Genomic DNA, 115,343 nt, shown 5'->3' with positions numbered 1-115,343 from the left:
TAAAAAAGTATCTTTAGATAAATATAAAAGTTTAATTAATAATATATAAATATAAAATTTTTTATCAATACAACATTTAAATTTTTATTATAGATAAAGGGAGCGAAAATAAATGAAAATAGCATTAATAACAGGTATAACAGGACAAGATGGATCATATTTAACGGAGTTTTTATTGGAAAAGGGTTATGAAGTACATGGAATAATAAGAAGACATTCAACTATAAATACAAAAAGAATAGATCATTTATTTGAAAACCCTGAAATAGGAAATAAGAAATTATTTTTACATTATGGAGATTTAACAGATTCAAGTAATTTAAATAGATTAATAGAAAAAATAAGACCAAGTGAAATATATAATCTAGCAGCTCAAAGTCATGTTCAGGTATCTTTTGAGGTTCCAGAATATACAGCAGAAGCAGATGCTATAGGAACCTTAAGAATATTAGATGCAATAAGAGAATCAGGAGTAGATTGTAGATTCTATCAGGCTTCAACATCTGAACTGTTCGGAGGACTTCCAGATACAGCACCTCAAAGTGAGAAAACACCTTTCTATCCTAAGAGTCCATATGGAGTAGCAAAACTTTATGGATATTGGATAACAGTTAACTATAGAGAATCATATAACATGTATGCATGTAATGGAGTGTTGTTTAACCATGAGTCTCCAAGAAGAGGAGAAACTTTTGTTACTAGAAAGATAACAATGGCAGTAGCATCAATAATGGCAGGAAAACAAGAAAAATTATCTCTAGGAAATCTTGATGCTAAGAGAGACTGGGGATTTGCAGGAGACTATATAGAAGCTATGTGGTTAATGCTACAACAAGAGAAGGCTAAGGATTATGTTATAGCAACAAATGAAACACATACAGTTAGAGAATTCGTGGAACTATCCTTTAAAGAAGTAGGAATAGAGATAGAATGGAAAGGTACTGGAGTAGATGAAAAGGGATATGATAAGGCTACAGGAAGACTTCTAGTAGATGTTAATCCAAGATACTTTAGACCAGCAGAAGTTGAACTTTTATGGGGAGATTCTACAAAAGCGGAAACAGAGCTTGGATGGGAAAGAAAAACCAGCTTTATGAATTTAGTAAAGATGATGGTAGATTCAGATATGAGAGAAATAGCTGGAATAGGTTCAGCAGAATTTATAGCTAAAAAAGAAGCAGCTTATTCTGATAAATAAAAGGGGGATAACTATGAATAAAGATAGTAAAATATATGTAGCAGGACACAGAGGGTTAGTTGGTTCTGCTATAGTGAGGAATTTGGAAGCAAAGGGTTATAATAATATAATAAAGAAAACCCATAGTGAACTTGACTTAACTAATCAAGAAGCTGTAAGAAGATTTTTTGAAAAAGAGAAACCAGAGTATGTATTTTTAGCAGCAGCTAAGGTTGGAGGAATAAATGCAAACAATATTTATCCGGCAGACTTTATATATGAAAACTTACAAATACAAAATAATGTTATAAAAGCAGCACATGACTTTAAAGTTACTAAACTTTTATTTTTAGGAAGTACATGTATATATCCAAAACTTGCACCACAACCTATTAAAGAAGAGTACTTACTAACAGGTTCTTTAGAAGAAACAAATGAGGCTTATGCAGTAGCAAAAATAGCTGGTCTTGAGATGTGTAAGTTCTTTAAGAGACAATATGGAGATAATTTTATAAGTTGTATGCCTACTAATCTTTATGGACCCAATGATAACTTTGATTTGAAGAATTCTCATGTATTACCAGCCCTTATAAGGAAATTCCATGAAGCTAAAGAGAGTAATTCAGATAAGGTTGAAGTATGGGGAACAGGAACACCACTTAGAGAGTTCTTGTATGTAGATGATATGGCAGATGCATGCGTATTTTTAATGGAGAATTATGACGGAGAACAACATGTAAATATAGGAACAGGAGAAGAAGTTTCTATAAGAGAGCTAGCAGAAACTATTAAAGAAGTAGTAGGTTTTAATGGAGAGTTAGTATTTAATACAGCTATGCCAGATGGAACACCTAGAAAGCTAACTACTGTTGAGAAATTAAATGGACTTGGATGGAGACATAAGGTTAGTTTAAATCAAGGTGTTAAGATGGCATATGAGTGGTTTGTAGATAGGTATAGATAAGAATTAGTTAAGGAGACAAGTAATGAAGCATAAGATTTTATATATACACCATAGTGTAAGTAAATCTGGAGCAGCAAGAAGTTTATCATTTCTTATTGAAGACTTAGATAAAAATATATATGACCCTATTGTCCTATGTAGGAAAGATAATGATAATATAGATTTATTTCAAAGAGCTGGTGCAAAGGTCATAATGGATAAAAGATTTGGACCATTGCATGGAAGTACTGTATCTGGAATGAACTTTATAATATTTTGTAGTAATATACTAAAAGCAATACCCACATATTTTATTGTAAAAAAGTACATTAATAATATAAAACCAGACATAGTTCATTTAAATTCTACTTGTATGTGTGTAGCTGGAAAAGCGTCAAAAAAAGTTGATTCTAATATTCCAGTGCTAGTTCATGTTCGAGAACCTCTATTGGAAAATATATTTGGATCAATTTTAAAAAAAATTACTTATAGATATGTAGATGGATATATTGCCATCGATAAAAACGATATGGAATCTGTTATTATGTTACCAGAAAAACCACATGAGATTATCTATAATTTCGTAGACTTTAAAAAGTATAATAATTATATCAAATCAGAAATTATAAGAAATGAATTATCTATACCACAAGAGGATACTATCTTTATTTGTTTAGGACGTATAGTAAAACCTAATGGTGTAATTGAAATGATTGATGAATTTACTAAGGTTTATCCTAAATACTTAAATTATCATTTGGTAATTGTTGGGGATGAATTGGAAAATTCATCAAAATATATTAAATTAGTAAGAGAGCGATGTAATAAACATAAATCTAATATTCACTTGCTACCTTTTAGAAAAGATGTTCCAGAGTTATTAGCATCATCAGACATATTGATATGTCCATTTATTGAGCCTCATTTTTCAAGAGCAGTTATTGAAGCAGCTGCAATGGGAATACCAACTATAGCATCTAACGTAGGTGGAGTTAATGAGTTGGTATTAGATGGAAAGACTGGATTATTCTTTGATTATAATGATTTTACTCAATTGCCAGAGCTTATAAAAAAATTAGGCTCAAATAAAGATTTAATCAAGTTACTTGGTAAAAATGCTGCTAAATTTGCAAGGAAAAATTTTGATTCAAAAATAAATGCAAAACGTACTGTAAAATTTTATGAGAGATTCTTAAAAATAGACAAATAGAATTATTTTATTAGAGAAGTTTAAGGAGGGGTATTTTGTTATACTACTTAGCAAATATATTATGGGATGACGAAGATATACAAGATAGGATGCCTTTAGATTTTAAAGCAGCAAGATATAGGGTTAAGCACATCTGTAATGCATATAAAGGTAATATAATTATTGTGTCCGAAGGCGAAGGGAAAGTAAAAAAAAAATTTGATGCTTATAAAAAAAGTATTAATGAAAAAATTAAAATTTATTATTTGGATTATTTTAATAATAGTAAGTTAAAACGATTAGCCAGTATTTATACACTAACTAAATATTTATTTAAAAATGTTAAAGATGGAGATAGTATATTAAGCTATAATGCTGCACCAGTTCAAAGTATTTCTATGGCTATTTTTAGACTTAGCTTTAGAAATGTAAGAATTGATATTGAGTTTGAAGAGTTTCACAGAGTTGAAAACAATTATATTAGAAATTTTATGATGTCAATTGGTGAATTAATAGGAATCGTAATTGCTGATAGATTTATTGTTGCTAATGATAATATGATGAGAAAAATTAATAGACTTAAATTATTTAAGAAAGCCAATATCATTTCCTCTTATGGATATTTAAATAGTAATATACAAAGTAATATGGTTTTAAATAATAATACTTATAATTTAAAACCTTGCATACTTTATAGTGGTCGGATGGATGATGTTGGTGGAATTGATATTTTTATAGACGCGCTAAAAATTATTAATATTAATTGTGAAGTAATTATAACAGGAAAATGTCCTGAAATTATAGGTGAAAAACTAAATTGTTTAAGTAATAAGCATAGTATTCAATTAGTTGGATATCTAGATGATACAAGCTATTTAAGATTACTTACTAGAGAGTGTATTTGTATTAGTTCTTTAAAAGAATCAACTTCTTTTTCAAAATATTCATTTCCATCAAAAGTATTACAATATTTACAGACTGGAAATGTTGTTGTATCTTCAAATGTCTCATCAATAAATAAGCTACAATGTTTAGAAGAATATTTGTATATTTACAAAAATGATGATCCAAAAGAAATGGCAATGCAAATAGAAAAAGCTTATTATAAAGTTAATAAAACTAGAAAAGTGGAAATAATAGAAAAAACTGCTGATTTCTTTAAAAATGATGAAAGAAAATTATTTGAATTTTTAAATAATTTATAGTTTAAGATAGGATGAGAATATGAAAAATAAAAATAGAATTTTAGAATACATATTGGTATATATTACCATCTTTGAAATTGGAGATGTTAAATTTTATTTAAATGATGATCTTTTTTTAATATTAATGTTTATATTTTCAGTAGCAATTATTCTATTCTTACTTTCTAAAGGAAAGCAAGAAAATATTGTAATCAGGTATGCATTTTTTTTGATTATATCGATTATTATAAATGGAATATTTAATTATTTTTATTTTAATTCAATTTCAACATATGTTGGTCATATTATTAGAGTTATTATAGCTTTAAGTATAACTAATATAATGAGTTTTAAAAACTTTTCAGATAAATTTATTAAATTGATGTTATTTATTTGTTTTACATCTCTAATATTTTTTATAATAGGCTATTTAGATAATAATTTTAGATATCTATTTCCTGTGATTCAAAAAGAGTTAGGAAGTAGATTTGGAAATGCAGTTTTATATTCTTATAATTTAGATCCTAATATACTAAGTGTTAGTAGAAATAGTAGCATATTCAATGAACCTGGAAAATTTCAGATCTGTATTTCAATAGCACTTTTTTTTGAATTATCATATAATCAGTTGAAAAATAAAACAAGAGTAATTTTATTTATAATAACAATGCTTACAACAGGATCATCAGCAGGCTATATATGTTTAGTAATTATATTAATTATAAAGCTTTTTGAAGGAAAAATGATAAAAAGTGTTTATAAAGGTATGATAATATTAGCTTTAATATCTGTAACATTTAGTTCCAAATTTCAAACAAATATTTTAAATAAGTTAAGTGAAAATAATACATCATTTAATAGGCGTAGTATAGACTACAATATTGATATTGAAATAATAAAAAGAAATCCTGTAATAGGAGTAGGAATTAGTAAATATAGTTTATTATTTAATAATATGCTTGCAAATCAGACATCAAATTATTACGGAAGTATGATCCAATCATCATCCAATTCTTTAACCTCAAGTTTTGCTATATATGGATTATTACTACCAACTATGATTTTATGGGGAATTTTTAGATTTTTGAAAAAAAATTATTATGGCTCAGGAGCAGCATTTATATTAGCATATTGTATATTTTTAATTATATGTGCATCTCAAAATGTTATGATTTCTATTTTAATTTTTGTAATTTGTATGTATGGATTTAAAACTGATAATTTTAATGATTTAAGTAAGAAAGGAAGAATTAAATGAATTATATATTTTATGCTCATAAAGGGTATATGGATTACTTAGAATTAAGCATAAAGCAAACATTAAGCATCTGTACAGATACTAAAGTTGTTCTTCTTGGTGATGAAGCAAATAGTAAAATACAGGGTATAGTTCATGAAAACATAAATAATTATTCAATTTATGCAGAAAAATTTGCTAGTGTTTATATTAATTATAATGTAAGAAATTACGATTATTATTTATTTTGTTTTACAAGATGGTTTTCAATTTATGAATATATGAAAAAGAATAATATTAAGAAGGCTATACATATAGATTCTGATATTATAGTTAATTATGACATATGCCAATATATGAATGAAAATGAATATATGTATTCATTTGATGGTGGATATACATCTTGTTTCACCTTAGAACAATTAGGTGATTTATGTGAATTTATGTTAACTAAATACTCAAGCATTGAAGAACGTAAAAAGTTAGATACAATTTATAAAAAAAGAATGAAATTAAACCTCAAAGGAGGAGTTTCAGATATGACATTGATTAGTATGTTTGTAGCATTTAATAGATGTCATGATGTTACTAAAATAAAGTATGGTTATGTTTGTGATCATACAATATTTAAATGCGATGGATTTGAAATGATAGGTGATAAGAAAAAAATTTATTGTATAGATGGAGATATTTATATTTGTGATATGGTCACAAATTTATATATTAAGTTTATTACAGCTCATTTTCAAGGAGATGGAAAACTATATATGAAAGAATTTCTTGATTATAAAAAACTAGAAAAAGGAACATATTATTTTAATTATGTTGATAAAAAGTGGTATATTGATTTAGAAGTTATAAAAAATAGTTTTAAAGATAAAATAAGAATTAAAATTTCAGAAGTTAATTATAAGTTAAAAAAGAAGATTAGATCAACTAGAGCTTTTAATAACAAGAATTAATAATGAAAAGAGAGGTGATGTAATGAATAAGCAGATTATTAAAATAATAGAATCTTGGGCAAACGTAAAAGGAAATATTAACTCCACATCTGAACTACTATCATGGATTGAAGAATTAAATAAAACAACATTAGTAAAAGTTGAAGAATGCAATATTCAAGATAGTACTTTTTGGTTTTATGATGATTATAATGGTGAAGTGTTGAATAGAAAGCGAAGTTTTTTTTATATTAAAGGAATGCGAATGTTTAAAGATAATGAATTTGTATTTGAACAACCCATTATAATACAACCTGAAATTGGGTATTTAGGAATAATATGCAAACAAATTAATGGAGTAATGAATTTTCTTATGCAAGCAAAAATTGAACCAGGAAATATAAACTGCGTACAGATATCACCAACAATACAAGCTACAAAAAGTAACTTTACTAGAGCTCATGGTGGGAAACTTCCAGCATATTTCGAATACTTTGAGAATTCAAACAAACACAATATTATTTATGACCAAATACAATCTGAGCAAGCATCTAGATTTTATAAAAAACGTAATCGAAACATGATAATAGAGGTAAAAGAAGATATCGAAATTTATCCAAATTTTAAATGGATGACACTTGGACAAATAAAACAGTTAATGAATATTGATAATCTTGTTAATATGGATACACGTACAGTTCTTTCAGGAATTCCTTTTGCAACAATAAAATTTAATGAAGATGAATTAAAATATATAGAGTCATTGTTTAAAGATAAATTTTTATATAATTCCGTATTTGAAACTTGTCAAAATAAAGATATTATTAATATTTATCATCATATGAATAATTATAAAATGTTACATGATATTAATGTAGTGCAAGTACCTCTTAATCAACTGGTAGATTGGAACATTTCTGACGAAGGAATTACCTGTAGGAAGAATTCAAATTTTATGGTAAGATACTATAATATCTCAATAGATGGAAGAGAAGTTCATAAATGGACACAACCATTATTTAAAGCAATAGGAAAAGCAACATTTGGATTAATAACTTGTGTAGAAAATAATGTTAGAAAATTTCTTGTTACAACAAAACCAGAAATAGGTTCGTTTGATAAAATAGAGATAGGTCCAACAATTCAACTTGAAGCAAATCATAACTGTTATTACGATAATGACGTTGAAGTACTTTTTAGAAAAAAAGTTGAAGATAAGAATGGTATAATGATAGATGTAATATTGTCAGAAGAAGGTGGAAGATTTTATCATGAACAAAATAGGAATATAATATTAGAGATAGACAAAGATGAAATTAAATTACTACCACAAGGATATTTTTGGCTGGAATACAGTTCATTAAATTTATTGATACAATCTAATAATTGTTTAAATATACAGCTTAGAAATTTAATTTCATTAATAGAGATATAATTATATAGAATATAACATTATGATGTGGAGGTGTAGTAATGATTAAAGTTGGAATAGTATCTCCATCTGAGATAGCTCTTAGAAGATTTTTACCAGCTATTAATAAGGCAGATGGATTTGAATTTGTAGGTGTTGCAATCGCTAATGAAGAAGAATGGTTAGGTAATGATAGAAATAAAACTGTAAACCTATTAAAAAGTGAGTATGATAAGGCAAAAACATTTGTAGAAGCGCATGGTGGAAAAATATATAATGGATATAAAAATTTAATTAAATCAAAGGATATTGATGCAGTTTACTTGCCATTGCCGCCAGAACTTCACTACAAATGGGCAAAGATTGCATTAGAAAATGGTAAGCATTTATTGGTAGAAAAACCTGCTACAACTAATTTAAGTCAGACTGAAGAATTAATTCAATTAGCTGAAAAAAATAAATTAGCAGTACATGAAAACTACATGTTTACTTTCCACAAACAATTAGAAGTAATAGAAAAGTTTATAAAGAGTGGAGAAATCGGTGATGTAAGATTGTATCGAATAGCATTTGGGTTTCCAAGAAGATCGATATTAGATTTTAGATACAATAAGGAGTTGGGAGGGGGAGCATTACTAGATTGTGGCGGTTATACGATAAAGTATGCATCTATGCTTTTAGGAGATACATGCAAATTTTTATATGCATATCTTAATTATACAGATGATTGTATGGTTGATATGTTTGGATCTGCTGCAATGGTCAATGATTTAGGAACTACTGCACAAATATCTTTTGGTATGGACAATAACTACAAGTGTGAATTAGAAGTCTGGGGAAGTAAGGGGTATTTGAGAGCAGATAGGGTATTAACCGCTCCAGTAGGTTTTAATCCTAGTATGACCATTAAAATAGGTAATGAAGAGTCTAGGGTTTTGGAGTTACCAGAAGATGATAGTTTTAATAAATCTATTTTAAGATTTGAAAGTTGTATTATCAATGAAGAAACTAGAAAAGAAAATTATAAAGTAATTTTAAAACAAGCTAAACTAATTGATGAGTATATGAATAGTTATAATATTTCAAAGCCTGCTAAGAAATAACAATAAATTTTATATTATAATTTAAAATAGATACTATATAATACGGTAGACCCAAATTTAGAAATAGAATGAAAAGGATATTATATGGATTGGAAATTAATCAATTTTATGGGGAATACAGAATCTGACGGTAGCTTAGTATATATTGAAACTATAAGAGAGATTCCATTTGAAATTAAGAGAATTTTTTATATTTTTAATACACCTGAAGGAGTAACAAGGGCAAATCATGCGTGTAAGGATACTGAGTTTATGCTTATCTGTATATCTGGTTCAGTTAGGATAGAACTAAAAAATGAATATTCAAAAAGTAATTTCCTATTATCTTCGTCTAATATGGGATTATATGTTCCAAAATTAACATGGATTAGAACTTTTGATTTTTCAAGAGATTCAGTGTTATTAGCATTTGCTAGTAGTTCTTATGATAAGAATCAATATATTGAAGACTATGAAGAATATCTAAAATTTAGAATTAAAAAAGAAAATAATTTATTATAAGTTTATATAGGAATAATTGAGGAGATTTTATGAAAAAAATAGCAATTATAGGTGCAAATAGTTATATTGCAAGAAATATGATTAGTATATTAAATCAAACTACAGAAGAATATAGACTATACTTATATGACGTTAGTGAAAGTCATATTGATAATTTGCCTAATTACACTAAAATAGATGTTACTTCAAAAGAATCAATAAAAAACATAGAATTTAGTTGTGATGTTATTTTTATGTTTGTTGGTAAAACTGGAAGTGAAAATGGTTTTAGAGAGTTTGATACCTTTATAGATATTAATGAGAAGGCATTGTTAAATATATTGAATGAATATGTTCTCCAAGATTCTAAAGCGAAAATAATATTCCCATCAACAAGACTCGTATATAAGGGGCAGAAGGGAATTTTAAGAGAAGAATCTGAAAAAGAATTTAAAACTATTTATGCAATGAATAAATTTGCATGTGAACAATATTTAGAAATGTTTAATAGGGTTTATGGAGTACAATATTGTATTTTTAGAATTTGTTTACCATATGGGACATTGATACCTAATGCTACTTCTTACGGTACTGCAGAATTTTTTTTATCAAAAGCAAGTAAAGGAGAAAGTATAGTTTTGTATGGGGATGGGAGTGTTAGAAGAACATTTACGTATATAGGTGATTTATGTAATATTTTGATTAAAGGTGCTTTCTCTAACAAATGTACTAACAGTATATTCAATGTTGGAGGAGAGGAGTATAGCCTCTTTGAAGTTGCAAAGTTGATTGCAAATAAGTACGGTGTGGGAGTAGAATTCATTTCATGGCCCAAAATAGCTGAAAAAATTGAGTCTGGAGATACTGTCTTTGATTCCAGTAAATTAGATGAGATATTTACTATATACTCAATGAAATTTAATGAGTGGATATCTTTGGTATCAAATAATTCTTATAGAAGTAATTAGCGGGAGTGGTCTTATTGAAACTAAGAAATGTATTAAAGAATATTATTAAGTCCTTAATAAATCGCTATAATTATATAATAAATTCAATAACACTAAATACACATCATATAATTAGAGGTCAGAATTTACATATTAACGGAATGCTAATTATTAGAGGAACGGGGCTGTCTTTTGGAAATGATGTGAGAATTAATTCAGGAAAAAGATTTAATATAATTGGAGGAGATAGACAAAGTACATTTATAATGCGAAAAGGCGCATTCATAATTATTGGAAATAATGTGGGTATTTCAAATTCAACCTTTGTAGCTCATGAAAAGATTATTATAGAGGACAATGTTATGATTGGTGGTGGCTGTAAAATATATGATACAGATTTCCATTCATTGAATTTTGAAGAGCGTATGGAAGAACCAGATACAAATATAAGGAAATCACCAGTACATATTAAAACTGGTGCATTTATTGGAGCTCATTCAATAATCTTAAAGGGAGTTGTAATAGGTAAAAAAAGTGTTATTGGAGCTGGATCTGTAGTAACAAAAAATATACCAGATAATCAAATATGGGCTGGAAACCCAGCGAAATTTATAAAAAATCTATAACTATTAAAAGAAGAGTGGTAAAAATGAGTATGAAGAGCAAAATAAGGTATTTAAAATGGATTATAACAAATAAAAGTAAAAACAATAACATTAATATACACTATACTGTTAACTTAAACAAAGGTACTAAATTAGATCATTATGTAAAAATACATAGAAGCTCTAGTATACAAGATACAACGATAAATGAAGGAACTTATTTAGGGTGGAATTGTATTTATAATAATTGTAATATAGGAAAATATTGTTCTATTGCTCCGTACTCAGAAGTAGTTTATGGAAGGCATCCATCCAAAAAATATGTATCTATACATCCAGCATTTTACTCACTTAGAAAGCAAGCAGGATTTACATTGGTAGATAAACAAAAATATGAAGAATTTAAATTTTTTAATAAAGACAAAAAAATAAGTGTTAAAATTGGAAATGATGTATGGATAGGATACGGAGCTAAAATTATGGAAGGCGTTAAAATTGATAATGGTGCTATAGTTGCAGCTGGAGCTTTAGTAGTTAACGATGTTCCGGCTTATGCTATTGTAGGTGGAATACCAGCTACAATACTTAAATATAGATTTAGAGAAGAAGAAATTAAATTTCTATTAGATTTACAATGGTGGAATAAGTCTGAAGAATGGATAAAATCACATGCTAAATATTTTGATGATATAGAAAATTTAAGAAAGGCTTTGGATTATGAAAATAAGATTTAAAAGTATTAGCAATAATTCAAAAAGTGTAATTATTAATGCAATAAATAGCGTAGGCATTAAAGGATGTGGAATAGTAGTTGCTTTATTAACAACACCTGCTTATCTTAGATATTTTAATGACAATGCAGTTTTAGGGGTTTGGTTTACGATATTATCAATTTTAAGTTGGATATTAAATTTTGATCTTGGAATAGGTAACGGGTTAAGAAATAGATTGGTAACAACATTTGTAAAAAATGATGAAATGGCTTCTAAGAAATATATATCTTCAGCATATATATTTCTTACGGCTACATCTTTTGCTTTGGGTCTTTTAATATTTGTAGCAATTCGTTTAATTTCATGGAATAAGTTTTTTAATATTGGTGAGAGTAGACTAGAATCTCATATACTACAAAATACAATACTTATAATTCTAATAAGTATTATGCTACAATTTGTACTAAGAATTATATCTTCAATTTTATATGCTTTACAAAAAGCCTTCTTGCCTAATTTTATGAGTTTACTTACGAATATAATTCTTTTAGTATATGTTTTGATATGTAATAATATTGGGATAAATAACAATATTATAAGCTTAGCTATAGTATACTTAATAGCTGTTAATGCGCCATTGATAGTAGCGACTATATTGATATTTTCTAAAAAATTAAAAAAAATGAGGCCTAATATAAATTATTTTGATTTAAAATATGCTATTGATACGTTAAAAGTAGGTGGAGCATTTTTAGGTTTACAAATAGAGGCAATGATAATAAATAATACAAGTATTTTTTTAATAACCTGGTTATTAGGAAGTGAATTAGTTGTTGAGTATAATATTTATTTTAAGGTATTCTCACTTGTAAGCACTGTATTTTCTCTCATTACTATTCCCATTTGGTCAGCTGTCACAAAAGCTAAAGAAGAGGAGAATATTGTTTGGATAAAAAAGGCAACAAGGATTTTACAATTAATAGCTGTGATTTTCGTTATAGGTGAAATACTAATTATACCTTTAATGCAGATGGTATTTAACATATGGCTTAAAGAGAAATCATTTCAAGTTGATTATATAATTATGGCAATATTTGTAGTTGAACAAGGTATAGTAATTTGGTCAGCTATAAATGCAACGATTTGTAATGGGTTAAGCGAATTAAAAAGTCAATTTGCATTAATGACGATTGGAGCAATATTAATAATTCCAATTGCGATTATTTTAACTAAATTGATAAATGGATATTATGCTGTAACATTAGCACATATAATTGCCTTGATACCATATTGTGTAGGACAATCTATATGGATTGAAAGATATATAAAGAGAAATACATAGAAATTGTATTAGATAAAAAAATAATATACAATTAGAAACAGCAATAACCTACTTGTTAGAGCTGTTTTTTGTTTGTCTAGAAAACCTCCGGCTATGCCGGTGGACAAAAAGGCTTTAGCTCTGAGCAGAAAAAAACTCCTATGATAAAATGAAAGCGACTGACAATCGCAAAACAAATAAATCATAGGAGGTGTCGTATGGGTAACGACATAGAAAGCTTATCACACACAAAATGGAGGTGTCAATATCATATAGTATTTGCACCAAAATACAGAAGACAAATAATATATGGAAAGTATAAATCAGAGATAGGAAAAATATTAAGGGAAATATGTAAAAGAAATGGGGTAGAAATTATAGAAGCAAATGCATGCCCCGACCATATACATATGCTTATAACAATTCCACCAAAGATAAGTGTATCTAAATTTATGGGGATATTAAAAGGTAAGAGTAGCCTAATGATATTTGATAGATTTGCAAATCTAAAATATAAATATGGAAATAGACACTTTTGGTGTAGAGGATATTATATAGATACAGTTGGAAGAAATAAAAATGCGATAATAAAATATATACAAAATCAGTTACAAGAAGATCAGTTAGCAGAGCAAATAAGTATGAAAGAATATATCGACCCGTTTACGGGAGAGCAAGCAAAAGTAAGCAAATAAAATAGCCACCTTATAGGTGGCCGCTGAAAAAGTTTTGCGATTGGCGGTTTTTCAGAGCGCGAGTAGCGCCGCCAGTATCATGCCCTTATAGGGCTTAATCAAGCCTCCGGCTGAGCCGGTGGTACTTGACTAATAAAAACGAAATTTTTAATATTAAAATTAAAAGAAATAGATGAGATATAAAAAATGTACTTATAAGAGCTTCTTAATAATTATAAATATGGTAAAGTATTTAAAAATATAAATTTAAAATATATAATTAAATGAAGGAGAGGGGGATAAATGTGGATAAAATAGATTTAAGTATTTCATACCTAAAAAAAATAAAAGATATTTACAGTAATGATTGTACTACACATCTAGAAGATATTATGGAAGAAATAAAAGTTGAGATTAAACAATTATTAGAAGAGCATAAAGAAAATTATGGGTTAATATATAAAAATTCAGTTCATACAAGTGATTTGTTTAAATTAGATGGAAGGGTAAAGAAGCCAGATAGTTTATTTGAAAAATTTATAAGAAAAGATGAAGGATTAATGCTACTTGATAAGTTTCAAATAAGATCAGAAAATGATATAGACTCTAAAAAATCTGATATAATAGAGCAGTTTTATGGATATGAAGATATTATAGGAGTAAAAATAGTTGCTGAATTAAAAGAAGATGCTAATAATATGTACAAGTTATTACTGGATCACAGTAATGAAATTTCAGAAAAAATTGTATTTAAAGATATAAAAACACAACCTAAATCTATGAAGAATGGATTAGAAATATATAATATAAAAGGTTTATATTTAAATAAGTATGGATTTGAGCTACAAATTAAAAGTAAGATAAATTCAGCGTGGGGAGATTTAGACCATAGTATATTTTATAAAAATTATAGCTTTAATCCTGTTAAGAGTACAGCTCAACTAACAATGAATCATATAGGAAACATGTTAGATGAAATTGAAAAGCTTTTGTACAGTATTAGAAATGTTGAAAATGATTACGAAGGCACTGCTAAAAAAAGTAGGTTCATTGAGCAGATAGATGATTGTTTAAGTCAAGAAATTAAAACAAAATTTAATAGTAGTTACAGGATAGATAAATTAGCTGATATATTATTTTATTCTTATGAAAAATTAGTTTCAGATTATGATAAAGGTACTTTAGAAATAGCTGGTTTAGATTATTATGATTTAATGCAAGAAGAGTTTAAAGATGAGTTTTGTAAAAGTTATAGAGGATTTAGAGACAATAGTTTTGAGGCAATGATACTAGAAAATATATTTTTAAAAATAATTTATAGTAAAGAAACTATTAGTAATGAACAGTATGAAAATAAAGTTAAGTCATATTTAGATTTTATATTATCATATATAGTAGAAATATTAGATGAAGATAGTATTGAAAATTTAAATGAAAGAAATATATATTTAAGAGAAATATTAATGCAAATATTTGATTATGTTAATAGTATAGATTTACTTATAAAGAAATATAATTATGAAGTCTTAAATGAATGGATAAAGCAAATTTTAGACGATTATGAAATGGGTAAACTAGAAAAAAATGAAATGATTAAGTTATGGCTAATTACCTTAAATAAAGGTATGTTAGAAGAATATTTAACAAATCAAGATATTGGTTTTATTTATGATTTGATGGAACGTGTAAAGGATAATATAGACAATATAGAGGAAAAAAGTTCTATAGAAATAAAAGTGCTAGAAAGATGTAACGAAGAAATAGATAAAGCTGTAGCTAAAATGATAGGAGGGAAATAAATGTATAGTAATTTTAATGCGTTTTATTATAAACAAAACAATCAGGAATATATAAGCTTAGTTCTGCCATTTAAAATAGTTAATAGTATATCTGAAGTGTTAGTATATGGCAAAAGTAAGTATGGTTATCAAAGAGAGTTGTCATCTAATCATTATAATCAAATAAAGAGAAATATACTTAAAGAAAATATTATATTACCAACATCAATTATACTAAGTGCAAATAAAGATGATATAGAGCCTAATATAAAAAATATAAAAGATGGGTTAATAGAGTTAAACATCAGGACTGATAATAAAGTATTTAGAATAGTTGATGGTCAACATAGATTAAAGGGTTTAGAAGAAGCAGCAAAAGAAAATAGTGATATAAATGACTTTATGCTAAATGTAGTTATTTTACTTACTGATAGAAATAATAGAATAATAGAAGTAGATACATTTATAGACATAAATTCAAAGGCTAAAAAGATAAAAACTGACTTAACACTTTTAGCAAAGTATAATTATGAGATTCTTGGTGAAAAGGAAATTGATGATGTATATGAACATATTTGTGTTAAAGTTGCATATTTATTGCATGAAAAAATTGAAGATAGTGTTTGGAAAAATGCAATAAAATTTGAGTTTAATGTGTCTAGAAATAATGGAATAATAGAGGTTAATGCTTTTAAACAATCTATAGCATCATTAGTTAAAACAATAATTGATAAAAAAGGGTTAAAAGTAGTTAATGATATAGATATTATAGATGATATTGCTAAAAAAGTTGCAGAAATAATCAATTTGGAGTGGAAACTAATAAAGGATAGATGGGAAGCTTGTTTTGAGGAAAAAATAGAGAAAGATATTGAAAATGAATTTGTTAAGACATACTATAATAGCAAATATTATATTCAAAAAACAACAGGTGCAAATGCCTTAAATATGATATTGAATGAAATACTTCAAAGTACAGATACAATAGATGAAGCATTTGAAAGCTTTAAAATTATATTAAAAAAGAGTTTAATTAAATCCGATGATTGGCTAGTAGGTAAGAAATTCAGTGGATTGACATCAGGATCAGGTTTTAAAAAGGCTAAAGATTTTATTAAGAATGAACAATAAAGATGAAGGTCGAGGGTACTAATAGTCACCCCTCGCCTCCACCATAAAAACCACGAAAATCTAAATTTTAGATTTTCGTGGGTTTTTTATTTATAGAAATAAATTCATTATAAAAATCAAGAGAATCATTTTAGAGATAGAGATGAAGGAAGATCTTTATGCAGAGGGGAAAGTGTTGTTAGGCATTAGTTATTTTGGCTGTATATCAAATAAAAAAATAAATTATTTAATAAATATAATAGTAATTGTGAATAATAAGTTAGTAAATATAAATTAAAAAAGGAGATGTATTATGAAAAAGAAAATTAGTAAACTTATAGCTTTATCAATAATGGTATTATTATTTAATATTATTGGGGAAAATAGTTACGCTTATGCGCAAGGTACATATTTAGCTCAGGAACAACAAAATAATTCAAAGGATATTGTTGACATTGCTACTGGAGACAATAGGTTTAAAACTTTAGTGACTGCTTTAAAGGCGGCAGGATTGGTTGATACACTTAAAGGGCAAGGGCCATTTACAGTATTTGCACCTACAGATGATGCGTTTGCAAAACTTCCAAAGAACACAGTCAACGATCTTTTAAAACCAGAAAATAAGGAGACTCTTGTAAAGATTTTAACTTATCATGTTGCACCTCAAAAGCTTACTGCAACAGAAGTATTAAAGTTAAATGGTAAGGAGTTAAAAATGTCAAATGGGGAAAATGCTAAAATAGAAGTGAAAAATAATGAAGTATATATTGATGGAGCTAAGGTTGTAATTACTGATATTATGGCTAAGAATGGAGTAATACATGTAATAGATACAGTTATGATGCCATAGATAAAGAATAATCGTTAGCATATATTTATTGAAAATTTGCTGTATTAAAAGAAGCTGTTAGAGCTTGATAAGTCTAGATATATTATTGTATATTTTATGGGAAAATTTTATTTTAATGATATAATAACTTATGGTGCATTTAGCACATATAAGGAGAGAATGATGGTAAAGAAAAAAATATCAGAAATATACAACAATGAATTAACCACAAAAAAGAACTTATTAGAAGCTATAGATGCTGTGAAGGCTTCAAAGAATACATTAAATGATGAAGATATGCAAAGCTTGTATAATGAAATTTATAACAGTATTGATGGAATGAAGGACAAAGTAAAAGCTAATACAATACTTTATTTGAAAAATCATCTAAAAAGCACCTTGGGTAAATATGTGAAGGACAAAGAAGAAAATAAAACAAGTCATTTTATTGAATTTTTTAAAAAAGCATATCCTCCAAAATCAAGAAGAAAAGATTTTACTTGGGTTCTAATAGATATTAATAAAATATCTTATGAACAAATTTGGCATACCTTAACTTATATAAATAATTTAAATTTAAAGGGAAAGAAATTCACAAGCGAAGAAAAAGACGATATTATACCTATGATAGATAAGTTATTAAGCTCTGGTGATAGTAAATATATCAATCAAATAAAGAGTTTTTCAAGCCTTCAAAGTGAGCTTAATATCAAAATAGTGCTTGTGGAAAATGAAGATAACCTATTAAAGACAAAGAGAATTAAATAATTCTTTGATTTGGTAAAGTTGAAAATTTATTAACTGTAAGGCAAACATTAATTAAAAAAATATGGGTGAAGTAACAAGAGGATATATTATAGTAGATTGTAGTAGTGTATTTTAAAGGTTATGCTTTGCCTCAACCATTAAAATCTGCTATAGTACAGAAGTGTGTGATCAAGAGGAACTATTTTCTCAAGTATCCATGGAACGTACAATGTTTAACGTAGAGATATTAAGACCAAATTTGTATTTGAATAAAATATAAATTTAAAGATAAAAATAAGGTTTATATTATATCAAAATTTGATATAATATAAGTAAGATTCTAAATCTTTGATTTAGTAAATCGCACTTACACAAAGTGCAAATAAGAAAAGTTTAGTGCTGCAAACACTAAACTTCCTTAGAACAAAAGTATATAGCACAAATTTTACATTTGTTGCTAGTCACTTTCACAAAGTGCTTATTTTGTTTTAGGGCTATTGAATTAATTAAATAGAGATTTAATTAAGAGTAAAGAGCACTATTCTTTGTCGGATGGGTGCTTTTTCTCTTTGCCATTAACTTCTATATGAATACCAAGGAACTTAACCTTGATAACTAACTTAGCAATAAAAAGATTATACACATTATTACTGTAGAAATACCTCAGGTATTTCATTAGAATCATTTAAGTTTATTGATGTAAAAAATTTAGAGACAGTTATTTTTAAAATTAAGGAATTGATGAATAAAACCATAAAGGTTTTATTTTACAGTATAGAAGTGCACCACCATAATATTTTGAGATTAAGGGGGCTTTTTTTATTTAGGGGGTATACTTTTAGTGATTAATACTTTTCATTTATCATTTGTAAGAGAATAATCTATTGACAATCATAATCAATTAGAATAAAATTAAATTGTACAAAATTTAATTTAAAGATTACAATTTACGAAGTAAATTGAGCTATATAAAACATTTAAAATTTAGGAGGTTATTTATTATGAGTAATACAATAGATAAAATAAAAAATCATAGATCAATAAGACAATATCTAGATAAAGAGGTTTCAAATGAATTAATAGATGAAATTCTGAAGAGTGCTCAGGCTATGCCTAACTCAATAAATGGACAACAAACATCTGTTATAGTTGTAAGGGATAAAAAGAAGAGAGAGAAATTATCAGAACTTGTTGGTAATCAACCATATGTTGCAAAGGCTCCAGTATTTTTAGTATTTGTGATGGATTTTTATAGAACTCATCTTGCAGGTGAAAAAACTGGAATGAAGCAGGTAATTCATGAAGATATAGAAGGTATGCTTGCAGGATCTGTAGATGTTGGAATAGCTTTAGGAGCTTCTGTTGTTGCTGCGGAATCCCTTGGACTTGGCACAGTACCTATTGGTGGCATCAGAAAAAATCCAGAAGAAGTTATAGAAATATTAGGATTACCTAAATATACTTTTCCAATGGTAGGATTAGTAGTTGGATATCCAGCTGATGAATCACATAAAAAACCTAGAGTTCCTTTTGAAAGTTTTAGACATGATGAAGCTTATGATATAAAAGCTGTTGAAGACTCAATTAATGTTTATGATGAACAGATGGATAAATATTTAAGAGAAATTGGAAGAGTTGAGCAAGAAACAAACTGGAGTACTGTAACTTCAAGAGTTTATCAATCAGTTTATTATCCTAAGGTTAAAGATGCTATTAATAAGCAAGGATTAAAAAGTAAATAATTAATTTTATTCTAAAGAAATAGTATAAAATGATAATTTGATTTCAAAGGTCACATTTCGCATCCACCATAAAAACCATGACAATACGTATAAGTGTTGTCGTGGTTTTTTTATTGCCATGGATGTTAGCTAATGACTTTATTTAAAAGATTTTTTAAATATTATTTACTAAAACAGTATTGAATTTAAAGAACTCATATCTATGGTGAGTTATTGAATATTCAAAAATCTTACCATTTTCTAAATAACATACTTTTTCAATTTCCATAATAAAGTCAGATTCAGTTAAGTTCAAATAACGTTGGTCGTTGGCATTAGCTTTATCACCCTCTATAGAGATGTGAGCACTTTGGATTTTAAGGTTAAGTTCATTATTTATGTAATCATAAATTGATCCTTCTAAGTGTTTTTCCTTTAGTCCAGGTATAACATAAATAGGCATATAAGTTTCTTCTAATATTTGTGGTTCGTTATCTACAGAACGTAATCTTAAGATTCTATATATATACTCGTCAGTTATATTAAGTTTTTCAGCAATATCTTTAGTTGGTGTAGTAATAGAAAAATCTATTACTGTTGATTTTAGATGTTCTTTTCCAAATTTTTTAGAGTAACTTGAAATTTGATTTAATTCTACGGTGGTCTTATTAGACAAATTTTCCTTAACATAGGTTCCAGAGCCTTGTCGTCTTATTAGCATCCCCTGTTGAACTAATAAGTCTAATGCTTTAGTAATTGTAAGTTTACTACAATTGTAATGTTCAGCTAAAGAGCTTCCATCTGGAATTTTTTCATTAGTTTTATAAGTATTATTATTTATCTTATCTTTTATATCTTCATATACTAATTTATATTTAGGTAGCATAGAATCTTCCTTTCTAAAATTGTTGCTATACATATTATATACTATATGCAAATAAAAGTATATATTTATATATGCCTTTTGTTAATTGATATATATCTTTTTAAAAAGATATATATCAATTAATAAAACATACTGATTATTTTTAAAAAGATATTGATTATTTTAAAAAAGAAATATATAATTGAACTTGAAAATGTTTTCTGATCGCGACGAGAAACATAATATATTAAGATGGGAGTTACTTATGAAGAAAATTTATAAATTTCCAGAAGGATTTTGGTGGGGAAGTGCCTCATCAGCGGAACAATCAGAAGGTAAGGGTAATACCGATAAGGGAAAAACAATTTGGGAGTATTGGTTCCAGATAGAAAAAAACAGATTTTATGATGAAGTTGGTCCAGATGTAACATCAGATTTCTTCAATAGGTACGAAGATGATATAAAATTAATGAAAGAACTTGGACACAATTCATTTAGAATGTCTATTTCATGGGCTAGATTATTTCCGAATGGAGATGGGGAAGTTAGTGAAAAAGCGGTTGAATTTTATAATAAGGTAATTGATACATTTATAGCTAATGATGTAAAGCCTTTTATTAATTTATTTCACTTTGATATGCCATTAGTAATGCAGGATAAAGGCGGATGGGAAAGTAAAGATGTAGTTGAGGCATATGTGAACTATGCAGATAAGTGTTTTGAACTTTTTGGAGATAGAGCTGAACATTGGTTTACATTTAATGAACCTTTAGGACCAATACTTGGAGGCTACTTACAAGACTTTCACTATCCAAACATAATAGATTTTAAAAGGGGAGCACAAGCAGCTTATTATACAATACTTGCACATGCAAAAGTCATTGAAAGATTTAAAAAACACAACTTAAAATCTAAAATTGGTGTGATACTAAATCTTAGTCCAACCTATCCAAGAAGCGCTAATAAGTATGATGTTGAGGCAGCAGAATATTGTGATTTATTTTATAATAGGAGCTTTTTAGATCCTTGTGTAAAGGGGGAGTTTCCTAAGAAATTAGTAGACCTTCTTAAAGAATATGATCAAATGCCTATATATACAGATGAGGAATTGAAGATAATTAAAGATAATACAGCACAGATCTTAGGATTAAATTACTATGAACCAAGAAGAGCCAAAGCAAGAGAGCATGCTGTAAATCCTAATTCTCCATTTATGCCAGAATGGTTTTTTGATTCATATGTAATGCCAGGAAGAAAGTTTAATAGCTATAGAGGCTGGGAAATATACGAGAAGGGAATACTGGACCTTTGCAAGGATGTAAAAGAGAATTATGGAAATATAGAAGCTTTTATTTCTGAAAATGGTATGGGTGTCACAGACGAAGAACGTTTTATTGAAAATGGACAAGTTAATGATGAATATAGAATTGAATTTATTAAAGGTCATTTAAAATATGTTCATAAAGCAATTGAAGAGGGATGCAACATAAAAGGCTATCACCTTTGGACATTCATTGATTGCTGGTCATGGATGAACGCATATAAAAACAGATATGGTCTAGTTAGTTTAGATTTAAAAACTCAAAAGAGAACAGTAAAGAAAAGTGGAGAGTTTTATAAACTATTAGGCGAAAATAATGGTTTTGAAGAATAAGAAGGAGGAATATAGAATGAATAAATTCTTTAATAAACTAGGAATGTTATCACAAAAATTAGGTGGACAAATTCATTTAAGGTCACTTAGAGATGCATTTGCATCGCTAATTCCATTTATAATTATTGCAGGTTTAATGATTTTCTTTAACTATGTTGTTATTGAACCAACAGGATTTATGTCTAATATAATTAACTCAGCAACATTAACTACTTGGCAGGATGTTGGAACCTCTATTACTAACGGTACTCTAAATTTCTTAGCAATATTGCTAGCTGGTGCATGTGCATATCATTTGGCATTAAATAGAAAATTTGAAAACCCAATTGCTCCAACGCTTTTGGCTATCTCAATATTTGTTATTATGCTACCATTTATAACTACAGTAACACCAGTAGGAGCTAAAGAAGCAGTTCAGGTTTCAGGTGTTATTTCTTTTGGGTCTACTAATTCAGGAGGAATGTTTGTAGGAATAATTGCCGCTATATTATCTACGGAATTTTTTATTTGGCTAACTAAAAATGAAAAACTTAAGATTAACATAGGCGGAGAATCAGTACCTCCAGCTGTTACAAAATCATTTAATGTCTTAATTCCTATAATGATTACTATTCTAACTTTTGCTATAGTATCATTTGCAATAAAGCAACTCTTTGGAACAGATATAAATTCTTTAATTTTAAAAACAATACAAAGACCACTAGTGGGACTAGTTACTAGCTTACCAGGATTTATAATATTAATGTTATTATCTAATTTACTATTTGCAATAGGGATACATCCAGGCGGAGTAATTGCTCCAATTATGGATCCAGTATTATATACAACTATGAATGAGAATATGATTGCTTTTTCTCAAGGTCAACCAATACCTAATATAATAAACATGGCATTTAAGGATACATTTGGAGTAATGGGTGGTTCAGGTAATACTATCGCATTGTTAATTGCTATATTTTTATTCTCTAAGAGAAAAGATTATAGAGACATAGCTAAACTTTCTACAGCACCAGGTATATTCAATATTAATGAACCAGTTATATTTGGTTTACCAATAGTATTTGATTTAACACTAATGATACCTTTTGTATTGGCTTCCCCAATTTGTTTAACAGCAGCATATTTTGTAACTAAGATAGGCTTAATGTCACCTGTAGTAATTCAAACACCTTGGACTACTCCACCAGTTTTATCAGGATTTTTAGCTACAGGCGGTGATTGGAGAGCTTCGGTATTCCAAATAATTATGATTGGACTTACAGTTTTATTATATATTCCTTTCCTAAAGGTTGCAGAGAAAAAAGCAGTTGAATAAGAAAAAACAAGTATAAATAGATAAAAGGAGATGCTTTAATGAAAAAGATATTGTTAGTTTGTAATGCAGGAATGTCAACATCAATATTAGTACAAAAGATGAAGAAAGTAGCTGAACAAAAAGGCATAGAGGTAACAATAGAGGCTATACCATCAACAGATTTATCTCAATTTTGGCAAAGCTCAGATGTAATTCTAATAGGACCTCAAATTGGATTTATGAAAGATAGTATAAAAGAAACGGTAGAAAATAAGATACCAGTAGAAGTTATTAATATGGTTGATTATGGAAGAATGAATGCAGATAAAGTTCTAGCTTTAGCTATAGATTTAATAAAATAAGGTGGTTTGAGATGGACGGAATGGAACTAATTGCTTTCAATATTATCAGTAATGTTGGAACAGCAAAGAGCATGGGAATTCAGGCATTAATTAAAGGACGAGAAGGAAAAAAAGAAGAAGCAGATAAATTACTTGAAGAAGCAGCTTCATTTTTGAAAGAAGGACATAAGTCACATGCACAACTTATACAAGAGGAGGCAAAGGGCAATAAACAAGAGATTTCACTAATACTTATGCATGCAGAAGACCAATTAATGGCATCAGAAATAATTTTATCTTTAGCTAAAGAGATGCTATATATGCAGACTGAAATTAATGATTTAAAGAACAAGTAATAAAAAGTCGAGGTGAATCCTCGACTTTTTATAAGTATTTTTTTAGTTTTTTGGAAGTTACAATGAATTATAAGTTAGACAGCAAGGAGATCTTTTGAACTTATCAGGTATACTCCTACACAGATAGCGCTAATATAATAATATGAAAAAATAAAGCAAGTGATTGTATTTACACATAGTCGCTTGCTTTTATTGTTGGTTAAATTTAAATATATTATGGCTATTTGGATAAATATTGATTATACCTTGTAATACATAGTGTTATTCTATATAATATAAATATACTTTGTATTACAAGGTAAGGGAGGGATTTATTTTGAATAATAATTCTCAAATTCTTAAGGGGATTCTTGAGGGCTGCGTACTTAGTATAATTTCTGAAAGAGAGACATATGGGTATCAATTATTAATGAGATTAAAAAAGAGTGGATTTGAAGATATTGTGGAAGGAACATTATATCCATTATTGCTTAGGCTCGAAAAGAATGGACTAATAGTTGCAGAGAAGAAGAAATCACCTACAGGGATAGATAGAAAATACTATACTTTATCATATGATGGATATCAGGAGCTTAAAAGTTTTATAGGTTACTGGAAGAAGCTATATGTTGATGTGAATAGTATAATAGGGGGGAATAGGGATGAATGATAGCCTACTAAAAGGCGAATATAAGGATGCTTATACTGGTATAGTAATGTATTTGTCAGTTAGCAATCTGCCAAGCTATTTTAGAAGTGAGGTCTGTGAAGATATAGAAGATTTATTAAATAGTGCTCAGAATGATGGAGTTGATGTGAGAAATATTATAGGGGATAATATAGAAGAGTTTTGCAGGGAAATTATAAAGGCAAAGAAATTTAAAAATCAAATAGTATTCAATATAATAAAGGGTATGAATTGGGCATTATTTATGTCAGCTACTTACTCGTTATTAAGTTATTTAGTTGATATACAAATGACTTTAAATCTGGTGACTATGTTTATAATTGACTCTATTATAATTAGATTTATTTTCAGTAGAGGATTAAGGAAAGCAATAATAAAGGGTAAAGGGAGCATGAAAAAGATTATAAATGTAGTAATTGTATATAGTTTATTTGTGTTAGTAGTTGCTATTATTAATTATTTTATACTTATAAGTTACGTTGTAGTAATAGATCAGATATATACGTTTATAGTACTAGTAATTATGATGTTAGGAAACTACTTAACATATAGATTCTTTAAAGGGAAAGATGCAACGATATTTCAGTTATGGTTATAGTTTCAATTATGAAAATCAGGAGGATAAAATATGAGTAATTATAAATTAATAGCATTTGATATGGATGGAACATTATTAAATAGTCAAAAGAAAATATCTCAAAAAAGTATTGAAGCCATTAATAAAGCAATGGAAAAGGGAAAGATTGTTATATTGAATACAGGAAGATGTCCAGCAGAATTAGAAGAATATTTTGAAGTCCTTGATAATATACAGTATTTAAATTGTGTAAGTGGAGCATTGGTGTTTGATAGAAAAAATAATAAAAAGATTTACTCAAAGACCTTAGATATTGAAATAGTTAAGCAGTTATTGGACATTGCAAGCCATGAAGATAATATGGTTCATTTGTTATCACAAGATTCAATTGTTGAAAAAGATAAGATTGATAAAATGAATGATTATCATATGGAAGTATATCAAGAAATGTATGTGAGAGTAACTAACAAATGGGAAAACTTATATTCACAGTATAATGAAAAGCCTTTTCCTGTAGAAAAATTGAATATCTATCACACCTCTAGTGAAGGAAGGGAAAGAACAAGACAAAGAATATTAGATAGTAATTTAGAAGTTGAATTATCTGATGCTGAAACAACATCGCTAGAAATATCAGCTAAAGGGATTGATAAAGGGATAGGACTTGAAAAACTTTGTGAATATCATCAAATAGCATTAGATGAAACTATTGTAGTTGGGGATGCTAATAATGATATAGCGGCATTAAAAAAAGCTGGACTAGCTATTGTAATGGATAATGCTAATGAAAATATTAAACAATTAGCCTCTGTAATTGTAGCTGATAATAATAATGATGGGTGCGTAGAAGCTATTGAAAAATATTTATTAGGTTAATTAGAGGAGAATGACCTTAATATAAATACTTTTCCAATAAGTGCTGAAATTACTAAATCTGAATATGAATAAAAACCGCATAAAATATCACTCGTCATCATTTTTAGGATGATACAATTACATTACTTAGTTATTAATAAAGTGATAGGAGTGATTATTATGATGGAAGATACTCTTAGACGTTATAAAGAGCATGATATTATGACAGAAATTAAAACAATGAAACATATGGTTAGTGGCATAGAAAAGGACATAAAAACTATTGTGGATTATGTTCAAAATATATTGCTTCATCAGCATTGGAGTGAAGCTTATGGATTAAAACTTACAGAGGAAAGAAAGAGAGAACCCTTTATAAGAAGCTTTGAAGACAAGCTGATTTTCTTAAAAAAACTTGGATATAATCATATATCAGAGCAAAAGCCTAATGAAAATAAAATGATAGGAATATGTCGAGATTTTTCTGTAGCTTCAGCTGCACTTTGCAGAGAGGTTGGGATTCCTGCAAGAGCAAGATGCGGTTTTGCTAGTTATTTTGAAAAAGGAAAATATATTGATCATTGGGTTCTTGAATATTGGAACGAAGATAAAAAACAGTGGGTAATGGTAGATGCTCAGCTAGATACGCTTCAACAAAAGGCACTAAAGCTTCCTTTTAACCCTTTAGATGTAGGTGAAGAATATTTTATAACAGGACCAAGAGCTTGGCTAATGTGTAGAGAAGGATTAATTAATCCAGAGTTATTTGGAATTTTTAAATGGTGGGGATATGACTATTTAAGGTGCAACTTAATTTTAGATGTTAATTCATTATTAAAGATTCCAATGCAGCCATGGGATATGTGGGAAGGTTATAAAAGTATGGCAATAGAAAAGTGGAGCGAGGAAGACTATGAGGTAATGGATAATCTATCTAGACTTGCTCTGAATGTTGATATTAACTATGACTCCTTATATAAATATGTGCAGATAAATGGTAAGATAAAAGTACCTGAGGATTTAGGAAAGGTTATAATAGTCTAGAATAAGGGGATAAATATGTCTTATATAGATTCCATGGAAAAAGCATTAGTTTATATAGAAAGTCACTTGCAGGATGATATTGATTTATCTTCTATTGCAAAAGAAGCAGGATATTCTCTTTATCATTTTCATCGTATTTTTAAAGGGGTTGTAGGGGACTCAATCAAGGATTACATTAGGAAGAGAAGAATTACTGAAGCTGCAAAGGAGCTAGTGGGTACAAATAGGTCTATTGTGGAAATAGGTATAAGTTATGGGTACGAATCAAGAGAGGCATTTAGTAGAGCCTTTGAAAAAGTCTATGGAAGAAAACCTTCAGAGGTAAGAAGAGATAATTTGCTTTATTTTATAAGAGAGCCAATGAATTTTGATTACATGATGTTTCAGCTGAAGCTAAGAAAAGAAGGATTAACACCTTTATTTAGAAAGCTTCCTGAAAGATATGTAGTAGGTAAGAAGTGGAAGGTAAAGGCAGATGGTAGTAATCTTCAAGATATACCATTGTTTTGGCAAAAGTGGAATACCGAAAAAGAGAGTAAAAAAATAGCAGAACGTAAATATACTAATGAAATTATGGGGATTTGTATATTTTCAGAGGAAGACGTTTTTGAGTATATGATAGGTCACGAGGTTAAGAGTATAGAAAATATTCCTGAGGGTATGGTGCTTCATAAATTAGAACCATCCTTTTATGCAGTATTTAGAAGTATAGGACCAATAACAGAAAGTGTACAAAAAACTTGGGATTACATCTATTCAGTATGGTTAAATGAATCAGACTATAAACACAGAGACACTGATGATATCGAATATTACTTTTATAATAACGGTGAGCTTGTTGCTGAACTTTATATACCTATTATAATAAGATGAATGCCTATAAAGTTACTGATTATGGTATTATATGTTTAATAAACTCTTGAAGACGTAATAAATAGTGAAAATATGATGAGAAATGGAGTGATAACTTGAAGGTTTATATTTCAGCTGATATTGAAGGAATAAGTGGGGTTGTAAGTAAAGCTCAGCTTAGTCCAGAGGGATATGATTATCAAAGGGCAAGAATGCTTATGACAAAAGAGGTTAATGCAGCTATTGAGGGAGCTATTGAAGCTGGTGCAAAGGAGATAGTAGTAAATGATTCGCATGGACCTATGACTAACATTATTATAGAAGATTTAAATCAAAAAGCAAATTTAATAACTGGTACACCTAAAAGGCTTGGAATGATGGAAGGCATTGATGCTTCATATGATGGGGTTATTCTGATAGGTTATCATTCTAAGATGAATACCCCAGGTGTTCTAGCTCACTCATATCATGGTGGTGTTATTTCAGATATAAGTATTAATGGAAAGAGTGTTGGAGAGTTTGGCATTAATGCTTGTGTTGCTGGTTATTTTGATGTTCCTGTAGTTTTGGTTTCAGGTGATAACATATTATCTGATGAAGTTTCAGCAATAAATGATAAAATAGAAAAAGTTGTCGTAAAAACAACTCAAGGAAGATATTCTGCTAAGTGTATATCTCCAGAAATTGTTCATGATATGATTAAAGAAAAGGTTAAAACAGCCTTATCAAAGGTTGATAATATACCTTCAACTACAGTTAATGGTTCAATTGAGTTAAAGGTTAGTTTTTTAAATAGTGGTTTAGCTGAAGTTGCATCAATTATGCCTCGTACAGAATTAATTGAGCCTAATGTTGTTTTGTATAATGCAGATAATATTATAGAAAGCTACAGGGCTTTAATGGCAATGATTCATATAGCGAGTTCTATAAATTAGATTACTTTGCATATGATGATTGATGAGAAATACCAGGGGAGAGGATTAGGAACAGAAGCCCTGAAATTATGTATAAACTATATAAAATCAAAACCTTTTGGGAATTCAAATGATGTTCTATTAACTTGCAATTTTGATAATTCTCATGCAATTCATATTTATGAAAAGTTAGGTTTTAAAGATACTGGAGAACGTGATGATGATGAAATAATTATGAAGTTAGTAATTTAACTTCATATGCAAAAAGATTATAAGTACAACCCCTCCACAATGAAAAATATGTTGTGGAGGGGTTGCTTATTTATCTAATATTATAGTAATTTAACCAGCTTTTCTAATGTTTCAGATAGTTCTTTTGCTAGCATAAAGTCTTTAACTCTTAAGGCTGCTTCTATTTGTGTTTCAATTGATTTTTTATTTTGTTCAATTTCTAAGTAGTCTTTGCCAAAATGATTAGCATAGATTCTCTGTCTAAATTTACGCATACGCACTTTTCTAATGGTTTTATCTTCAATGATTAAAACTGAATCCATACAGTTTACTACGGTATAGAAATCATGAGAAATCATTAAGATAGCACCTTTGTAGTTTTTTATAGCTTTTTCTAATGCTATTTGTGAATATGTATCTAAGTGACTTGTAGGTTCATCAAGTAGCAGTATATTTGCTTGACTAGCAGAGATTTTAGCTAGTTGAAGCATGTTTTTTTCTCCACCAGATAAAGCACTTATTTTCTGATTAACTGATTCTTCATCAAAACCATAGTCTAAAACATGAGCTTTAATATCATCACGAGTTTTAAAACCAGCATCAAAGAACTCTTCAAGTATTGTATTAGATTCATTTAGTGTTTTGTTTTGAAGCTGAGATAAATAAGCGACTGTAGCATTTTCATTTATTTTGATAGCAGGATTATTATTTTCAAAGATTTCTTGTAGTAAAGTGGTTTTCCCTGTACCATTTGAACCTATAATAGCTACTTTTTCAGTAGGGTTAAGTTCAAAGGTAACATTTTCTAAAAGTACATCATCAAAGGAAACACTATAATCCTTAACTTCTAAAGCAAGACCTTCTTTAATTTCATCGTATGTAAATAGATTGATATTAGGTTCTTTAATCTCTATAAATGGAGCTTTAATTCTACGTTTTTCTAATCTTTCTTGGATTTTAACTCTAGCGTTTAGTGTTCTTCCTCTAAATGCTTCGGCATTATCAGTTGCTATATCTCTTAGTTTCTTTATTAAGAGTTCGTTTCTAGCAATTTCTGCATCATCTTCAGCAGCAAGTTCTTGAAGTTCAATTTTAGTTTGAAGTAAGGAGAAGTTATAATCGATATAGCTTCCATCAAACTCTTGTAGTTCCAGGTTTTCAAGATGAAGAATTTTATTGAAACAGTGATTTAATAGATATCTGTTATGTGTAATAACTAACATTGTTCCTTGGTGTGAATTGATTAGATCTTTAAGGGATTTAAGGTTCTCAAAGTCTAAAAACACATCAGGTTCATCCATAATAATCAAGCTTGGATTATTTAGCATTGCTTTAACTACTTGAATAAGCTTAAATTGCCCACCACTAAGCTCAGATATCATTGCATATTTATATTTAATCAATTCTGTAAGATTTAGTTGTTTATCTATAGTATTTTCGAAATCATTACCACCTATTGCGTCAAAAGCATCTAAAGCTTCTTGGTACTTTTCTAATAAAGTATCAATATCTGAAGAAGTTTCCATTTCAGTGCATATAGCTGTTATTTCATTTTGTAGTTTAATGAAGTCTTCTCCTATATATTCGAAAACTGTAACATCTTTCCCTTCGTCTAATTTAGGGAATTGACTTACATAACCAATTCTACAATTAGGGTCTATCTCTAGGGTACCATCAAACATATATTTTTCAGGATCCATTAGCATATCTATAAGTGTACTCTTTCCACTACCATTTGTTCCTATAAAGGCACAATGTTGATCTTCTTCTAATGTAAATGAAACATTATTATATAGATCTTTTTGTGGATATGAATAGGATAAGTTATAAGCTTTTATCATATTATTACCTCTCTTTACAATTAAAAAAGAGCCTATGAAAATAAGCTCTTTAGTATATTAATTTACTAATTTAAATTTCACACTTAGGTTTATGTTGAAAAGACTTTTATTAAGTTTAACATTGATAGCATAACACCTTTTTTTACTAAGTTCAATGATTTCATACAATAAACTTTCTTATAAATTATGGTAGAGTCATTGACAAAGAATTTAGATGTAATTAAGATGAAATTAGTTGATGCAATAATTTATAAAAGGGGCATGATTATGAAGAAAATGAAAAAACTAGCAGTGGGCTTAATTTTAATTATATCAACAACAATGCTATATGGATGTTGGTGGCAAAACCCTGATTTTATTACACATAGTTACTTTGGAGACGCTAAAAACGGTCATACTGATATTCAAAAGTTATTTACCATGATGGAAGAAGAATCAAATCAAAATATTAAGAGAGATTTTAACGGGAATAGTTTTTCAGAAGAAACTCAAAATAAATTATTGAAAAAGCTAAAGGGTATAGATTATAAGATAGAGAGTGAAAATATTGATGGGGATAGAGCTAGGGTTAGGGCTAATATAAAAGGTATGGATTTTAATATTATTGTAGGAAAGGCTATGGAGGAAACTTTTAGTTACATACATGAGCAAGCTCTTTCTGGAGTTCAAATATCTGAGAAAGAAAAAAATGCTTATTTTGATAATTTGGTTAATAAATATTTAGATCAAGTTACTTATAGTGATAGAGTATCATATGTTGATGTGGAAAAGGTTGATAAAAAATGGATTGTTAAAGAAAGTGCTGCAATATCGAAGTTGTTGTTAGGAATTGATGAATATACTTTCAGTAGTGAAAATCAAAATCCAGAAAAAGTACAAGCAATGAGTTTAAATACTCCATTTACAGTAGAAACTGAACTGGGAAATTATAATTTAACTATTGAAGATGCAAGAGCAATAGGTGCAGGTAAATGGTATGAATTTGGTGTTAATAAAGTAGTTTTAGATTACAATTATGAAAATATAAGCTTTGGGGTAAATAACGTTACTATGCTTTATATTGGTGAATCTGCCTTTCAAGTTTTAGATGATGAAGGAAATATTGTTGATACATATCCAGCATCTGAGGAAAGTAGGATACCTGAAAATATTGGAATAGGAGAAAAATGCACGGCAACCGCAACGTTTAAGGTTAAAAGTGATAGCAAAAACTTAAATGTTGTATTTACAAGAGGAAGTCGAAAAATATGCAAGATAACAGTTCCAATTAATTAAATATATATGAAATAGATATAGAACATATTGGTTTTTAGAAATAGATGTGATAATATTTAGTAAGAAAATAGTCGGATTTTGTAACATATAAATAGATTGGAGAGACGTTTATGATAATCGATAAAATGGACAATATCTTATTGTATAAATCAATGGTGCCTAATTTAGAGGTTGGTTTAAATGCTATAAAACAATTAGAGGTTTTTGAAGAAGGCAAGTATACCTTTGAAGGTGGATTTTACATGATTCAAAAAGGTGAAACTAAATCTTTAGAAGAGGGAACTTTTGAAGCTCATCGTAAGTATATAGATATTCAGATTCTTGTAGATGGTAGTGAAGAGGTTGCTTGGTCAGATATTAAAGATCTTACTACAGTAATTGAATATGATGATACAAAAGATGCAGAACGTTTCGAAGGAGACAGGAGTCACAATATTCTTGTATCAAAAGGTATGTTTTACATAGCATTTCCTCATGATGCACACAGAGCAACAGGACATACAACTGAAAAACACAGTTACACTAAAATAGTAATGAAATTGCCAGTGGAAGCTTAATATAAAAGACAAAGGGATTATATGATTAAACGTATAATCCCTTTGTCTTTTATTTAGTTATAACAAGTTTATTTACTGCATGATATAAAATAAGAGCTGATTTCTTATATTAAATAATCTTAGTTAGAAGACAAACTTGACTTAATTATTTAATGAAGCTTCATAAACAGGAACCCCATCTAACTTTCCATTGACTTCTTTACTTGCCATCAAGGTAACTGCTTTTATTGGAATCTTAATTCGGTCATATTGAAGTAAGTTATCCAAATCTATAGATTCTTCGTTAAATACAACTCTTCGTCCTAGGGTTATATGAGGTGTAAAAAGTTTATCATAAAATCCTATTTTGTTTTTTGATAATAGTGTAGACAGCTCTTTATGTAGTTCAGAAAGAACGGAGCTTTCTCTTGTGCCTATCCATAGAATATTGGTGTTTTTTCTTTTAAAAACACCTAAGTTACTTAAGGATAATTCAAAAGATGGAATAGTTAAAACTGCTTTATCTATAACTTCTTTTATTTTTTCAATTTGAATATCATCAGCTTCTCCTATGAAGCAAACTGTTAAGTGAAAGTTATTCTTACGAGTAAAGCTGCCTTCGGTGCAGTGATTTTTTATATCTGAGGTTATTTGTTCCAAATAATCTTTAACTTTATCTTCAAAAGCTATAGCAATATAGATTCTCATATTTTTATATCCCTTTCATCAAATGATAGTGTGTATAAGTTATTTTTAACAAATAATTATGATGGAGTAAAGGGGATTAGCAAATTTCTTAAAATTTCTAATACCTTTTACTCCTATTAAGCTTAAAGTACAATATGAAGGTTTTTATTTATTAAGTCACTAGTAACTTTTCCATCTTTTATTTCAATGATTCTATCTGCTTTTTCAGCTATTCTATTATCATGAGTTATAACTATAAAAGTGGTTTTCATTTTCTCATTTATATCCCTAAGAAGATTATAAATACTTTCAGTAGATTCTGAATCTAGGTTTCCGGTTGGTTCATCAGCAAGTACTATTTTAGGGTTATTAATTAAAGCTCTTGCTATAGCAGTTCTTTGTTGTTGGCCTCCTGACATGTTGGTTGACATGTTGTTTTTAACTTTACTTAAACCTACTAACTCTAGAAGTTCATTAGCTCTTTCTTTGATTTCCTTTGAAGGCTTTGAATTTCCTATCATAAAAGGCATTAGAACATTTTCAAGAGCTGTAAACTCAGGAAGAAGATAATGAAACTGAAATATGAAGCCAATAGTCTTGTTTCTTAAATCTGCTAATTGATTCTTTTTCATTGTATCTGTTCTTATTCCATCAATATATATTTCTCCATTAGTTGGTTTATCTAAGGTTCCCATTATATTAAGAAGTGTACTTTTTCCACTTCCAGAAGCACCAATAATTGAATTAAAGGTACCTTCTTGAAAGGATAGATTTACATTATTTAAAACTTGAGTTTTAAGTACTTGACCATATACTTTATCTATATTTTTCATTTCAATGATATTACGCATTTCTAATCACCTCTATTGGATTTAATTTTGAAGAACCTCTTGCAGGAATTAATGCTGCCAATGTTGAAGCTATAAGTGCTATAACAGCTGATATTATTATAAAGTTGTAATTGATATATAATTCAACTACAGGAGTTCCATCAGGATTTAGAGCAAATTTTGTAAAAATAAAACTTAAGCCTAAACCTAAAGCCACTCCAAGTATTGCTCCCATTAAACCTAATAAAAATCCTTCAAATAGAAAAATTAAACTTGATTGACTGTCCTTAATTCCCATAGCCTTAAGTATTCCAATTTGCTTCGATTTTTGTACTACAGTTATAATTAAAACGCTAGCTATACCTAATATAACTGATACCATAACAAATACTTGAATCATATAACTTGATATGCTTTGACCATTTAAACCACTTAATAATGATGCATTTTGATCTTTCCAGTTATCAACCTTAATATCACTTCTATTAATGTTAGAACCTATAACTGTTGCAATCTCATCTGCTTTAAATACATCTGTTACTTGCATTTCAATACCAGTTATTTTATCACCAGTAGAGAATAATTCTTTTGCAGAAGATAAATCAGTTATAAGCCATGCTTTATTTATGCTAGCAACTTTTAAGTCATAAAAGCCAGTTACTATTAGAGTTTTTACATCACCTGAGTTAGTTATTAAGCCAATTTTATCATTTAGGTTAAGGTTAAGCTCTTCTTTTAAATCTTTTCCTACTAACGTTTCAAATTTGTTGTTTGGAACTTTACCTTCATAAATACTATCTTTGAGATCATAAATTTTATCCGAATCATCAATGTTCATACCACGTACTAGAACTGAGTATGTTTTAAGATCTGTTTTAATAAGTGCAGGCGAATCTGATACTACAGAAACATCTTTTATTCTTGAATCAGATTCTTTTATATTATCTACTATGCTATCATAATCAGATATTAATCTATCAGAAGTATCTGATGATAAGGTTACTTGAGAAGAATTACCTACTGTTTTATCAATTAAACTTTTCTGAAGCCCTTGTATTAAGGAGCCTATAAATATCTGAACTGAAACACCAACTGCTATTCCTAAGGCTATAAGAGCAGTTTGACCTTTTGTAGATTTTAAGAATCTGAGTGCTATTTTAAACGAAATTTTCAACTTAATCGCTCCCTTATAATTTAATTTGCATTATTTATTAATAACTATTATTATTTACATATTAATAGTATATTACAATATGAAATAAATCAATATATTTAATATAAAAATATTTCAAAGTGTGTTAAGATTATATGAAGAGGTGACTGCTATGGAAAAAAGTATTTCTGATAATATAAAGTATTTAAGAAGTTTAAAAAAGTACACTCAAAAAGAGTTTGCTTCTTTACTGGGAGTAGCACAAACTACTGTTGCAAATTATGAAAATGGGCTTAGAGTTCCTGATGCTCAGAAACTTCAAAAAATTGCAGATATATTTGAGGTATCTTTAGACAATTTATTAGGACGAGAGAGTAGAAAAGAGAATAGCAGTATAATTCAGAAGAAATTATCATTAATAAATAATAAAGAGGAATCTTTTAAAATATATTTAAATTTACTTTTGGAAGGGAAGGGCACAGATGCAAGAGAGTTTGTAATAGGTCTATATCATCAAGGATTGCCTATGAAATCTATATATTTTGATATTTTTGAAAAATCATTAAAGGAGGTAGGGACTTTTTGGGAGAGTGGTAAGATAGATGTTTGGCAGGAGCACTTTATTTCTGAAGTAACTATGGATTTAATGAGAGAAATAAAAGGTAAAGAGAAAAGAAAAAAGAAAAATTTGTGTTATGTAATGGGGGTAACAGCTGGGGCAGAGCTTCATAATATTGGACTTAAAATGATTTTAGATACTCTAGAAATAGAAGGTGGAAAATCACTTTATCTAGGTTCTAATGTACCAGTTCAAAGTTTGGTGAATGCAGTTAAAAGTGAAAAACCTGATTTATTAGCTATATCAGTAACAATAGATCATCATATAGAATCAGTAAAATATATGATTGAAGCCATAAGAGAGAATGTTAAGGGTAAGTTGCCAAAGATTGTTGTTGGTGGAGGAGCTTTTAAAAATAATCCAAAGCTCTGGCAATCAACTGGTGCAGATCAGTATTCAGACAGTGTAGAGGATTTGATTTCCTTTATAAATAATTAATAATAGCATTAAAAAAGCAAGTGAGGATCTTTAAATATCTCCACTTGTTTTTTTTATGTAAGCTAGTATTACATATACTTATGCACAATAAAATAATTTTATAACAAACTGTTAATAGAATGTTGACAAATTTTACGAATCACTATAAAATAATACAGGGATGTAAATGATAATTACTTTCATTATCTTTTACCAATTAAAGAGGTTGATAAAAATTAATATAACAATCGGAGGGAGATTTAAAATGAAACTAAAAGGACTAACTACTATAATCCTTGCTTGTGCTTTATTAGTAACTGGCTGTGCTAGCAAAGCAAACAAAACTGAAGATACATCTAAGGGAGGCGACACTGCTTCTTCTGTTTCTTATCCAATAACAATTAAACATGCTTATGGTGAAACTGTAATAAAAGAAGAACCTAAAAATGTTGTTGCAATTTCTTGGGGGAATCCAGATACACCTTTAGCGTTAGGAGTTGTACCAGCTGGTATATCCAAAGCTAACTATGGTAAAGTCACTGAAAAAGGATTATTACCATGGACAGATAAAAAGTTCACTGATTTAGGAGTAGACAAACCAGTTGTATTTGATGACGTTGATGGTTTAGATTATGAGGCTATAAGTAATGCTAATCCAGATGTTATATTAGCTGCATATTCAGGTCTTACTCAAGAAGAATATGATATGTTAAGCAAAATAGCCCCTGTTGTTGCTTATCCTAAACTTGCATGGCAAACATATTGGAGAGATCAAATAACAACTAATGCAACTGCAATGGGTAAAAAAGATGAGGGAACTAAATTAGTTTCAGAATTAGATAAGTTAATAGCAGACAAAACTGCTGAGTATCCTAGCATTAAAGGTAAAAAAGTTGCTTTCTGTTACTTTAGTCCAACTGATTTAAGTAAGTTCTACATATATACTTCAACAGATCCACGTGCGGCGTTCTTAAATGACCTTGGATTAGTAGAAGCTGATAGTGTTAAAGAACTTGCAAAATCTTCGGATAGTTTTGCTCTTACAATTAGTTCAGAAAATATTGATAAATTAGCAGACGTTGAAGTAATTGTTGCTTATGGAAATGCTGAATTATTAAAACAACTTCAAGCTGATAAGTTATTAGGAACACTTCCAGCAATTAAAAATGGATCTGTAGCGTTAATTGATGAAACTTCAGATTTAGCAGCAGCAGCTACTCCAAGTGCATTATCTATTCCTGCAACTATAGATGAATATTTAAAGCTAATCGGAGAGGCAACAGATAAAGTTAAATGAAGCTTACAAAAACAATAGGAATATATTTAGGGAGTATTCTTTTTCTAGGTTTATGTGTGCTTGCATCACTAGCATGGGGATCAAAAAATGTAGGATTTAGTGAGGCTATTAATGCCTTACTAAATTCTACTGATTTGTCCTTTTCTGCATTAGTGGTTCGTGAGCGTATCCCGAGAACAATTTTTGGTATTATGGCAGGAGCTTCTCTTGGAATATCAGGAGCTCTTATGCAATCTATAACAAGGAATCCAATAGCTGACCCCAGTATTTTAGGTGTTAATACAGGGGCATCTTTGTTTGTTGTAATAGGAATAGCATATTTTAATATCAACTCAGCAAATCAATATATTTGGCTAGCGCTGGCTGGAGCAGGGATAACAGCAGTGGTTGTTTATTTTATTGGTTCTATTGGAAATGGAGGAGCGACGCCTATTAAACTTGCTTTAGCAGGGGCTGCTACTAGTGCAGTCTTAACTTCTTTAGTAAGTGCAATTATACTTCCAAGAAGTGATGCTATGGATAAGTTTAGATTTTGGCAGGTTGGGAGTATAGGTGGAGCTAATTGGGATAGTATTAGATTGATACTTCCTTTTGTAATAGTTGGATTAATAATAAGTATAGCAGCAACACCAGCATTAAATGTATTAGCTTTAGGGGACGATGTTGCAACTGGTTTAGGTGTAAATATAGGTATTATTAGAATTATTTGTGCAGTTGCAGGAGTTATATTATCTGGTGCAACTACAGCAATAGCTGGTCCTATAGCCTTTATAGGATTAATGATACCACACACTATACGTCTTATTTTTGGTTCAAACTTAAATGGAATAGTTCCTTTATCAGCTATTGGAGGTGCAGCTCTTTTAATAATTTCAGATGTTATTGGAAGAGTAATTGGAAGTCCAGGTGAAGTTCAGGTAGGAATTATTACAGCATTTATTGGAGCACCAATTCTTATTATGATTGCTAGGAAAGCGAAGGTGAGAGCTATATGATACAAACTAATCACAATACGATTAGACAAGGTTATACTAGAAGAAAAACTCGTTTGATTAGCGTCAATATTATTTTGATTGTATTAACTTTACTATTGTGTGGCATTATGCTTGTATATGGTAAAAATATTTATGATTTAAATACGGTTATAAGAGTTCTTAGTGGAGAACAGATACAAGGGGCGACCTTTACTATAGGAACTCTACGTTTACCGAGAATGCTTTGTGGACTTTTAGCTGGATTGGCTTTTGGTATAGCAGGAAATACATTTCAAACTATGTTAAGGAATCCATTAGCAAGTCCCGATATTATAGGTATAAGTTCAGGTTCTAGTGTAGCAGCGGTTTTCTGTATATTAGTTCTTCGTATAAGTGGGACTGGTGTTTCTATAGCCGCAGTAGTTTCTGGAATTCTAGTGGCATCACTTATATATGTGTTATCTAAAGGTTCAGGATTTTCAGGTGGAAGACTTATACTTATAGGAATTGGAATGCAGGCAATGATAAATGCTCTAATATCATATTTGCTTGCAAAATCATCACAGCATGATGTACCAACTGCACTTAGATGGTTAAATGGAAGTTTAAATGGAATGGTTATTGAAGACGTACCATTTTTATTTGTCGTTGTTGTTGTATTTGGAATTACTATTTTATGCTTAACAAAACAGCTTCAGGTATTAGAATTAGGGGATGAGTTTGCAACTACACTTGGGGTTAGAATTAATGTAGTAAGAATTATGCTGATTCTTAGTGCTGTATTTCTAATAGCTTTCTCAACTGCTGTTACAGGCCCTATATCTTTTGTAGCATTTTTAGCTGGACCAATAGCAGCAAGGCTTGTTGGACTGGGATCGCCAAATGTTTTATCAGCAGGGCTAGTTGGAGCTTTATTAGTACTTAGTGCAGATCTTATTGGTCAATTTGCATTTGGTACAAGATTCCCTGTTGGAGTAATTACAGGGATTTTAGGAGCGCCATATATGCTGTTTCTATTAATAGTTATAAATAGGAGGGGTCAGGCATAATGACTAAAAAACAACCGTTATTTGAAGCAAAAAAAGTAGTAACTGGATATGATAAAAAGATTATAATAGATGGAATTGATATAACTATTCCGAGTAATAAGATTAGCGTTATTATAGGTGCTAATGCATGCGGTAAATCAACCCTACTTAAAACACTTGCTAGACTTATTAAACCTGTTTCAGGAGATATTGTAATTGATGGTAAGAAGATTACTTCAATACCTTCTAAGCAATTAGCACAAGTTTTAGGTTTACTTCCTCAATCCCCAATAGTTCCAGAAGGAATAACTGTTTGGGATTTAGTTTCAAGAGGTAGATATCCATATCAATCATTTTTAAAAAGTATGGATAAAACAGATTTTAATGCCATAGAAGAAGCACTTGAAATCATGGGAATAACAGAACTTGCTAACCGTAGTGTAGATGAGTTATCAGGTGGTCAACGTCAAAGAGTATGGATTGCAATGGCTCTTGCCCAGCAGACAGATATACTTCTTTTAGATGAACCAACCACTTATCTTGATATAGCGTACCAAGTAGAGATTCTTGATTTATTAACAGACCTAAATCGTAAAAGAGGAACTACTATTGTGATGGTACTTCATGATATAAATTTATCTGCTAGATATGCTGATTATATATTTGCTCTACGTAAAGGTAAATTAATTAGTCAAGGAACACCGGAAGAGGTTATAACTTCAGAATTAATAGATACTGTATTTGATTTGGATTGTGTAGTTATACAAGATCCAGTGTCTGATTCACCTTTTATTGTACCAAGAGGAAGACACCATGCTAATACATCAGATAAAAGTAAATAGATTTATTGAAGAGACAAGTGATTATATGTTTAATATTATCACTTGTTTTGTGGTTTAAAGATAAAAATTAGGTTTAATTAATTTATTATAAACATTCAGTGAGAAAATTCATTTTGTAAATAAATTTAACTGTGATATAATGAAAAATGCTGTTTTGAAGTAAGTATTGGGGGAATTTATAATATGAAATATTTTTTTAATAAAGCAATGACAATGATGAAAGCAGAGATGGTATTTAGCATTACATTTGCTTTATCTATCGTTACATCCATAATAATTAGTCCTAAATTAAGTTATATTGATTTTCCAGTATTGATGCTTCTTTTCAATCTAATGATAGTAATAGCTGCTTTTGAAAATGTACAATTATTGGACAAGATAGCTATTGGGATTTTAAGAAAGAATAAAAATCTTAGAATGATTTCTGGTATATTAATTAGTTTATGTTTTGTTTTTTCAATGTTTATAACTAATGATGTTGCACTTATAACTTTTGTACCATTAACTATGATTATTGCTAAAAAAGCTAAATTTGATCCTATTAAGATAGTAATTTTAGAAACTTTAGCAGCTAATATAGGAAGTAGTTTTACACCTATGGGAAATCCACAAAATCTATATCTTTTTTCATTTTTTAATATAAATATCCTGACATTTTTTAAAATCACAATATTAATAGCTGTGGCAGGAATGTTGTGGTTATTTATTTTAAATAATAGAGTTGAGGATTCTGAACTAGAGTTTGAATTAGACAAAATAGAAGTTAGAAATAAAAAAGTTGCAATAATATACTGTATTTTATTTATATTTATACTCTTGTCAGTTTTTAATGTTATTGATTATAGGGTAGCTTTTATTACAACAATTATTGTAACATTAATTATAAAAAGAAGTTTATTTAAAGAGTTAGACTATGTACTTTTATTGACTTTTGTATGTTTTTTTATTTCAATAGGAAATATTTCTAATATGAAAAGTATAAATGAGATTATGAAAATCTTATTAAGTAATAATATTGGAGTGTATTTCTCTGCAATATTTTTTAGCCAGTTAATAAGTAATGTACCGTGTGCTATTCTTTTATCAAAATTTACTACTTCATGGCAAGTTATATTAATTGGTGTTAATGTTGGAGGAATGGGTACAATTATAGCTTCACTAGCAAGTTTGATATCTTATAAAATTTACATTAAAGAGTATGATGGGAAAAAGTATTTATCTAAATTTACAAAATACAATTTTGGAAGTTTGTTAGTATTTGGAGCCTTATTTTTAGTGTTTGTATTTTTACCAATATAGTAAATAATATCTGTAAAAAACAAGTGACGATATTCAGGGATAGCGTCACTTGTTTTTAATTTAGGATAAATTATTCTCCATCCTCTCCTCCAGGACCATCTCTTCTTGGACGGAAGGATTCAGGAAGAGGTTCAACATTTTTATATTGACTAGCAATTTTGCTCTCATTCTCTGAATTAAATGTGCTACCTTGATCCTTAGAAGATGAGCAACTATTTTGTTGTTTAAAGTTTGAATTATTATTTTTATTAGCCATACTATATCACCACCTTCAAAGTTATTTTGTACATATGGTTAGTTTTTATGTACACTAAAACTTGAGAGAATTTGATGCTAAAAAAATATGGCATTACATAAAATAAAAAGGGAATATGTGAAATATAAGTTCTAAAAAGGTTAATTATAGCTCCTATCTTTCATTTATCATAAGAATTCTATTAAGCTTTATGATACTCTTTTTATTTTTATTATTTATTAGAATTTCATCATGAGTTATTTTCTCCACCAAAACATCAAAATGCCCTTGTGGTGTAGTAAACATTGATTTACATATATAACGAATCATGCAGCGTTTACCTTCAAAGTATTTAAGAGGACTTGATAAAGGCAGGTTATCTAAGTATATGTCTGGTATCTTTGTTGAAGTTTTTTTGTATATATCTGCATCTGAAATTGAAAGAATGCTTTTAATTTTTAATATTCCTTTTTTGCCTTTTTTATCATGGAAAAGTAGGTAATCATCATCAGTATTAAGCATAGCTACTTGATAAAGTCCTCCAAAACCCCTGTCATCTAAAAATATCTTTACCCAACGCCCAATAAAATCCTTATAGCAATCTAAAGAAGATGTATTAGTTGAGTTATCAGTATTTACTTTTGAAGGTAGAGTTAATCCTTCTATAAGAAGATAGTCTGTTGAAACTCTAAATAAGTAGCTTAATTGAATTATTTTATCTGTATCTGGAATCGACTAATCTAACTCCCATTTTGAAATAGCCTGTCTTGAAACCTCAAGTTTTTCCGCTAATTGCTCCTGAGAAAAATTATTCTGTTTTCTAAGTTCTTGTATTCTTTTGCCTAATGTCATAATAAGACCTCCCTTATTTTAGTATTATCAGTATACTAATTATGACAATTCACCACTACCAAATAAACCTTGAATATTCGCAACCTATAGTTGCAAGTTTAAATTTAATAAGAATATTTTTCTATTTATCATAAGATTATTATACTATTAATATTGGAACTTTAACTCTAGAGGTTGAAAAAGTTGTAATAGGATAAATTGGTATAGTATACTGTAAAAGATATTAAGATGAATATAATGTGTAATTTAAATAAACTATATTTAAATATATATGGAAAGGAAAATATATAGCGAGTTTTATTTAACTTAGTTATATAAGGGTAGAATTATAAAAGAAACAAAAGAATTTAAAATAATATTTCGTATGGGATTAATAGGCATTATTGCTGTAATAATAACTATAATAAGTGACTTTATATTAATAGGTAGGCCTAATAGTGCTATGGATTTTTTGAAACTTGGCACTGAAAGCATGGCTGGATTATCGCAATGGAGAATAACTGTTGGTACATTTCTTGGAGTTATAGTAATTCCATTTCAAATAGCTGGATTAGGTATGGTTTATTATGCTCTTAAGCCGGCAGGTAAATTTAAGTCACTTACAGTAGTCATTTCAACTGCACATGCATTAATGTTAGCTGTAGGATTTCATATAGCTTATGCATATATTGCAAGTGGGTGGAGACTTTATTATGAAACTGGGGCTTCTAATCTGATAGTTAGAGATATGATGAAAATGTTCGATAATTATTGGCTTATAACATTAATTATAATAGGCGTAGAAGCTACAGTTAGTTCCCTTTTATATATAATAATTATTATAAGGTATGAAACCTTGTATCCTAAATGGATGGCATTTTTAAATCCAGTTGGCATTTTAATTTGTGTTTTTCTTATGATGTTGGTACTGCCTTATCCTATTGGAGGATTTATTGCTCCAGCTTTTCTTAATATATCAACCTTAACATTTTTTATATGTCAATTGGTTATTCTTAAACAAAAAGATAAAGTGCTTATATAATGTTTAAATCAAAAAAACTCCTAAGCCTTTTATTAGCTTAGGAGTTTTTTTATATATTTGCTACCACTTAAACCAGAAAATTACCCCATTATCATAATTTTTTGCGCCATAGGAGAAATTATATAATTCAAGTATTTTACTGGATATAGAAAGACCTAGTCCTGTACCTTTAGTATTACTACGAGAGGAATCAACTTTTTTGTATGGTTTCCATATTTCAGTTAATTCTTTTTCAGGTATATGACTTCCACTGTTGTAGAACTCAAGAATATCTTCATTTATAGTGATATTAATTGACCCACTATTAGGAGTATGTTCAAGTGCATTTACAAAAAAGTTATTAATAACTCTCTCCATTAATGCAAAATCAGCTTTTATAACCTCATCACCCTCCATATTTATAACAATTTGTTTCTCATCACAGATTGGACTATAGTGATTAATTAATTTATCGCATACCTCAGAAAGAGAAACATCTTCATATTTGATTTTAAAGGAATCAGATTCTAATTTTGATAATTCAATCATACCTAGAACTATCTTGTCCATACGTTTTACGTTAGCTTGAATATTTGCAGCATAATGATCTTTTTTTTCTGTATTAACATTCTCTATAAGATTTTCAGCATAACCTGATATGATACTTAGGGGTGTTTTTAAATCATGTGCTAGTGCATTTGTTGTCTCTATTCTATATTTTTCTAAGTCATCTCTCCTTTTATAAAGCTTGCAGCTTTGGGTAGATATGATAAGAGCAGCTATAAAAAATGTTACGAAGCAACTTATCCATACAAATATTAATGTTGGATAAGTGAGTTTTAATAAATTAACTTCAGTAGCACAAACTGTCCAATACTCGCTATAATAATTTTCACCATCGAAGGTTAATGTTTTTAATGTATCTTCATAAGGCATAGGATAATAATATCTATAGGTAAATAGAGCAATTTTTTCAGTGGATATAGATACTGATTCCTTAATCATTTTCTTTAAATTTTCACTACTGGATACTACATTGCGTAATTCAGTATTATTAGTAGAATTTTTATGGATATTTTGAATAGCTCCAAATTTAAAATATGGTAAGCCCGCAGTATTTTTATCATTAATATTATAAAATACTTTAGTAACTGTAGCACCTGAGGATGATATTATACCACCATTTTCCTCTATTTTATTAACATACATAGGGGTTACACTTATTTTATCAGGAATAATCATTTCATTTTTAAGCCAAAAGCCCTCTAAGAGTAATGAATAGCTAGAAATATCTCCAGCTTTTTCTGCCTTTGGTTCAATAAATAGATAGTTTTTTAATTCCGATACGTCATATTCGCTAAACCAATCACTAGGGTTTAAGTAAGCATATCCATCATATGAAGTATTTCCTTCTTCATATTCTGGATAGCTACATATTAAGTAGTCACTAGTATTAAAAATTAGATTATAGTTACTTGTGAATATTCCAATTTCTGTTCCAGAGTTAGCATAAAAAGATAAACTTCCTATCATTTTTCTTTTTAGCTTAGGAAAGTCTGTAATATTATCTTTGATAATATTATTAGCTGTATGATTAATCTGTAATGCTAACGAGTTAAACTGTAATTCTTGTACTTTTTTCTCCTTATTTATAAGAAATATACTAAACCCTATCATAAGTATAAGGTATGCTGTAAATAAAGAAGAAAAAGTACGCACATAAATTGTTCTCTTTGTTTGATTTTCTTTCAACTTCTAATCCTCCAATCTATAACCAACTTTAATAATGGTTTTGATTTGATTAGATGCAGCTCCAAGAGACTTTCTAAGTTTCTTTATATGATTATCAACAACTCTATCATTACCTTCAAAGTCATATCCCCACACTCGGATCAAAAGAGTTTCTCGGCTCATTATCTTACCACGATTCTCCATTAGTATTTTTAATAAAGTAAATTCAATAGGAGCTAAGGTGATTTCTTTATCCTCTACAAAAACTGTGTAGCGATAAGGGTTCAATTTTATTTTTCCAGAGATCATGATGTCATTTCTTATAGTACCTTTTGTACGTCTGATTAAAGCTGTAACCTTTGCGTAAAGTTCTGCTAATGAAAATGGCTTAGATATATAATCATCACAACCAAGGTTATAACCATATAATTTATCTTGTTCATTAGTTCTTGCTGTTAAAAAGATAATAGGAACATCACTATTTTTTCTAAGTTCCTTACATATTGTAAAACCATCAAGCTCTGGAAGCATAACATCTAAAAGCACTGCATCATATTCATTTTCAATACATTTTTCATAACCTTCATTACCAGTTTCAGCTGAGTATACCTCGAATTTACCGCAGCTTTTTGAGGTAAAGTAATCAGTTATGATTTCTATTATTTCTTTGTCATCTTCAACTAATAAAAATTTATATACCATTTTTCACCTCCAAGGATATGTTAACAGATTAATATATCCTTTCTGTATCCTAATTAGTGTAAAAATAAAGTTGGAGATATTATATTAACTCCAACTCTACATGATTTTATCTTTTATATAATTATTTCTTATTCTATAGGGGAATATTTTTATTGCCTCTGAACCTTCATCTAGTGTTGAAAGCTCTAGTTTATTAAATATATAATCATTTTTATCTTTTTCTAAGGTTATTATAGCAGGATATTTTGCTTTAGTAAGAGTTGGGTCATCAGAACTATGTCCAGAACAATTAAGCCAGGCATGTATATAAACTTTGTTGCCTTTTTCTTCACAAACAATTATCTCTCGTGTGTAGTCTATTTCATCTATAAAAATGGATCTTAAATCTTCTCTTTTATTTAACTCAGCTTTTATATTTTCTGAAAATATTTTATCTAATGTATTTGCAGGTATATTAACTATATTTACTGTATTTATTGATCTATAAACCAATGTTGAAATTATAAGTATGGAAATAATAGTAGATAAAAATACAAAATGCTTTCTTTTCATATAAACAGTCCTTCCATAAGATAATTTGGATATATTTCCATAATAAACTATAGGAAATTTATTGTAAACAAGCTTATGATGAGAAGTGGGTAGATAAGAAAAAGGAAGGCTGATATAATATTCTCTAGAAAGAGATAAAGGAGTTAGTAGATGAAATTTTATTTAGCACCAATGGAAGGAATTACAGGATACATATATAGAAATTCTTATGAGAGGATTTTTGGAAATATTGATAAATACTTTGCCCCTTTTATTACACCAAACAAGAGTAGAAGTCTTAAAACTAAAGAACTTAGAGATATTTTACCTGAAAACAATAAGGGGATAAACATGGTTCCTCAGATATTAACTAACGATTCAGAAGGATTTATTGAAACCTCTATGAAATTTAAGCAACTAGGTTATAATGAGGTGAATTTGAATTTAGGATGTCCAGCTGGGACTGTTGTTTCAAAAAATAGAGGTTCAGGATTTTTAGCTAAAAGAGAAGAACTTGATAGATTTTTAGATGATATATTTAAAATAGATGATATGAAAATTTCTATAAAAACTAGAATAGGAAAAGAGAGCCCGGAGGAATTTTATGAACTTATTAAAATATATAATAAGTATCCTATAGAAGAGCTAATCATTCATCCAAGAACTAGGGAAGACTTTTATGGAAATAAACCTAATTTAGAAGTTTTTAAAGATGCATTATCATTAAGTACTAATACCATATGCTACAATGGAGATATATTCACAAAGGAAGATTATAATAAATTCACAAAGGAGTTTCAAACGGTAGACAAAGTAATGCTTGGAAGAGGGGTATTAGCTAATCCTTGCCTAATAAACCTTATAAAAGACAATAGTACTTTGGATAAAGTGGATTTAAAAGATTTCCATGATGAGATTTTCAAAAAGTATATAGAGATATTTAATGAAGAGAAAAATGCCATATTCAGAATGAAAGAATTATGGGGATATATGATTTATATTTTTTCAGATAACAAAAAATATGGCAAGAAAATTAAGAAAGCACAAAAGCTTGCTGAGTATAATGAAGCTATTTTGAGCCTATTTGAGGAGCAAGAGATTATACAGGGGGCGGGATTGTTTTATAATCAATAGTTATAAGAAGATATAAGATTAAAATAAAGACTGCTTAATTATAGGCAGTCTTTACTTAAGATAGATTAAATTGTATTACCAAATATCGTTTGAATTAGATGAAACTAATGCTAAATCTTCATAACTACACAAATTATTATTTAAGGCTTCTTTTCTTAAAACCAAATAAAGTTCTGCATTTGTAGCATTAAAGTAAGGATTAACAAATAGCACGCCAACTCCTAGAGCTAATATTCCAAGCAAATACCATCCTATAAAGGATAGGTCCAACACAAACATATCAAGTTTATGACCTCTAGTCATATCATTACTTAACTCAATAGCTTTATTAATCCCTATATTAGGATTATCAGCAAGAATATATGGAACCATGCTATAAGCGTAGGATTTAATTATACCAGGAATAATTAAGAGTAAAGTCCAAAGGAAAATATAAATATTTTTAACTAACATTGTAGTTGTTATACCTTTGTAATTCCCATCTTGAAATCCAAAACGCAAACATCTTGTATTATCATCATATTGAGCGGATTTAATGAAGTATCTTCTTCCTCCAACTTCAAGGCAGTATCCAATAAGAATACGTAGTACCAATGCAATTAGAAAAAAGATTAATAACATAGAAATAATTTTCCAATTGATGAAATAATGAAAAACTGAGTTTATATTATCAGGGTTTTCAATTGAAAATCTAGATCTATAATTAGACCTAGAATTCCAACCACCTTCAGCTAGGGTTATAACTATACTAACTCCAAATGCACTCAAATATCCTCTTCTTAAAACTTCTTTAGCTTTGCTTTTTAATTCTTTTCTAGACCACATATTATCCTCCATAAAATTATTAATCGAACTATTTAAATAATTGCTATGATGATATTATATGGTATTTAATAACTTAAAACAAGTTATTAAATATATAGAAGGATGTTGTTTTTAGTTGAAATAAGCTATTAGATACAAATAGGTTTAAATTGCTTTCAATTACTTAAATTTTCTAAGTTATTTGAGATTTTGAGCAAAATTACTGCTACTAAACCTATTAATATTATTAATAATTGCAAGGAGTTCTCTAGGAGATTCAACTAAATCATTTTCTAACCAAGTTTGTACAACAGCAATAATACCACCTATTGCATATTTTAATAAGTAATTTAAATATGCATCAGTGAAACCTGGAGTATTAATTATTTTATCTAAATTTGCTTTATTAGCTACATAAAGAATGCGATCTAGTATTTTACTATCGTTTTGTTTACAAAATAGTACTTTGCAAAGTTCTTTATTTTCCGCAATTAATTCAAAGACTTTAATTAAAAGTATGTCGGTATAATCCTCAACCGGAATTTCAGTGAGATACACAATAACTTGATTAAATAATTCATCTTCCATTGATTGAAGAAGATCAAAAGCATCTTTATAATGACTATAAAATGTTCCTCTGTTAATATCAGCTTTTTTGCATATATCAGTAACAGTAACTTGATGAATTTCTTTAGTTTCAAGTAGCTCTATTAAGCTTTCTTTAATTATATTTTTTGTGTACAAAATTCTACGATTTCCTTTAACTCCAGGCATGTATATCCTCCTTTTTATAGAACTTATTTAACTAGATATTTATGAATAAAATATTATCAATTAAACAATTATAAAATTTATGTACATTTAATAACAATAAAAATTTATATGATTATTGTCAGTAGCTTTCTAATTAACTATACTAATATTGTACTATTGAATCAACAATATGTCTATTTAATAACTCTTAGTATAAATAGAAGAATTACTAAAGAAAATGGAGGGAGAAAATGTCGTATATACAAATTATTGATGAGCATAAAAGATACAAAATTGGAGATAACACTGTTGTAGCAAACAACGGAATTAATTTCTCCATTAAAAAGGGAGAGTTTGTTATAATCTTAGGACCTAGTGGTGCAGGAAAATCAACAGTACTTAATATACTTGGAGGCATGGACACTTGTGATGAAGGTAAAATTATAATTGATGATACTGATATATCAAAGTTTAATAAAAAAGAACTTACTAGATATAGAAGGCATGATGTAGGTTTTGTGTTTCAATTTTATAACCTGGTACAGAATTTAACTGCAAAGGAAAATGTAGAGCTTGCTGCACAAATTTCAAAAAATGCATTAGATGTGGACAATACACTTGAATTAGTTGGACTTGGGCATAGAAAAGACAATTTCCCAGCACAGTTATCTGGGGGAGAGCAGCAAAGAGTGTCAATAGCAAGAGCTATTGCAAAGAATCCTAAATTACTACTTTGTGATGAACCAACAGGAGCTCTTGACTATAAAACAGGAAAACAAATTTTAAAAACACTACAAGATACCTGTAAAGACACAGGTACAACAGTTATAGTTATAACTCATAATTCAGCCATTGCACCTATTGCAAATAGGGTAATAAAAATCAATGATGCCAAAGTTAGAAGTGTTGAAGTTAATGAAAATCCTGTACCAATTGAAGAGATAGAATGGTAGAGGTGGAGAAAAATGAAAAATAGTGCATATAGAAAATCAATAGTAAGAGAGATAGCATCGTCAAAAGCAAGATTTGCCTCAATATTAGCAATAATATTTTTAGGTGTAGCTTTCTATTCTGGTATAAAGTCAAGTGGACCAGATATGAAAGCATCTATAAGCAATTTCTACAGTAACCAAAATCTTATGGATAGTAAGATTGTATCTAGTATAGGACTTACAGATAAGGATCTAGATTTACTTAAAGATAATGATAAAATATTAGACTATTATGGGACACATAGCGTAGATGTAAATCTTATAAGTAAAAATAGTGTAGTAAAATTTATGACCTATGATCCCAACAATTCTAAAGTTATAAACACTCCTATTATTGTAGAAGGAAGATTGCCTGAAAATAGTGGAGAAATAGCATTAGATGAGAAAGTCCTCAATTTAGATGATAACTTGAAAATAGGGGATACCTATAAAGTAGATGCTGATGAAGATACTATGAAATACTTTAAGGAAAATACCTTTAAGGTGGTTGGATTTGTTAAAAATCCAATGTATATAGAAAAAGAATCTAGAGGTACAACTTCTGTAGGAAAAGGAAGTATTGATTACTTTGGGGTATTAAATAGTTCAGATATATCCATGGATGTATATACCGAAATCTATGTGAGATTCAAAAATGTACAAGGCGTTAATGGATATAGCGATGAATATAAAGACAAAATGGAAGAAAATAGTCAGTATCTTGAAAGTTTATTTTCTAACAGAGTAGTAGAAAGAATAGAAGAAATAAAATCAGATGCTAAGGTAGAATTAGATAAAGGTTATAAAGAAATAGAAGATGGAGAAATTAAACTTAGAGATGCACAAAAAGAAATAGACGATGGCAAAGTAAAACTTAACGATGGTAAAAAACAGTATGAACAAGGTTTAAAAGATTACGAAAAGAAAATTAAAGATGGCGAACTAAAACTAAAAGATGGTGAAAAGCAGCTTAATGACGGGCAAGCTGAACTTAATAAACAAAAGCAAAAGCTAATTGATGGAGAAAATCAGCTTAATCAAGCTAAGGTTCAAATAGATAAAGCTAAAGATGAGTTTATAAAGCAAGGTATTGATCCTGATAAAGGGACTAGTGAATATGAGAATCAAATATCCTCACTTAATACTTTAAATGCTACTTACGGTTCTCTATCTAAGGATATAAGAGATACAACTAGTAAGATTAAAGATGGAGAGGAGATTCCTCAAGATAAAATTCAATACTGGAAAGCTATAATATCAAATCCTAACTTAGGATTACAAGACTTAAGTACTTTAGTAAGTGGATTAGAGCAAAATCCAAGTAATGTTAGTTTAGCTATTAATATAGCTAATGGTATTGACTCTGCAAGTAAGGTTTTGGGAGAAAATATAACTAAACTTACAACTTTAGTTGGTGGAATCAATCAATATCAGCAAGGTAAAGTACAATATGAAACACAGCTAAAAGTACTTAATGATGGTAAGTTACAAATTCAAGAAGCTCAAAAGCAGATAGATAATTCAAAAATAGAATTATCTAAGGGGCAAAAAGAGCTTGAAGATGGTAAAAAGCAAGGAATATCAGAACTTAATAAGGCAAAAAAAGATTTAGAAGATGCAGAGAAAAAGCTTATTAATGGTGAAAAAGAAATAAATGAAAATAAGCAAAAATTAGTTGATGCAAGAGTAAAAATAGATAAAGAAAAAGATAAGTTAAAAGATTTAGATAAGAGTAAGTATTATTTCTTTGATAGAACTGATAATCCAGGATATGGTGGATTTAAAGATGCTATAAAAAGCATAGACAACATTGCTAAAGTATTTCCTGTATTTTTCTTCTTACTTGCAGTATTAATTTGTTTAACTACTATGACAAGAATGGTGGAAGAAAACAGGGTTGAAATAGGAACTCTTAAGGCTTTAGGATATAGTGATTTAGAGATATCTAGAAAGTTTGTAATTTATGCGGCATTAGCTAGTATCTTTGGAGGCATTTTTGGAATATTATTAGGAAGTAATGTATTCCCATATGTAATTAATAATGCTTACGGAATGATGTTTAGCTTACCAGCTCTTAAAATATATTATTATCCTGCTTATATAATTCAATCTCTAGCAGCATCAATAATATGTACAGTTGGAGCATCTTTATTTGTATTAAAGGTAGAGCTGCAAGAAAATCCATCTAATTTAATGAAAGCTAAGGCACCTAAATTAGGTAAAAAAATATTCTTAGAGAGAATTACAATACTTTGGAAAAGACTAAACTTTAATCAAAAGGTTACACTTAGAAACATTTTCAGATATAAGCAACGTATGATAATGACTGTGTTTGGAATAGCAGGGTGTATGGCGATGCTTGTTACCGGATTTGCACTTCTAAACGCCAACAATGTGGTTATAGGGAAACAGTTTGATAACATATGGAAATATCAAGCTATTGTGATTTTTAATGATGAGCATAATGAAGAAGACAATAAAGAATATAATGAAGCTTTAAATAAGATTGAAGGATATCAAAATAGTATAAACATACATCAACAATCAGTAACCTTTAGTAAAGAAGGAATGAATAAACAAACTGTTAGTATGTATGTGCCACAAGAGGGAGAAAGCTTAAATGAGTTTTTAAGTTTACATGATAGAAAAACAAAAGAAGAATACAAGTTATCAGATAACGGTGTAATTATTAACGAGAAGTTAGCCAAACTTCTAAAGGCATCCGTTGGAAATATGATTACTATGAAGGATGAAGATAATAATTCGTATACAGTAAAGGTTGAAGAAATAGCAGAAAATTATTTTGCTCATTTCATCTATATGTCTCCATCATACTATGAGCAGATATTTGGGGAGAAGGCAGTATATAATGCACAATTCTTGAAATTAGATTCAGCTGATGGAAAAGAAGATGAAATATCAACTAAACTTATGGATTGTAAAAAAGTAATAAATGTAACATTAACATCAACAATATCAAATGCAAGTAAAGATTCTGCAAGCAAACTTAATTTGGTAATGTTAGTTATAATCATTTCTTCAGGTAGCTTAGCATTTATAGTACTGTATAACTTGACCAACATAAATGTATCTGAACGTATAAGAGAGTTATCCACTATAAAAGTATTAGGATTTTTTGATAATGAGGTTACAATGTACATTTTAAGAGAAAATGTGATATTAACCTTATTAGGAATACTCGCAGGTTCATTTATGGGAAGAATATTATATATCTTTATAATAAATACTGCAGAAACGGACATCATGATGATGTTCCCTGATATATATATTAGTAGTTATATATATTCGGGACTTATAACTTTGTTATTTTCACTTTTGGTTATGATTATGATGCATATTAAACTAAAGAGTGTAAATATGATTGATGCATTAAAGTCAGTTGAATAATAAATATAAAGAGATAGTCTTAAAAGGCTATCTCTTTATATTTAAAAAAATTAGGAAATAGATTTAACAAAAGTGTTTGTATCATTCTCTGATACCTCTTTAAATCCCATCTTTTTTAGGTATTTTATATGAGTATCACTTGACGAGTAGCAGATAAATCTTGAGTACCCTTTATCTAAAAAATAGCTTTTATTAGCTTCATATATAAAAGCTCCTATTTTAAAATCTCTATATTCAGGAATAACAAAATCCAGTTCTATTTTAAGAGTTTTATCATCGTGTTTAGAGGCAATAAAAATTCCAGCTGGTACTAGGTTTCTTAAAATAAAAAAACTGATTGATTCGTCGATTGAATTAAAAGCATTTAAATTACTGTATTTATTAATATCATTTTTATAAAAATCTAAAAAATAATCAAGATATTGTGAATTATCCTTAAGAGGAAGAATTTTAAAATATTCTTTTGTTCCATAAATTTTATAAAGATAATATATATTAATGATGCAGATACATAGGTTCATAAAACCTACAGGAAAAGCTCCTATCAAAAAACCATATAGAGAAAAAACAGCTGATCCCAATAAGTTAATCCATCTAAGCCTTATTATTGAACTCATTAGTAGTGAAATTAGAACTATTAAAGAAGCAATATAACCTAAGATTTCTAAGAAATTAGTATTATCCATTGTAAAACTCCTATCATATATTTAATATTCTGTTTTTAGTATAACCTAACATAATACGTTTTCATTAGTTTTAAGTTATACCAGAGAAATTATATTTTAGCATAACTTTACAGAATATTATATAGGGTTTTACTTAATCAATATTTCTTTAATATGAATTAGTATTAAGAAACTTATATAGGACAAAATAAGGTTGTAATAATATATAAGGAGATTAGGGATATGAAAAGAAAAATAAGTTGTTTACTATTATCAGTGATATTTATGATGTTAGCCATGAATAATATAGTATATGCTAAGTCTATATCAGTAGAAACAATGCCGTATGGAGCAAAGATAGAGGATTTAAAAGGGAAAGATGAAATTATTAAAAACTTAGAAAATATAAAAAGAATAAGAGCAAATTTAATTGTTGTGGCTATAAAAGAGAGTTCAACTAATGAGGAATTACAAGGATTAAACAAAGATCTAGAGTCTTATTTAAATGAAATTAATAAATCTAAAAGAAATTTAGAGCAACATAAAATTACATATAAAGATTCATTTCCAGATGTATTTTTTGCAGAAGAAGTTTCATTTATAGCAGAAAGTTATATAATAAGTATAAGACAACAGCAAAATTTAATAAGACAATTGCAGTTAAACCAAGAAGAGGCAAAAAAATTATTTTATTCAGGGTATTTAGTACCTGTATATTACTATTTAACACTTGGAGATCAGATGGTTAATTATATAGAAACCTATTTTGTGATAAGTTAGTAACAATCATTTAAGTATTAAAATATTATAGTGGTATATATCGATGAAAGGAATAAAAATATGTATAGAAACTACATCAATCCATTCTATTATGATCCATATAACACTTATAATATGTACCAATACTTTGATGAATTAAGAATGTCTAAAGGATTCATTAAAATGCACCATCCATTTCTTGATGATATGGATGATTTAAAAAGAAGCGACAGTCAAATGAATTTAATGGACTACGGTCCAGAGCCATTTGCAGGAAACATAGAAGAGATGACACTTGAAAATAATAATTATCGTACAGCTTTATGGACCGGAAAGAATCTACAAGTAACCTTAATGAGTATAAACGTTGGTGAAGATATAGGTTTGGAAGTCCACACAACTCATGATCAATTTCTTAGAATTGAAGAAGGCAGTGGAATTGTGCAGATGGGAGATAGTCGTGAAAATTTAGATTTTCAAAGAAGAGTTAGTGATGGTTTTGCAATAATGGTGCCAGCAGGAAAATGGCATAATTTGATTAATACTGGAGATACACCACTTAAGCTGTATTCAATATATGCACCACCACAGCATCCCCATGGAACTGTTCACAAAACTAAAGCAATGGCGGAAGCTGCAGAAGAAGCAGTTAATTAACGAGATTATTAAAATAAGGAAGTCTTATTAAATAGATAATAGGATTTCCTTATTTTTGTTTATAACAAATAAGATATTAAAAGAAAAATATGGTAAAATGTATATACAATAAATATGGAAGCTAGGAAGTGCAGAAGAATGAAAAAGCAGAGTTACAATATCTCTAAAATAGTCTTGGTATCTATAGTATTAAATTTTATACAGGTCATATTTATAACATTATTTATCTACTACAAGAATAAAAACTCATACATTATAGATGGTAATTTTATTATTTATGTAATAGCAGTAAGTATAGGAATAAATAGTATTATTACTGGTATTATATTTTATAATCTTTTATTTAAAAAAGGTAGTACTAATTTAATAGATACAATAAAATATCTTGAAAATCTCAATAAGACTTTGAGATCTCAAAGACATGACTATTTAAACCATATTCAAGTTATATACTCACTTATGGAGTTAGAAGAGTATGACGAAGCAAGAAATTATATAGAGCCAGTATACAAGGACATAGTAAGAGTTAGTAAGGCATTAAAGACCTCAAAACCTGCTGTAAATGCACTGCTTCAGGCAAAACTTCAAATGGCAGAAAAAAATAAAATTGATATGGAATTAGAAATAAAAAGTGATTTAAAACATCTTAATGTTGAACCTTGGGAGTTCTGCAGAGTAATAGGAAACATAATAGATAATGGGATATTTGCATTAAAATTAAAACCAGATAATAGATATATGTTAGTTGAATTTATGGAAGATTTAGAAAATATAAAAATAAATATATCAAATAATGGTGATGTAATATCTAAAGAGATTATAGATAAAATATTTGATGAAGGTTTTACAACTAAGGGAATTAAGGGTGAGGGTCTTGGGTTATCAATTGTTAAGGAGATTGTTGAAAATTCAGCTGGAAAAGTAATTGTGAAATCAGATGAAAATAGGACATGTTTTGAAGTAACGTTGCCTAAAAAGAGTTAGTAATGACATTTTGGATTAAAAAATGTATTGTTTAGAGAGTTTATATTAATAAGTCTTCCTAGTGATGGTATTGTATTTTTATAGTAAGGAGGGAGGTAAAATAGAATGAATGTATTTTTACCAGATATTACAGTTATAACAATTTTACTACTTATAGTTGGATTTGGACTCGTGCTTATAGAAATGCATATACCTGGTTTTGGAGTACCAGGTATAATAGGTGCAATATGCCTTATACTCGCAGTTATATTAACAGCTCAGAACTTTGCACAAGTTTTAGTAATGTCACTAGGTATACTAGCTGTATTAGGAATTATGCTTGGAGTGGTTATGACTTTTTTTGCTAAAGGAAAGTTGTTTAAACCGTTAATATTATCAGACGAGCAGAAAAAAGAACATGGATATATAAGTTCTTCAGATTTAGATTATTTACTTGGAAAAAGAGGGGTTGCAATTACTGACTTAAGACCTTCAGGTTCTGTAGATATAGATGGAGTTAAGTTTGATGTGATCTCAGATGGAGAATATATTTCTATTGGAACAAAGGTAGAAATATTTAAGGTTAGTGGAGTAAAGTTGTTAGTCAAAAAAGTAAGTATATAAATTAATATTTCAAAGGAGAGATTATTAATGATTGAGTCAATTATAATAGCAGTAGTGGTTGTCATTATTCTTGTTGTGTTTTTTGCACTTGTTCCATTAGGATTATGGGTGTCATCTTTGGCAGCTAATGTTAAGGTAAGTATATTTAATTTAATTGGTATGAGATTAAGAAGAGTTGTACCTTCTAAAATTGTTATTCCTCTTATAAAATCAACTAAAGCAGGTATGGGACTAACTGTAAATCAGTTAGAAGCTCACTATTTAGCTGGTGGAAATGTAGACAATGTAGTAAATGCATTAATTGCAGCACATAGAGCTGATATTGATCTACAGTTTGAAAAGGCAGCAGCTATTGATTTAGCTGGTAGAGATGTATTGGAAGCGGTAAAAATGAGTGTTAATCCTAAAGTAATTGAAACACCAAATGTTTCAGCTGTTGCAAAGGATGGTATAGAACTACTAGTTAAAGCTAGGGTTACAGTAAGAGCTAACCTTGAAAGATTGGTTGGTGGAGCTGGAGAAGCTACTATTTTAGCTAGAGTTGGAGAAGGTATAGTAACTACTGTTGGTTCTTCAAATAGCCATAAAATAGTATTAGAAAATCCGGATGCTATATCCAAAACAGTATTAAATAAAGGATTAGATGCTGGAACGGCTTTTGAGATTTTATCTATAGATATAGCTGACGTAGATGTAGGAAGAAATATAGGAGCTCAGCTTCAAACACTTCAAGCAGAAGCTGATAAAAATATAGCACAGGCTAAAGCCGAAGAGAGAAGAGCGATGGCGGTTGCTAAAGAACAAGAAATGAGAGCAGCTGTTGTAGAGTCAGAGGCAGAAGTACCAAGAGCAATGGCATATGCACTTAGAGAAGGTAAGCTTGGAATAATGGACTACTATGATATGCAAAATGTTATTGCAGATACAAGCATGAGAAGTTCTATATCTAGCGCAGGAAATAAATCTCAAGGTTTAATTAATACAGATAAAGAAAATAAGGATAAAAAATAAGCTGCTTGGAGAGTGATAATATGAAATTTAAGGAAGCTATGAGAATAGTAAATAACTATTCAATAGCGCTAAATGATCCTATGAAGGTAGCAAATAGATTTAACAAACCAACCATAAGAGCAAAAGAAAATACAAATTTAGAATTCACGCAAGAGAGTTATGAAAAATTTGATGAAACTACTGAAGAAGACCTAGTGGATAATAGTCCAAAGTTTGTAAGTAAAAATCCACAAGGAGTAATAGATTCTATTGTGGAGGATTTGACTTCAGTGAGGCTTCAACAGGCAATTATACTTTCAGAAATAGTTGGGAAACCCAAAAGTAAAACTAGAAAAAGAAGAAGATTCTAAAGGGTAGGAGAATTTATTATGGATATAAAAGTGCTTATAGTTGATGATGAGAAAGGAATACGAACTATAATTAAAAAGATATTAGAAAAGTCTGGTGGATTTGAAGTCGTTGGAGATATAGATAATGGAGAAGAGGCTATAGAGGTATTTAATGAATTACGTCCAGAGGTAGTATTTATAGATGTTGAAATACCAGGATGCAGCGGTATTGAATGTGCTAAAAGACTTGCTGACATAGAGCCTAAAACAATAATTATATTTGCAACTGCCCACCAAGAATATATGTCTGAAGCTTTTCAGCTATATGCATTTGATTATTTAGTTAAGCCCTTTAAAATAGATAGAGTTATGCAGACTTTAGATAGAATAAAGAGCTTGAATAAACCCAACTATGGAGATGGTATAGACAAAATTATAAAGTATGAAAAAGGCTTAGATAAGCTTATGATAAAAAACAAAGAAGGTATAAGTTTTGTTGATACCAATGAAATAATGCTTATACAAAGAGAAGAGAGCTCAACTGTTATATATACAAAAACAGATAGCTTTACCACATCTATTTCTCTATCAGACATAGAGGATAAATTAGATAAAAATCAATTTTTTAGAAGCCATAAGTCCTATATAATAAACTTATCATTGATTACAAAAATATATCCATATGGAAGATGGACTTACATTGTAAAACTTAAAAACACTGATAAAGATGCATTGCTTACTCATGAAAAGTATGAGGATATAAAGAAAATTTTTAGACTATAAAATGTATTAAATGGATTTAAAAATAGAATAGTATAAGTGCAGGACCATGTTTAACAACATGGTTTTTCTTATTTCAAAAAAAGAAAAGAATTTAAGGGTATATTGATATATAATAGATGTGGTGCAAAGGGTAAAGAAGTACTGAAGACATTTTAAAATGAAGGGGGAACGAGTAATGAAAAATAGGTATAGTCTAAGTTTTAAGCTATTCTACTTTATATATTTGGGGGCAATTGGAGCATTTATGCCTTACATAAATGTATATTTAGAAAAAAGTGCTGGTTTAAGCGGTTCTCAAATAGGTTTAATTACTGCCTTGAGTTTGGTGTTTGGGGTATGTGTTATTCCTGTTTGGGGAGTAGTTGGAGATAGAACCAAAAGATATAATGCATTATTAAAGTTTTCAATTGCTGGAGCATTAGTAATGGTAGCTATATACTGGAAAGCTGCAACTTATCCGATGATAATTTTATGTGCAATAGGATTAGAAATGATAAGGTTAGGTACTATGCCTATGGCGGATACCTTAGCTACTAATTATTGTCATGAAAGTGGTGACAACTATGGTTCAATTAGAGCAATGGGATCACTAGGATATATGGTTGTAAGTATGTCAGTAGGATTTTTAGCAGATAAATTTGGATTAGATGGAACAATATTTGCAAGTTATGCCTTCTTATTACTTATTACTATTCCAATTTGTTTTGGATTACCTAAGGATTCTACATTAGGAGAAACTGAGGGTAAAGAGAAATTACAAAAAGGAAGCTTTAAAGAGCTAATAACAAATAGAAAATATATATTTATTTTAATTATTACTATTTTAACGACTGTGATTGTAGACTCTTCTATGAGTTATGCAGGAAACCATCTTGTATCAACTCTAGGTGGATCTGAGTCTTCTATAAGTTGGCTTACATTTACTATGGTGCTGCCAGAAGTTATATTTTTAATGGTGGCAATTAAGTTTATTAATAAATTAGGCTTTAAGAGATTTTATATTTTAGTTGTAGCTTCAATGATTTTAAGATTTGGAGTTTATTCATTGGTCGAAAATCAATATGCCTTTTTAGCAGTTAGTGTTGTACACTGTTTAGGAGTTTCTATCGTAACTGTAGGTAATCTAACTTTTATTAGAAATTCAGTAAATTCTGCAGTTTTAGGGACAGCAATTACATTATTTAATGCTGCAATTTCAATAGGAAGAGCTATATTTGGATATATATTTGGATTTGTATACGAATATGGTAATAGTTATATGATTTTCATGATAAGCACAGGTGCATTTATAATTGCATTAATTATCTTAATTAGAACAAAGAATTTTGAGGGTATTGGTATAAATAAAGTATAGTTAATATTTAATATATAAAGAGGTGTCTCATAAATAGGGACATCTTTATTTTTTATAGTGAATTAGTAGCAGTAGATTGTAGTCTTTGTGGTATAATTTTCATAAATAGAGTTTAAGTAGAGGTATATAAATGGAGAAAAAGTCAGGGGATTTTATACTTATAGTAAGATATATTATATATTTTGCTGTAATAGGGTCCATAGTTGTTTTAAATAAGTTAGATAATAATAATATAAAATCTCTTATAGTATTTTTATTGCTTTATATAATAAATACTCAAATAAGAATATATTTTTTTACAGACAAAACATATGCCATTATAACATCATTAATTGTGGAAATAGGAATAATATCACTTCTGTACTATAACTTTGGAGGATTTACTTTTGTTTATTATTTTGTGGCTATAATTGATGCATCACTTATGCTTAATAGAAGATATTCATATATAATAACTTCAATTTTATACTTAGCAGTTATATTTCAGAGTATGACACCTCTTTATAAAAATCTTCAGGAATTTCCTATAGCAAATATTATTTTTAATACTGTAATAGTTATGGGATTTGGAGGGCTTGGAAGATTTATTGCAGAGGAGAAAGCAAGAAAACAAGAAGCTCAACTTCTATATGATAAAATAAGAGTTTCGGAACAAGAACTTAAAGAGGCTTATGATAGGTTAGAAGAATATTCAAATACAGTGGAGGAACTTTCTGTACTTAGAGAAAGAGATAGAATATCTAGAGAAATACATGATACAGTAGGACACACTTTATCTACTCTAAATATTCAGATTCAAGCTCTACCATTTTTAGTTAAAAGTGATAAAGATAAGGCTATAGAAATGTTAAATGATATGTATACATATTCTAAAAACGGCTTAGAAGATGTAAGAAGAGCTGTTAGGGAATTAAGCCCTATAAGCTTTGAAAATAATAATAGCATATTTGTGATTAAGGAGCTCATTAATAATTTTCAAAAAAATACAGGGATTAGAGTTGAATTTAATTCATCTAAAAGTGAGTATATTTTTACATCAGATCAAAACCTTTCTGTGTACAGAATAATTCAGGAGGCTTTGAATAATTCATTAAGGCATGGGAAGGCAACTGTTATTGAAATTAACCTACACTTTACTGAAAAGGAGGTAGGGTTAAATATAAAGGATAATGGTGAAGGTGTAGAAAACTTAACACCTGACTTTGGGCTTAGAGGTATGCAAGATAGAGTTAATAATTTAGATGGTAGGATAGAGTTTTTCAGTGAAAAGAATAGTGGATTTGAGATAAATATAATTTTTCCTAAGAAGAAAAAAATACTATAATGTTGAAAGAAGTAGGTGACTTAAATAATGTCTTGCATAAAAATTGCAATAGCAGATGATGAGAATCTTATAAGAGAAGCATTGAAAATAATACTTAGCTCCTATAAGGAGATTGAAGTTGTAGGAGTATGTGAGGATGGAGAAGCGGCTTACCAATTATGTAAGAATCAAAAGGTTGATGTAATACTTATGGATATAAGAATGCCTAACTGTGACGGTGTACAGGGAACTAAGCTTGTGAAAAGTATTTCTCCAGAAACAAAGGTTTTAATACTCACTACCTTTAAAGATGATGAGTATATTATAGGGGCTATGCGCTATGGGGCTAGCGGGTATATGCTAAAAGACACTTCTCATGAAAGAATTTTTGAAGCAATAAAAGGTGTTTATGGAGGCAATATAATCATGCATCCTGAGGTTGCGAATAAGATGATAGAAAATAGAGATGAGCTTTCTCAAGAGGAAAGAATAAAAGAAATAAAAAGTAGAAATAAGTTAACCTCAAGGGAAATTGATATTATTGAAGCAATAAGTTCAGGACTTTCAAATAAGGAAATAGGAGAAAAGTTATTTTTAACTGAAGGAACTGTTAAAAATAATATAACAGAAATACTGGGCAAATTAGAGTTAAGAGATAGAACACAGATAGCTATATTTGCTTTTAAAAGTAAGTTGGTAGATTAGATTCAACAAAACCATGACTTAAGTCATGGTTTTTATTTGTATAGATGACTTAACTCAGTACTGTAATGACTGGTGATTTGTTTATAATGAATGTATAAGGTTTGGAGGTAATAAATATGGGAATTATTCAATTAAAAAATGTTACTAAAAGATATGACGATAAATTAGCTGTAGATAATATAAGTTTAGATATAGAAGAAGGAGAATTATTTGGTTTATTAGGACCAAATGGGGCTGGGAAGTCAACACTTATATCTATGATATGTGGACTTACAAAATTAGATAAAGGGGATATTATAATAAATGGAAGCTCTATTAAAACTAATCCTATAGCGGCTAAGCAGAATATAGGTCTTGTTCCCCAAGAGATAGCTCTTTATGAAAACATTAGTGCTATAGATAATCTAAAGTTTTGGGGAAAGATGTATTCTCTAAAAGGAAATCTCTTAAAAGAGAGGATAGAAGAAGTATTAGAAGCTACAGGATTAAAAGATAGAAGAAAAGAAAAAGTATCAAAATTCTCAGGCGGAATGAAAAGAAGGCTTAATATAGCTTGTGCAGTTATGCACTATCCTAAAATAGTAATAATGGATGAACCTACTGTGGGAATAGACCCGCAATCAAGAAATAATATATTAGAGTTTACTAAAGAATTAAATAAAAAACATGGTTCAACCTTGATATATACAAGCCATTATATGGAGGAAGTAGAAGCTCTTTGTAGTAAGGTATGTATTTTAGATGAAGGAAAGGTCATAGCAAAAGGAGATCAAGATCATATAAAAAGGATGATAATGAATGAAGAGAGAGTTGAAATAACTATAAGTGAATATAAACCAGAGATAGATTTAATACTTAAGAAACTTAATAGTGTAAGAGAAGTAGTTTATAAGGATTCTAAGTTAACAGTAATAATGCAGGATACCCAAAGAAGTATACAGCAGATTATTGAAGTTTTAATTAAAGCAGAGATAGGAATAAGCGATATAAGCATAAAAAAACCTACTCTTGAAACAGTATTTTTAAGTCTTACTGGTAAAGCATTAAGGGATTAGGGGGAAACGATGAGATTTTTATATGTTTTTATGAATGAAATGAAAGAAATTTTATCAGGAATAAAATTTAATGTGTTTGTATATATAGTAATGCCTTTTGCTTTAGCTGCATTAAATGGAGTTATATATGAACAGTATTTTAATCAAGAGCCTAAGTTACCTGAATTTAAAATATCTATCATAGATGAAGATAAGGGACAGATAGCTTTATCGATAAAAGAGATATTTAAAGGAAGTAACTTAAAAGACAGCATTACTTTAAGAGAAGACAGAGATTTTGAAAGCATAGAAGAAGGTATAGAAAAAGGAGATATAAGTGCTGCGATAATAGTTCCAAAGGATTTTAGTAAAAAAACTCTTTTAGGAGAAAATACTTCACTTAAGGTGATAAAATCTCCTGCACAAGAGTTAAATGGATCTATTGTTTCTGAAATAGTTGAAGCTTATACAAATAACTTAAATATGAGTATAGCAATAAATAAAACCTTAAATGAAGAGGCAATAAATATTGATTCAATTGAGCTTCAAAACGAACTAAGCAAGATTATGAGTCAAAACTATATTAAGGAAGGACTGTTTGAAAACCATAAGGTTATAAATTCAAAACAATATTATGCAGTTAGTATGCTTATTATGGTTAGTTTGTTTTTAACAACAGTAGGGGCTTCAAATATTATAAAAGAAAGAGAAAGTGGAACTCTAAAAAGACTACAGTCCACGTCTATGAGCAAAATGAATTTTTTATTAGGAAAGACTATGGCAATATTTTTAATTGCAGTGATAGAAGTTGGAGTGTATATACTTTTAACCAGCGCTATATTAAAAACTAGCTGGGGAAGCAATATAAGTTCACTTAGTATAGTAATACTATCTCATGGAGCTGCCATAGCTGGAATATCAACATTAGCTGGTAGCATATTTAAGAGTCAAAAAAGCTTAAAGACAGTACTACCAATAGTAATTATGATTATGGCTGTTTTTGGTGGAACCTTTTATTCAATAGATTCAGTAACAGGGTTTATGAGAAATGTAATAAAGACTACTCTTAATTACTGGCTCACAAATAGCTATACCAATATAATGGTTGGATCCAATATTTCTAATATAAGTACTAATATAGTCATTTTATTAAGTATAGGGGTTATTGGGTTTGCTATTGGAACAATGAAATTTAAGTTTGATAATTAGAGAGGGGAGTTAAATGAAGATAATACAGTATTCCTTTATGCATTTGCAGAGGATTCTTAAAGATAAAAAAATATTACTTTTAGGTATGCTTATGCCGACTTTAGTTGTAAGTCTTGTAGTGTTTTTTACAAATAAAAGTAAAAATGTATCCTCCTCTAGTATATATGTGGATGTGGTTAATCAAGATACTGGACTAAAAGGAGAAGAACTTATAAATGAATTAGAAGATACAGGAGTTATAAACTTAACTAAAGTTACCCTTGAAGATGGTGAACGAAGAGTAAAAAGTGGTAATAGTTCCTTTGCTATAATAATCCCAGAAAAGTTTTCTAGTGCCTTAGAGCAAGCTGATAGTGAAGCTACAGAAGTAAGCATATTAAAGCTAAGTCAAGGAAATATAGATAATATAGTAAGTAATAAAATTAATTCTTTTATAATTAATAATAAATTAGCAACTAAAGTAGCAAACAATATTAACAGTGATAATTCTGACAAATTAAAGAATAAGTTAATTAATAATATTCAAGATTCAAAAGTTAAGGTCGAGAAAAGTACATTTTCAACTGAGGAGAAAACAAAAACAGTTAACATGGCTTTTCTTGGTGTAATGATAAGTTTCATGATGTATACTATGATATACTTTGTTAATGAGATTATGGAGATTAAGAGGAATGGAACTTTAAGGAGAAGTATATCTACTCCAAATAGCAATATTACTATAGGTGGAGCTTTACTATTATCATTTTTAGTCACTGAGTGGATTCAAGTAGCTGTTATGGTGGGATTCACAAAGATAGTATTAAAAGTAAACTGGGGAACCTCATATGCAGCTTTATTTTTAGTATTTACAGCATTTATTCTTGTAATATTAAGTTTAGGGTTATTATTATCAAGATGGATGAAAAATGAAACGCAAAGTGCAATAGTAGTTAATATGGTAGCAACACTAACTGGTGCCGTAAGTGGATGTTTTGTTTCTGTAGAGTACTTACCAGGAATTTTTCAGAAAATAGCTAGTTTTACACCTCAAAATTGGGTATTAAATGCTCTTACAGAAGTAATGTTGAATAATAAAGGGATATATTCAGTGCTTCCTTCTATAGGAATACTATTACTTTTTGCAGCAGCATTTTTCACCGCAGCAGCTTCATCATTAAGAAAAGTAGCACAAAATTAATTTATATATATTTCTAAAATAAAACCTTCAACATATTTGAAAGGTTTTATTTTTTATTGAATTTTTAGTAAATAATGAAAATGGAAGATAATAAGAATAACAAATACGAATAAAGATATAATATAGGTAAGGTTTTAAATAATGAGGATATATGGATAAATTTCACTTATATATATATAGATTTTCATATTGTTTAAACCATGTTATTACTATAAAATATTGATTTCGAGAGCACAAATATTACTATATAATATTTTTTTCTACAATAATAGGGGGACACATAGATGCTTAAAAATATTTTTGATGTGTTATTAGGAGAGCCTTTGTCCAATGAGCAAGGTAGTCATGAAAAATACAATATTCCTTTTGGATTAGCAATTATGGCAAGTGATGCAATATCTTCAGTAGCATATGCGGCTCAAGAGATTTTATTTGTTTTAATAGTTCTTGGAGCAACAGCTTATCAGTGGTTAACATGGACTTCATTTATGATTATAGGATTGTTACTTATTTTAACAATATCATATATTCAAATTATAAGAGCATATCCACAAGGTGGGGGTGCTTATAAAGTAGCAAGAGAAAACATAGGTACAAAAGCAGGATTATCAGCAGCTGCTGGTCTTATAATAAGTTATATACTTACTGTTGCTGTTAGTGCTAGTGCAGGAGCCGATGCTATTATATCTGCATTTAGTGGGTTAGCTGAATATAAGGTTCCCTTTGTTTTAATTATAATTGTGGTTTTAACTATTTTGAATTTAAGAGGTATAAGCGAGTCATCAAAAATATTTGCTATACCTACATACATATTTATATTTAGTATGATCTTCATGATCTTATACGGACTATTTAAATACTTAGTGCTGGGAATTCATCCAGAACCAGTTTATGAAATCCCTACACAAACTGTACAAAATGTTAGTTTGTTTCTTATACTTAGAGCCTTTTCTTCAGGATGTTCGGCATTAACTGGAGTAGAGGCCGTGAGTAACTCAGTTCCAAACTTTGAGGAACCAAGTCAAAAAAATGCTAAAATAGTAATGATACTTTTAGCAGCTTTAATATTCTTTATATTTGGAGGAACTTCTGTACTCGCTATATTTTATACAGCAGTACCAATTCCAAATGGACCTACAGTTATTTCTCAAATAGCTTTCGGAATTTTTAATAATGGAGTAATGTATTACATAATACAATTTAGTACAGCAATAATACTTCTTATGGCATGTAATACTTCATATACAGGATTCCCTATGCTTATGTATATAGTAGGAAAAGATGGATTTGCTCCTAGACAATTCACTATTAGAGGAAAGAGACTTAGTTTTTCTTTTGGAATTATAGCCTTATCTTTTATAGCCTGTATTTTAGTAATTATATTTAAAGCTGATACCCATAGATTAATTCCATTATATGCAATAGGTGTATTTATATCCTTTACTTTAGGACAAATTGGAATGGTTAATCATTGGAGAAAGAGTAGAGAAAAAGGCTGGGTGAAACGTGCTTTAATTAATGGTTTTGGAGCAGTAGTCACGTTAATAACAACAATAATTATTTTAATTGAAAAATTCCAAGAAGGGGCATTTATAGTAGCTATCCTTATACCAATTATAATTTTAATTCAGATGAGAATTAAAGCTCACTATGACAGAGTTGCTTGTCGTTTAAGTGTGAGCCAATTAAAGCTTAGTAAAGTTAACTTTAAAATTAAATATAAACACATTGTTATAGTACCTATAGCAAGCTTAAACAAAGCAACCATAGGTGCACTTCAGTATGCACAAAGCATAGGTCAAGAAGTTATTGCACTTAATATATCTCCAGATATGGAATCAATGGCAAAACTTAAAAAGAGATGGAGTGAATTAGATACTGATATTCAATTAGTTTCACACTATTCTCCATATAGAGCTGTGGTTACACCTTTATTAAAAAATATAGTTAAGATATTAGACGAAACTAAAGAAGATGAAAAAGTTACAGTAATTGTTCCGCAGTTTGTTACCCATGAACGTTGGGGTGAGGTTTTACATAATCACACAAGTTTCTTTATAAGAGAAACATTACTTAGAAATAAAGATGTAGTTGTAGCAACATATCCATACCATTTATTAGATGAGGATATTTGTGAGTTAGATAACAAATAATAGAGGTTGTGAAAAGTTTAACATAATATTTAGTAATGACTAGAATTATAAAAAATAGATAATGAACACAAAGCTTGTTGCAAAAGGATTTTAAAATTCTTATTGTAACAAGCTTTATATTTTGTAGGTCTTATAATACAGGATAGAAGAAAAGTAGTTTAAAGCTAGTAATAAAGCTAAAGTAATAAATAACTTTATGAGTAATAAATTACATAAGCAATCATACATGACTATACTTGCTTAGTGTATTGAAAACGGTATTGTAAAAATATAAAATACCATTAAAGAAACAAGAATAAATGGCCATTATTCAAAATCTTAATAGGAGTGATAATTATGAAAAAGTATAATGTTGTTATAGTAGGTGGGGGAAGTACTTTTACACCAGGGTTTTTAAAATCCTTTTGTAGATTGAAAACAGAATTTCCACTTAATAAGCTAGTATTATTCGATATAGATGAAGAAAGACAAAAACCAGTTGGAGAATTTGGTCAGATTTTAATGAAAGAAAAATATCCAGAATTAAAATTTAGTTACACTACTGATGCTGAAGAAGCTTACAAAAATATGGATTTTGTATTTATGCAAATGCGTGTTGGTGGGTTACCAATGAGAGCAGAAGATGAACATATTCCTTTAAGTATGGGACTTATTGGACAAGAGACTTGCGGAGCAGGCGGGATGGCCTATGGATTAAGATCCACAAAAGAAATGATTAAAGCAGTTTATGAAATTAGAAAATATTCACCAAATGCATGGATACTTAATTATTCTAATCCAGCAGCAATAGTTGCAGAAGCGTTAAGAAGAGAATTCCCAAATGATAATAGGATTTTAAATATATGTGATCAGCCAGAAAATGTTGTTCGTTCATGTAGTCGTTTATTAGGATGCGATTGGGAAAGTTTAGAGCCTGTGTACTTTGGATTAAATCACTATGGATGGTTTACTCACATATATGATAAAAATACAGGTGAAGATCTATTACCTAAGTTAAAAGAATTAATTAAAGAAAGAGGTTTCTTGCCTCAAGATGCAGAACAAAGGGATAAATCGTGGTTAGATACTTATGGAATGGTTCAAACACTTATGGAAGACTTCCCAGATTATCTGCCAAATACTTATAATCAATATTATTTATACCCAGATTATAAGGCTTCTCATCTTGATCCAAACTTTACAAGGGCTGATGAAGTTATGGCAAATAGGGAAACACGCGTATTTAATGAATGTAGAAAAGTAGTTGAAGCAGGAACAACAGAAGGTTTTGTAAAAATTGAAAGTGATGCTCATGCAGAAATGATGATAGAGGTAGCAGAATCAATTGCTTACAATAAAAATAAAAGATATATAATCATAGTAGAAAATAATGGAGCCATAAATAATATGCAGGATGATGCTATGGTAGAAGTAGTTGCAGAACTTGGAATTAATGGGCCAAGACCTATGAGGGTTGGGAATATTCCTCAATTCTATTTGGGATTATTAGTGAATCAAGTATCCTGTGAGAAGTTATTAATAGATGCATATTATGAAGAATCTTACAATAAAGCGTTACAAGCATTTACAATTAACAGATTAATAAATGACGGAAAGAAAGCCAGAAAAGTATTAGATGCATTGATTAAGGCAAATAAAGGATATTGGCCAGAGTTTAAATAAAAACTAGTAAGAATAAGTTCATTAAGAAAGGTAATTTAATATTTGTATTTTTATTACCTTTCTTAAAATATAATAGAAGATTAATTAAGAAGGAGAATATATATGAGTAAAAAAAATAAAGTTATGGATTTTTTCTCTGCATTAGGTAGAAGTTTAATGCTTCCAATTGCAACTTTAGCGGCAGCAGGGTTGTTATTAGGGCTAACTTCTGCATTACTAAAACCTCAAGTTCAAGCAGCTTTACCATTTTTAACAAATGGGGGAGTTCTATATATTTTAAATCTTATTAAAACGATTACCAGCACAGTTTTTGGAATGATTCCAGTATTATTTGCTATATGTATAGCATTTGGTCTAGCTAAGGAAGAAAAGGAAATAGCAGCTTTTGCAGGATTTATAGGATATTATACATTTTTGTTAAGTGCGGCAATTATTATTAATTCAGGTGCTTTTGACTTTACTTCACTTAAAATGTCAAATATTTTAGGAATTGAAAAAACCATAGAAATGGGAGCTTTCGCAGGTATTTTAACAGGTATTTTAGTATCAATACTTCACAATAAATTTTATAAAGTTGATTTTCCAGTAGCTATTGCTTTTTATGGAGGGAAAAGGTTTGTTGCTATTGTAGTTATAGGAGCTATGGCAGTTCTTGGACAAGTAGTTCCATTTGTTTGGGTTCCAATCTCATCAGGAATAAATGCATTAGGAGATTTAATTGGAAGTTTAGGATCAGTAGGAGTATTCCTATTTGGATTCTTAGAGAGACTATTAATTCCTACTGGACTTCATCACGTTTTAAATGGTATATTCCGTACGACTTCTGTTGGTGGAGTATATGAAGGTGTCGAAGGGTGTTTAAATATATTCTTACAATTCTTTGATAAAGTAGATATTTCAGTTTTAAGAAAATACACAGCCTTCTTAGGCCAAGGAAAAATGCCATTTATGATGTTCGGTCTTCCAGCAGCATCATATGCTATTTATAAAACATCACCACAAGATAAAAAAGCAAAGGTAAAAGCTTTAATGATTGCAGGGGTAGCTGCATCCATAGTATCTGGTATTACAGAACCATTAGAATTCTCATTTATGTTTATTGCACCACAGTTATTCCTATTTCATGCTATTATGGGAGGAGTATCTTTTGGACTATTAAGTTTATTAGGAGTTGGAATAGGTAATACAGGTGGTGGAATTATTGATTTTCTAATCTATGGTGTTTTAGTACCTGGTTCAAGATGGTATATAGTAATTTTAGTAGGTATAGTATTCGCAATTATTTATTATATAGTATTTAAGTGGTATTTTACAAAGAAAAACCTTTCTATAGATGTTAATGAAGAGGATGATGAAGAAAACTATTCTCAAGATCCATCTATGAAAAGTGAGGTAGCTATCAAAATTATTAGTGGATTAGGCGGATTTGATAACATAGTAGCAATTAACAATTGTATATCAAGACTTAGAGTTGATTTAAAGGATATGTCATTAGTAGACGAGACTTTGCTGAAAAAAACAGGTTCAATGGGAATTGTAAAACCATCTTCGACTCATATTCATGTTATATATGGGCCTAAGGTTGAAAAAATAGCAAAGCAAGTAAAAGAGGCTATGAAATATTAATAAATGAAATAAGAAATAGCAACTTTTTAAGTTGCTATTTCTATAAGTTAGAGCCAGAAGATATGTTCATACGAGACATATATAATTCTATTATGATTTCTATAATAAATTGAATGGACAACCTAGAGTTAATATCAATTCCTGAAAAAAATCTTTTTTGAGTTTTTCCTAATAGAACAATATCTGATTTTTTAGCTAATTCACTGTCAGGATTGGATGTGATAGCTATTACAGTGCCGGAAGTAGCATTACTTATTTCTACTGCTTTAACAATTGGTTCTGTAGATCCCCCAAAACTTCCAATGATAAACACATCATTTTCAGTCATTTGAGAAGCTATTTGATAGACAAGAGGTGGATCAAAGTAGAACATGCAGTGTCTATTTAGAGATATTAGTATATTATACAGATATTCTAGCGACATCTGAGTGAGACCTCTTCCGAATATATGAATATTTTTATTGCTACATAAACAATCAACTATAAAATTTAAATCAGCTAAATTTAAAAATGACATTGTTTCTTTTAACTCAATGAGGCGGTTAGAAAGAATTCCATTAAGCCCTATAGAATAATCAGTATCTTTAGATGTAGAATAATATTTTATATTAAATTTTAAATCATTAAACCCATTAAAACCTAGTTTTTTACACAGTCTTAAAATGGTTGCGGTAGATACATAAGTATTTTGAGCAAATTCATTTATGCTCATTTTAGAAATTTTAGATTTGTTGGAAGCAATGTATTGAAGCAAGTCATTTTCATTTGAAGTAAGTTCCTTTAAAATCTTTTTATCAAAGGGTTCAATCATGATTTCTATCTCCTCTCAATATAAAATGTTAAATTTTGATTGATCTAAATGTTTTAAATAGCATTCTATTATCATATCAACGATATAAAAAATGCAAGTTCTATTTTTTACATCTGAATCAAAAAAATTACGCTCTTTTATGAAAGTATAGATAGATATATCTGAAGTTTGAGACAAAGGATTATTTGTAAGAGGAGTAATTGCTACGACGGTTGCATTACTATTCTTAGCAAGTTTAGCAAGTTTTAGAGTAGAGGGATTTGTTCCAGTAGAACTTGCCAAAAGTAAGATGTCATTTTGGGTAAAATTAGTCGCAGCTCTATAGGCTAAGGTATCAGTTTTATATAATATGGTTTGACGACCAACTGCTAAAAGATATCTTTGCATATACTCGAAAGCCATATTAGTTAATCCATAAGAAAATAAATGAATTTTTTTATTGCTTAAAAGATAGTTTACTATAGTATCAAGAGTTTTAGTATCAAGAAGACGGCCAGTATTTTCAATCTCCTCATATAAGGTTTTAAGCACTTTTTTTGTAGGAATAATTGTAGGCTTAAAAGAATTTTTTGAAGATAGATCATTTTTTAAAGTAAACTTTAATTCAGAAAAACCGCTAAGATTAAGTTTTTTACATAAACGTAAAATTGTAGCGGATGAGAAAAAGACCTTTTCACTCAATTCTTGAATACTCATACTAAGTATTTCAGAAGAGTGATTATCAATATATTTAAGAACAGAGAGTTCACTTTGAGTTAAGTTATTTAAAGTATCATTATCGATATAATCTAACAAATTTCGTCAAATCCTTTCCGTAATTTGTTTATAAGTATATCAAAATAAAGTAGATATTTCAAGAAATAGAAGTATTATAGGAGGCTTAATATGTTTTCATTATTTAAAAAAGAAGAAAAAAAATTAGAATTAAAAGCTTATTTATCAGGAAAGGCAATAGGAATAGGTGAAGTACCAGATGAGGTATTTTCATCTAAAATGATGGGAGATGGATTAGCTATAATTCCAACAACGAACGTTGTTAGATCGCCAGGGAATGGCGAAATAACAGTAGTTATGGAAGAGTCTAAACATGCAGTTGGAATTAAATTTCAAAATGGAGCAGAGGCTCTGATACATGTAGGAATAGACACTGTAGCTATGAATGGTGAAGGATTTGAATTATTTGTAAAGCCAGGAGATAAGGTTAAAGAAGGCCAGAGACTTCTTAAATTTGATGAAGAACTAATTAAAGAAAGAGGATTGCTAACTTATACTATGATAGTAATAACTAATTTTTCAGATTATCCGGATATGTTTGTATTAAGTGGAAAAGAGGTGGGAGTAGCAGAAGATGTAGTTATAAAATTTTAATATTAAGTTTCTTAGTTAGCTTTCACTTTGTCATAGAATTAAAAATCAATGATGTATAGTAAGATTGGTTATTATTTTTACAATTAAATGTTATGTGAATGAATATATTCCATAAGTTAAAATATATATTTATACAAGGGGCTGTTGCAAAATGATTAAATTTAATCAGGCGCGATGCTCCTTTTTTGGGTTCGGAATTAAAAACTCCAAATAATAGAGATTATTCATGAATTATTTGGAGTTTTATTAATTTTAAGAAAAACAAAATAAGCCTACTTACTCAAATCCATAATTAGGCAGACTTTTTTAATTTATGAAGATGCTTTTGAGTTCGTTCATTTTGAATTTTTAAATGTAGCTTGTTAATGTTGTACCCAAAACAAAGCAATGTAAATTCAGTCTTAACGCTATTTTTTCCACGTGTTAAAAATCTACTAAATTCATAATCACTTTTTAAAACCCCAAATGCTCCTTCGACCTGAATAGATCTATTCATTCTTAATTTAGTTCCAAACTTAGTTGTAATATTTTCATAAGATAGCCTACGCTTTTCCACAAAAGTTTTCGAAACTTGCATTTTTCTATTTCCTTTTGATTTTGTGCACTTTACTTTGTGATCGCAGTTTTCACAATTTTCACATTCATATACAGTAACTTCTGATCTGTATCCACTTGTGGACTTTCTATGAATAATAGATGTTGGAACTAATTGGTTGCCATTATAACAAGTGTATATATCTGTAACAACATCATATTTCATATTTTCACGCTTACTTATATCTTTTTTAAAGCTTCTTTTTTTCCACTTTTCATATGTCTGTGGTTTTATATATGGTACTTGATTATTTGATTCTAAAAATAGGTAGTTTTCTTCACTTTCATATCCTGAATCTGCAATTACATTCTGATACTTCTGTCCTGTTTTTTCTTGAATATTACGAATCATAGGTATTAATGTTACTATATCATTTCTGTCACTAAATATTCCGATACCGGTCACGTATTCACTTTCAACTCCAATTTGAACATTATATGCAGGTTTCAATTGACCATTTCTCATATGATCATCTTTCATATGCATGAAAGTTGCGTCTGTATCAGTTTTTGAATAGCTATTCCTTTTTAAAAATATGCTTTTACTTAAATTATATTTATCTTGTCTTTCTTTATATTCAGATAGTTGCTCTATCCATTTTTGAAGTGTAGTTTTTTTCTTCCCAATACCGTGAACAAATACTATGTTTCTTTCTTCTTTCTCAGATAAAAGCCATTGAAGAACTGTATCTATATCGTCTATCAAAGTTTCTTTTGTAACAGTAAATTCTTTCTGTTCTTCACGGTTAATAGAGTCTAAAAGAAGCAATATCTTATCAAACATTCTACCTTCATTTTTTAAAATAGACTTCTTCCAAACAAAGGTGTATCGATTCGCATTCGCCTCTATTTTAGTTCCATCTATAAATACATTCTCAAATAATATTTCTTTTTGCTCTGCTAAATATTTAACTTGCTGATAAAATAAATCTTCAATAATATCATTTGAAAGATATTCTTTACGGAATCTACTAATTGTAGAGTGATCTGGTGCCTTGCAAGATTGAAGTAGCCACCTAAAATTTATATCTCTTCGACAAGCTTTTTCTATCTTTCTACTTGAATAAATATTTTGAGAATATGCATAGGTTATTATTTTGAACATGATTTTAGGTTCCACTGCCGGTTTTCTTCCAACGGAAGAGTACGCCTTATACAACTTTTTATAATTTAATCCCTCCAATACATGACTTAGCAAGCGGACAGAATCATCTTCTGGTATTAAGTTTTCTAAATTTAATGGTAATATAAGTTGAAAATTATCATTAAACTCATTATAATTTTTATTGTATGATTTGTTTTTTTTGCATGAATTAATTATACAATCAATGTGAGTTCTTTGGAACTCACATTTTTTTGTATAAAAAATGGACTGTTGCAAAACTTAATTTAGTTTTGCAACAGCCCTTTGTAGTTTGATGTTAATAGGACTCTATAGATTGCTGATATCTAAAAAAGTTATCAGGATCATATTTGCTTTTTACTTCTCTAAGCTTACAATAATTTTTGCCCCAATATTCATAACCATAGTCTTTTAATTCTGAATAAGGAAAATTGACATATGAGCCTCGAGTTAAAGGTTCTACATAGTTAAATACCTGATTAACCCAATTTACATAAAGTCCTTCTCTAATATCTTTTTCCCACTCAGCTGTAATTCCTAAAATATAGGATGAATTTCTGTAAAAATATGCAGTGGAATCTATAGGAACTTTTTTTACAGCGCCACCTAAACTATATAACCTAATATTACAAATAGCACCTTCAGGACTATTATCAATATAATCGATTAATCTATTTATATTTTCTTTAGATAGAGGTCTATATACAAACCTTCCAGTTGCCTTAAAACTATTAGGAGGTCCATAAAAAGATCCAATATCTTTTACAGCATTAATGAAAGGTACATATTTAATTGACGATTCTTCTAATAAATTAGGAATCATAAGAAAGTCTTTTAAAATTTCTTCAGCCTCATATTCGTATCCATAAAAAAATGCATTTAGATAAATTCCTTCTTTATTAAGACCAGCAAAACAGCTAATTCTATCATCAGCAGTTTTTAACCACTTTTGCCATAGCTCTATAAATTCGCTTCTAGATGTGTTGTCCCACCTAAGTTGAATAACAGTTACTTTGCTAACTTTATATACTTTAAAAGTATAACTTGTAGCAACCCCAAAGTTACCAGCTCCAGCACCATTAGAAGCCCAGAATAAATCAGAATTAATCTTTTTATCTGCTCTAATTGAATTTCCTTTACTATTTATTAAATCTAAAGATAATAAATTGTCAGAAGTTAATCCAAAAAGTCTTGAAGATAAACCTATACCTCCTCCTAAAACTAAGCCAGAGATACCTACTGTTGGACAGGTACCTCCTGCAAAACCATAACCTTCCTTAGCAAGAGTGGAGTATACCTTCCATAATCTTGTACCTGCTTGAATTTTTGCAATATCTTTTGTAGTATCTATATAAACATTGTTCATATAAGTTGTATCTATCACTAGTACAGCATTAGCTGTAGAGTAACCCTCATAATTATGCCCGCCAGTACGAATTCGCAGCTCAACCTTATTTTTTCTACACCATTTAATTGCATTAGAAATATCAAAGTCATTGTAGCAATATACAAGAGCAATTGGAAATTTATTAATAGCTCTATTATAAACAAGCCTTAAGAAAGGATATTCTTTATCGTAAGGAGTTACAACTTTTCCTGTTAATTTACTAAAGTCCATATTATCACCCTTTTTAAAAATAATTGGTAATATATTAATATGACATTACTTCCAATAAATCTACACACTTCTACACTGTAGGAGCGTTCTCCAGCTCCATTAAATTCCTTTTAACCTCTATCCTGTAGAAGCCGTTTCTCAGGCTTCATCAAATCCTTTTAACTTCTATCCTGTAGGAGCGTTCCTCAGCTCCATTAGATTCCTTTTAGCTAACTAAATGATTAGGCTGGCGCTGAAAGACACGCACATCTGCTCTGTAGAGACTTCTTCCCAAGTCTCATCAAATTCTTGAATTCTTCTTTTCTTGAATTCTTCTTTTCTTGAATTCTTCTTTTCTCTATAAAAATACAGGCGGCTCTTACAAGCCGCTGTATTTTTATTGCATTTGTTCTAACATGTTAGTCATTTTGTGAACCATAGGAGGAGCATCCATCTGAGGAGAAAATATTTCAACTAAGCATAATTTATTGCTACATTCTTTCTCAACCTGCTTTATGGTATCGTCTAGTTCTTTATTGGTATAAACCTTAGCTGAGAAAAAGTTTCCTCCGAATGCTTCTATGAGTTTTGAGAAATCCCAAGAGGGTATATCATTATAATGAGCCTTATATTCACCTATATTAAGATATTTTTCAATTGTATATTCTTTATTATTAATTAGAAATATTATAGGTTTGCAGTTATTTATAAGCATAGAGCTTAGTTCTTGAGCTGTCATTTGTGCAGAACCATCTCCAGCAAATAAAATTAAACGTCTATTTTTATCAGCTATGCAGGCACCAAAAGCTGCAGGTACTCCATAACCTATACTTCCCCAACCGCCCTGGGTTATATAAGTAACATCTTTAGGCAATCTTATTTGTGAAATACCGTATTGTAAGGTACCGGCATCAGCAACTACTATATCTCCAGCTTTAAGCATTTCCTGAAATCTAGTATAATAATATTCTGATGAAACAGTTTCATTTAAAGAAGGAATATTTTTATTATAAGGGAAAGAAACAGAATTAAAGAAAGTTACTTTCTTATTAATTCTTAAAGTGAATTCTTTAAGTAAATCCTCCATGAGTATATTTTCATAAACAGTCATTCCAACTTTTACATAAGAGGGTTGAATTTCAATAATATTCACAGGATTTAATTTAGCAGTAAAAGAACCAGTATTATAATCAGACCACATTGTACCTATGGATAAAAGGCAATCAGAGGATTCAACCATATTTTGTACTTGTTTATCTCCAAGTGAACCAGCATATAAACCAATGAAATTGTTGTGACTCTCGTCAAAAGAACCTTTACCCATCATCATAGTAGCTACAGGTATATTTAAATTTTTAACTATTTTCTGAACGTAATCTTTCAAGTTATATCTCAATACGTGTATTCCTGAGATTAGAAGAGGATTTTGAGCTTTATTAATTATTTCATTTATATGGGTTATTGCAGATTCTAAATTTTTTATGTCGGTCTGACTTTGTTGAATATATGAATCTCTATTTATAATAGGTTTATCCACAAAATCTGTAGCTATTAATAAATATACAGGTTTTTTAGTAGATTTAGCTTTTTCAATAGCAGTTGGAATTTCTAATTTAGCATTTTCAGCAGTTATTATTACAGAGTATTCAGTTATCTGTTCATAAATTTTCTTAAAAACATCAAAGTTTCCATCTAATAAGGTATGATGCATTTGTTTATGTTCTTTTTGCATCATACTTTTAGGAGCTCCTACAATATGAATTACTGGTACGTATTCTGAATATGATCCTGCTATAGCGTTACAAGCACTTAATTCTCCAACTCCAAAAGTAGTTATAAGAGCACTTATCCCTTTAACTCTTCCGTAAGCATCTGCAGCATAACCTGCATTGAGTTCATTACGACAATCTATAAATTTTATAGTTGAATATTTTTCTAAAGTATTTAAAAGAGTAAAATTATAATCCCCTGGTACACCAAATATTTCAGTTATCCCCTCTTTGCTTAAACAATCAAATAAGTATTCTCCAATGCTTTTCATTTTAATCCTCCTAGTAAAATATAGTTTAACTTATTTTAAACATAGATGATTACTGATATTCATCTAAAATTAATTGAATATATATCAGAAATTTGATATATTAATAAGAAGTTTAACGGGATGGTGAATTTAATGGTTACAATTAAGGATATAGCTAAGATAGCAGGTGTAAGTCCAACAACAGTTGGAAATGTGTTACATGGAAGAACTAAAAAAGTATCTCCTGAGACTTTAGATAAAGTTAATAAAGTAATAAATGATACAAAGTATGTAGCTAATATGGGGGCAAAAGTATTAACTAATTCTGGATCTAGAATAATCGGAGTTATTATGAACTATTCTAGAAGAGAGGATATAAATGCTATTAAAGACCCTTTTTATGGAGAAATAATAGGAGCTTTAGAAAAAGAAATAAGAGAAAAGGGGTATTTTATGATGCTTTATACCTCAGCAGATGTGGAAGAAAGCCTAAAAATGGCCTCAGCCTGGAATATTGAAGGGTTAGTTGTATTAGGTTGTTCATGGGAAGACTGCGTTAAATTTAAAGAAAACACAACCATACCAGTAGTTTCTATAGATTCTTATTTTAGTGGAGTAGAAGAGAAGGACATGGAATACATAAATGTAGGACTACAGGATTTTTTTGGAGCATATGAAATGACTAATTATCTAATTAGTGAAGGGCACAGAAAAATTGCTTTTTTAGCAGATGAAAAATATCCTGTTGGCGTTGATAAAGAGAGATTTGAAGGATATAAAAAAGCTCTCAGAGAAAATAATATAGAATTTCATAACAGCTATTATATACCATTAAGTTATAAGAAAAATATAAGGCATTTAGAATTAAAGAATTTTGGTGGAGAGAAATTAAATGAATTTACAGCTCTATTTTTTGCATCTGATTTTTATGCAGTTGACGCTATGAATATTTTTCAAGACAACAATATAAAAGTTCCAGAAGATATATCTATTGTAGGGTTTGATAACAATATATTTTCAGAACAATGCAGGCCGAAACTTACAACGGTAGAGCAGAAGGTTTCTGAGAAAGCCTTATATGCTGTAAAGCAGTTAATGTTTTTAATAAAAAAAGAACCCTTAGAGAAAAAAAACATACATCTTCCTGTAAAATTAGTTATACGTGATAGTGTGAAAAATTTAAAAGGAAATAATTAGAGGTTAAATTGGATTTAACCTCTAATTATTTTTTCAACAGGTGTTTGGAAACACCTATTGAAAAATAAGGGCTTATTTGATAGTATAAAGGTGAGGTGTTTCGTGACACTAACATGGTATAGATGGGAGAGAGAGTTATGAATAAATCACAAGAAGATAAGTCTTGGTGGAAAAATGCAGTTATATATCAAATCTATCCGAGAAGTTTTCAAGACAGCAATAATGATGGAATTGGAGATTTAAAAGGAATTATAAGCCGATTAGATTACTTGGAGAACTTAGGAATAGATGCTATATGGCTTTCACCAGTGTGTAAATCTCCACAAGATGATAATGGTTATGATATTTCTGATTATAAGGATATTGATCTTATATTTGGAAGTCTAGAGGATATGGACAAACTAATTGAGGAAGCAAAAAAACATAATATAGGAATTATATTAGATTTGGTGATTAATCATTCCTCAGATGAACATAAGTGGTTCATTGAGGCTAAAAAGAGCAGAGAAAATCCATATCATGACTATTATGTATGGAGAGATGGGGAAGAAGGTATCCCTCCAAATGACATGAAGGGCGTATTTGGAGGGTCAACTTGGGAATGGGTACCTACGGTTCAACAGTATTATTTTCATCAATTTTCAGTTAAGCAGCCAGATCTTAATTGGGAGAATTCCAAGGTTAGAAAAGAAATTTATGACATGATTAATTGGTGGATTGATAAAGGGATAAAGGGGTTTAGACTAGATGTTATTGACCAGATTGCAAAGGAGCCTGATTTAAAGATAACTAATAATGGACCTAAATTACATGATTATATTCAAGAGATGAGCAGAGAAACCTTCCAAAAAGCTGATTTAATTACTGTAGGAGAAGCTTGGGGAGCAACTCCAGAGCTGGCTAAGTTATATAGCAATCCAGATGGCAGTGAGTTTTCCATGGTATTTCAATTCGAACACATTGGACTAGATCAAGAAACAGGAAAGGAAAAATGGGATTTAGCTCCTTTAGATTTTATCAAGCTAAAGAAAATACTTTCTAAATGGCAGGAGGAATTATTTAATACAGGATGGAACAGTTTGTTTTGGAATAATCATGATCTTCCACGCATAGTGTCTAGATGGGGAGACCACAAGAATTATCCAGTGGAATCTGCAAAAATGCTTGCAACTGTTCTTCATGGTATGCAGGGAACTCCTTATATTTATCAAGGGGAGGAGCTTGGAATGACTAATGTTGAGTTTAAACTTGAAGATTATAAGGATATTGAAACCTTAAATATGTATAAAGAACGTTTAGAAAATGGGTATGATGTAGAAGATATTATGAAATCTATTTATGCTAAAGGCAGGGATAATGCAAGAACTCCAATGCAATGGAGTAAAGAGAAAAATGCAGGTTTTACTAAAGATGAACCTTGGATAAAAGTTAATCCAAATTATGAGAGCATTAATGCAGAAGAGCAATTAGGAGATAAAAATTCAATTTTTAATTATTATAAGAAGTTAATCAAACTTAGAAAGAGCTATGATGTATTTGTAGATGGAAAATATGAACTTCTATTTAAAGAAGATAGAAATATATTTGCTTATACCCGTACTTCAACAGATACTACCTTATTAGTGATATGTAATTTTTATGGAGATACTATAGGACTTGAAATACCAGTGGAATATAGAAGGCATAAGGAGCTATTAATTAGTAATTACACAGAAAATAATGAAGATAAATTGCTTCCTTATGAAGCAAGAATCTACTTAATAAAAAACTAAATTTGAAGAAGCAGAGGTCTTTAGATCAACATTTTGATGTTATTTATAAACTACAAGAGACTATAAAGTCTCTTGTAGTTTATTACTTGAGCATAGTTCTTTGAAATAAATCTAAGGTTAAAATTCTGAAAGCCTTACACCCATATCAAAGGCTTTTTTGCAGTCTAAAGGAAACTGTTCATCTCTTATTTTAGCTTTATGAACTTCATTAAATTTAGTGGCTTCATATTTAGAATAAGCCTCAAATTGATAGGTATCTGCAGAAACTAAATATTCTGACTCCCCATTAAGAATTTGAAGACTTCCCTTATATCTATTAAATAAAACATCATAATCTATTTTTTCTATAAAATCTTTTGGAACATTCATAGTATAAATAAATCCAGACGATATTGTTTTAGGGAATACTGATCGTGAACCCTCATTATAGGAAAGGTTAGAAAATAATAAACGCTCTAAAAAGGACTGCATTTCTCCAGTAATATTGCCAAAGTATATAGGAGAACCTAAAATTAAGGCATCACATTTAGAAACTTTTTCTAAAACCTCAGTTAAATCATCTTTTATAGCACATCTAGCTATAAATTTTGTATTTTTTCTTTTACAAGCAAAACAGCTAATACAACCTTTAAAATTTAAATCATATAAATGTATTAATTCTGTTTGGGCACCTACAGAACTTGCTCCTTCTAAGGCTTTGTTTAATAAAGTAGCTGTGTTTTTAGTTTTTCTTGGGCTACCATTAATAGCAAGAATTTTCATGTTTAAAATCAACTCCTCAAAAATATAGTTTAACTTTAACACAATTATATCAAAAGTAAGAAAAGGATGGTATTAAGTTTATATACCATCCTTAAGAACATTTATATTTCTTCTAGAGCAGTTTTAGCTATAAGAATATCTTCTTCAACACTTCCACCACTAACCCCTATAGCACCAACTATATGTTCACCTATAATAATGGGAATTCCTCCACCTACTGCAGTGATATTTTTTATGTTTTCTAAAGTATAGAGAGGCTTTCCAGGTAATATAAGTTCTGATAGATTTTCAGTTGACATTTTTGTTGCAACGGAAGTATATGCTTTATTTAGAGATAAAGAAACACTTATTAAAAGAGCATCATCCATTTTATGTTGAGCAATTAAATTTCCACCCTCGTCAACTATAGCAATAACTACAGGAATATTTATTTCTTTAGCTTTATTTTCAGCTTTATCTAATAATTTTTTGGCTATATCTAAGGTAAGTTTATTTGGTTTTAATGAACTAACTAAGTCTGAGGTTATTTTTTTTACCATATCTTCATTAATCATTTAAATAACTCCTATATTAAATAAATTTTATCTACCATAAAGCTATTATATAATTTGCATTATTTTTATACTGGTAAATTAGAAATTTATAATTTGTAAAATTAAGACCAAGACTTAAATTTACCTAATTTTAGTTACAATAGTGTTATTAATGTTTTTAGTAGATGTGTTACCATATTAATTATCAGATATTGTAAACTAGGGGGATAATCATGAGATTAAAAGATATTGAATTAAATAAAGCTGATTTAATGAGAATAATACAAGAAACTGTTCCAGGCAAACAAATAACTATGGCTCATGTGATAGCAAGTCCTGATTCTATAATATACAAAAAGCTTGGATTAGATCCTAAGATTGATTATAATAGGGCAGCGATAGGTATATTAACAGTTACTCCAAGTGAAACTGCTATTATTGCAGCAGATATTGCAATTAAAACTTCTGCTATAGATATTGGCTTTATTGATAGATTTAGTGGAACTTTAATTATCACAGGAATGATATCGGATGTGTCTATTGCTTTAGAATCTATTTTAAGTTATGCACAAAATACTTTAGGTTTTGATGTTTGCAATGTAACTAAAGCGTAGGTGGTAAAATGAAAAAAATTATGTTTGTAGGAAGAACTGGAGCTGGTAAAACTACATTAACCCAAGCTTTGAAGGGAAAAGAAATAAGCTATCACAAAACCCAGTATATTAATAACTTTGATGTTATTATAGATACCCCAGGAGAATATGCAGAAAATAGAACTTTAGCTAGGGCGTTAATATTATATTCATATGAGGCTGATATTGTAGGACTTCTTATGAGTTCTCTTGAAGAATATTCTTTATATAGTCCTAATATAGCTGCTGGCGCAACTAGAGAGATTATTGGAATTGTAACACAAATTGATAAAAAGGATTCTAGACCAGATTTAGCAGAGGAATGGTTAAAACTTGCAGGCTGTAAAAAGATTTTTCATATAAGTTCCTACACAGGAGATGGAATAGCTAATCTAATAGACTATTTAAAGGAAGAAGGAGATATACTTCCTTGGGATAAAAAGTTTTAAATTTACAATGAAAAGGTTTAAATTTTACAAACTTTGAATAAGGAGGGGAAAATGAGAAAAATTTTGATGTTGGCAGGTGATTATACAGAAGATTATGAGGTTATGGTACCTTTTCAAGCATTAGAGATGGTGGGATTTAAAGTAGATGTGGTATGTCCAGATAAAACCGAAGGAGAATATATTAAAACTGCGGTTCATGACTTTGAAGGGGATCAGACTTATAGTGAAAAGCCTGGTCATAACTTTTTACTTAATTGTTCTTTTAGTTATTTAAAACTTGAAGAGTACGATGGTCTTTATATAACAGGAGGACGGGCACCTGAGTACTTAAGGCTTAATAAAAGAGTTATAGATATAGTAAGATATTTTATGGAACTAAATAAGCCTGTAGCTGCTATTTGTCATGGAATTCAGATTTTAACAGCAGCTGATGTTGTAAAGGGAAGAAGATTAACTGCATATAATGCAATAAAACCAGAAGTTATAATGGCTGGTGGTGTGTTTATAGATAAGAATGCAGATGAAACAATTGTAGATGGGAACTTGGTAACAGCTCCAGCATGGCCTGGTAATACTGCTATATTAAGAGATTTTCTTAAGCTTTTAGAGGTTAAAATAAAATTATAATTTTGATAGTTTTTAAGCATGAAAGTAATTTATATTAAGTTACTTTTGTGCTTTTTTTAATTTTTACATAGTTTTAATTTTACAATATTTAAGTTTGAAAAGTATTACATGGATTTTGAGCGTGTACTATATAATGAGGTTGCACGAAAAAAGTTTTTATAATTCTAAAGGAGGAATTAAATTGATATCTAAAGGATTTTCAAAACCAACTGAAAGAGTAGAAAGATTAAAAAGAATGATTGTTGATGCAACACCATATGTAGAATCAGAAAGAGCGGTGCTTGTAACAGAGTCATATAAAGAAACTGAAGGTTTATCTCCTATATTAAGACGTGCTAAAGCTGTAGAAAAAATATTCAACAATTTACCTGTTACTATTCGTCCAGATGAGTTAGTAGTAGGTGCTATTACTAAAAATCCACGTTCAACTGAAATATGCCCAGAATTCTCATATGAGTGGGTGGCTAAAGAATTTGATACAATGGCTACAAGAGTTGCAGACCCATTTGAGATTCCAAAGGAAACTGCTAGAGAGTTAGAAGAAGCATTTAGCTATTGGGAAGGAAAGACTACAAGTGCTCTTGCAGATTCTTATATGTCTCAAGAAGCTAAAGATTGTATGTCTAACGGAGTATTTACTGTAGGAAACTATTTCTATGGTGGAGTAGGTCATATATGTGTTGATTATGGCAAGATATTAAAGAAAGGTTTTAGAGGAATTATTGCTGAAGTAGTTGAAGCAATGAATAGAATGGATAAAAAAGATCCTGACTATATAAAGAAACAACAATTCTATAATGCAGTGATTATTTCTTATAATGCAGCAATTAACTTTGCTCATAGATATGCAAATAAAGCTAGAGAATTAGCAGCAGTAGAATTAAACCCAACTAGAAAAGCTGAGCTTTTACAAATAGCTGCTAACTGTGATAAAGTTCCTGAAAACGGTTCAAGTAATTTCTATGAAGCGTGTCAATCTTTCTGGTTTATTCAAATAATGGTTCAAATAGAGTCTAACGGACATTCAATTTCACCAGGACGTTTTGACCAATACATGTATCCATACTTAAAAGCTGATAAAGGAATTTCAAAAGAGTTTGCTCAAGAACTAGTTGACTGTATTTGGATAAAACTTAATGACATAAATAAAACTCGTGATGAAATATCAGCTCAAGCATTTGCAGGATATGCAGTGTTCCAAAATCTTTGTGTTGGTGGACAAAATGAAGAAGGATTAGATGCTACAAATGAAGTTTCTTATATGTGTATGGAAGCAACTGCACATGTTAAGTTACCAGCACCATCTTTCTCTATCCGTGTATGGCAAGGTACTCCAGATGAGTTCTTATTAAGAGCTTGTGAAGTAGCTAGATTAGGTTTAGGGGTTCCAGCTATGTACAATGATGAAGTTATTATACCTTCATTAGTAAATAGAGGAGTTTCTCTTAGAGATGCACGTAACTACTGTATTATAGGTTGTGTTGAGCCTCAATGTCCAAATAAGACAGAAGGTTGGCATGATGCAGCATTCTTTAACGTAGCAAAAGTATTAGAAATTACATTGAATAACGGTAAGGTAGGAAATAAGCAATTAGGCCCTGCTACTGGAGAGATGACAAGATTTAAGAGTATAGATGATTTCTATGTGGCATTTAAGAAACAAATGGAATATTTCGTTTATTACCTAGTAGAAGCAGATAACTGTGTTGATTATGCTCATGCAGAAAGAGCACCACTTCCATTCTTATCAGCTATGGTTGATGATTGTATAGGAAGAGGTAAATCAGTTCAAGAAGGTGGAGCAATCTACAACTTTACTGGTCCTCAAGCATTTGGAGTTGCTGATACTGGAGACTCTGTATATGCAATACAAAAACATGTATTTGAAGACAATACTATAACAATGGAACAACTTAAAACCGCATTAGATGCTAACTTTGGTGCTTGTGAAGAAACTGTTGCATGTACAAGTACTAGCACTATGGATGCTACTGAAATGCAAATATATGAAGCAGTTAAGAAGATTTTAAGTAATGCTGGGTCTATAGATTTAGCTGATATCCAAAATCAAGTTATTTCTGGATTTAAAGCATCTCAATCTCAAGTTTCAGGAGATTTTGAAAGTATAAGAAGACTTTTAGATAATACTCCTTCTTTTGGAAATGATATAGATGAAGTTGATATGGTTGCACGTAAATGTGCTCAATTATATTGCTTTGAAGTAGAAAAATACACAAATCCTCGTGGAGGTCAATTCCAAGCAGGAATCTACCCAGTATCTGCAAACGTATTGTTTGGTAAAGATGTTGCAGCATTACCTAATGGAAGACCAGCGAAGAAACCACTTGCAGATGGTGTATCACCAAGATCAGGAAAAGACCATTCAGGTCCAACAGCAGCAGCAAATTCAGTTGCTAAATTAGACCACTTCGTAGCTTCTAATGGTACTCTTTATAATCAAAAATTCTTACCATCAGCAGTTGCTGGAGATACAGGATTACAAAACTTCTCATCTGTAGTAAGAAGTTACTTTGATCATAAAGGTATGCATGTTCAATTTAATGTTATAGACAAGCAAACATTATTAGCAGCTCAAAAAGATCCACAAAAATATAAAGATCTAGTTGTTCGTGTTGCTGGATATAGTGCTCAATTCGTAGTACTAGCAAAAGAAGTACAAGATGATATTATAAGCCGTACAGAACACACACTATAATCTTAAAAATCCCTTGTAAGTTTTATAAGGTTAAGGGAGATGAGCATAATGAATACGATTAATTATAGAACTGAAGGAACTGTGTTTGATATACAAAGATTTTCAATACATGATGGACCAGGTATTCGTACCATAGTGTTTTTGAAGGGGTGCCCTCTATCATGTTTATGGTGCAGTAATCCTGAGTCGCAAAAATTAAAACCCGTTTTAATGTATCAATCAATGAATTGTATTCATTGCGGAAGATGTATTTCGGCATGTAAGATAGGCGCTATAAATGCTAATAACAAGAACTTTATAGATAGAGATATTTGTACAGCTTGTGGTGAATGTGTAAATGTATGTCCAACAAGTGCTTTAACTTTAAAGGGTAAAAAGATGACTGTAGAGCAGGTTATAAAAGAGCTTAAGAAAGACGCTATAGTATATAGACGTTCAGGAGGCGGAATTACCTTATCTGGAGGAGAACCTTTAGTTCAGTCAGAATTTGCTAGAGAATTATTAAAAGCTTGTAAGGCGCAAGGATGGCATACAGCTATAGAAACTACAGCTTATGCAAATACAGAAACTATTGAAGAAGTATTTCCTTATATTGATTTAGCGCTAATGGATATAAAAAGTGTAGATAGCGAAATGCATAAAAAATATACAGGAGTTCCAAATGAAAAGATTCTAGAAAATGCTAAACTGGTTTCTAAAATAACCAAAATGGTAGTTAGAGTACCTTTAGTACCTGATTTTAACTCAAGTGAGAAGGATATTTTAGAACTTTGTGACTATGTTAAAACACTTAATGATATTAATACAGTTCATTTATTACCATATCACACTTATGGCGAAAATAAGTATGATTTGCTTGGAAGAGATTATCTTATGAAAAAGACAAGAGCTTTTGCTTTAGGTGAAGTTGAAAAACTTCAAAAAATCATAGAAGAGCAAGGAATTAAGTGTGTTATTGGTGGCTAATTATTATATTTTAAGGATGGAGGATTTAAAATGGATCAACAATTGATCGAAAAAGTAATGAAACAGGTTTCTAGTGAATTAGGAATTCCTCTAAAGGAAGAAAAAAGCGAGGTTAAAGAAAGCTGCAAAACTTCTGGAATAGGAGTTACAGAATTTGTAGGTACTGCAATTGGTGACACTATTGGATTAGTTATTGCTAGCGTAGACCCTTTACTTACAGATGTTATGAAATTAGGTAAATATCGTTCTATAGGAATTATAGGTGGTAGAACTGGCGCTGGTCCACAAATAATGGCAGTAGATGATGCTGTAAAGGCTACAAACACAGAAGTGATTTCTGTTGAACTGGCAAGAGATACTAAAGGCGGCGCAGGTCACGGAAGCTTAATCTATATAGGAGCTGATGATGTTTCAGATGCTAGAAGAGCAGTTGAAATAGCACTTGCAAGCTTAGATAAGTATTTTGGAGATGTTTATGCTAACGATGCAGGACATTTAGAATTTCAATATACAGCTAGAGCAAGTTACTGCTTAGAAAAAGCTTTTGGAACTCCACTTGGAAAAGCTTTTGGTATGGTTTGTGCAGGACCAGCTGCTATAGGAACTGTTTTAGCAGATGTTGCTGTTAAGGCTGCAAATGTTGATGTAGTTGGATATTGTTCACCAGGTGGTGGAACTAGTTACTCAAACGAAGTTATATTAACTTTCAGCGGTGATTCTGGAGCTGTTAGACAAGCTGTTAGAGCATCTATAGAAGTTGGTAAGAAACTATTAGGTGCTTTAGGAGATGAACCTAAGTCATCTACAACACCATATATCTAAGAAAATAAAAATAAGGATTACCTAAAATTTAAGGAGGCATATATATGAATTCAGATGCATTAGGAATGGTTGAGACAAAAGGATTAGTTGCAGCTATAGAGGCAGCAGATGCTATGGTTAAAGCAGCTAACGTTAATTTAATAGGATATGAAAAAATAGGTTCAGGGTTAGTAACAGTTATGGTTCGTGGAGATGTTGGAGCTGTTAAGGCAGCTACTGATGCAGGAGCAGCTTCTGCAAGATTAGTAGGAGAGGTAGTATCTATACACGTTATTCCTCGTCCACATACAGACACTGAAAAAATTCTTCCTAAATTTGTATAGAAGATAATAGAGCAGGAGGTATAGGATGGAAATAGATGAAAAAACACTCAAAGAATTAGTGAATAGAGTCATAGAATTATTTCAATCCGAAAGCTCTAGGCAAAATATTATTGTTCCTAAAAAGAAACTATATGTTATTTTTACGGAAGAATTTAATGAAAAGTATTCAACCTTTTTTGAAGATTTAGATAAACAAAATGAATATGAAGCTTATGCTATAGTCCCAGAAGAAATATATACCGAGGCATTAATAAATACTTTAAAGCAGTTTAAATTCTGTAAAGAGGTAATTTCTAGAGAAAAAGTCAACACAAATGACTTAGATGAATACCTCACAGTGTTTCCAACAATATCGAAAACTATTATAGCTAAAACCGCACTATGTATTGGAGATACCTTTGAAACGAATTGGATTTTTAATAGCATGGAAAAGGGGCAAAAAATAATTTTATTACAATCTGGTCTTGAAAAGTTTAGCGGTAAAGAGCCTGTAGCTTATAGAAATAAGATATTAGATTATTATAGAACCTTGTTGGAATTTGACATAGAAATTTCTGAGTATATATTCCAAGTAAGTTCAAAAAATTTCTCAATTGTAAATGAAAAAGTCACACACACACAAACTACACACGAATGTACTGGGAAACAAATAATTACAGAATATGAAATTGAAACGCTTAAAGAGTATAACAAAATAGTATTAAAACCTGGGGATATTATTACAGAGATGGCTAAGGATAAAGCTCGTAGCTTAAATATTGAAATTGTAAGAAAAGGGCTATAAGAATCAATGATTTTCATAAAATGCGGATTTATCCGTGTTTTATGAAAATTAAATAAACTTAAAGTGAGGTGACAAGATGAAAGAAGCATTAGGTTTGGTTGAAACAAGAGGACTATCAACTGCAGTTTTGGTTGCTGATACAATGGTTAAAACATCCAATGTCAATATAATAGATATTGAAAATACAAAGGGACTTGGATACATGACTATTAAGATTTCAGGAAATGTAGGGGCAGTAAATGCAGCTGTAACAGCAGGAAGGCAAATTGCTCTTGAAAACAATGCTTTTGTTTCTGCTAAAGTGATTCCAAGACCTTCAAATTATATAGAAGGTACCTTTTGTCAGCCTAAGAAAGAAGAGACAAAGCCTAAAGAGGAAGACAATCCATTAGAAAATGAAGTTTCTGAAAAAACTTCAGATTTTAAGATAGTTGAAGTTGCTAGCTCTGAACCTAAAATAATGGAGCTAGAAAATAAGGTAGAGAAAAAATCTCAAGAAATAGAAGAGTTAAAGGAAGTTAAAGAAGAAAAATTTCTTCAAAAAGAAAGTGAAATAAAAGAAGAAGCTATTCAAACTTCTATAGATATATCAAAAGAAACGCCTAATACAGAAAATGCTCAGTCAGAAGAAAAGAAGATCAAAAAAAATAGTAGAAAAAAGAAAGAACCTAAAAAAGATAATGATGATAAAGCTTAAAACTACTAATTAAGAAAGGACTGTAATACCATGTATATGGCAAAAGTGGTTGGTAATGTTGTTGCCACAAGAAAAGATGAATCATTAGTTGGATATAAGTTAATGGTTGTTAAAAAAATAGATGCTAAAGGGGAATTTATTGATTCAGAAGAGGTTGCAGCTGACTATGTTGGGGCTGGAATCGGAGATTATGTGCTATTATGCAAAGGATCGGCTGTTCGTGTTAATGATCAAAAACATAAGGTTGCCATCGATATGGCTATCATTGGAATTATAGATACCATTGATGTGTAAAAATCAAGGTATTTTAATTTAATAGCTTAGAAAGGAGGCAGACATGGAATTAGGATATAATTTTTTTAATAGAAAAGAGCTAAAAAGTGGAGTTTTTCCTTCTGTGAATGATGCTGTTTTATCTGCTTTAGGTGCATATAACCAATATAATAAACTGACTTTAAATGAAAGACAAGAGATTATAGATGCTGTAAAGAAAAAACTATTAGATAAGGTAGAAGAAATTGCTTATATGACAGTTAAGGAAACTGACATGGGAAACGTGGGGGATAAGATTCAGAAACTAACTTTAGCAATAAACAAAACTCCAGGAGTAGAAGATTTAATCACAGAGGTAAAAACAGGGGATAACGGTATGACCTTGTATGAATTATCTTCGTATGGTGTAATTTGTGCAATTCATCCATGCACTAACCCATGTGCTACATTAATTAGTAATACTATTGGAATGCTTGCAGCAGGAAACTCAGTTGTTCATTGTCCTCATCCAAGGGCAGTTAATGTATCAAAATATGTTACAGAAATAATCAGTGTAGCAATAAGAGAGACCTGCGGAATTGATAATTTAGTTGTAACTTTAAATGAAATTTCTATAACATGCACAGATGAAATTATGAACCATCCGGATATTTCTATGATTGTTACTACAGGCGGCAATAATGTTTTAAGACAAGCGATGTCATCAGGTAAGAAGGTTATTGGAGCGGGACCTGCAAATCCAACTACAATTGTAGATGAAACTGCTGATATTAAAAAGGCTGCAAGAGATATTGTAAAGGGAGCTTCTTTTGATAATAACATTATGTGTACATCTGAAAAGAGCATTGTTGTGGTGGACTGTATAGCAGATTCCTTAGTAGAAGAGCTTATAAGAAATGATGTTTATTATGTTAATAATGATGAAGAAATGCTTAAGCTTACACGTGCGACTTTAACAAACGATATAACCTTAAATAAAATATTAGAAGGTAAAAGTGCAAATGAGATTTTAGCTAAAGCTGGTATAAAGTGTGATAGATACATTAGGCTTATAGTTGTTAACACAATAAAGCAACATCCTTTTGCTACAGTGGAAATGCTTATGCCTCTAATTCCTTTAATAAGAGTTAAAAACTTTGAGGTAGCGCTAGAAACTGCTATAGAAATAGAACAAGGATTTAGACACACGGCTACTATACATTCTCAATCAATTGATAGGCTTAATATTGCTGCAAAAGAAATGCAAACCTCAGTGTTTGTGAAAAATGGTTCATCTTTAGTAGGTATAGGAGTTAACGGTGAGGGTGATACAAGTTTTACTATTGCCACAGCTACAGGAGAAGGGACTACAACAGCTAGACACTTTGCAAGAAGAAGACGTTGTTCTTTGACAAGTGGTTTTTCAATCCGTTAAGACAGGAGGGAAATCGTTGAAAAGTATATATATAAAAACAAAAATATATTCAGGAGAAAATTCGTTAAAACATTTAGAACAATTTAAGGACACTAGTATTTGGATAATATGTGATGGATTCCTTGTTAAAAACGGAAGTTTAAATTCATTATTAAGTTTTATTCATAGTAGTAATAAAGTTTCAATTTTTGATGAGGTTGTTCCAGATCCACCTTTAAATGTCATAGGTAAGGGCGTCGCCATTAGTAAACAAGTTAACCCACAGGTTATAGTAGCTTATGGCGGAGGTTCTGCAATAGATACAGCTAAAGCAATAATATACTTTGCTAAAGAGAAGAACTTTATTGCTAAAGTTAATTTTATAGCAATACCTACAACAAGTGGAACTGGTTCTGAGGTAACTTCAGCAACGGTTATTACTGATACAGAAACAAAAACTAAACATATAATTTTTGATGATTGTATGTTACCAGATGAGGCAATTTTAGATGCAAATCTAACAGTTTCTGTACCCCCTGTTATTACAGCTAATACAGGAATAGATGTTTTAACCCACGCAATAGAGGCTTATGTTGCAAAAGGTGCTAATGTTTATTCAGATGCTTTAGCAGAGAAAGCTGTAGAGCTTGTTATGGACTCTTTAATAAAGTGCTATAGAGAAGGAGATAACCTTGAAGCTAGAGGAAAGATGCTTGAAGCATCAAATATAGCAGGGATGGCCTTTAATATATCCGGGCTTGGGATAAATCATAGTATTGCTCATCAAATAGGTGGTAGGTTTCATGTTCCTCATGGTCTTGCAAATGCCTTACTTTTAACAGCTGTAATAGATTATAACAGCAAAAAAACTGAGGTTTTAAGAAAATATGCTAAACTTGCCTATAAAGTGGGCATGGTTGAAAGAATTCAAACAGATGAATTTGCTGTAGAAGTTTTAAAAACCTATATTAAATCTATTAAAAGTATCATGAAGATGCCAGTTAACTTAAAAGAATGTGGTGTGGATAAAGACGAGTTTGAAAAAGCAAAAGCTCAAATGTCAAAAGCTGCATTTAAGGATGGATGTACTTCAGCAAATCCTAGAGAAGTGTCAGAATTTGAAATAGAGATGATATTGGAATCAGTATACTAACCTAACCTTAACATGATAGAATATATGTAGATGTATTCTTATGGTGTATAAAGGAGAGGATTAAATGAATGAATTCTACAACAGAGGAAAATTTGAAAACTTTGCTAATAACGAGGAAATAGATGAGGCGATAATCAATAAGTTTAATATTGCTAACTTGTTTGGGAAAGAAAAACTAGAAAACATTCAAGAAAAGATATCTAAAGCAACAGGCTTAGCTTTTGTTACAGTGGACTATAAGGGAGAACCTATCACAAAGATGACATCCTTTACAGATTTTTGCTGTGAGATAAGAAAAAATAAAGATGCTGCCTGTATATGTAAATCTTCAGATGCTTTTGGAGCCATTCAAGCTGCAGTTACACAAAAAAATAGTGTCTATTTCTGTCCTTGTGGTTTGTTAGAAATAGCAATACCAATAATAGTAAGAGGACATTATCTTGGTGGATTCATTGGAGGACAAGTAAGGTGTCTAGATGCTCCGCCAGAAGTAAGTGAACTTAGCAATGTTATAAAACACTCTCAAAATTATAAAGAAGATAAACATAAACAGGAACTGTTTAATAAAACACCTTTATATGAATATGAGAAATTTATGAGTGTTGCAGATTTAATATCATTAATTATAAATCAATTGGGAGAAAAAGAAGCATTTAGATTAGTGCAAAAAAGTTCTTTGAAAAAGCAAGTAGAGGAGTTAACTGTTTCTAACAAACAATTAGAAATAGAAAACGAATTAAAGAATATAGAATTAATAAATTCAAGGGCTCAATTAAACCCATATTTCTTAGTAAGTGTTTTAAACTCGATTTCAAATTTAGCTACCATAGAAGATTCACCTAAAACTAATGAGATGATAATAATGTTTTCTGAGTATTTAAAACAGAACTTAGCACATTCAAAAAGTTATGCTTATTTATCAGAGGAATTTGAAAATGTTGAAAAATATCTAAAGATCCAAAAAATAAAGTATGGAGATTTATTAGATTATTCAATAAACATATCTGAAAGCATGAATATGCAAAGAATACCTTGTCATATCATTATACCTTTTGTTGAATATGCTGTCTATTTTGGAATAGCAACTAAAAATGAAGGTGGTAAGGTTGAAATTGAGGCTTATTATGAAAATGACGATGTTATTATAAGTATTTCTGATAATGGCTCAGGGCTTAGTAGTGAGCTAATAGCTAAAAGATTTAAGCTATTTAAAGGTAATTATGAAGGGGAATCTATTCAGATTAGTATTGAGAATGCAAGAAAAAAACTCATAACCTTATTTAGTGAAAAGTACGATGCTTTTATAGAGAATATAGAAGGTAAGGGCACCAAAAGTATTATTAGATTTCCAATAAAGTTTAACGAAAGGAATGTCTAGATAAATGTATCGTGTATTGATTGCAGATGATGAGCCGTTAATGAGACAGGCTCTAAAAGTTATGATATCGAAGGTAGATGGTTTTGAGGTTGTATATTCTGTAGGTAATGGAGAGCAGGCTGTTCAAATATGTAAAAGTAATAGTATAGATATAGTGTTTATGGACATTATGATGCCTGGAGAATCAGGTATAGAATGCAGCAAAAAAATATACGAACACAATCCAAATACTATTATATTTATAGTTTCTTCATATAATAATTTTGATTTTGCTATTGAGGCTTTAAAATCAAAAGTAAAAGCATATATCTCAAAGCCAGTTTCTTTTGACCAGATAGAAGCTTTACTAGAAAATCATAAATCTGAAAATGAAGTTAAAAATTCAAAGGGAATTGAAGGCAAGTCCGATGAGATATTCTCAATTATGAAAGAAAAGGATTTCAAAAGGATATACTATGAAATTCCTAAGATAGTAGACTCTATATATGATAATGAAAATACAGATTTAGAGTTATTAAAAGAAAATTTTATAAATATAGGAAAAGAACTTATGGATTCTATAGGTTTATCAAAAAATGAAATAGAAAAAATAGAAGAGCTTTTTCCTATTAATAATTTTCAACATAAGGAAAAAAGATATTTTGAATTTTGGCTTTTTAAAGTTATGAATTATGTTTTTCAACAAAATAGTATTAAAAAGTATAGTTTGCTTAAGACGGTTTTTGATTATATAGAAGATCATATTGAGGAAGATATTGGGTTAAATGAAATAATAAATAATTGTTCAGTAAGCCAAGGGTACCTAAGCAGAATTTTTAAAAGACAATTTAATGTAAGCGTAATGGAATACTTGCATATGAGAAAAATAAATATGGCGAAAAGCTACTTTTGCTTTACAGATTTAAGTATTACAGATGTGGCATTTAAACTTGGATATAACGAAAGTAGTTACTTTAGTAAAGTGTTTAAGAAGTATGAGAATATGACAGTTTATAGGTATAAGAAAATGTTATAGAATCTCAAAGGCAAGGTAGGTGATAGAAGTATGAATGGATATTTTATTACATCAGAATCTGTTACAGAAGGACATCCTGATAAAATTTGTGACCAAATATCAGATGGAATATTAGATGCGTATTTAGCTTATGATACTAATTCTAGAGTGGCAGTAGAAACTATGGTTTCTAAAAATACTATTATGATTGCTGGAGAAGTAAGATCAAAAGCTAGAGTTAATGTAGTAGATATAGCGAGAGAAGTAGTTAAAAATATAGGTTATACAAAAGAGGATTTAGGTTTTGACTACAAATCATGTTTAATATTCACAAATATTAATACGCAATCCTCAGATATAGCTTTAGGTGTAGATAAAATAGAGGAAAATAATAGTTCATCTAATGAGATACTAGGGGCAGGAGATCAAGGGATTATGTATGGCTATGCCTTTGATGAGACTGATAGTTATATGCCATTAACTTGTGATTTAGCGAATAAGCTTACAATGAAGCTTGCAGAACTTAGAAAAACAGGCGGTGTTTCATGGTTAAGACCTGATGGAAAGTCTCAAGTTACAATGAAATATGATGTTGATGGTAAACCTCTAAGTATTTCAAGCATAGTTATTTCTACTCAGCATGATGATGGAATTGAATATGATTATATGAGAAATATAATTGAATATGATGTAATTAATAGTGTTATAGATAGTAATTTAATTAGATACGATACCAAAATACACATTAATCCAACTGGAAGGTTTGTTATAGGTGGACCAGCTGGTGATACTGGATTAACAGGTAGAAAAATAATGGTGGATACCTATGGTGGAGTGGGTAAACATGGTGGTGGAGCTTTCTCAGGAAAAGATCTTACTAAGGTAGATCGTTCAGGGGCATACATGGCAAGATACGTAGCTAAAAATATAGTTGCTGCAAAATTAGCTAAAAAGGTTGAGGTATCTTTAAGCTATGTAATAGGCTTACCGGAGCCAGAAGCAATAACTATCAATACCTTTGGAACTGAAACTATAAAAACTAATTATATTGATGAAATAGTAAAAGATACTTTTTCATTTTCAGTTTCTAATATACTAAAAGAATTAGATTTAAGAAAGCCACAATTTATAAAAACAGCTGCCTATGGACATTTTGGAAGGGGAGACCAAAACTTTAGGTGGGAGGAACTCGATAAAGTTCAAATCTTAAAAGAAAAAGCAAAAAAATGTATCTCAGATAGTTTTAAATAAGATTTAGGAGTTGTGGATAATATGGATATATATATGCTGATAGCAGCATTTGGGGGAGGAGCCTTTGGAGCTTTAGTTGGATCTATACCTGCTTTTATACTTACAGGTATATTGGCTGTAGTAGGGGGACTATTAGGACTTGCAGGTATAGCAGAACCTTCAATTGGAAATATTACTTTTGGTTCATTTTTAGGACCGCATATAGCCTTTACTGGTGGAGTTGCAGCAGCAGCTTTTGCAGGAAATAAAAGAAAGACATTGGAGAATCCAAATGATGTCTTGACTCCATTATATGGAATCAATGATTATACAGTAATAATCATGGGAGGGATATTTGGAGTTATAGGATTTCTATTTCATTACCTATATGGTACTCTTCTTAAATTCAACACAGACCTTCCAGCCATATCTGTTTTTAGTACCTTAATAGTTTCAAGATTAGTATTTGGAAAGACCGGACCTGTAGGAAAATATATAGGAGAAGGGTCTAGACAGTGGTTGCCTAGTGCAAAAACTTTAATTAATCACATAATACTTGGAGTAACAGTAGCTATAGTTGTAAGTGGAGTTGGGATATCTATGCTTAATTCAGGAGTTCCAAAAGCTGCTATGGCTATGTACCCCATAGTATGTTTTGGAATAAGTGCAACATCTTTAGTGTTTTTACAGATGGGATTTGGTGTGCCAGTAACCCATCATATTACACTGCCGGTTGCAGCTGTAACTATTATGACTGGAAATATCTTTTTAGGAGTTATTATTGGAGTAATTTGTGCAGTAGTTTGGTTAATAGCTGGAAATATATTTAATAGTCATTGTGACACATATATAGATCCACCAGCTACAACAATATTTATAATGATGTTTATAATAAATGCAGTATTCATTTAATCAAATAATAAGGAGGATTTTTTTATGAGTAATGAAGCTTTGGGAATGGTTGAAACAAAAGGATTAGTAGGTGCAATAGAAGCGGCTGATGCTATGACAAAAGCAGCAAATGTTGCGTTGATAGGATACGAAAAAATAGGATCAGGACTAGTAACTGTTATGGTTCGTGGAGATGTAGGAGCTGTTAAAGCAGCTGTTGATGCGGGAGTAGCTGCTGCTAGAAATGTTGGAGAGGTAGCATCTCAACATGTTATTCCTAGACCTCACAGTGATACAGAGAAAATTTTACCTAAAACAATATAGTTTTTTGTAAAATAGCTAGAGAGTGAGTTGATGAAAATGGAGACAGAAGAAATTGTAAAACTGATTACCAAAATAGTTGCTGATAAGATGAAGGATTTAGAAAGTTATAAAATTCCTATTGGAGTTTCAAATAGGCATATACATGTTAGCCAAAAGGATTTAGATAAACTCTTTGGTGAAGGATATACTTTAACTAAAAAGGGAGATTTAAAACAGCCTGGACAGTTTGCTTCTAACGAAACTGTAACAATAAGAGGACCTAAAGGAGAATTTGAAAAAGTTCGTATTTTAGGTCCTGTAAGAGAAGAAAGTCAAGTTGAAATTTCTATGACAGATAGTTTTCGATTAGGAGTGAAACCTCCGATAAAAGAGTCTGGACAATTGGAAAATACTCCAGGTCTTGAAATTATAGGACCTAAAGGAATTGTACAAATCCCACAAGGAACTATTATTGCTTTAAGGCACATCCATATGACACCAGAGCAGGCTATGAAAATAGGTGTTAAGGATAAGGATGTTGTAGAAGTTGAGACCTTTGGAGAGAGACAAGGTGTTCTAGGCAATGTTTTAATTCGTGTTTCAGATAAGTATTCTTTAGAAATGCATGTAGATGTAGATGAGGCTAATGCATGTTCTTTAAAAAATAATGATTTTGTTATCTTACGCAAAATTTAAGGAGCGCTGGCAATGGTCATAAATGATGAAAAGTTAACAATTTTTTCTGAATTGGTAGCAGAGGATAAGTGTAATAAGTTTAGCGGAAAGCTTAAGACTGGAGTGGACTTAGGTACTGCTAATATAGTTGTGTCTGTGGTAGATGAAAATAATCTACCTATTGCAGGGGCAACTTATCCTTCTACTGTTGTTAAAGATGGTATCGTGGTTGATTTTGTAGGAGCTATAAATATTTTAAGAAAATTAAAAGACAAGGTTGAAAAAATAATAGGTACAGAGCTATTAGAAGCTGCTACTGCAATACCTCCAGGAATTATTCAAGGAAACATCAAATGTATATCTAATGTTGTAGAAGCAGCAGGGTTTGAGGTTATAAATGTTGTTGATGAACCTACTGCGGCTGCTAGTGTTATAGATATTAAAAATGGTGCTGTAGTGGATGTAGGTGGAGGAACCACGGGAATAAGTATTTTAAAAGATGGAGAAGTAATCTTTACTGCAGATGAAGCAACAGGAGGAACCCATATGACTCTAGTTATAGCTGGATATTATGGTATTTCTATTGAAGAGGCAGAGAAGATTAAGAAAGATCCTAAAAATGATAGAGAAATTTTCCCTATAATTAAACCCGTAGTAGAAAAAATGGCATCTATAGTAAAAAGATATTTAGAAAATTATGAGGTGTCTGAAATCTACGTTGTAGGAGGGGCATCATCCTTTAGTGAATTTAATGATGTATTTGAAAAGCAAATAGGCGTTAAAACTATAAAGTTCAATGAGCCTTTACTTGTGACGCCTTTAGGTATAGCAATGAATTGCAATAGAGTGTGAAAATTTTTAGAAAAGAGGAGTAGAATAAATGAGTATAGATGCAACTTTAGTTGAAAAACTAGTTAGACAAGCAATAGAAGAAGCAAAAAGTAAAAATTTAATATCATTTAATAAGGTTGAGACTTTAAATAATTATGGTATTTTTAATACAATGGATGAAGCTATAGAAGCTTCAGATGTTGCGCAAAAAGAGCTATTAAATACATCTATGGCAAATAGGCAAAAATACGTAGACACCATAAAAGCGACAGTATTAAAAAGAGAAAATTTAGAGCTTATTTCTAGAATGGCTGTTGAAGAAACAGAAATAGGAAAATATGAGCATAAGCTTATAAAAAATAGAATAGCTGCTGAAAAAACTCCTGGTATAGAGGATCTAACTACAGAAGCTTTAACTGGAGATAATGGAATTACTTTAGTTGAGTATTGTCCATTTGGAGTAATAGGATCTATAACGCCAACAACAAATCCAACAGAAACTATTATTTGTAACTCAATTTCAATGATAGCAGGTGGAAATACAGTAGTTTTTAGTCCACATCCAAGAGCTAAAAATGTATCTATAAAATTGATAACTATGCTAAATAAAGCTTTAGAAGAAGCTGGCGCACCAGATAACCTTATTACTACAGTTAAGGAACCATCTATAGAAAATACTAATGCTATGATGGAACATCCAAAAGTTCGTATGTTGGTTGCAACTGGAGGACCTGCCATTGTTAAAAAAGTAATGTCTACAGGTAAAAAAGCTATAGGAGCTGGTGCTGGAAATCCGCCAGTAGTTGTAGATGAAACAGCTAATGTAGAAAAGGCAGCCATAGATATAGTAAATGGATGTAGCTTTGATAATAATGTCCCATGTGTAGCTGAAAAAGAAGTTTTTGCAGTGGATCAGATATGTGATTATTTAATTCATTATATGAAACTTAACGGTGCCTACGAAATAAAAGACAGAAACACCATACAAAAACTATTAGAGCTAGTTACTAATGAAAATGGTGGACCAAAGGTATCTTTTGTAGGAAAAAATGCCAGCTATATTTTAAGTAAATTAGGGATTAATGTTGATGATAGTATTAAAATTATAATTATGGAAGTTGATAAAGATCATCATTTTGTAAAAGAAGAAATGATGATGCCTATATTACCTATAGTAAGAACAAGAGATGTTGATGAAGCTATAGAATATGCTTATGTAGCTGAAAATGGAAATAGGCATACTGCCATCATGCATTCAAAAAATGTTGATAAACTTACAAAAATGGCTAGGCTTCTTGAGACCACCATATTTGTAAAAAATGCTCCATCCTTTGCTGGACTTGGAGTAGGAGGCGAAGGAAATACAACATTTACTATAGCAGGACCTACTGGTGAAGGATTAACTACAGCAAAATCTTTCTGTAGAAAACGTAGATGTATAATGGTTGATGCTTTTAATATAAGATAAAGAAAAAGGTTGGAGTTTTATGCTTCAACCTTTTTGTTTTTGAAATTTATCATAATATTTTAAATAAAATATTCCAAAATACTGTTGACAAATTATTAAATAATAATTATTATTAATAAGGAAGGCAAATGAAAATTAATATTAATTAGAAGATGGAGTGTGATTGAGAATGTCATTAATTAACAAAAAAGTTTCAGATTTTAAGGTGCAAGCATATCAAAACGGAGAATTTAAAGAAGTTACTTTAGATTCAGTAAAGGGAAGTTGGTCAGTATTCGTATTTTATCCAGCAGACTTTACTTTTGTATGTCCAACTGAATTAGGTGAATTAGCTGATAACTATGAAAAGTTTAAAGAAATAGGTTGTGAAGTTTATTCAGTATCTACTGATACACATTTTGTTCATAAGGCATGGGCTGATACTTCAGATACCATAGCAAAAATTAAGTATCCAATGTTAGCAGATCCAACAGGAAAACTAACTAGAGATTTTGAAGTAATGATTGAAGAAGAAGGATTAGCTTTGAGAGGATCATTTGTAGTTAATCCAGAAGGAGAAATAAAAGCTTACGAAGTTCATGATAATGGAATCGGAAGAAATGCAGAAGAATTATTAAGAAAAGTTCAAGCAGCTCAATTTGTAGCTGAAAATGGAGATCAAGTTTGTCCAGCTAAATGGCAACCAGGTGAAGATACTTTAGTGCCTAGCTTAGATTTAGTAGGAAAACTATAATAAATTAACATAAAGCTTGTACTTTAAATTAACATAAGAAGCTTTACTAGTAAGAGTGAATAGTGATTAAGAAAATTCTAATGATTAAGATTTTCTGATGTAACTTTTCACTCTTATTCATTAATACGGTAAAATAGGAGGTAAAAGGTATGGAGAATATTTATGATCTTGTGATAATCGGGGGAGGCCCAGCAGGACTTTCAACAGGAATATATTCAGGAAGAGCAAAGTTAAAAACATTAATAATAGAAAAAGAAGATATAGGCGGACAGGTTAATAAAACTTATGATATATATAATTATCCAGGAGCTAGAAACAGTAATGGACCTAAGCTTATGGAAGAGATGAAAGATCAAGCAACTGATTATGGTGTAGGTTTTATGTCTGCAGAAGTTACTGAGGCGAACTTTAAGGAAGATGTTAAAGTTTTAAAGACAGAAAGAGGGGACATTAAGGCTAGAGCTGTAGTTATAGCAACTGGTGCTTCTCCAAGAAAACTTGGATTTAAGGGAGAAGGAGAATTTACAGGAAGAGGAGTTGCATATTGTTCAACTTGCGATGGACAATTTTTTGAAGGTTTAGAGGTATTGGTAATAGGGGCAGGATTTGCTGCTGCTGAAGAAGCTATGTTTCTTACTAAGTACGCAACTAAAGTTACAGTAATAGCTAGAGAACCAGAGTTTACTTGTGCTAAATCTATAGCTGATAAAGTTTTAGCTCATCCTAAGGTTGAAGTTAAATTTAATACAGAACTTCTTGAAGTAACTGGAGAAGAGCTAGTAAATCATGCAAAACTTATTAATAATGTTACAAAAGAAGAATCAGAGTATAATGTAAAATCAGGAGATGCTGGTTTTGGAGTATTTGTTTTCGTAGGATATGAACCTCAAAGTAAACTTTTTAAAGGTATATTAGAATTAGATAGAGCAGGCTATATAATAACTAATGAAAACATGGAAACAAATGTACCAGGAGTATATGTAGCAGGAGATTTAAGACCAAAACAATTAAGGCAGATAGTTACAGCTGTTTCAGACGGAGCTATTGCAGCTACTACAGCTGAAAGATATGTTATTGAATTAAAAGAGAGATTAGGAATAAAAGAAGAAGAACCTATAAATGAAATAAATAATCATAATAAAAAAGAAGAAACTACTAAGGACTTAGGAAAAATAGAAAAGAGAAGTAAACTATTAAATGATGCTTTAAGAACTCAACTTAAGGGTGTGTTAGACAGGCTTACAGATGAAGTTACATTAGTATCAATTGTAGATGAAAGTCTTCCAAAATCTATTGAGCTTAGAGATTTAGTTTTAGATATAGCCGATCTTGGAGATAAGGTAAAAGCAGAGATATATATTAAAGGTCAAAATTTAGATATTGAAAAGAAAATTAATTCAGATAAATATCCAATAGTTGCGCTTTTAGATAAAGATAATAACTATAGAGGGGTAAAATTTCATGGAGTTCCAGGAGGGCATGAATTAAATTCCTTCATATTAGCTATATATAATCTTGGAGGACCAGGTCAGCAGGTAGATAATGATATATTAAGTGATATGAAAAAAATAAGTAATAAAACAAATATTAAGGTTTGCGTAGCATTATCCTGCCATCTATGTCCTGATGTTGTAGTATCCTCTCAAAGAATAGCTATAGAAAATGAAAATGTAGAAGCAGAGATGATAGATGTATCAAACTTCAAAGAACTTAAAGATGAGTATAAGATAATGAGTGTTCCAGCTATTATAGTTAATGATGACAAGGTGTATTTTGGAGCTAAAAAGGTTAAAGAAATATTAGAGATAATTGCATAGAGTAAGTTGAAGGGCGATACAATACTATTAACTAGTATTTCATCGCTCTTTTCATAATTCACATAATTATGAAAAATTAACCTTTAGAAAAAATTGCTAGTTTATGATATAATTTATTAATGATTATTATTATGTTGTAATATTTGTTATTGAAATTATTTTTATACTATATTCCAACAATAAAAATCTAACTATATTTTCTCAATATTTTTATAAATAAGATTTTGAATACTGCCCCAAAAATGGCAAAGATAAAACTTAAATATATTGAAGAAATTTACGATTAATTTTAGTAGGATTTGTTTTAATTAAATATTTTTGTACATACAATGTTAGTGGTCATTTATTTTACAATAATTTTATTACAAATTTCTTAAAGTTTAAGTATGTGCAAAAAAGTGTTAAAAATTCTTACAAATTCTGGTATAATTATACGGGGGGTAGTCACTATGGAAATAGAAAAAAGAAAATATAATAAAATTGCAATAGGAGTCATAGTTACGCACTGTATCTTCCTTATGGCATATTTTTCTTTAGCACTACATTTTAGGAATCATTTTTATTTTGGATCGACCATAAATCTAGTTGATGTATCAGGAAAAACCGTAGAAGAAGCTGAAAAGCAGATAGCGAATAAATTTAGTTCTTATTCATTAAAGCTACAGGATTCCGAAGGAACAGAAGAAATAAAGGCATCAGATATTGATTTAAAATATGAACCAAATGGACAAGTTTCCCAACTGAAAGAAGAACAGAATGCATTTAAATGGCTTCTTGCTCTTATAAACAGGGATAGTAGTGAAATGAAAGAGGATGTTTCTTATAATCATGAACTTTTAAAAAGTAAGGTTGATAAGTTGGATTTATTTAAACGAGAAAACACAATTGATTCAAAAGATGCTACTTTTAAGTATACAGGTAATGGATACGAGATTGTAAATGAGGTTTATGGGAATAGAATAGATAAAGAAGTATTCTATAATAAAATAGTAGAGGCAATTAATAACGGAGAAGAAACCTTAAATATAGAAAAGGCAGACTGCTATATAAAACCTAGCTATACTGCTAAATCTAAAGAAATCATAGATACTAAAAACACTCTTAATAAATACATTGCATCAACTATTACCTATTCTATACAAAACAATCAAGAAGTTATAGATAAATCTTTAATAAACACTTGGATTAATGTTAATGAAAATTTAGAAATATCTTTCGATGAAGGAAAAATGAGAAAAGATTTAAATGATATTTTTTATACTTACGAAACTGTAGGGAAGTCTAGAGAATTTAAAACTTCATCGGGTGCTAATATAAGTGTTGGTGGTGGCGATTATGGCTGGTTGGTTAATACTTCAGCAGAAATTGAAGAGTTAATACCAAAAATAAAAGAGGGAAGTCCTATAAGTAAGGAACCTACCTATAAACAGACGGCAGCAACTCAAGGAAGCAGTGATCTTGGTAATACTTATGTAGAAATAAGTTTATCAGGACAGCACATGTGGTTTTATAAAAATGGAGCTCTTATTGCAGACGGAAATGTGGTTACAGGAAATTTAAGCCTTAACCATGGAACTCCAGCTGGAGTTTATAAATTAAAGTATAAACAAAAAGATACTAGTTTAGTAGGTCAAGATTATAATGCCCCAGTAAGTTTCTGGATGCCTTTTAACGGAGGTATAGGAATACATGATGCTAGCTGGAGAAATGAATTTGGTGGGAATATATATAAAACTAACGGATCACATGGTTGTATAAATGCTCCATATGCTCTTGCTAGTGCTATATATAACAATATATCTGCTGGGGTACCAGTAGTTTTATATTACTAAAAGAATAAGAAAAAGAGATGTATAGTTAAAGATAAATTCTATACATCTCTTTTTCTTACTTATTACTTAAAAGTTCAACAGAAACTTGAGTTACGTAGTTTTCATATCCCTTTACACTTGTTTCATCTAAGATAAATTCCTCAAAAGCATATCTTGATATTTCTAAATTTAGCTTTTTTAAAAATTTTAATATTCTTTTATAAGTAGAGTCTATTTCTCTATAATCTCCTTGATGAAAGGCTATGCAATAGATTCCTTTAGGTTTAGTGAAGAGATAAGGAAGATTTTCTTTAGAAGATAGTTTTGTATAAAGATAGGAGTAGTTATCTTTAACACCAGCTAGGATGTTTTCTTTATTTATCATAGCTCCAATAGAGTAACCAGAATTTAGATTACTTATATTGCAGTAATTCATATGTTCTGAAATAATTTTTAAATACTCTTTATGACTTACATTTTCAATAGATTTACTTAAAACCAAATACTCTTCATCCAAAGATTCTATGCTAATTTTTGAATAATCCATATTGCAAGCCTTTTTAGTTATAGAGAGCTTAGTCTCCATAAGTTTACGCATTCTTTTAAGAGCTTCTATATCTTTATCAACCTGTAGAATTTTCTCTTCAAATAAATTAATTAAAGCTTCTGGAGTTCTATTATCTAAATAAGTTTTAATTTCTTTTAAAGGCATATTTATTTCCTTTAAAATAGTTATTACATTAAAGACATCAAACTGGGGATAAGAATAATATCTATAACCTTTTTCATCTTTGATTTCAGGAGAAAAGATACCTATATCATCATAATGAAAAAGAGTTTGTTTTTTTACATTGCATAGTTTAGCAAATTCTCCAGTATTAAAATATTTATTTAGATTTTCATTCATAATTTATTCACCCCTTGACTATACGGTAACCGGATACCTTATTATTATATAATAGCCATATAATAAGAGCATTTCAAGAAGGAGTATTTATAATGAAATTAATATTGAAATACATGAAGAAATATAAAGGGTTAGTGATTCTTAATATAATATCAGTTTTTGGTTTTGCACTTGTAGAATTAGGAATTCCAACTATAATGTCTAAGGTTATTGATAATGGAATAGCTAATAATGATATAGATTATGTAGTAAAGGTTGGAAGTATAATTGTTGTAATTTCAATTTTAGGAACCATAGGAACAATTTTATTAGGGTATTGTTCTTCCAAAATTTCAACCAGTATAACTAGAGATATAAGAAATGATATTTTTATAAAATCTCAGGAATTCTCACATAGTGAGTACGATAAATTTGGAATATCATCTATGATAACAAGAACTACTAATGATGCTTTTCAAATACTACAGTTTACAAATGTAGTGCTTAGGACAGCTCTACTTACGCCTGTTATGTTTATAGTAAGTTTAATAATGATAGTTAGAACAAGTTTAAATTTATCTGTAATTTTAGCAGTAACAGTCCCTTTTATAGTATTAGGAGTTGCTATTATAGCAAAGATATCTCATTCTATTTCAGAAGAGCAACAAAAAAACATGGATAAACTAAACAGAATTTCTAGAGAAAATTTAACGGGAGTAAGAGTTATAAGAGCTTTTGGAAATGATGAATACGAAAAAGAAAGATTTGAAGGAATAAATAATACCTACGCTGAAATATCTAAAAAACTATTTAAGCTTATGGCAATTTCTCAACCTGCCTTTTTTGGATTATTGAACATGGCAATTTTGGCTATATTTTGGATATCAAGTAATATGATAAGTTCACAAACATTACAAGTTGGACAACTCGTTGCCTTTATAGAATACTTATTCCATGCAATGTTTTCTATAATGTTATTTTCCATGGTGTTTATAATGTATCCTAAAGCACAGGTCTCTGCTAACAGAATTGAGGAGCTTTTAAATACAGAACCTATTATAAAAAGTCCTAAAAATGGTGTTTTGGAAACGGGAACTAGAGGATTAATTGAATTTGATAATGTAACATTCACTTATCCAGAGGGAGAAGAGCCTGTGTTAAAAGATATATCATTTAAGGCTGAGAAAGGGCAGAAAATTGCTTTTATAGGCAGTACAGGCAGTGGTAAAAGTACACTTATAAACTTAATACCTAGATTTTATGATGTTACAAAGGGATGCATCAAAATAGATGGAGTAGATGTTAGAGAATATGATTTAAAGGCATTACGTAACAAGATTGGTTTTATACCTCAGAAAACTTTGTTATTTACAGGTACTATAGGAAGTAATATAAGGTTTGGAAAAATAGATGCAGATAAAATTGAATTAGAACATTCAGCTAAAGTAGCTCAAGCTTATGACTTCATAAGTAAGAAACCTAGAAAATTCGAGGAATCAATAAGTGAAGGTGGAAAAAATGTATCTGGAGGGCAGAAGCAGAGATTATCAATTGCTAGAGCCTTAGTTAGAAAGCCAGAAATTTATATATTTGATGATAGTTTTTCAGCTTTAGATTTTAAAACAGATGCAGTTCTTAGGGAAAGATTAAAGGAAGAGGTAACAGATTCTGTGGTTCTAGTTGTTGCCCAAAGAATAGGATCAATACTTGATGCAGATAAAATAATAGTTTTAAATGAAGGTGAAATAGTTGGGACAGGAACCCATAGAGAACTTTTAGATAGTTGTGAAATTTATAAAGAGATAGCATTATCTCAGCTTACAGAGGAGGAACTTAGAAGATGAAAAAGTTAATATTTATAGTAAAGAGAGTTTCTTTCTTTGTAAAACCATATAGAAAATCTTTTATAGGAGCTATTTTATTTATAATAATGGCAGCTGTATTTACTGCTGTATCACCTAGGGTAGAAGGGCTTATTATAACAAGGCTATCAAAAGATGCTACTAACATAGTGAAGGGGGTAACAGGTGCCTCTATTAACTTTGAATATGTAATAAGAATATTATTAATATTAGCTGTTATATATGTTCTTGGACCTTTAACTACTTATTTAGCAAATGCACTTTTAACTGAAGCAATTCAGAATACTATGAGAGATTTAAGGGATGCAATTCAAAATAAGATTGGGAGATTACCAGTAAACTACTTTGATAAAAACACTTATGGTAATATATTAAGCAGGATTACAAATGATGTTGATAGCGTATCTAATGCCCTTCAACAAAGTTTTATTCAAGTGGTTAATTCAATATTATCAGTAATATTAGCTGTCAGTATGATGTTTTCACTTAATATAAAGCTTTCACTTATAGCTATACTTATAATTCCTTTAAGTTATTTAGCATCCAAATTTATAGTTAATAAGTCACAGGGCTTATTTAATAGTCAGCAAGAAGCTTTAGGTAAGCTAAATGGTAAAGTTCAAGAAACTTATACTGGTTTTAATGAGATAAAACTATATGGTAAACAAGAAGATTCAATAGAAGAGTTTAAAGAGATCAATGAAGAACTTTTTAATACTGGGTTTAAGGCACAGTTTATATCTAGTATAATGTCTCCTGTAGTTTCTCTAATAGCTTATCTTACTATAGCTGTAGTTGGAGTAGTTGGAGCTATGTTTACAATAGCAGGTGCTTTAACAGTAGGTAATCTTCAAGCTTTTATACGTTATATATGGCAGATAAATCAGCCTCTTTCTCAAGTAACTCAATTATCTTCTACAATACAAGCTGCATTTTCAGCTGCAAATCGTGTGTTTGAAATATTGGATGAAGAAGAAGAGGTTCAAGATAAGAAGGATTCAATTAAACTTGATAATCCTGTTGGAGATGTTACCTTTGAACATGTTAAGTTTGGGTATAGTGAAGATAATATTTTAATAGAAGATTTAAGTGTAGATATAAAGAGTGGACAAATGGTTGCTATAGTTGGGCCAACAGGAGCAGGGAAAACAACATTAGTAAATTTATTAATGAGATTTTATGAAGTTTTAGATGGTTCAATAAAAATAGATGGTGTTGATACTAGAGATATGAAACGTGAAGATTTGAGAAGCTTATTTGGGATGGTACTTCAAGATACTTGGTTATATAATGGTACAATCCATGAAAATATTGAGTACGGTAGATTAGGTACTAGCAAAGAAGAGGTTATAGAGGCTGCAAAGATAGCAAATGTGCATCATTTTATAAAGACACTTCCAGATGGATATAATATGATATTAAATGAAGAGGCATCAAATATATCTCAAGGGGAGAAACAACTTCTTACTATAGCTAGAGCAGTAGTATCAGACCCTAAGATACTTATATTAGATGAAGCTACAAGTTCCGTAGATACAAGGCTTGAGTTACTACTTCAAAAAGCTATGAGGAATATAATGAAGGGTAGAACAAGTTTTGTTATAGCACACAGATTATCTACAATTAGAAGTGCAGATTTAATACTGGTTATGAATGAAGGAAATATTATAGAACAAGGAACACATGAAGAACTTATGAAAAAAGGCGGCTTCTATGAGAAACTTTATAATAGTCAGTTTGGAAATCAAGATGAAGAAGATTAGATATTAAGTTTATAATTTAAAAAGGATTTTTCTAAAGTATTGAGACTTTTAGAAAAATCCTTTTATTTTACTTTAAAGTAGGTAATTCTTGAGCAAAGTTATAGAAATCCTTATAGCTTCCTTGATAGTCAGAAACAATATCTCCTTGAACTCTGTTTATCACATAATCATTTATTAGATATGTTTTGATACCAACTTTAGAAGCAACTAAATCTTCTTGAACGTCATTTCCAACCATCAAACATTCTTCAGCATCTTTATTGATGTCTTTTAATATTTCTTCATAGAACTTAACTTGAGGTTTACAGTAATGATTTCTTTCATAGGAAGATATATAAGAGAAATCTTCAGGTTTAAATCCAGTCCAGCTTACTCTGTGATGAATAGCTTTTAGTGGGAATATAGGATTAGTAGCTATAACAAGATTGTATCCTTTTTCCTTAAGAAGACTTACGGCCTTTCTCATTTCTTGAGATTCATAACAAAACTTTTTTAGATTTAAAAAGTTAGTATCATAAAATTCATCAAATTTCTTTTTATAAACTTCTATATCACCATTGATTTTATTTGCGAAATCCTCCATAAAAACTTCTTCATTTAATTTTTCATCAAGGTTTTTAATCATAACCATAGTAGAAGCCCACATGTTGTTTTCTAATTCTTTTGGTTCAGCTATATCCTTAAAATGAAGAGCTATTTCTTCAAAATATATCTTAAAAAAATTCTCCGTATCTAATGGTAAAAGTGTTCCGTCTAAATCAAATATAATAGTATTTATCATGTTAATACCCCTTTCATAATTAGATGTCCTAATATTATAATATCCTAATGTCCTAATATCCTAATGTTAGGACATATAAAAAACTAAAATTTTCTTAAGTAGTTAATATTTTCAAGCCTCTGCTTATTAAAGCTTGCAAATCTTCATTTATCTCATCAGGCAAGTCAGAGTCAGATATTATAGTGTATTCAGGTTTTATTTTTCCAAACTCCATCAAGGATTTTTGACCAAACTTACTGCTATCTGCTAGGATATAGACCTCTCTACCTGCATTTAACATTGCTTTTTTTACGTGAGCATCTTCAATTATTGGAGTTGTAAGTTCTCCTTTAAGAGAAATAGAACAAGCAGATAGAAAAACTTTATCGACATACAATTTTTCTATATCTTTTAAGCTCTCTATACTTATGGAATTCCCAATATCGTTTCTAACTATTCCACCTATAATATGGAGATTTATATTAGGGCATTGATGTAGAATATCATAGGCTATAGTTATAGAATTAGTTATTACAGTTAGATTTTTATATCCAGAAAGCAATGGAACTATTTTAGCTACAGTTGTAGAACCATCTAAAAGCAGAGTATCTCTTTCTTGTATAAAAGATTGAGCTAAAGAGGCTATGGATTGTTTAACATCGTTTTGAATATTTTCTCTAACAATGAAATTTTCATAGCTGTTTACTTTGTCAGGAAGAATGGCACCTCCATAAGTTCGATGAACCTTACCTTTCTGTTCCATTATTCTTAAATCTCTTCTGATTGTATCTTCAGAAACTTCAAAAAGCTCACTTAGCTCTTGAACTTCTACTCGTTTTTTATCTTTAAGCATTTGTAATATCTTTTCATGTCTTTCTTCTATAAACATAAATACCCCTCGATAGTCTTTATTTATTCACGATTATGCGTTTTTTTATATCTAATATATTATATTATTAATATATTAATTTGTAAATGTACATTTTTATCAGTGTTTATTCATGTTTATACTTGAAGTTTAACAAAACATGTAGTAACATGTAATTATAGGTAAACAAATTATATAAAGAGGATGATGTATATGTTATATTTATTAGATACCGCTAATGTAGAAGAAATAAAAAGAGCTTTTGATTTATATCCAATGAGTGGTGTTACTACAAATCCGACTATAATATCAAAAGAAAAAAGAAGTTTTTTAGAGATATTAAAGGAAATAAGAGCAGCTATAGGTGAAGATAAAATGCTTCATGTACAATCTATCAGTACTAAAGCAGAAGAGATAGTTAAAGAAGCAGAATATTTAAAAGAAACTATAGGTGGAAACTTTTATATAAAGATACCTGTAATTCCAGAAGGAATAAAGGCTATGAAGATATTAAAAGCAAAAGGAATGAATATAACAGCTACAGCAATATTTACAGCAGATCAGGCTTTAATGGCAGCAAGGGCAGGAGCAGATTTTGTAGCCCCTTATGTAAATAGAATAGATAATATAAGTGGAAATGGTGTAGGAGTAGTTGAAGAGATAGTTCATCTATTTGATATATATGCTATAGATAGTAAAGTTTTAGCAGCTTCCTTTAAGAATGTGCAGCAAGTTCATGATGTTTCACTAGCTGGAGCACAATCAATAACAGTTGGTAGTGAAATAATGGACGGTTTATTATCACATCCACTAACAGAGTGGAGTGTAGATCAGTTTACTAAAGACTGGTCAGGGGTATATGGTGAAGGTAAAGTAGCTTACAACTCAAAATAGACAATAGACTAAATCCTTAATATAATTGATATATAATAAATTAATGATTTAAGAGGTATATCTAATGATGAATGAAGATATTAAGGTAATTGATTTAGCTAAGAAATTAAACTTATATGTTAAGCTTGTTACTTCCATAAAGAGTTTTGATAACTTTAATAGTTATTTCAATATTTATAGTGAAGTTGAGGAGCCTTGTAGGAGAATAGTTGTACTAACTCCCTATGAGGAACTGGAGGAAGTATATGACGAAAACCCAGATGAACCTATCAAATCAAATCTACTTATTGATGGGAATGTATGGATTGAAGAATATCCTCTAATAACAAGTCCTAAAAATATACACATTGATGCCCTAGTGGTTTCTAAAGAATTAGCCCATAATATTTCCATAATGTTTAAATAAAGAGGAGCGCTCTAATTAAAATGATACCTATAGACTGGACACATGAAAAAAAGTGTTTAGTCTGTAGGTATTTTTTATATAATAGAAATAGCAATGGAGGATGAGAATGAGTAAGATTTTATTTACGAAAGAAGACATTATAAATCTAGAGAAAAATATAAATATCTTAAGAGTTAGTGAGCGTTCAATAACATATACAAATGAATTTAAGAGACTCTTTATTGAAGAATATATGGCTGGAAAACTACCTAGAGAAATATTTACTGAGAATGGATTTGATATTAATATAATAGGTTTAAAAAGAATTGAGCAATCAGCTGATAGATGGAAGGCTTTATATAAGAAGTACGGAATCATAGGTTTAGATGATAGGCGAAAATGCGCTAGCGGACGTCCAATGTCGTCAACTTAGGGAAATATAAAAAATAATAAAAAAAACACTTGACAATAGATAAGAAAAATGAAGTC

General features: G+C 29.7%; 114 protein-coding genes (1 of these 114 running past the window's edge). 90 read left to right on the top strand and 24 right to left on the bottom strand.

All coding sequences use genetic code 11. The annotated features are described in order from the left end of the window. The 20 genes from L1S49_RS08770 to L1S49_RS08675 all read left to right on the top strand — a co-directional run. A protein-coding gene (locus L1S49_RS08770; protein ID WP_238903637.1) for a glycosyltransferase family 4 protein crosses the window boundary here: on the top strand, positions 1 to 49 show its end. 1,187 nt of this gene lie to the left of the window's left edge; the window shows 49 of its 1,236 coding nt (coding positions 1,188–1,236); its start codon lies off the left edge, out of view; its stop codon occupies positions 47 to 49. Positions 50 to 112: 63 nt separating this feature from the next. Continuing rightward, positions 113 to 1,198, top strand: a complete 1,086-nt coding sequence (gene gmd / locus L1S49_RS08765; RefSeq protein WP_238903634.1) for a GDP-mannose 4,6-dehydratase — start codon at positions 113 to 115, stop codon at positions 1,196 to 1,198. Between the two features lie 13 nt (positions 1,199 to 1,211). Then, positions 1,212 to 2,141: a GDP-L-fucose synthase gene (locus tag L1S49_RS08760; protein WP_238903632.1), complete on the top strand. Its 930-nt coding sequence runs from the start codon at positions 1,212 to 1,214 to the stop codon at positions 2,139 to 2,141. A gap of 22 nt (positions 2,142 to 2,163) precedes the next feature. Further along, positions 2,164 to 3,330 (top strand): glycosyltransferase family 4 protein, encoded by a 1,167-nt coding sequence (locus L1S49_RS08755; protein WP_238903630.1) that lies wholly within the window; start codon positions 2,164 to 2,166, stop codon positions 3,328 to 3,330. Between the two features lie 35 nt (positions 3,331 to 3,365). Beyond that, on the top strand, positions 3,366 to 4,514 hold the full coding sequence (locus tag L1S49_RS08750; RefSeq protein WP_238903628.1) for a glycosyltransferase: 1,149 nt from the start codon (positions 3,366 to 3,368) through the stop codon (positions 4,512 to 4,514). Positions 4,515 to 4,533: 19 nt separating this feature from the next. Then, positions 4,534 to 5,751: an O-antigen ligase family protein gene (locus L1S49_RS08745; RefSeq protein ID WP_238903626.1), complete on the top strand. Its 1,218-nt coding sequence runs from the start codon at positions 4,534 to 4,536 to the stop codon at positions 5,749 to 5,751. Continuing rightward, positions 5,748 to 6,692 carry a hypothetical protein gene (locus tag L1S49_RS08740; protein WP_238903624.1) on the top strand — a complete coding sequence of 315 codons (945 nt, stop codon included), beginning with the start codon at positions 5,748 to 5,750 and terminating at the stop codon, positions 6,690 to 6,692. The genes L1S49_RS08745 and L1S49_RS08740 overlap by 4 nt, the downstream gene beginning before the upstream one ends. Before the next feature lie 22 nt (positions 6,693 to 6,714). Then, entirely contained in the window at positions 6,715 to 8,106 is a 1,392-nt protein-coding gene (locus L1S49_RS08735; RefSeq protein WP_238903622.1) for an NDP-hexose 2,3-dehydratase family protein, read from the top strand. Between the two features lie 38 nt (positions 8,107 to 8,144). Next, the gene (locus L1S49_RS08730; RefSeq protein ID WP_238903620.1) at positions 8,145 to 9,185 is read left to right on the top strand and encodes a Gfo/Idh/MocA family oxidoreductase; all 1,041 of its coding nucleotides are present in this window, start codon (positions 8,145 to 8,147) and stop codon (positions 9,183 to 9,185) included. 84 nt (positions 9,186 to 9,269) lie between these two features. Further along, positions 9,270 to 9,686 carry an FdtA/QdtA family cupin domain-containing protein gene (locus L1S49_RS08725; RefSeq protein WP_238903618.1) on the top strand — a complete coding sequence of 139 codons (417 nt, stop codon included), beginning with the start codon at positions 9,270 to 9,272 and terminating at the stop codon, positions 9,684 to 9,686. Positions 9,687 to 9,715: 29 nt separating this feature from the next. After that, positions 9,716 to 10,633, top strand: coding sequence for an NAD(P)-dependent oxidoreductase (locus L1S49_RS08720; RefSeq protein WP_238903617.1), 918 nt, complete (start codon positions 9,716 to 9,718; stop codon positions 10,631 to 10,633). 14 nt (positions 10,634 to 10,647) lie between these two features. Then, a complete protein-coding gene (locus L1S49_RS08715; protein WP_238903615.1) occupies positions 10,648 to 11,238 on the top strand; it encodes an acyltransferase in 591 nt (196 codons plus the stop codon). A 29-nt stretch (positions 11,239 to 11,267) separates the two neighbouring features. Next, entirely contained in the window at positions 11,268 to 11,951 is a 684-nt protein-coding gene (locus L1S49_RS08710; protein ID WP_238903613.1) for a CatB-related O-acetyltransferase, read from the top strand. Next, positions 11,935 to 13,272: a hypothetical protein gene (locus L1S49_RS08705; protein WP_238903611.1), complete on the top strand. Its 1,338-nt coding sequence runs from the start codon at positions 11,935 to 11,937 to the stop codon at positions 13,270 to 13,272. The genes L1S49_RS08710 and L1S49_RS08705 overlap by 17 nt, the downstream gene beginning before the upstream one ends. Before the next feature lie 197 nt (positions 13,273 to 13,469). Further along, positions 13,470 to 13,946, top strand: a complete 477-nt coding sequence (gene tnpA / locus L1S49_RS08700; protein WP_238903609.1) for an IS200/IS605 family transposase — start codon at positions 13,470 to 13,472, stop codon at positions 13,944 to 13,946. Between the two features lie 284 nt (positions 13,947 to 14,230). Then, a complete protein-coding gene (locus L1S49_RS08695) occupies positions 14,231 to 15,724 on the top strand; it encodes a hypothetical protein (RefSeq protein ID WP_238903607.1) in 1,494 nt (497 codons plus the stop codon). Continuing rightward, the gene (locus L1S49_RS08690; RefSeq protein WP_238903605.1) at positions 15,725 to 16,834 is read left to right on the top strand and encodes a DGQHR domain-containing protein; all 1,110 of its coding nucleotides are present in this window, start codon (positions 15,725 to 15,727) and stop codon (positions 16,832 to 16,834) included. A gap of 292 nt (positions 16,835 to 17,126) precedes the next feature. After that, complete coding sequence (locus tag L1S49_RS08685) at positions 17,127 to 17,663, top strand: fasciclin domain-containing protein (protein ID WP_238903603.1); 537 nt, start codon at positions 17,127 to 17,129, stop codon at positions 17,661 to 17,663. A 96-nt stretch (positions 17,664 to 17,759) separates the two neighbouring features. Next, complete coding sequence (locus L1S49_RS08680; RefSeq protein ID WP_238903601.1) at positions 17,760 to 18,410, top strand: hypothetical protein; 651 nt, start codon at positions 17,760 to 17,762, stop codon at positions 18,408 to 18,410. Positions 18,411 to 19,390: 980 nt separating this feature from the next. After that, entirely contained in the window at positions 19,391 to 20,131 is a 741-nt protein-coding gene (locus L1S49_RS08675; protein ID WP_238903599.1) for an NADPH-dependent oxidoreductase, read from the top strand. 154 nt (positions 20,132 to 20,285) lie between these two features. Here L1S49_RS08675 and L1S49_RS08670 read toward each other — a convergent pair whose 3' ends face one another. Then, positions 20,286 to 20,996 (bottom strand): GntR family transcriptional regulator, encoded by a 711-nt coding sequence (locus L1S49_RS08670; RefSeq protein ID WP_238903597.1) that lies wholly within the window; start codon positions 20,994 to 20,996, stop codon positions 20,286 to 20,288. Between the two features lie 244 nt (positions 20,997 to 21,240). On the opposite strand from L1S49_RS08670, the gene L1S49_RS08665 reads away from it, so the two are divergent. The 11 genes from L1S49_RS08665 (at position 21,241) to L1S49_RS08615 (ending at position 29,781) form a co-directional block, all read left to right on the top strand. Then, positions 21,241 to 22,629, top strand: coding sequence for a glycoside hydrolase family 1 protein (locus L1S49_RS08665; protein ID WP_238903595.1), 1,389 nt, complete (start codon positions 21,241 to 21,243; stop codon positions 22,627 to 22,629). Positions 22,630 to 22,645: 16 nt separating this feature from the next. Continuing rightward, positions 22,646 to 23,944, top strand: a complete 1,299-nt coding sequence (locus L1S49_RS08660) for a PTS transporter subunit EIIC (RefSeq protein ID WP_238903593.1) — start codon at positions 22,646 to 22,648, stop codon at positions 23,942 to 23,944. Positions 23,945 to 23,982: 38 nt separating this feature from the next. Continuing rightward, positions 23,983 to 24,285, top strand: coding sequence for a PTS sugar transporter subunit IIB (locus tag L1S49_RS08655; protein ID WP_021800705.1), 303 nt, complete (start codon positions 23,983 to 23,985; stop codon positions 24,283 to 24,285). Positions 24,286 to 24,296: 11 nt separating this feature from the next. Continuing rightward, positions 24,297 to 24,620 carry a PTS lactose/cellobiose transporter subunit IIA gene (locus L1S49_RS08650; RefSeq protein ID WP_238903591.1) on the top strand — a complete coding sequence of 108 codons (324 nt, stop codon included), beginning with the start codon at positions 24,297 to 24,299 and terminating at the stop codon, positions 24,618 to 24,620. 316 nt (positions 24,621 to 24,936) lie between these two features. Continuing rightward, positions 24,937 to 25,269, top strand: a complete 333-nt coding sequence (locus tag L1S49_RS08645; RefSeq protein WP_238903589.1) for a PadR family transcriptional regulator — start codon at positions 24,937 to 24,939, stop codon at positions 25,267 to 25,269. Further along, positions 25,262 to 25,885 carry a DUF1048 domain-containing protein gene (locus L1S49_RS08640; RefSeq protein WP_238903587.1) on the top strand — a complete coding sequence of 208 codons (624 nt, stop codon included), beginning with the start codon at positions 25,262 to 25,264 and terminating at the stop codon, positions 25,883 to 25,885. Before L1S49_RS08645 ends, L1S49_RS08640 begins: the two co-directional genes overlap by 8 nt. A gap of 30 nt (positions 25,886 to 25,915) precedes the next feature. Then, positions 25,916 to 26,740, top strand: coding sequence for a Cof-type HAD-IIB family hydrolase (locus L1S49_RS08635; RefSeq protein WP_238903585.1), 825 nt, complete (start codon positions 25,916 to 25,918; stop codon positions 26,738 to 26,740). Between the two features lie 159 nt (positions 26,741 to 26,899). Next, positions 26,900 to 27,763: a transglutaminase-like domain-containing protein gene (locus tag L1S49_RS08630; RefSeq protein WP_238903584.1), complete on the top strand. Its 864-nt coding sequence runs from the start codon at positions 26,900 to 26,902 to the stop codon at positions 27,761 to 27,763. Between the two features lie 15 nt (positions 27,764 to 27,778). Continuing rightward, positions 27,779 to 28,636 carry an AraC family transcriptional regulator gene (locus L1S49_RS08625; protein ID WP_238903582.1) on the top strand — a complete coding sequence of 286 codons (858 nt, stop codon included), beginning with the start codon at positions 27,779 to 27,781 and terminating at the stop codon, positions 28,634 to 28,636. 95 nt (positions 28,637 to 28,731) lie between these two features. Continuing rightward, complete coding sequence (locus tag L1S49_RS08620; RefSeq protein ID WP_238903581.1) at positions 28,732 to 29,550, top strand: M55 family metallopeptidase; 819 nt, start codon at positions 28,732 to 28,734, stop codon at positions 29,548 to 29,550. Positions 29,551 to 29,562: 12 nt separating this feature from the next. Continuing rightward, complete coding sequence (locus L1S49_RS08615; protein WP_238903580.1) at positions 29,563 to 29,781, top strand: GNAT family protein; 219 nt, start codon at positions 29,563 to 29,565, stop codon at positions 29,779 to 29,781. An 80-nt stretch (positions 29,782 to 29,861) separates the two neighbouring features. On the opposite strand, the gene L1S49_RS08610 is transcribed toward L1S49_RS08615, so the two are convergent. Then, the gene (locus L1S49_RS08610; protein WP_238903579.1) at positions 29,862 to 31,601 is read right to left on the bottom strand and encodes an ABC-F family ATP-binding cassette domain-containing protein; all 1,740 of its coding nucleotides are present in this window, start codon (positions 31,599 to 31,601) and stop codon (positions 29,862 to 29,864) included. Between the two features lie 267 nt (positions 31,602 to 31,868). On the opposite strand from L1S49_RS08610, the gene L1S49_RS08605 reads away from it, so the two are divergent. After that, positions 31,869 to 32,876 carry a hypothetical protein gene (locus L1S49_RS08605; RefSeq protein ID WP_238903578.1) on the top strand — a complete coding sequence of 336 codons (1,008 nt, stop codon included), beginning with the start codon at positions 31,869 to 31,871 and terminating at the stop codon, positions 32,874 to 32,876. 110 nt (positions 32,877 to 32,986) lie between these two features. Continuing rightward, positions 32,987 to 33,433: a YhcH/YjgK/YiaL family protein gene (locus L1S49_RS08600; RefSeq protein WP_238903577.1), complete on the top strand. Its 447-nt coding sequence runs from the start codon at positions 32,987 to 32,989 to the stop codon at positions 33,431 to 33,433. A gap of 141 nt (positions 33,434 to 33,574) precedes the next feature. Here the strand turns inward: L1S49_RS08600 and thpR are convergent, their stop codons facing one another. The 3 genes from thpR to L1S49_RS08585 all read right to left on the bottom strand — a co-directional run bounded on the left by thpR (position 33,575) and on the right by L1S49_RS08585 (position 36,103). After that, positions 33,575 to 34,120, bottom strand: a complete 546-nt coding sequence (gene thpR, locus L1S49_RS08595; RefSeq protein WP_238903576.1) for an RNA 2',3'-cyclic phosphodiesterase — start codon at positions 34,118 to 34,120, stop codon at positions 33,575 to 33,577. A 122-nt stretch (positions 34,121 to 34,242) separates the two neighbouring features. Beyond that, on the bottom strand, positions 34,243 to 34,950 hold the full coding sequence (locus L1S49_RS08590) for an ABC transporter ATP-binding protein (RefSeq protein ID WP_238903574.1): 708 nt from the start codon (positions 34,948 to 34,950) through the stop codon (positions 34,243 to 34,245). Beyond that, positions 34,943 to 36,103 carry an ABC transporter permease gene (locus tag L1S49_RS08585; protein ID WP_238903572.1) on the bottom strand — a complete coding sequence of 387 codons (1,161 nt, stop codon included), beginning with the start codon at positions 36,101 to 36,103 and terminating at the stop codon, positions 34,943 to 34,945. The genes L1S49_RS08590 and L1S49_RS08585 overlap by 8 nt, the downstream gene beginning before the upstream one ends. A 151-nt stretch (positions 36,104 to 36,254) precedes the next feature. On the opposite strand from L1S49_RS08585, the gene L1S49_RS08580 reads away from it, so the two are divergent. The 6 genes from L1S49_RS08580 (at position 36,255) to L1S49_RS08555 (ending at position 42,558) form a co-directional block, all read left to right on the top strand. After that, on the top strand, positions 36,255 to 37,139 hold the full coding sequence (locus L1S49_RS08580; protein WP_238903570.1) for a cobalamin-dependent protein: 885 nt from the start codon (positions 36,255 to 36,257) through the stop codon (positions 37,137 to 37,139). A gap of 244 nt (positions 37,140 to 37,383) precedes the next feature. Continuing rightward, positions 37,384 to 38,415, top strand: coding sequence for an iron-siderophore ABC transporter substrate-binding protein (locus tag L1S49_RS08575; RefSeq protein WP_238903568.1), 1,032 nt, complete (start codon positions 37,384 to 37,386; stop codon positions 38,413 to 38,415). Further along, entirely contained in the window at positions 38,412 to 39,410 is a 999-nt protein-coding gene (locus L1S49_RS08570; protein WP_238903567.1) for an iron chelate uptake ABC transporter family permease subunit, read from the top strand. Before L1S49_RS08575 ends, L1S49_RS08570 begins: the two co-directional genes overlap by 4 nt. Beyond that, positions 39,407 to 40,438 (top strand): iron chelate uptake ABC transporter family permease subunit, encoded by a 1,032-nt coding sequence (locus L1S49_RS08565; protein ID WP_238903565.1) that lies wholly within the window; start codon positions 39,407 to 39,409, stop codon positions 40,436 to 40,438. Before L1S49_RS08570 ends, L1S49_RS08565 begins: the two co-directional genes overlap by 4 nt. Further along, complete coding sequence (locus L1S49_RS08560) at positions 40,438 to 41,259, top strand: ABC transporter ATP-binding protein (RefSeq protein ID WP_238903563.1); 822 nt, start codon at positions 40,438 to 40,440, stop codon at positions 41,257 to 41,259. The genes L1S49_RS08565 and L1S49_RS08560 overlap by 1 nt, the downstream gene beginning before the upstream one ends. Positions 41,260 to 41,442: 183 nt before the next feature. Beyond that, positions 41,443 to 42,558, top strand: coding sequence for an SLC13 family permease (locus L1S49_RS08555; protein ID WP_238903562.1), 1,116 nt, complete (start codon positions 41,443 to 41,445; stop codon positions 42,556 to 42,558). Between the two features lie 70 nt (positions 42,559 to 42,628). Here the strand turns inward: L1S49_RS08555 and L1S49_RS08550 are convergent, their stop codons facing one another. From L1S49_RS08550 to L1S49_RS08540, 3 genes are all read right to left on the bottom strand, one after another. After that, a complete protein-coding gene (locus tag L1S49_RS08550; protein WP_238903561.1) occupies positions 42,629 to 42,814 on the bottom strand; it encodes a hypothetical protein in 186 nt (61 codons plus the stop codon). 153 nt (positions 42,815 to 42,967) lie between these two features. Continuing rightward, positions 42,968 to 43,315, bottom strand: a complete 348-nt coding sequence (locus L1S49_RS08545; RefSeq protein WP_238903560.1) for a hypothetical protein — start codon at positions 43,313 to 43,315, stop codon at positions 42,968 to 42,970. A 213-nt stretch (positions 43,316 to 43,528) separates the two neighbouring features. Continuing rightward, positions 43,529 to 43,645, bottom strand: a complete 117-nt coding sequence (locus L1S49_RS08540) for a helix-turn-helix transcriptional regulator (protein WP_238903559.1) — start codon at positions 43,643 to 43,645, stop codon at positions 43,529 to 43,531. 364 nt (positions 43,646 to 44,009) lie between these two features. On the opposite strand from L1S49_RS08540, the gene L1S49_RS08535 reads away from it, so the two are divergent. Then, entirely contained in the window at positions 44,010 to 44,666 is a 657-nt protein-coding gene (locus tag L1S49_RS08535; RefSeq protein ID WP_238903558.1) for a DUF6796 family protein, read from the top strand. 60 nt (positions 44,667 to 44,726) lie between these two features. Here the strand turns inward: L1S49_RS08535 and L1S49_RS08530 are convergent, their stop codons facing one another. The 3 genes from L1S49_RS08530 to L1S49_RS08520 all read right to left on the bottom strand — a co-directional run bounded on the left by L1S49_RS08530 (position 44,727) and on the right by L1S49_RS08520 (position 47,630). Then, positions 44,727 to 46,397: a HAMP domain-containing sensor histidine kinase gene (locus tag L1S49_RS08530; protein WP_238903557.1), complete on the bottom strand. Its 1,671-nt coding sequence runs from the start codon at positions 46,395 to 46,397 to the stop codon at positions 44,727 to 44,729. A 3-nt stretch (positions 46,398 to 46,400) separates the two neighbouring features. Then, on the bottom strand, positions 46,401 to 47,078 hold the full coding sequence (locus tag L1S49_RS08525) for a response regulator transcription factor (RefSeq protein WP_238903555.1): 678 nt from the start codon (positions 47,076 to 47,078) through the stop codon (positions 46,401 to 46,403). Between the two features lie 96 nt (positions 47,079 to 47,174). Beyond that, entirely contained in the window at positions 47,175 to 47,630 is a 456-nt protein-coding gene (locus L1S49_RS08520; protein WP_238903553.1) for a hypothetical protein, read from the bottom strand. A 150-nt stretch (positions 47,631 to 47,780) separates the two neighbouring features. On the opposite strand from L1S49_RS08520, the gene L1S49_RS08515 reads away from it, so the two are divergent. Next, positions 47,781 to 48,743 (top strand): tRNA-dihydrouridine synthase family protein, encoded by a 963-nt coding sequence (locus L1S49_RS08515; RefSeq protein ID WP_238903552.1) that lies wholly within the window; start codon positions 47,781 to 47,783, stop codon positions 48,741 to 48,743. A 75-nt stretch (positions 48,744 to 48,818) separates the two neighbouring features. On the opposite strand, the gene L1S49_RS08510 is transcribed toward L1S49_RS08515, so the two are convergent. After that, a complete protein-coding gene (locus tag L1S49_RS08510; protein WP_073018384.1) occupies positions 48,819 to 49,568 on the bottom strand; it encodes a DUF975 family protein in 750 nt (249 codons plus the stop codon). A 177-nt stretch (positions 49,569 to 49,745) separates the two neighbouring features. Beyond that, the gene (locus L1S49_RS08505) at positions 49,746 to 50,321 is read right to left on the bottom strand and encodes a TetR/AcrR family transcriptional regulator (RefSeq protein ID WP_238903551.1); all 576 of its coding nucleotides are present in this window, start codon (positions 50,319 to 50,321) and stop codon (positions 49,746 to 49,748) included. A gap of 230 nt (positions 50,322 to 50,551) precedes the next feature. Here L1S49_RS08505 and L1S49_RS08500 point away from each other — a divergent pair, with 230 nt between their 5' ends. Further along, on the top strand, positions 50,552 to 51,253 hold the full coding sequence (locus L1S49_RS08500; RefSeq protein ID WP_021800734.1) for an ABC transporter ATP-binding protein: 702 nt from the start codon (positions 50,552 to 50,554) through the stop codon (positions 51,251 to 51,253). A 12-nt stretch (positions 51,254 to 51,265) separates the two neighbouring features. Then, the gene (locus L1S49_RS08495; protein WP_238903550.1) at positions 51,266 to 54,679 is read left to right on the top strand and encodes an ABC transporter permease; all 3,414 of its coding nucleotides are present in this window, start codon (positions 51,266 to 51,268) and stop codon (positions 54,677 to 54,679) included. 50 nt (positions 54,680 to 54,729) lie between these two features. On the opposite strand, the gene L1S49_RS08490 is transcribed toward L1S49_RS08495, so the two are convergent. Then, positions 54,730 to 55,365, bottom strand: coding sequence for a hypothetical protein (locus L1S49_RS08490; protein WP_238903549.1), 636 nt, complete (start codon positions 55,363 to 55,365; stop codon positions 54,730 to 54,732). A 222-nt stretch (positions 55,366 to 55,587) separates the two neighbouring features. Between L1S49_RS08490 and L1S49_RS08485 the strand changes: the two genes are divergently transcribed. The 16 genes from L1S49_RS08485 (at position 55,588) to L1S49_RS08410 (ending at position 72,693) form a co-directional block, all read left to right on the top strand. Then, a complete protein-coding gene (locus L1S49_RS08485; RefSeq protein WP_238903548.1) occupies positions 55,588 to 56,124 on the top strand; it encodes a hypothetical protein in 537 nt (178 codons plus the stop codon). Positions 56,125 to 56,184: 60 nt separating this feature from the next. Further along, on the top strand, positions 56,185 to 56,760 hold the full coding sequence (locus tag L1S49_RS08480) for a cupin domain-containing protein (RefSeq protein WP_238903547.1): 576 nt from the start codon (positions 56,185 to 56,187) through the stop codon (positions 56,758 to 56,760). Positions 56,761 to 56,898: 138 nt separating this feature from the next. Further along, positions 56,899 to 57,744 (top strand): Spo0B domain-containing protein, encoded by an 846-nt coding sequence (locus L1S49_RS08475; RefSeq protein WP_238903546.1) that lies wholly within the window; start codon positions 56,899 to 56,901, stop codon positions 57,742 to 57,744. A gap of 105 nt (positions 57,745 to 57,849) precedes the next feature. Further along, positions 57,850 to 58,347, top strand: coding sequence for an NfeD family protein (locus L1S49_RS08470; RefSeq protein WP_073018396.1), 498 nt, complete (start codon positions 57,850 to 57,852; stop codon positions 58,345 to 58,347). Positions 58,348 to 58,374: 27 nt separating this feature from the next. After that, positions 58,375 to 59,358 carry a flotillin-like protein FloA gene (gene floA / locus L1S49_RS08465; RefSeq protein ID WP_238903544.1) on the top strand — a complete coding sequence of 328 codons (984 nt, stop codon included), beginning with the start codon at positions 58,375 to 58,377 and terminating at the stop codon, positions 59,356 to 59,358. A gap of 20 nt (positions 59,359 to 59,378) precedes the next feature. Continuing rightward, positions 59,379 to 59,708: a hypothetical protein gene (locus tag L1S49_RS08460; protein ID WP_238903542.1), complete on the top strand. Its 330-nt coding sequence runs from the start codon at positions 59,379 to 59,381 to the stop codon at positions 59,706 to 59,708. Between the two features lie 18 nt (positions 59,709 to 59,726). Then, on the top strand, positions 59,727 to 60,470 hold the full coding sequence (locus tag L1S49_RS08455) for a LytTR family DNA-binding domain-containing protein (RefSeq protein WP_238903540.1): 744 nt from the start codon (positions 59,727 to 59,729) through the stop codon (positions 60,468 to 60,470). A 175-nt stretch (positions 60,471 to 60,645) separates the two neighbouring features. After that, complete coding sequence (locus L1S49_RS08450; RefSeq protein WP_238903539.1) at positions 60,646 to 61,824, top strand: MFS transporter; 1,179 nt, start codon at positions 60,646 to 60,648, stop codon at positions 61,822 to 61,824. A 130-nt stretch (positions 61,825 to 61,954) separates the two neighbouring features. Beyond that, complete coding sequence (locus tag L1S49_RS08445) at positions 61,955 to 63,148, top strand: sensor histidine kinase (RefSeq protein ID WP_238903538.1); 1,194 nt, start codon at positions 61,955 to 61,957, stop codon at positions 63,146 to 63,148. Positions 63,149 to 63,175: 27 nt separating this feature from the next. Continuing rightward, positions 63,176 to 63,832 carry a response regulator transcription factor gene (locus tag L1S49_RS08440; protein ID WP_238903537.1) on the top strand — a complete coding sequence of 219 codons (657 nt, stop codon included), beginning with the start codon at positions 63,176 to 63,178 and terminating at the stop codon, positions 63,830 to 63,832. A gap of 116 nt (positions 63,833 to 63,948) precedes the next feature. After that, positions 63,949 to 64,887: an ABC transporter ATP-binding protein gene (locus L1S49_RS08435; RefSeq protein WP_238903536.1), complete on the top strand. Its 939-nt coding sequence runs from the start codon at positions 63,949 to 63,951 to the stop codon at positions 64,885 to 64,887. A gap of 9 nt (positions 64,888 to 64,896) precedes the next feature. Next, positions 64,897 to 66,075 (top strand): ABC transporter permease, encoded by a 1,179-nt coding sequence (locus L1S49_RS08430; RefSeq protein WP_238903535.1) that lies wholly within the window; start codon positions 64,897 to 64,899, stop codon positions 66,073 to 66,075. A gap of 13 nt (positions 66,076 to 66,088) precedes the next feature. After that, positions 66,089 to 67,252, top strand: a complete 1,164-nt coding sequence (locus L1S49_RS08425) for an ABC transporter permease (RefSeq protein WP_238903534.1) — start codon at positions 66,089 to 66,091, stop codon at positions 67,250 to 67,252. A 284-nt stretch (positions 67,253 to 67,536) separates the two neighbouring features. Beyond that, the gene (locus L1S49_RS08420) at positions 67,537 to 69,405 is read left to right on the top strand and encodes an APC family permease (protein WP_238903532.1); all 1,869 of its coding nucleotides are present in this window, start codon (positions 67,537 to 67,539) and stop codon (positions 69,403 to 69,405) included. Between the two features lie 336 nt (positions 69,406 to 69,741). Beyond that, entirely contained in the window at positions 69,742 to 71,067 is a 1,326-nt protein-coding gene (locus tag L1S49_RS08415) for a 6-phospho-alpha-glucosidase (RefSeq protein WP_238903530.1), read from the top strand. Between the two features lie 102 nt (positions 71,068 to 71,169). Then, the gene (locus tag L1S49_RS08410) at positions 71,170 to 72,693 is read left to right on the top strand and encodes a PTS transporter subunit EIIC (RefSeq protein WP_238903529.1); all 1,524 of its coding nucleotides are present in this window, start codon (positions 71,170 to 71,172) and stop codon (positions 72,691 to 72,693) included. A gap of 40 nt (positions 72,694 to 72,733) precedes the next feature. Here the strand turns inward: L1S49_RS08410 and L1S49_RS08405 are convergent, their stop codons facing one another. Together L1S49_RS08405 and L1S49_RS08400 are read right to left on the bottom strand one after the other, a co-directional pair. After that, the gene (locus tag L1S49_RS08405; RefSeq protein ID WP_238903528.1) at positions 72,734 to 73,504 is read right to left on the bottom strand and encodes a MurR/RpiR family transcriptional regulator; all 771 of its coding nucleotides are present in this window, start codon (positions 73,502 to 73,504) and stop codon (positions 72,734 to 72,736) included. A 15-nt stretch (positions 73,505 to 73,519) separates the two neighbouring features. Then, entirely contained in the window at positions 73,520 to 74,299 is a 780-nt protein-coding gene (locus L1S49_RS08400; RefSeq protein WP_238903527.1) for a MurR/RpiR family transcriptional regulator, read from the bottom strand. 90 nt (positions 74,300 to 74,389) lie between these two features. Between L1S49_RS08400 and L1S49_RS08395 the strand changes: the two genes are divergently transcribed. Then, positions 74,390 to 74,872 carry a PTS glucose transporter subunit IIA gene (locus tag L1S49_RS08395; protein WP_238903526.1) on the top strand — a complete coding sequence of 161 codons (483 nt, stop codon included), beginning with the start codon at positions 74,390 to 74,392 and terminating at the stop codon, positions 74,870 to 74,872. 292 nt (positions 74,873 to 75,164) lie between these two features. Here L1S49_RS08395 and L1S49_RS08390 read toward each other — a convergent pair whose 3' ends face one another. The 3 genes from L1S49_RS08390 to L1S49_RS08380 all read right to left on the bottom strand — a co-directional run bounded on the left by L1S49_RS08390 (position 75,165) and on the right by L1S49_RS08380 (position 80,227). Further along, complete coding sequence (locus tag L1S49_RS08390) at positions 75,165 to 76,715, bottom strand: IS1182 family transposase (protein ID WP_238903694.1); 1,551 nt, start codon at positions 76,713 to 76,715, stop codon at positions 75,165 to 75,167. A gap of 172 nt (positions 76,716 to 76,887) precedes the next feature. Beyond that, positions 76,888 to 78,207: an FAD-binding oxidoreductase gene (locus L1S49_RS08385; protein ID WP_238903525.1), complete on the bottom strand. Its 1,320-nt coding sequence runs from the start codon at positions 78,205 to 78,207 to the stop codon at positions 76,888 to 76,890. Positions 78,208 to 78,583: 376 nt separating this feature from the next. Then, positions 78,584 to 80,227, bottom strand: coding sequence for a thiamine pyrophosphate-binding protein (locus tag L1S49_RS08380; protein WP_238903524.1), 1,644 nt, complete (start codon positions 80,225 to 80,227; stop codon positions 78,584 to 78,586). Positions 80,228 to 80,359: 132 nt separating this feature from the next. Here L1S49_RS08380 and L1S49_RS08375 point away from each other — a divergent pair, with 132 nt between their 5' ends. Together L1S49_RS08375 and L1S49_RS08370 are read left to right on the top strand one after the other, a co-directional pair. Further along, positions 80,360 to 81,403 carry a LacI family DNA-binding transcriptional regulator gene (locus L1S49_RS08375; protein ID WP_238903523.1) on the top strand — a complete coding sequence of 348 codons (1,044 nt, stop codon included), beginning with the start codon at positions 80,360 to 80,362 and terminating at the stop codon, positions 81,401 to 81,403. A gap of 137 nt (positions 81,404 to 81,540) precedes the next feature. Then, positions 81,541 to 83,175: an alpha-glucosidase gene (locus L1S49_RS08370; RefSeq protein ID WP_238903522.1), complete on the top strand. Its 1,635-nt coding sequence runs from the start codon at positions 81,541 to 81,543 to the stop codon at positions 83,173 to 83,175. A gap of 117 nt (positions 83,176 to 83,292) precedes the next feature. On the opposite strand, the gene L1S49_RS08365 is transcribed toward L1S49_RS08370, so the two are convergent. Further along, positions 83,293 to 83,937 carry a flavodoxin family protein gene (locus tag L1S49_RS08365; protein ID WP_238903521.1) on the bottom strand — a complete coding sequence of 215 codons (645 nt, stop codon included), beginning with the start codon at positions 83,935 to 83,937 and terminating at the stop codon, positions 83,293 to 83,295. A gap of 101 nt (positions 83,938 to 84,038) precedes the next feature. After that, positions 84,039 to 84,491, bottom strand: a complete 453-nt coding sequence (locus tag L1S49_RS08360; protein WP_238903520.1) for a heme-binding protein — start codon at positions 84,489 to 84,491, stop codon at positions 84,039 to 84,041. Positions 84,492 to 84,703: 212 nt separating this feature from the next. Here L1S49_RS08360 and L1S49_RS08355 point away from each other — a divergent pair, with 212 nt between their 5' ends. The 23 genes from L1S49_RS08355 (at position 84,704) to L1S49_RS08245 (ending at position 107,457) form a co-directional block, all read left to right on the top strand. Then, positions 84,704 to 85,084, top strand: a complete 381-nt coding sequence (locus L1S49_RS08355; RefSeq protein WP_181601165.1) for a BMC domain-containing protein — start codon at positions 84,704 to 84,706, stop codon at positions 85,082 to 85,084. 8 nt (positions 85,085 to 85,092) lie between these two features. Further along, positions 85,093 to 85,551: a EutP/PduV family microcompartment system protein gene (eutP, locus tag L1S49_RS08350; RefSeq protein WP_238903519.1), complete on the top strand. Its 459-nt coding sequence runs from the start codon at positions 85,093 to 85,095 to the stop codon at positions 85,549 to 85,551. Positions 85,552 to 85,602: 51 nt separating this feature from the next. Next, the gene (locus tag L1S49_RS08345; RefSeq protein WP_238903517.1) at positions 85,603 to 86,178 is read left to right on the top strand and encodes a DJ-1/PfpI family protein; all 576 of its coding nucleotides are present in this window, start codon (positions 85,603 to 85,605) and stop codon (positions 86,176 to 86,178) included. Between the two features lie 181 nt (positions 86,179 to 86,359). Beyond that, entirely contained in the window at positions 86,360 to 88,894 is a 2,535-nt protein-coding gene (locus L1S49_RS08340; RefSeq protein ID WP_238903515.1) for a glycyl radical protein, read from the top strand. 45 nt (positions 88,895 to 88,939) lie between these two features. Next, on the top strand, positions 88,940 to 89,860 hold the full coding sequence (locus L1S49_RS08335) for a glycyl-radical enzyme activating protein (protein ID WP_343073974.1): 921 nt from the start codon (positions 88,940 to 88,942) through the stop codon (positions 89,858 to 89,860). Between the two features lie 30 nt (positions 89,861 to 89,890). After that, on the top strand, positions 89,891 to 90,682 hold the full coding sequence (gene pduB / locus L1S49_RS08330) for a propanediol utilization microcompartment protein PduB (protein WP_073018431.1): 792 nt from the start codon (positions 89,891 to 89,893) through the stop codon (positions 90,680 to 90,682). Positions 90,683 to 90,726: 44 nt separating this feature from the next. After that, a complete protein-coding gene (gene pduA / locus L1S49_RS08325) occupies positions 90,727 to 91,005 on the top strand; it encodes a propanediol utilization microcompartment protein PduA (protein ID WP_021800762.1) in 279 nt (92 codons plus the stop codon). Between the two features lie 25 nt (positions 91,006 to 91,030). After that, positions 91,031 to 91,789: a hypothetical protein gene (locus L1S49_RS08320; RefSeq protein WP_238903511.1), complete on the top strand. Its 759-nt coding sequence runs from the start codon at positions 91,031 to 91,033 to the stop codon at positions 91,787 to 91,789. Positions 91,790 to 91,865: 76 nt separating this feature from the next. Continuing rightward, on the top strand, positions 91,866 to 92,486 hold the full coding sequence (locus tag L1S49_RS08315; RefSeq protein WP_238903509.1) for a BMC domain-containing protein: 621 nt from the start codon (positions 91,866 to 91,868) through the stop codon (positions 92,484 to 92,486). A 36-nt stretch (positions 92,487 to 92,522) separates the two neighbouring features. After that, on the top strand, positions 92,523 to 92,780 hold the full coding sequence (locus L1S49_RS08310) for a EutN/CcmL family microcompartment protein (RefSeq protein WP_341411918.1): 258 nt from the start codon (positions 92,523 to 92,525) through the stop codon (positions 92,778 to 92,780). Between the two features lie 43 nt (positions 92,781 to 92,823). After that, positions 92,824 to 94,173 (top strand): aldehyde dehydrogenase family protein, encoded by a 1,350-nt coding sequence (locus L1S49_RS08305; protein WP_238903507.1) that lies wholly within the window; start codon positions 92,824 to 92,826, stop codon positions 94,171 to 94,173. A 16-nt stretch (positions 94,174 to 94,189) separates the two neighbouring features. Then, positions 94,190 to 95,305, top strand: a complete 1,116-nt coding sequence (locus L1S49_RS08300) for a 1-propanol dehydrogenase PduQ (RefSeq protein ID WP_238903505.1) — start codon at positions 94,190 to 94,192, stop codon at positions 95,303 to 95,305. A gap of 64 nt (positions 95,306 to 95,369) precedes the next feature. Then, complete coding sequence (locus L1S49_RS08295) at positions 95,370 to 96,683, top strand: PocR ligand-binding domain-containing protein (protein WP_073018436.1); 1,314 nt, start codon at positions 95,370 to 95,372, stop codon at positions 96,681 to 96,683. A gap of 4 nt (positions 96,684 to 96,687) precedes the next feature. After that, on the top strand, positions 96,688 to 97,698 hold the full coding sequence (locus tag L1S49_RS08290; protein ID WP_238903503.1) for a response regulator: 1,011 nt from the start codon (positions 96,688 to 96,690) through the stop codon (positions 97,696 to 97,698). A gap of 30 nt (positions 97,699 to 97,728) precedes the next feature. Continuing rightward, positions 97,729 to 98,928, top strand: coding sequence for a methionine adenosyltransferase (gene metK, locus L1S49_RS08285; protein ID WP_238903500.1), 1,200 nt, complete (start codon positions 97,729 to 97,731; stop codon positions 98,926 to 98,928). Positions 98,929 to 98,949: 21 nt separating this feature from the next. Then, positions 98,950 to 99,819 (top strand): hypothetical protein, encoded by an 870-nt coding sequence (locus L1S49_RS08280; protein ID WP_238903498.1) that lies wholly within the window; start codon positions 98,950 to 98,952, stop codon positions 99,817 to 99,819. A gap of 24 nt (positions 99,820 to 99,843) precedes the next feature. Next, a complete protein-coding gene (gene pduA, locus L1S49_RS08275) occupies positions 99,844 to 100,122 on the top strand; it encodes a propanediol utilization microcompartment protein PduA (protein ID WP_238903496.1) in 279 nt (92 codons plus the stop codon). 36 nt (positions 100,123 to 100,158) lie between these two features. Then, the gene (locus L1S49_RS08270; protein WP_238903692.1) at positions 100,159 to 100,797 is read left to right on the top strand and encodes a phosphate propanoyltransferase; all 639 of its coding nucleotides are present in this window, start codon (positions 100,159 to 100,161) and stop codon (positions 100,795 to 100,797) included. Between the two features lie 12 nt (positions 100,798 to 100,809). Beyond that, positions 100,810 to 101,628 (top strand): ethanolamine utilization protein EutJ, encoded by an 819-nt coding sequence (gene eutJ, locus L1S49_RS08265; RefSeq protein ID WP_238903494.1) that lies wholly within the window; start codon positions 100,810 to 100,812, stop codon positions 101,626 to 101,628. A gap of 28 nt (positions 101,629 to 101,656) precedes the next feature. Next, positions 101,657 to 103,075, top strand: a complete 1,419-nt coding sequence (locus tag L1S49_RS08260; RefSeq protein WP_238903492.1) for an aldehyde dehydrogenase family protein — start codon at positions 101,657 to 101,659, stop codon at positions 103,073 to 103,075. A gap of 169 nt (positions 103,076 to 103,244) precedes the next feature. Beyond that, the gene (ahpC, locus tag L1S49_RS08255; RefSeq protein ID WP_073018446.1) at positions 103,245 to 103,808 is read left to right on the top strand and encodes an alkyl hydroperoxide reductase subunit C; all 564 of its coding nucleotides are present in this window, start codon (positions 103,245 to 103,247) and stop codon (positions 103,806 to 103,808) included. 149 nt (positions 103,809 to 103,957) lie between these two features. Then, entirely contained in the window at positions 103,958 to 105,625 is a 1,668-nt protein-coding gene (locus L1S49_RS08250) for an FAD-dependent oxidoreductase (protein ID WP_238903491.1), read from the top strand. Between the two features lie 449 nt (positions 105,626 to 106,074). Further along, a complete protein-coding gene (locus L1S49_RS08245; RefSeq protein WP_238903490.1) occupies positions 106,075 to 107,457 on the top strand; it encodes a peptidoglycan binding domain-containing protein in 1,383 nt (460 codons plus the stop codon). Between the two features lie 55 nt (positions 107,458 to 107,512). Here L1S49_RS08245 and L1S49_RS08240 read toward each other — a convergent pair whose 3' ends face one another. Beyond that, a complete protein-coding gene (locus L1S49_RS08240) occupies positions 107,513 to 108,343 on the bottom strand; it encodes a MerR family transcriptional regulator (protein WP_238903489.1) in 831 nt (276 codons plus the stop codon). Positions 108,344 to 108,435: 92 nt separating this feature from the next. Between L1S49_RS08240 and L1S49_RS08235 the strand changes: the two genes are divergently transcribed. After that, positions 108,436 to 110,166 carry an ABC transporter ATP-binding protein gene (locus L1S49_RS08235; RefSeq protein WP_238903488.1) on the top strand — a complete coding sequence of 577 codons (1,731 nt, stop codon included), beginning with the start codon at positions 108,436 to 108,438 and terminating at the stop codon, positions 110,164 to 110,166. Next, entirely contained in the window at positions 110,163 to 111,947 is a 1,785-nt protein-coding gene (locus tag L1S49_RS08230) for an ABC transporter ATP-binding protein (protein WP_238903487.1), read from the top strand. Before L1S49_RS08235 ends, L1S49_RS08230 begins: the two co-directional genes overlap by 4 nt. A gap of 67 nt (positions 111,948 to 112,014) precedes the next feature. On the opposite strand, the gene L1S49_RS08225 is transcribed toward L1S49_RS08230, so the two are convergent. Beyond that, a complete protein-coding gene (locus L1S49_RS08225) occupies positions 112,015 to 112,728 on the bottom strand; it encodes an HAD family hydrolase (protein WP_238903485.1) in 714 nt (237 codons plus the stop codon). A 94-nt stretch (positions 112,729 to 112,822) separates the two neighbouring features. Next, a complete protein-coding gene (locus tag L1S49_RS08220) occupies positions 112,823 to 113,596 on the bottom strand; it encodes a DeoR/GlpR family DNA-binding transcription regulator (RefSeq protein ID WP_238903483.1) in 774 nt (257 codons plus the stop codon). Positions 113,597 to 113,788: 192 nt separating this feature from the next. On the opposite strand from L1S49_RS08220, the gene fsa reads away from it, so the two are divergent. The 3 genes from fsa to L1S49_RS08205 all read left to right on the top strand — a co-directional run bounded on the left by fsa (position 113,789) and on the right by L1S49_RS08205 (position 115,287). After that, the gene (fsa, locus tag L1S49_RS08215; protein WP_181601144.1) at positions 113,789 to 114,469 is read left to right on the top strand and encodes a fructose-6-phosphate aldolase; all 681 of its coding nucleotides are present in this window, start codon (positions 113,789 to 113,791) and stop codon (positions 114,467 to 114,469) included. Between the two features lie 64 nt (positions 114,470 to 114,533). Next, a complete protein-coding gene (locus tag L1S49_RS08210) occupies positions 114,534 to 114,875 on the top strand; it encodes a hypothetical protein (protein WP_238903481.1) in 342 nt (113 codons plus the stop codon). 106 nt (positions 114,876 to 114,981) lie between these two features. Beyond that, entirely contained in the window at positions 114,982 to 115,287 is a 306-nt protein-coding gene (locus tag L1S49_RS08205) for an HTH domain-containing protein (RefSeq protein WP_238903479.1), read from the top strand. Positions 115,288 to 115,343: the final 56 nt, after the last annotated feature.

The organism is Clostridium sp. YIM B02506, assembly GCF_022324845.1.
Taxonomy (GTDB): Bacteria; Bacillota; Clostridia; order Clostridiales; family Clostridiaceae; genus Clostridium_T; species Clostridium_T intestinale.
The sequence above is the reverse complement of the archived record's forward strand: the minus strand, read 5'-3'. Positions and strand labels throughout refer to the sequence as shown.

What these genes read in the sequence shown, in the direction of transcription:
- L1S49_RS08230 (WP_238903487.1), top strand. Translation starts at nt 110,163, where the DNA reads ATGAAAAAGTTAATATTTATAGTAAAGAGAGTTTCTTTCTTTGTAAAA.
- L1S49_RS08420 (WP_238903532.1), top strand. Translation starts at nt 67,537, where the DNA reads ATGCTTAAAAATATTTTTGATGTGTTATTAGGAGAGCCTTTGTCCAAT.
- L1S49_RS08435 (WP_238903536.1), top strand. Translation starts at nt 63,949, where the DNA reads ATGGGAATTATTCAATTAAAAAATGTTACTAAAAGATATGACGATAAA.
- L1S49_RS08315 (WP_238903509.1), top strand. Translation starts at nt 91,866, where the DNA reads ATGAAAGAAGCATTAGGTTTGGTTGAAACAAGAGGACTATCAACTGCA.
- L1S49_RS08640 (WP_238903587.1), top strand. Translation starts at nt 25,262, where the DNA reads ATGAATGATAGCCTACTAAAAGGCGAATATAAGGATGCTTATACTGGT.
- L1S49_RS08545 (WP_238903560.1), bottom strand. Translation starts at nt 43,315, where the DNA reads ATGCTTAATACTGATGATGATTACCTACTTTTCCATGATAAAAAAGGC.
- eutJ (WP_238903494.1), top strand. Translation starts at nt 100,810, where the DNA reads ATGGTCATAAATGATGAAAAGTTAACAATTTTTTCTGAATTGGTAGCA.
- L1S49_RS08210 (WP_238903481.1), top strand. Translation starts at nt 114,534, where the DNA reads ATGATGAATGAAGATATTAAGGTAATTGATTTAGCTAAGAAATTAAAC.
- pduA (WP_021800762.1), top strand. Translation starts at nt 90,727, where the DNA reads ATGAATTCAGATGCATTAGGAATGGTTGAGACAAAAGGATTAGTTGCA.
- L1S49_RS08355 (WP_181601165.1), top strand. Translation starts at nt 84,704, where the DNA reads ATGAGATTAAAAGATATTGAATTAAATAAAGCTGATTTAATGAGAATA.
- L1S49_RS08220 (WP_238903483.1), bottom strand. Translation starts at nt 113,596, where the DNA reads ATGTTTATAGAAGAAAGACATGAAAAGATATTACAAATGCTTAAAGAT.
- L1S49_RS08270 (WP_238903692.1), top strand. Translation starts at nt 100,159, where the DNA reads ATGGAGACAGAAGAAATTGTAAAACTGATTACCAAAATAGTTGCTGAT.
- L1S49_RS08260 (WP_238903492.1), top strand. Translation starts at nt 101,657, where the DNA reads ATGAGTATAGATGCAACTTTAGTTGAAAAACTAGTTAGACAAGCAATA.
- L1S49_RS08505 (WP_238903551.1), bottom strand. Translation starts at nt 50,321, where the DNA reads ATGCCTGGAGTTAAAGGAAATCGTAGAATTTTGTACACAAAAAATATA.
- L1S49_RS08560 (WP_238903563.1), top strand. Translation starts at nt 40,438, where the DNA reads ATGACTAAAAAACAACCGTTATTTGAAGCAAAAAAAGTAGTAACTGGA.
- thpR (WP_238903576.1), bottom strand. Translation starts at nt 34,120, where the DNA reads ATGAGAATCTATATTGCTATAGCTTTTGAAGATAAAGTTAAAGATTAT.
- floA (WP_238903544.1), top strand. Translation starts at nt 58,375, where the DNA reads ATGATTGAGTCAATTATAATAGCAGTAGTGGTTGTCATTATTCTTGTT.
- L1S49_RS08580 (WP_238903570.1), top strand. Translation starts at nt 36,255, where the DNA reads ATGGAAAAAAGTATTTCTGATAATATAAAGTATTTAAGAAGTTTAAAA.
- L1S49_RS08630 (WP_238903584.1), top strand. Translation starts at nt 26,900, where the DNA reads ATGATGGAAGATACTCTTAGACGTTATAAAGAGCATGATATTATGACA.
- L1S49_RS08370 (WP_238903522.1), top strand. Translation starts at nt 81,541, where the DNA reads ATGAATAAATCACAAGAAGATAAGTCTTGGTGGAAAAATGCAGTTATA.
- L1S49_RS08670 (WP_238903597.1), bottom strand. Translation starts at nt 20,996, where the DNA reads ATGCTACCTAAATATAAATTAGTATATGAAGATATAAAAGATAAGATA.
- L1S49_RS08490 (WP_238903549.1), bottom strand. Translation starts at nt 55,365, where the DNA reads ATGGATAATACTAATTTCTTAGAAATCTTAGGTTATATTGCTTCTTTA.
- L1S49_RS08600 (WP_238903577.1), top strand. Translation starts at nt 32,987, where the DNA reads ATGATAATCGATAAAATGGACAATATCTTATTGTATAAATCAATGGTG.
- L1S49_RS08410 (WP_238903529.1), top strand. Translation starts at nt 71,170, where the DNA reads ATGAGTAAAAAAAATAAAGTTATGGATTTTTTCTCTGCATTAGGTAGA.
- pduB (WP_073018431.1), top strand. Translation starts at nt 89,891, where the DNA reads ATGGATCAACAATTGATCGAAAAAGTAATGAAACAGGTTTCTAGTGAA.
- L1S49_RS08590 (WP_238903574.1), bottom strand. Translation starts at nt 34,950, where the DNA reads ATGCGTAATATCATTGAAATGAAAAATATAGATAAAGTATATGGTCAA.
- L1S49_RS08675 (WP_238903599.1), top strand. Translation starts at nt 19,391, where the DNA reads ATGAGTAATACAATAGATAAAATAAAAAATCATAGATCAATAAGACAA.
- L1S49_RS08520 (WP_238903553.1), bottom strand. Translation starts at nt 47,630, where the DNA reads ATGAAAAGAAAGCATTTTGTATTTTTATCTACTATTATTTCCATACTT.
- L1S49_RS08730 (WP_238903620.1), top strand. Translation starts at nt 8,145, where the DNA reads ATGATTAAAGTTGGAATAGTATCTCCATCTGAGATAGCTCTTAGAAGA.
- L1S49_RS08625 (WP_238903582.1), top strand. Translation starts at nt 27,779, where the DNA reads ATGTCTTATATAGATTCCATGGAAAAAGCATTAGTTTATATAGAAAGT.
- L1S49_RS08680 (WP_238903601.1), top strand. Translation starts at nt 17,760, where the DNA reads ATGGGAAAATTTTATTTTAATGATATAATAACTTATGGTGCATTTAGC.
- L1S49_RS08555 (WP_238903562.1), top strand. Translation starts at nt 41,443, where the DNA reads ATGAAATATTTTTTTAATAAAGCAATGACAATGATGAAAGCAGAGATG.
- L1S49_RS08525 (WP_238903555.1), bottom strand. Translation starts at nt 47,078, where the DNA reads ATGGTATATAAATTTTTATTAGTTGAAGATGACAAAGAAATAATAGAA.
- L1S49_RS08455 (WP_238903540.1), top strand. Translation starts at nt 59,727, where the DNA reads ATGGATATAAAAGTGCTTATAGTTGATGATGAGAAAGGAATACGAACT.
- tnpA (WP_238903609.1), top strand. Translation starts at nt 13,470, where the DNA reads ATGGGTAACGACATAGAAAGCTTATCACACACAAAATGGAGGTGTCAA.
- L1S49_RS08280 (WP_238903498.1), top strand. Translation starts at nt 98,950, where the DNA reads ATGGATATATATATGCTGATAGCAGCATTTGGGGGAGGAGCCTTTGGA.
- L1S49_RS08375 (WP_238903523.1), top strand. Translation starts at nt 80,360, where the DNA reads ATGGTTACAATTAAGGATATAGCTAAGATAGCAGGTGTAAGTCCAACA.
- L1S49_RS08305 (WP_238903507.1), top strand. Translation starts at nt 92,824, where the DNA reads ATGGAATTAGGATATAATTTTTTTAATAGAAAAGAGCTAAAAAGTGGA.
- L1S49_RS08405 (WP_238903528.1), bottom strand. Translation starts at nt 73,504, where the DNA reads ATGATTGAACCCTTTGATAAAAAGATTTTAAAGGAACTTACTTCAAAT.
- L1S49_RS08470 (WP_073018396.1), top strand. Translation starts at nt 57,850, where the DNA reads ATGAATGTATTTTTACCAGATATTACAGTTATAACAATTTTACTACTT.
- L1S49_RS08365 (WP_238903521.1), bottom strand. Translation starts at nt 83,937, where the DNA reads ATGAAAATTCTTGCTATTAATGGTAGCCCAAGAAAAACTAAAAACACA.
- L1S49_RS08475 (WP_238903546.1), top strand. Translation starts at nt 56,899, where the DNA reads ATGAAAAAGCAGAGTTACAATATCTCTAAAATAGTCTTGGTATCTATA.
- L1S49_RS08540 (WP_238903559.1), bottom strand. Translation starts at nt 43,645, where the DNA reads ATGACATTAGGCAAAAGAATACAAGAACTTAGAAAACAGAATAATTTT.
- L1S49_RS08635 (WP_238903585.1), top strand. Translation starts at nt 25,916, where the DNA reads ATGAGTAATTATAAATTAATAGCATTTGATATGGATGGAACATTATTA.
- L1S49_RS08575 (WP_238903568.1), top strand. Translation starts at nt 37,384, where the DNA reads ATGAAACTAAAAGGACTAACTACTATAATCCTTGCTTGTGCTTTATTA.
- fsa (WP_181601144.1), top strand. Translation starts at nt 113,789, where the DNA reads ATGTTATATTTATTAGATACCGCTAATGTAGAAGAAATAAAAAGAGCT.
- L1S49_RS08360 (WP_238903520.1), bottom strand. Translation starts at nt 84,491, where the DNA reads ATGATTAATGAAGATATGGTAAAAAAAATAACCTCAGACTTAGTTAGT.
- metK (WP_238903500.1), top strand. Translation starts at nt 97,729, where the DNA reads ATGAATGGATATTTTATTACATCAGAATCTGTTACAGAAGGACATCCT.
- L1S49_RS08225 (WP_238903485.1), bottom strand. Translation starts at nt 112,728, where the DNA reads ATGATAAATACTATTATATTTGATTTAGACGGAACACTTTTACCATTA.
- L1S49_RS08460 (WP_238903542.1), top strand. Translation starts at nt 59,379, where the DNA reads ATGAAATTTAAGGAAGCTATGAGAATAGTAAATAACTATTCAATAGCG.
- L1S49_RS08615 (WP_238903580.1), top strand. Translation starts at nt 29,563, where the DNA reads ATGATGATTGATGAGAAATACCAGGGGAGAGGATTAGGAACAGAAGCC.
- L1S49_RS08205 (WP_238903479.1), top strand. Translation starts at nt 114,982, where the DNA reads ATGAGTAAGATTTTATTTACGAAAGAAGACATTATAAATCTAGAGAAA.
- L1S49_RS08690 (WP_238903605.1), top strand. Translation starts at nt 15,725, where the DNA reads ATGTATAGTAATTTTAATGCGTTTTATTATAAACAAAACAATCAGGAA.
- L1S49_RS08485 (WP_238903548.1), top strand. Translation starts at nt 55,588, where the DNA reads ATGAAAAGAAAAATAAGTTGTTTACTATTATCAGTGATATTTATGATG.
- L1S49_RS08745 (WP_238903626.1), top strand. Translation starts at nt 4,534, where the DNA reads ATGAAAAATAAAAATAGAATTTTAGAATACATATTGGTATATATTACC.
- L1S49_RS08535 (WP_238903558.1), top strand. Translation starts at nt 44,010, where the DNA reads ATGGGATTAATAGGCATTATTGCTGTAATAATAACTATAATAAGTGAC.
- L1S49_RS08445 (WP_238903538.1), top strand. Translation starts at nt 61,955, where the DNA reads ATGGAGAAAAAGTCAGGGGATTTTATACTTATAGTAAGATATATTATA.
- L1S49_RS08605 (WP_238903578.1), top strand. Translation starts at nt 31,869, where the DNA reads ATGAAGAAAATGAAAAAACTAGCAGTGGGCTTAATTTTAATTATATCA.
- L1S49_RS08415 (WP_238903530.1), top strand. Translation starts at nt 69,742, where the DNA reads ATGAAAAAGTATAATGTTGTTATAGTAGGTGGGGGAAGTACTTTTACA.
- L1S49_RS08725 (WP_238903618.1), top strand. Translation starts at nt 9,270, where the DNA reads ATGGATTGGAAATTAATCAATTTTATGGGGAATACAGAATCTGACGGT.
- L1S49_RS08650 (WP_238903591.1), top strand. Translation starts at nt 24,297, where the DNA reads ATGGACGGAATGGAACTAATTGCTTTCAATATTATCAGTAATGTTGGA.
- L1S49_RS08380 (WP_238903524.1), bottom strand. Translation starts at nt 80,227, where the DNA reads ATGAAAAGCATTGGAGAATACTTATTTGATTGTTTAAGCAAAGAGGGG.
- L1S49_RS08565 (WP_238903565.1), top strand. Translation starts at nt 39,407, where the DNA reads ATGATACAAACTAATCACAATACGATTAGACAAGGTTATACTAGAAGA.
- L1S49_RS08610 (WP_238903579.1), bottom strand. Translation starts at nt 31,601, where the DNA reads ATGATAAAAGCTTATAACTTATCCTATTCATATCCACAAAAAGATCTA.
- L1S49_RS08290 (WP_238903503.1), top strand. Translation starts at nt 96,688, where the DNA reads ATGTATCGTGTATTGATTGCAGATGATGAGCCGTTAATGAGACAGGCT.
- L1S49_RS08450 (WP_238903539.1), top strand. Translation starts at nt 60,646, where the DNA reads ATGAAAAATAGGTATAGTCTAAGTTTTAAGCTATTCTACTTTATATAT.
- L1S49_RS08660 (WP_238903593.1), top strand. Translation starts at nt 22,646, where the DNA reads ATGAATAAATTCTTTAATAAACTAGGAATGTTATCACAAAAATTAGGT.
- L1S49_RS08705 (WP_238903611.1), top strand. Translation starts at nt 11,935, where the DNA reads ATGAAAATAAGATTTAAAAGTATTAGCAATAATTCAAAAAGTGTAATT.
- L1S49_RS08430 (WP_238903535.1), top strand. Translation starts at nt 64,897, where the DNA reads ATGAGATTTTTATATGTTTTTATGAATGAAATGAAAGAAATTTTATCA.
- L1S49_RS08310 (WP_341411918.1), top strand. Translation starts at nt 92,523, where the DNA reads ATGGCAAAAGTGGTTGGTAATGTTGTTGCCACAAGAAAAGATGAATCA.
- L1S49_RS08440 (WP_238903537.1), top strand. Translation starts at nt 63,176, where the DNA reads ATGTCTTGCATAAAAATTGCAATAGCAGATGATGAGAATCTTATAAGA.
- eutP (WP_238903519.1), top strand. Translation starts at nt 85,093, where the DNA reads ATGAAAAAAATTATGTTTGTAGGAAGAACTGGAGCTGGTAAAACTACA.
- L1S49_RS08385 (WP_238903525.1), bottom strand. Translation starts at nt 78,207, where the DNA reads ATGGACTTTAGTAAATTAACAGGAAAAGTTGTAACTCCTTACGATAAA.
- pduA (WP_238903496.1), top strand. Translation starts at nt 99,844, where the DNA reads ATGAGTAATGAAGCTTTGGGAATGGTTGAAACAAAAGGATTAGTAGGT.
- L1S49_RS08500 (WP_021800734.1), top strand. Translation starts at nt 50,552, where the DNA reads ATGTCGTATATACAAATTATTGATGAGCATAAAAGATACAAAATTGGA.
- L1S49_RS08320 (WP_238903511.1), top strand. Translation starts at nt 91,031, where the DNA reads ATGGAAATAGATGAAAAAACACTCAAAGAATTAGTGAATAGAGTCATA.
- L1S49_RS08240 (WP_238903489.1), bottom strand. Translation starts at nt 108,343, where the DNA reads ATGAATGAAAATCTAAATAAATATTTTAATACTGGAGAATTTGCTAAA.
- L1S49_RS08345 (WP_238903517.1), top strand. Translation starts at nt 85,603, where the DNA reads ATGAGAAAAATTTTGATGTTGGCAGGTGATTATACAGAAGATTATGAG.
- L1S49_RS08735 (WP_238903622.1), top strand. Translation starts at nt 6,715, where the DNA reads ATGAATAAGCAGATTATTAAAATAATAGAATCTTGGGCAAACGTAAAA.
- L1S49_RS08515 (WP_238903552.1), top strand. Translation starts at nt 47,781, where the DNA reads ATGAAATTTTATTTAGCACCAATGGAAGGAATTACAGGATACATATAT.
- L1S49_RS08235 (WP_238903488.1), top strand. Translation starts at nt 108,436, where the DNA reads ATGAAATTAATATTGAAATACATGAAGAAATATAAAGGGTTAGTGATT.
- L1S49_RS08510 (WP_073018384.1), bottom strand. Translation starts at nt 49,568, where the DNA reads ATGTGGTCTAGAAAAGAATTAAAAAGCAAAGCTAAAGAAGTTTTAAGA.
- L1S49_RS08550 (WP_238903561.1), bottom strand. Translation starts at nt 42,814, where the DNA reads ATGGCTAATAAAAATAATAATTCAAACTTTAAACAACAAAATAGTTGC.
- L1S49_RS08495 (WP_238903550.1), top strand. Translation starts at nt 51,266, where the DNA reads ATGAAAAATAGTGCATATAGAAAATCAATAGTAAGAGAGATAGCATCG.
- L1S49_RS08570 (WP_238903567.1), top strand. Translation starts at nt 38,412, where the DNA reads ATGAAGCTTACAAAAACAATAGGAATATATTTAGGGAGTATTCTTTTT.
- L1S49_RS08425 (WP_238903534.1), top strand. Translation starts at nt 66,089, where the DNA reads ATGAAGATAATACAGTATTCCTTTATGCATTTGCAGAGGATTCTTAAA.
- L1S49_RS08245 (WP_238903490.1), top strand. Translation starts at nt 106,075, where the DNA reads ATGGAAATAGAAAAAAGAAAATATAATAAAATTGCAATAGGAGTCATA.
- L1S49_RS08250 (WP_238903491.1), top strand. Translation starts at nt 103,958, where the DNA reads ATGGAGAATATTTATGATCTTGTGATAATCGGGGGAGGCCCAGCAGGA.
- ahpC (WP_073018446.1), top strand. Translation starts at nt 103,245, where the DNA reads ATGTCATTAATTAACAAAAAAGTTTCAGATTTTAAGGTGCAAGCATAT.
- L1S49_RS08740 (WP_238903624.1), top strand. Translation starts at nt 5,748, where the DNA reads ATGAATTATATATTTTATGCTCATAAAGGGTATATGGATTACTTAGAA.
- L1S49_RS08395 (WP_238903526.1), top strand. Translation starts at nt 74,390, where the DNA reads ATGTTTTCATTATTTAAAAAAGAAGAAAAAAAATTAGAATTAAAAGCT.
- L1S49_RS08295 (WP_073018436.1), top strand. Translation starts at nt 95,370, where the DNA reads ATGAATGAATTCTACAACAGAGGAAAATTTGAAAACTTTGCTAATAAC.
- L1S49_RS08710 (WP_238903613.1), top strand. Translation starts at nt 11,268, where the DNA reads ATGAAGAGCAAAATAAGGTATTTAAAATGGATTATAACAAATAAAAGT.
- L1S49_RS08755 (WP_238903630.1), top strand. Translation starts at nt 2,164, where the DNA reads ATGAAGCATAAGATTTTATATATACACCATAGTGTAAGTAAATCTGGA.
- L1S49_RS08720 (WP_238903617.1), top strand. Translation starts at nt 9,716, where the DNA reads ATGAAAAAAATAGCAATTATAGGTGCAAATAGTTATATTGCAAGAAAT.
- L1S49_RS08760 (WP_238903632.1), top strand. Translation starts at nt 1,212, where the DNA reads ATGAATAAAGATAGTAAAATATATGTAGCAGGACACAGAGGGTTAGTT.
- gmd (WP_238903634.1), top strand. Translation starts at nt 113, where the DNA reads ATGAAAATAGCATTAATAACAGGTATAACAGGACAAGATGGATCATAT.
- L1S49_RS08480 (WP_238903547.1), top strand. Translation starts at nt 56,185, where the DNA reads ATGTATAGAAACTACATCAATCCATTCTATTATGATCCATATAACACT.
- L1S49_RS08655 (WP_021800705.1), top strand. Translation starts at nt 23,983, where the DNA reads ATGAAAAAGATATTGTTAGTTTGTAATGCAGGAATGTCAACATCAATA.
- L1S49_RS08665 (WP_238903595.1), top strand. Translation starts at nt 21,241, where the DNA reads ATGAAGAAAATTTATAAATTTCCAGAAGGATTTTGGTGGGGAAGTGCC.
- L1S49_RS08685 (WP_238903603.1), top strand. Translation starts at nt 17,127, where the DNA reads ATGAAAAAGAAAATTAGTAAACTTATAGCTTTATCAATAATGGTATTA.